We start from the raw sequence: 113,745 nt of genomic DNA, 5'->3' as shown, positions 1-113,745 counted from the left end.
TGTAACGCTTGAAGCGGCGGAAGCTCATGTTCTCGCCGATCTTGCCGATCAGGCCCTTGCGCACTTCTTCCAGGGTGGGGCCGAAGCCGTCTTGGCTGTAGGCCAGGGCGCCCAGGGCTTCGATGGACTCGGGGCTGTTCTTGGCGGCCAGCTCGGCGGCGGCCTTGGCCAGGGCCAGGAAGCTGTCGTTCTTGGTGACGAAGTCGGTTTCGCAGTTGACTTCGATCATGGCACCCGTGGTGCCTTCGATGAAGCTGGCGACCACGCCTTCGGCGGTCACGCGGGAAGCAGCCTTGCCAGCCTTGGTGCCCAGCTTGACACGCAGGATCTCTTCAGCCTTTGCCAGATCGCCATCGGCCTCGGTCAGGGCCTTCTTGCACTCCATCATGGGGGCGTCGGTCTTGGCGCGCAGTTCAGCGACCATGCTTGCGGTGATAGTTGCCATTTTTCTCTCCAGAGACAAGGGTGAACGCACAGGCGTCACCCGATTTGATTGAAAAAAAGGGGCTCAGCGAGCCCCCTTGCATGACGGGAACCGGCCTCAGGCGGCGGATTCTTCGTTGACTTCGACGAACTCGTCGCTGTCACCCGACACGGCCTTGACCACATCGTTCACGGCGTTGGCACGGCCTTCCAGGATGGCGTCGGCGATGCCACGTGCGTACAGTTCCACGGCCTTGGCGGAGTCGTCGTTGCCGGGGATGACGTAGTCGATGCCTTCGGGAGAGTGGTTGGTGTCCACCACGCCCACCAGCGGAATGCCCAGCTTCTTGGCTTCGGCCACGGCGATCTTGTGGAAACCCACGTCGATCACGAAGATGGCGTCAGGCAGAGCGGCCATGTCCTGGATGCCGCCGATGTCTTTTTCCAGCTTTTCCATCTCGCGGCTGAACATGAGCTGTTCTTTCTTGCTCATGCTGTCCAGACCGGCTTCCTGCTGGGCTTGCATGTCCTTCAGGCGCTTGATGGAGGTCTTGACGGTCTTGAAGTTGGTGAGCATGCCGCCCAACCAACGGGTGCTGACGTAAGGCACGCCAGCACGGGTGGCTTCGGCCACCAGGATGTCACGGGATTGACGCTTGGTGCCGACCATCAGGATGGTGCCGCGATTGGCGACCAACTGACGAACGAACTTTTGGGCGTCTTCGAACATCGGCAACGTCTTTTCGAGGTTGACGATGTGAATCTTGTTGCGATGACCGAAGATGTACGGGGCCATCTTGGGGTTCCAGAAGCGGGTTTGGTGACCGAAGTGGACACCGGCTTCCAGCATTTCGCGCATGGAGACTGCCATGATGAGGTCTTTCTGAGGTTGGGTCTGAAGCCAGAACTGACCCGAAGCGCAGAGAATGTGTAAACCCTGCGGTTCAGGCACCTGATGTGTCTGGCCTGCGATTGTTCTGCTCCAAGCACACCATGTGCCAACAGCAAAACCCCACGAGTATACCAAGTCAAACCCATGAGAATCCGGGTCACCGCCTGCACCGAGCCCCTGCCCCTGTTCGACGCCGCTGCCACCCGGCACATGGAACAGCTTGCCACGCAGGGCCTGCCCCCTCACACGCTGATGCAACGTGCAGGCCAATCCGTGGCCGACATGGCGCGGGCCGTGGCCCCGCATGCACGCCACATCTGGATTGCCTGCGGCCCCGGCAACAACGGCGGCGATGGCTTGATGGCCGCTGCGCTGCTGCAGGCGTGGATGCAGGCCAAGGGCGGCCAGCTCACCGTGACCTTGCACGCCCGCCCCGAGCGCTTGCCGCCCGACGCCCGCTGGGCCCTCGACCAGGCCCGAGCGGCCGGCGTCCAACTGTCCGATGCCCCGCCGGAACACTGCGACCTGGTGATTGATGCGCTGCTCGGCCTGTCCAACCAGGCGCGCGCGCCCTCTCCTGCCGACCCGCACGGTTTGACGCAAGCGCTCAGGCGCATTCGCCAGGTCGGTGACACCCTGCTGTGTGTGGACACGCCCAGCGATCTGGATGCCTTTCGTGGTTCAATAACCATAGCTGAAATGCCAATCAATGAAAGCGCCACAAGCATTTTTTGCTTGACATTTTTGACGCTCAAGCCTGGGCTCTTCACGAACCACGGGCAAGATTTGGCGGGCGAGGTTTGGTGGGACGACCTGGGGGTGACACCCTCCAGCGCCTCCGACTCCACAGAGGTCAGGCCATGCGCACGGTGGATGCCCCCAGCAGCAACCCCAACACAGCACCTACCACGTCATGCCTCCCACAAGGGCACGGGCGGTGATGTGTGGGTGCTGGGCGGCCAATGCGAACGCGGGGGCGCCCACATGCTGGGCGCCGCGCTGCTGGCGGCCCGCGCTGCCCTGCAGGGTGGCGCGGGCCGGGTGTATGTGGCCCCGCTGGACCCCGACAACCAGCACACTGTGGACCCCGGCCAGCCCGAGTTGATGTTTCGCCACCTGGACCTGCCCCACGCCACCCGCCACGGCTTGCCTGCGGGCGTGTGGGTGGTGGGGTGCGGCGGGGGCGAGCACATCAAGCCCTGGCTGGCGGTGGCACTGTCCAGCCTCCACCCCTTGGTGCTGGATGCCGACGCCCTCAACCACCTCAGCCAGCAACCTTCACTGCAGACCGCGCTGGTGCAACGCGGCCTTCAAGGGGCGGCGGTCACGGTGATCACCCCACACCCCCTGGAAGCCGCCCGACTGCTGAGCACCACCACAAGCCAAGTGCAAAACCAACGGTTGGAAGCCGCACAAACCCTGGCCGAACGCTGGGGGTGCGTCTGTGTGCTCAAGGGCAGCGGCACCGTGGTGGCCGCCCCTGGGCAAATGCCCTGCATCAATGGCACGGGCAACGGCAAGCTGGCCACCGCAGGCACTGGCGATGTTCTTGCAGGCTTGCTGGGGGCCTTGCTTGCGCGCACCTTGCACGGAGCGACCACCCCCGACGCTGCACGGGCCGCAGCGGCACAAGCCGCTGTTCACGCGGTGGCGCTGCACGGCCAAGTGGCCGACGCGTGGCCTTCGACCCAACACCTCACAGCCAGCGCACTGGCGCAAGCCCTCGCCCCGTGAGCCGCAAGGAGCCACCCTGCCCCGCCCGCATGGAAGGCGGGGACGCATCAACCGGCGAGCGCCTCACCCAATCAGCATCAACGCCACCTGAATCAGCACCAGCAGCACCAGCCCCGACAGGTCCACGCCGCCCACGGGCGGAATGATCCGCCGCAGCGGGGCCAACCAGGGCATCAACAGGCGGCTGAGCCACCCCTGCACGGGTGAATACGGCTGAACCCAGGACAACACCGCGTGGGCCAGCACCAGGTACATCAACAACCGCAGGGCCGTCACCAGCAACAGCTTGAACGCCAACCACACCGTGGTGACCCAGACCAGTGACACATCCAGGCCATGGACACCCATCCCCATGCTCAGGATCCACTGCCACAGGATGGCTTGCACCAGAACCAACAGCACCGCCGCCACCATGCTGGCCACGTCCCAGCGCGAGCGTTGCCAAGCGGGAGGCAGCAAACGCCGCAGCGGCATGACCAGCCAACCGCTCACCGCCAGGATGAAAGGCCCGGGTTGCTGCGCCATGCTGATGCGGGCGTGGTTGAGCCACGCACGCAACAAACACGCGCCCACCAGCACCAGAAACACCAGATCCAGCAAAAACATCAACACATTCATGCACCGACTCCACAGGTCATGGCTTCAGCCCTTGCGTTTGCGCGACTTGCCCGATGCCGCCCCACCCGCCCGTGAGGGCGACCGGGAAGACGTTTTCTTGTCTGCCCGTTTCGCCCCATTGCGCGGGGAAAACGGCTCTTCGGGCACCGCCTCACCCCCCTCTGCCGCCACTCGACGCGTGGGCTTGCCGCCCTGCCCTTGCTTGTCACGGCGGGCCGATGCCCAAGCATCGTCTTGCTCGCGAACCAACCGGAAGTCGATCCGCCGCCCATCCAGGTCCACCCGGCTCACCTGCACCTGCACGCGGCTGCCCAACTGGTAGCGAATGCCCGTGCGCTCACCCCGCAGCTCCTGGCGGGCCTCCTCGTAGCGGAAGTACTCGCCACCCAGTTCGGTGATGTGGACCAGACCTTCGACGTACATGGCATCCAGCGTGACAAACACACCAAAACTGGTCACCGCCGACACCACACCACTGAACTCCTCACCCAGGTGCTCACGCATGTAGCGGCACTTCAGCCACGCCTCGACATCGCGGCTGGCCTCGTCGGCCCGACGCTCGTTGGCACTGCAATGCAAGCCCGCAGCCTCCCACCCCAGCACCTCCCCCGACACACGCTGGGTGGACTTGTGCGTTGCGTCTGCCGACTTGGAAGCAACCTTGCGGCTCAACTTCTGGTGATGCTCCCCCGGCACCGGCAAGACCGGCAACCGATAGGTCGAACTCGCCAGAATGGCCTTGATCACCCGATGGACCAACAAATCCGGGTAACGCCGGATGGGGCTGGTGAAGTGCGTGTACGCCTCAAAGGCCAAGCCGAAGTGTCCACTGTTGTGGGGGCTGTAGATGGCCTGCTGCATGGAGCGCAACAGCATGGTGTGGATCTGTGGTGCATCAGGCCGATCCCGGGTGCTGAGGGCAATGTGCTGAAACTCACCCGGCTTGGGTTGATCGCTCAGGGACGCCTGCACACCCACCGATTTGAGGAAGGCGCGCAGGGTTTCCAGTTTTTCGGGGGTGGGGCCTTCGTGCACCCGGAACAAGCCCTGGTGTTTGGACTGCGCAATGAACTCGGCCGAGCACACGTTGGCCGCCAGCATGGCTTCTTCGATCAGCCGGTGCGCCTCGTTGCGCACCCGGGCCACGATGCGCTCGATGCGCCCGGACTCGTCGCAGACGATTTGCGTCTCGGTGGTGTCGAAATCCACCGCACCCCGCCGCTGTCGAGCCCCCAAAAGAGCCCGGTACACGTCTTGCAGGTCCAGCAAATGCGGCACCAGCGCCTTGCGCTGCGCCGCCTCCGGCCCCCGCGTGTTGGACAGGATGGCCGCCACCTCGGTGTAGGTGAAACGGGCATGGCTGAACATGACCGCCGGGTAGAACTGGTAGGCATGGACATCGCCTGTCGCGGTGACCAGCATGTCACACACCATGCACAGTCGCTCGACGTCGGGGTTCAGTGAGCACAAGCCGTTGGACAGCTTTTCCGGCAGCATGGGGATGACGCGCCGCGGAAAGTACACGCTGGTGGCACGGTCGTAGGCATCGACGTCGATGGCCGAACCGTTTTGCACATAGTGGCTGACGTCGGCAATGGCCACCAACAGACGCCACCCCTTGCCCCGCCCCACACGGGCAGACTGGGCAAACACGGCATCGTCAAAGTCACGGGCGTCTTCCCCGTCAATGGTCACCAGAGGCACATCGCGCAAATCCACCCGGTTCAGCCGATCTTCGGGTTGCACCGAGTCGGGCAACGCCCGCGCTGCGCCCAAGGTCGATTCGGAGAACACATGCGGCACCCCGTATTTGCGCACCGCAATTTCAATCTCCATGCCCGGGTCATCCACCTCCCCCAGCACCTCGACCACTCGGCCGACGGGCTGGCCATACAGTGCGGGCGGCTCGGTCAGCTCGACCACCACCACCTGCCCCGCCTTGGCCTTGGACAGTGCGCCCTTGGGCACCAGGACATCTTGTCCGTAACGTTTGTCTTCAGGTGCCACCAGCCACGCCCCACCTTCTTGGAGCAGGCGCCCGATGATGGGTTTCTTGGATCGATCCAGGATCTCGGTGACACGCCCTTCAGGGCGGCCACGTCGGTCACTGCGCACGATGCGGGCCTTGACCCGATCCTGATGCAGCACCGCACGCATTTCGTTGGGGGGCAGATAGATGTCCGGCGCACCGTCATCGCGGGTCACAAAACCGTGACCATCTCGGTGACCGAGCACGGTGCCCGTCACTTCATCCAGGTAGTTTTTTTGTTGTGTCATTGTTTCTGATGTTATACTAACGTTTTTCCTGAAATGCCCAGGTGGCGGAATTGGTAGACGCACTAGTTTCAGGTACTAGCGCTGAGAGGCGTGGAGGTTCGAGTCCTCTCCTGGGCACCAAGTTTAAGAGCCTGTCATTGCAAAATGACAGGCTTTTTTCTTCAGAGAATTCAGGCAGCACGATGCAACGATCTTCGCCACCATTTTTGCTGCTATAATTCTCGTATTCCTGAAATGCCCAGGTGGCGGAATTGGTAGACGCACTAGTTTCAGGTACTAGCGCTGAGAGGCGTGGAGGTTCGAGTCCTCTCCTGGGCACCAAATCCGAAAGCCTGCAATCACCCGATTGCAGGCTTTTTTGTTTGCTCAAAGCCCTCAAAGGGCTGCACACCCCTGAAACCCAAGGCGTGTGCAGCAATCTCAAACGGGCAGCCCGATCAGGTCATGCCCATCAACCCCGGTGATGTGGACCGAGGTGAAATCCCCGACCTTGAAGGTTTTGCTGATCTTCTGCGGCGGCAACAGGCGCACAACGCCGTCAATTTCAGGGGCATCAGCATACGTGCGCCCCAGCCCGCCCTTGCGCCCCATCGACTGAGCCGAATCCACCAACACCTTCATGGTGGACCCCACCCGTCGGTGCAAACGCTCCACCGACACCTGCTCCGCAACCGCCATGAAGCGCGCCCGGCGCTCCTCACGCACGTCCTCGGGCAAGGCACCAGACAGCTGATTGGCCATCGCACCTTCCACAGGTGAGTAAGCAAAACAACCCACACGATCCAACCCGGCCTCGCGAACAAAGTCCAACAGGTGGGCAAATTCCTCTTCGGTCTCGCCAGGAAAGCCCGCAATGAAGGTGCTGCGAATCACCAACTCGGGACAGAGCTCACGCCATTTTTGGATGCGCTCCAGGTTCTTTTCGCCACTGGCAGGACGCTTCATGCGCCGCAACACCTCCGGGTGGCTGTGCTGCAACGGCACATCCAGGTAAGGCAGCACCAGCCCTTCAGCCATCAATGGCAGCACCTCATCCACATGAGGATAGGGATAGACGTAATGCAAGCGAACCCAGGCCCCATGCTCACGGGCCAACACACCCAGTTCGCGCACCAAATCCAGCATACGGGTTTTGACGGGACGGCCATTCCAGAACCCGGTGCGGTACTGCACATCCACCCCATAGGCCGAGGTGTCCTGGCTGATGACCAGCAACTCCTTCACACCCGCCTGGAACAGCTTGGCCGCCTCGTTCAGCACGTCACCCACAGGCCGACTCACCAAGCCACCCCGCATGGACGGAATGATGCAGAAGGTGCAGTGGTGATTGCAGCCCTCGCTGATTTTCAAGTACGCGTAATGGCGCGGCGTGAGCTTGATGCCCTGCGCAGGAACCAGATCCACAAACGGATCGTGCGGCTTGGGCAGGTGCTGATGCACCGCCTCCATCACCTCATGCGTGGCGTGTGGCCCCGTGACCGCCAACACCGACGGATGCAACTCCGACACCAGGTTGCCACCCGATTCGGACTGCCGCGCCCCCAGGCAACCGGTCACGATGACCTTGCCATTGGCCGCCAACGCCTCGGAAATGGTGTCCAGGCTCTCCTTGACCGCATCGTCGATGAAGCCACAGGTGTTGACGATGACGATGTCCGCCCCCTCAAAGGTCTTGGACGTTTGATATCCCTCGGCACTGAGTTGGGTGAGGATGAGTTCGGAATCGGTCAGCGCCTTCGGGCATCCGAGGCTGACGAACCCCACCTTGGGCGCAAGCCCTGCGGTTTCGGACATGTGTTTCACCCCGGGCACCTTGCGGCCACCGGGTCTCAATTGGGGCGACGAAAGCCCATGACGTTGAGCATCTGCTCACTGTTGCGTTGCAGCTGTTCCTGCAACTGGTCCATGGCCGCACGGGATTGCTCCATGTAGTTGCCCATCAATGCCTGCATGGCGGGGTTCTGGGCACTGAACAGCTGACCCCAGGCATCCGGGCTGACGACCTTGCCCGGCTGGGCGGCCACTTTTTGCTGCATGTCCATGAACAACTGCATGTTCTTTTCGAGGTGCGCCCCGACAAAGCCCTGCAGCGCATGGCCATAAAAGCGAATGATGTTGGCCAGGATCTGCTCGGAAAACAGGGGAGCACCCGCCGTCTCCTCTTCGAGGATGATTTGCAACAGGATGCTGCGCGTGAGGTCATCCCCCGTCTTGGCATCCAGCACCACGAAGGGCGACATCTTCATGACCAAGTCTTTGACTTCAGCCAGTGTGATGTACGTCGACGTGTCTGTGTCGTACAGACGGCGATTGGGGTATTTTTTGATGACCCGGGTCCCGCTGGGGAGAGGTGCATCAGAGGGTTTGGATTTGTGCACGGCGTTCGACGGATGGCAGCTGCCACGCGACCGGCCTCCACTTCCAGCACTCAAGCCACACCCTGGGTGTGCGCTACCCGTTACTGAGAGGGCGACCAACCAGGAACCGCTTGGCAAAGGAAATGGTAGGCGCGATTGGATTCGAACCAACGACCCCCACCATGTCAAGGTGGTGCTCTAACCAACTGAGCTACGCGCCTACTGCGATTCGAAGCTAGCAGTATACACCGAAATATCGCACTCAGTCACCCGCCGCCGCAAAATCGTGGCCCACGGGCTTCAAACCCATGGCCACATACCGCTTCCAACGCTCCCGGGCTGCGGCACGATCCTCCCCGTCCGTGGACACGATCTCCACCACCCGTACAAACTGGTCGCACCGGTCGGGCACGTCGTTCGTCAAATTGAGCAGCACGTCGCCCTGCGCTGGCCAATGGGCGGTGAGCAGGATGGGAGAGCGTTGCAGCACATGCGGGGGCGACGCGTCGGTGGCATGGGGCAGGAAGGCCAGCGGTGCCAGGGTCCACAAACGCTCGTCCAGCACCCCCACGTCAGCGGGCCTGCTCACGCAGGTGACGCAGTGCCCCTGCCCCACCGCCTTGCGCATGACCCGGCTCGCATGGGTCATGCGGTCGGCCACATTGAAGTGAAAGGTCACCTGCGTCACGCCGTGAAACTCCGCAACGCGTCAGCGGCTGTGCGCTGGAGGGGTGGCGGGTCGTGCCACAGACTGGGTGGAACGCTTGCCCTTGGCGGCGGAAGGCAAACGCTGCGCTTCGTTGAGCACGTGCTGCACCAGCAGCGCCACGGGGCGCCCCGTGCCCCCCTTGGCCGCCCCACTTTTCCAGGCGGTCCCGGCAATGTCCAGATGCGCCCACGTCAGGCCCGGCACAAACTTCTCCAGGAACTTGGCCGCGGACACCGAGCCACCGGGACGCCCAGCCACGTTGGCCATGTCGGCAAAGCTGGACTTGAGCCCTTCGCCGTACTCGTCATCCAAAGGCATGCGCCAGCACGGGTCCTGCGCCTGCTCACCCGCCTTCAACAGGCTGGCCGCCAGTTCATCTTGATTGGCAAACAACCCGGTGCGCACATGGCCCAAGGCAATGACGCAGGCGCCGGTCAGCGTGGCCACATCGATCACCTGCGCGGGCTTGAAACGGGCTGCATAGGTCAGCGCATCACACAGGATGAGCCGCCCTTCGGCGTCGGTGTTGAGGATTTCGATGGTCTGGCCGCTCATGCTGGTGACCACATCGCCCGGCTTGACCGCACGGCCATCGGGCATGTTCTCGCAGGACGGGATGAGCCCCACCACGTTGATGTCGGGCTGGAGCAGGCCAATGGCGTGCAGCGTGCCCAGCACGCTGGCCGCCCCACCCATGTCGAACTTCATCTCGTCCATTTCGGGCGCGGGCTTGATGGAGATGCCGCCCGTGTCAAACGTGATGCCTTTGCCCACCAACACCAGCGGGGCCTGGTCTTTGCTGGCCCCGTTGTAGCGCACCACGATGAAACGCAGCGGCTCCTCGGACCCTTGGGCCACGGCCATGAAGGCCCCCATGCCCAGCTTGGTCACCTCTTTGGGGCCAAGCACCTCCACCTTCATGCGCTTGTGCTGACCCAACTGCTCGGCCGCCTCGGCCAACAGGCGCGGGGTGGCATGGTTGGCGGGCCGGTTGGCCCATTCCTTGGCCAACTCGATACCCTGCACCCAGGCGGCGGCTTCGGACACCCAGGCCGAAGCGCGTGGCAACTGCCCGTGGGCGATGCTCAAGCGCGTCAAATGGCGCCCCTTGGCCGACGGTTTGGTGGCGGTGTATTCGTAGGTGGCCTCGGCCACGGCCACGCACGCAGCGCGGATGCCGGTGGCGGTCACGTCGGCCAGCAACCCCATGTGCAGCAAGGCTTTTTTCACCCCGGCGTTGCGCAGCAGGGCAAACGCGCTCGAACAGGCCTTGCGGATGTCGGTCTCCGAACCGGCCCCAACCCGCACCACCACCACGCGGGGTGCCAAGCACAGCGAAGCCCCCGCATTCAGCAGGGATTTGCCCACCCCGCTCTCCAACAGGCCCTCGGCAGACACCCGCTGCAACCAAGACAGCAGCGGAAATTCAGCCTCAGGGGCAGGCGGCAATGCGGGCGCATCGGGCCACAACACCACCAGTGCATCGGTCTTGGTCTGGGCCGCATCGGCCAGGTTCAGTCGGCGAAATTCAAAGTCCATAATCGCGGTTTCCTCTCTGCACGATGTTATTCCATTCATCCGTTCGAACCGAGTTGGCCCGCAGTTTTGGCGCAACCATGGTGGTGTTGTTCACCATCGTGGTGACAGTCATGCTGATCCGCACGCTCAACCTGGCCACCACGGGCCGCGTCAATCCACAAGAGGTGATGCTGGTGCTGGGCTACACGGTGCTGGGGCGGCTGCACATCATCCTGACCATGGCGCTGTTCATTGCCGTGGTGTCGGTGCTGTCGCGCATGTACCGCGACAGCGAAATGGTCATCTGGATGGGGGCAGGCCGTGGCCTGATGGGTTTGATCCACCCCGTTCTGCGCTTCGCGTGGCCGGTGCTGGCGTCCATGGTGGTGCTGGTGCTGGTGGCCTGGCCTTGGGCCAATCGGCAAGCCTCGGAACTGCGCGAGCGCTTTGCCCAGCGGGGGGACCTGCAACGCGTGCAGCCCGGTCAGTTCCAATCCAGCGCCAAGGGCGACCGGGTGTTTTTCATCGACAAGGACTCCGACGCCAGTTCGGCGGGGCGCAATGTGTTCATTTCCTCCAAGACGCCTCAGGGAGAAACCACCATCACCGCGCAAGCGGCCACGGTGGCGCAGGAAGGCAACCAGCAACTGCTGGTGCTGCGCAACGGCCAGCGGCTGGACGTGACCCTGAACCCCAAAAGCCAGAAGCTGAGCGAGTTCTCCGAATACCAGGTGCTCATGGACAACACCGCCCTGGTGGGCGAAGCCGACGAGGCCATGAAGTCCCGTTCCACGCTGGACCTGTTGCACCAACCCACTCCAGCGTCCCTCGGTGAGCTGACCTGGCGCATCGGCCTGGTGATCAGCGCCTTCAACCTGTTGCTGGTGGGCCTGGCGGTGGCCATGGGCAACCCCCGCGCGGGCCGCAGCACCAACATCGTGTTTGCCTTGTTCGCCTTCATGCTGTATTCCAACCTGCTCAACGTGGGGGCCACCTGGGTCACCCAGGGCAAGGTTTCCGCATGGGGCTGGACGGTGGGGTTGCACGGCATCACCTTTGTGCTGGCCATGGCCTGGATCGTCAAACGCCACCTGGGCATCAGCCTGCGAGCCACCCTGAAACGGCGCCTGCCGGGCGGCACGCTCGCCTCGCCCGCGTGCAAGGGAGCCACGCCGTGAACGTGCTCAAGCGCCTGATTTACAAGGAAGTGTTCCTGGCCGTGGGGCTGGTGCTGCTGGCCTTCCTGAGCCTGTTTTTCTTTTTTGATTTCATCGACGAGCTGGGGGCCATTGGCCACGCCTCCCCAACCCAGCCCGACCTGATTTACCAGGTGCCCCACGCGCTGCTGTTCTGTGCGCTGCTGGTGCCCATGCACCTGTACGAGCTGTTGCCCATTTCGGTGTTGATCGGCTCGGTGCTGGTGTTTGCGCGGTTTGCCCAAAGCTCGGAATTCACCATCCTGCGCACCAGCGGCCTGGACCCCTGGCAGGCCCTGCGCCTGCTGGGTCAGCTGGGTCTGGCGTTTGTGGTGCTGACCTACGTCACCGGCGACCACGTGGCCCCCATGGCGGGCAAGGCGGCCCAGCTGTACAAGGCGCGGTTTGATGGCTTGGCGTCCGCCGGGCCAGTGGGGGCCTGGTTGCGCGAAAAGCGCCCCAGCAGCCAGGTGACGGTGAACGTGCAAGCCATGACGGGCAACGACCAGCTGCAAGGCATCCGCGTGCTGGAATTCGACGCCAACGGCAAACTGCTGCGCCGCATCCAGGCGGCCAGTGGCGAAATCGATGCCCAAGGGGTGTGGCGACTGACCGATGTGGAACAGATGTCGGTGCGCAACGACAGCGTTCAGCCCCCTCAGATGCACACCCAGCACCAGCCCACGCTGGACTGGGACACCACCCTCACCGCCGAAATGGTGTCGGTGGCGCTGCTCAAGCCCGAGCGCATGTCCACCTCCGACCTGTGGAACTACGTGCGCCACCTCGACGCCAACGGCCAAAGCGCCCAACGCTACGAAATTGAGTTCTGGCGCAAGGTGTTCTACCCCCTCAGCTGCGTGGTGATGCTGGTGCTGGCGCTGCCCTTTGCCTACCTGCATTTCCGCTCCGGCTCCATCGCGGGTTATGTGTTCATTGGCGTGATGGTGGGCATCAGCTTCTTTTTGCTCAACGAGGTGTTCGGCTTCCTGGGGCGGCTGCACCAGTGGTGGCCCTGGCTCACGGCGGCGGTGCCATCGTTGCTGTACACGCTGGCCTCGCTCACCGCCTTCGGGTGGCTGGTGCTGCGACGATGAAGGCCGTGGTCCTGTTTGCCCATGGCTCGCGCGACCCGCTGTGGCGCGCGCCCATCGAGGCCGTGGCCCAGGCCGTGCGCCAGCAGTCACCCGACACCGCCGTGGCCTGCGCCTACCTGGAACTGTGCCCGCCCGACCTGCCGCAGGCGTGCCAAGCCCTGATGGACCAAGGCGCCACCACGGTGCGGGTGCTGCCGGTGTTTTTTGGCATGGGCAAACACGCCCGCGAAGACCTGCCCGAACTGATGGCGGCGCTGCGCCAACAACACCCCGGCACCCACTTCGAATTGCTGCCCGCGGCGGGTGAACACCCGGCGCTGACCCAACTGCTGGCCCACATGGCCCTGGGCACCCTGCCCCCGGAGAACCCCGCATGAACCTTCACCAGTTCCGTTTTGTGCAGGAGGCGGTGCGCCGCAACCTCAACCTGACCGAAACCGCCAAGGCCCTGCACACCTCGCAGCCCGGCGTGTCCAAGGCCATCATCGAGCTGGAAGACGAGCTGGGCATCCAGATCTTCAGCCGCCACGGCAAGCGCATCCGCCGCGTGACCGAACCGGGGCAGCAGGTGCTGAAAAGCATTGAAGTCATCCTGCGCGAAGTGAACAACCTGCGCCGCATCGGCGACCAGTTCTCGGCCCAGGACAGCGGCACCCTGTCCATTGCCACCACCCACACCCAGGCCCGCTACGTGCTGCCCGCCCCCGTGGCCAAGCTGCGCCAGGCTTACCCCAAGGTGGGCATCAGCCTGCACCAGGGTTCACCCGACCAAGTGGCCCACATGCTCATGACCGACGTGGCCGACGTGGGCATGGCCACCGAGTCGCTGTCCAACTACGAAGACCTCATCACCCTGCCCTGCTACGAATGGCAGCACGTGCTGGTGCTGCCCGTGGGCCACCCGCTGGCCGACAAGGAACGCATCGGCCTGGACGACCTGGCCGCCCTGCCGCTGGTGACCTACCACCCCTCGTACACCGGGCGCAGCCGCATCGACCACGCCTTTGCCGCGCACGACCGCCAGCCCAACATCGTGCTGGAAGCCATCGACTCGGACGTGATCAAGACCTACGTCAAGCTGGGGCTGGGCGTGGGCATCGTGGCCGAGATGGCGGTGCAAGGCGAAAGCCGCGACCCCGACCTGGTGGCCCGCCCCCTGGCCCACCTGCTGGGCCACAACGTGGCCCGCGTGGCCTTCAAGCGCGGGGCCTACCTGCGCAACTACGTGCTGCGGTTTGCCGAGTTTCTGAGCGACCGCCTGAGCCGCGACCTCATCCTCAAGGCCATGGAAGGGCATGGCGACAGTTATCAACTTTGATAGCACCTTGCGCTTATTTGAAAAGCGCTGGATGCCATTTTGATCACAAATTTTCAGCATGACCACGGCCCCCACCTCTTCCGCCCAGCCCGCCACACCCACCCTGCAAAGCCGCCTGCCCCAGGTGGGCACCACCATCTTCACGGTGATGTCGGCGCTGGCGGCTGAGACCGGGGCGGTCAACCTGGGCCAGGGCTTCCCCGACTTTGACTGCGACCCCACCCTGGTGGACGCCGTGACCCGCGCCATGCAGGCCGGGCACAACCAGTACCCGCCCATGACCGGCGTGCCCGTGCTGCGCCAGGCCGTGGCCGACAAGATCGCCGCACTGCACGGCAAGGTGTACGACGCCAACGCTGAAATCACCATCACCGCCGGGGCCACGCAGGCCATCCTCACGGCCCTGCTGGCCGTGGTGCACCCGGGGGATGAGGTCATCGTGCTCGACCCCTGTTACGACAGCTACGTGCCCAACATCGAGCTGGCCGGCGGTGTGGCGGTGCGCGTGCCGCTCACGCCCGGCAGCTTCCGGCCCGACTTCGACCGGATCGCCGCCGCCATCACGCCGCGCACCCGCGCCTTGTTGCTCAACACCCCACACAACCCCAGCGCCACGGTGTGGAGCCATGCCGACATGCTGCGCCTGCAAGAACTGCTGGCCCCCACGAACGTGCTGCTGATTGCCGACGAGGTGTACGAACACATGGTCTACGCCCCGCTGGAGCACCTGAGCGTGGCCCGCTACCCCGGGCTGGCGGCACGGGCCTTTGTCATCAGCAGCTTTGGCAAGACCTACCACGTCACCGGCTGGAAGGTGGGCACCGTGGCCGCGCCCGCCCCGCTGACGGCTGAGTTTCGCAAGGTGCACCAGTTCAACGTGTTCACCGTGAACACCCCGGTGCAGCACGGGCTGGCCGCCTACATGGCCAACCACGCGCCCTACCGCGACCTGCCCGCCTTCTACGCGGCCAAGCGCGACCTGTTCCGCCAGGGGCTGCAAGGCACGCGTTTTCGGCTGTTGCCCAGCGAGGGCAGCTACTTCCAGTGCGTGAGCATGGCCGACCTGGCCGTGCCCGAGCGCGACCTGCCCGAGGGCGAGTTCTGCCAGTGGCTCACCCGCGAGGTGGGCGTGGCAGCCATCCCGCTGTCGGCGTTTTATGGCGATGGGTTCGACCAGAAGGTGATCCGCTTCTGCTTCGCCAAGAAGGACGACACGCTGCGGGCCGCGCTGGCGCGGCTGGCCCGGTTGTGAGGTGTCAGGCGCCCAAGTCCCGCAACTCCCGCAAATCGCGCACGGCTTGCTGGCCAAACGCGTCCGACCCCATGTGCGCCAGCAGCCGCACCGCCACTTCGGTGGGCGACGCCAGCGCCCCTTGCGCGTGCAAGGCCTGAAACCGCGCCACGTGGGGGAAGCGGTCGGCCCCCGTGCCGCGAATGTGGGCCTGCATGGCCGTGTCCACCACGCCGGGGGCCAGGCTTTCGATGCGCAGGCCCGCCACCCCGTCCAGTTGCGTGGCGCGGGCGTGCATGTCCAGCGCCGCCTTGGTGGCGCCATAAACGCTCCAGCCCGCATACGGGTTGCGGGCTGCGCCGCTGGACACATGGACCACGCGCCGCTCCACCCCTTGCGCGCCCTCAGCCGCCGTACAGGCCGCCGTGGAGGCGATCAAGGCGTCGGCCAGCATCAGCGGGGCGGCCACGTTCAAGGCCACGGCCTGGGCCACCGCCAGCGGGCCTTGCGCCCCGGCTGGCCCCATGGGCTGCACGGTGCCCGCGTTGTTCACCAACCAAACCGTTTCAGCCCCAGCCAGCGCCTGCGCCCACGCCGGGCTGGCCAGCCAGGCGCCCAGGGCGGTGCTGTCGGCCAGGTCCAGCGCCACCTGCGTCAGGCCCGGGTGGGCCGCAGCCTCGGCCTCGGGCCAGCCACTGCGCGACACCCCCAGCACCGCCCAGCCTTGCGCCAGCAGCGCCAACGCCACCGCCCGCCCCAGCCCGTGGCTGTGCCCGGTGACCACGGCCACGCGGGCCGGGTTCTTGTGGGTTGTGTTCATGGTGCGGCATTCCCCCACATCGCCAGCGCCTGCCCCACGGTGTGCGCCCCGGGCGCGGCGTGTTGCAAGCCCCAGCCCACCACCGCCATGGTGGCCACCAGAATCAGCAAGGGCCAGCACGTGTACTGCCAGGCCGATTGAGCCCAATGCTGGCGCTCGGCCTGGTGCAAGCGGTGGTAGAGCGAGCCCACCACCGCGCCGTCCAACGCCACCTCGGCCAACAAGGTGGGGGCCTGCACCACGATGTACGCCCCCGCCGACGCCAGCGCCACCACCGCCACGATGACCAGCACCACCACGGCCAGCTCGTCGGCATCGGCCACGTCGCCCAGGTCCAGACCACCCGAACCGCCCGAGGAGGAGGACGAAGACACAGGCTCCGCCTCGCGCAGGTTCAGCCCCGGGGTGCGTGCCGAGCTGGAGGACGGCATGCTGCTCCCGCCACCGCCCCGCATGCGAAAGCTGGCGAAGGCCATGTCCAACACGTCAGTGCCCACGTCCACGCCGTCGGCCACGTCGCCCCAGTCGTCGGGGCGGGTGCGCATCCACACCCACAACAAGCCCAGAAACGCGCCATAGGCCAGCAGCGTGACAACCGGGTAGCGCCACCCCATGTGGTGCACCCCCAGCCGCAGCAGCACCGCCGACATCAGCAGCCCGGCCAGGCCGGTGAAGGCCACGATCAGCGACATCTGCACCCGCGGCCAGCTTTGCGCCTGCAAACGGTCTTGCATCTGCCGCACCAGCTTGCTGCGGGCGGTGAAACGGCTGGGGCGTGTGGGGGGCATGGGCAGGCTTTCAATTCACAAGCTTTTTTGGCCTCTGGCGCTTTCAATGAAAGCACAAGATGCTCTTAAAAATGAAGCATCTGGGGTGCGGTGGGCACATGGTAGCAAACCGTTGTGTGGGGTGTGGCTGGGCGCGCATGCATCGAACCGATGCAGCGGACTCTCCCCTCTATCATCAACAGACCCATCGCACAAAACCAGACGACTGAACAGGGACCCCGCCAGATGCCAGGAACGCTGACCACTTACAAAGTCTTCATTGCCAGCGCAGGTGGGCTGGACGATTTTCGCTCCGCGTTTCGGGAGATCGTGGAGCACTACAACTCGACCGAGGCTTACCACCGGGGTTACATGTTCATGCCTGTGGGATGGGAAGACACCACCACTGGATTCGGACGCCCGCAAGCCCTCATCAACGAGGACTTGAAGCAATGCGATTTCTCGCTCTTCATGTTCCGCAACCGTTGGGGAACACCTCCTTCCGTGAATGGGCCACATTCATCCGGCACCGAAGAAGAGTGGGAACTGGCCACAGAAATACATCGCCAGGGATCGATGCGAGACATTCAAGGCTGCTTCTTTCCGTTCATACCCTGCAACACGCCCGAAGAAATGGCGCAGCGGACGCGGGTCGAAGCCTTCAAGCAGAAGTTGGAACGCGAAAAGCAGTTCTTTTTCAAGTCGCTTCGCCAGGAAAGTGACTTCCGGGATTGGCTGCGAACCCAGTTGAGCCATTGGCTGCGATTGATTGAGCAAGAAGCCCAGCAACGCGAGGAAGCCAAGCGTCAGTTTCTGACACAAGAAAGGTCTGCCAGCACCTCCAAGCCGAAGTCAGGCGACGGAGTCCATGCCCTGGTCCATCAAGAACTGATGGGCCTGTTGAACACAGACCAATACAGCGCAGCACTGTCCATTGTCAATGTGTTGCTCAAGCTCGCCCAGACCCCAGGTGACACAGCGGAAGCCCTGCTCATCAAAGGCTTCATTCACGGCCAATTGAGCCAACATGCAGATGCATTCTCCACTTACGACGAGCTGCTGCGCCGCGTTGCCGATGCGCCCGAGCCTGCGCTGCGCGAACAGGTGGCCGAAGCCCTCTTCAACAAGGGCGTGGCCCAAGGCAAACTCCAACAGCCCGAAGCCGAAATCGCCACCTACGACGAGCTGCTGCGCCGCTTTGCCGATGCGCCCGAGCCCGCGCTGCGCGAATCGGTGGCCAAAGCCCTCGTCAACAAGGGCGTGACCCAAAGCCAACTCCAACAGCCCGAAGCCGCCATCGCCACCTGCGACGAGCTGCTGCGCCGCTTTGCCGATGCGCCTGAGCCCGCGCTGCGCGAACAGGTGGCCGAAGCCCTCTTCAACAAGGGCGTGGCCCAAGGCAAACTCCAGCAGCCCGAAGCCGCCATCGCCACCTGCGACGAGCTGCTGCGCCGCTTTGCCGATGCACCTGAGCCCGCGCTGCGTGAATCGGTTGCCAAAGCCCTCGTCAACAAGGGCGTGGCCCAAGGCCAACTCCAGCAGCCCGGAGCCGAAATCGCCACCTATGACGAGCTGCTGCGCCGCTTTGCCGACGCGCCTGAGCCCGCGCTAGGTGAACAGGTGGCCAACGCTCTCTTCAACAAGGGCTTTGCCCAGGGCCAACTCAACCAGCCCGAAGCCGTCATCGCCACCTACGACGAACTGCTGCGCCGCTTTGCCGATGCGTCCGAGTACGCGCTACGCGAACTAGTGGCCAAAGCCCTCTTCGGCAAGGGCTTGGCCCAAAGCCAACTCCAGCAGCACGAAGCGGAAATCGCCACCTATGACGACCTGCTGCGCCGCTTTGCCGATGCGCCCGAGCCCGCGCTGCGCGAACTGGTGGCCCACGCCCTCGTCACCAAGGGCGCGGCTCAAGGCCAACTCCAGCAGCACGAAGCGGAAATCGCCACCTATGACGAGCTGCTGCGCCGCTTTGCCGATGCGCCCGAGACCGCGTTGCGCGAACAGGTGGCCAGCGCCCTGAATGGCCGGGGATTCACCCGCCTGATGTTGGCCAAGCGGCAGGGATTGAACAGCCCCACTGCCGGTGAAAACTTGCAGGCAGCATTGGCCGACTTCAGCCAGGCAGCGGAGCGCACGGACCCGCCTTCAGGCATGGTGCTGGGCAATCGTGCTTACGCGCACCAGCTGCTGGGCGACGTCAGGCAAGCCGATCAGGACTTTGCTGCGGCCTTGCATGCCCCCAACTTTGGCGGACAAACCCTGTACGACGCCACGCTCGCTGACTTGGCCATGCACCCCATCCCCGAAGATGCAGCCATGCGGGAGCGGGTGGAGCGCGCCTGGGCCGCTTACCAGCGGGAGCAAGGCACTCAGCCACCCTCTCCGCCAGCCGTGACAGCTGCTGATCTGCCGTGAGGGGTTTGCCTACACCAGGGCCTCCAGCTGAAGATGAATTACCGCGGCTCCCCCGCATGGGACACGCTGCCCTGCTGTGCCGCCAGCGCAAAGTCGCCTTTGGCCTTTGGCTGGCCGTCAAACACCTTCACCACCGCGTCCACACACCGCCTTCTTCTGGTAGTCCTGGTGGGCAAATTGCAGCTTCATCGTCATGTCGGCTCCTTGTTGCCTTTTGCATCAAACTGCAATGGCTTGGTTTCTTTAAGCAGGCGATCAAAATCGCTCTCAAACAAGCGGTCTTGCACAACGCGGTATTTTTCAAATTCAGTTTCCGCATGCAGCTTGGCCTGCTCGTGCGAAATTTTTCCGGGGCCAGTCAAAATTTGATTGCCGTTGAATTCCAGAAAGCCATCCAGCCGTTTGGCCCAATCCGCCATGCTCATGGGGATTTTGCGCACCGCCTGCAACTCGCCAAAGTCCAGATACAGCGAAACGATGCGCTCCAGATAGTCCAGCTCCTCGGTATTGAGGTAGTTCTTGGCGATGGACACATCCGATTTGACGATCTTGCCGCCCGGCGCGCCTTCCCACGAGGTCAGCCCCATGTGCGGCTTGTCTGCATTGGCCCGCGCCACAATCACCTCCGCCGCCGTGTGCCGATGCACTGCCCAGTGCAGCTTGTTTTGCACCAGTGCGAAAAACTCGCGCGTGGTCTGGGCGCTACGGTCGTAGTCGAACGCGGTGGCGTACAAATCCGTCACCTTCTGATAGAACTTGCGCTCAGACAGGCGAATCTCGCGGATCACAGCCTGTTGCCGCTCGAAGTACTCGTCGGTGAACAGATGGCCTTTTTTCAGGCGCTCCACATCCATCGTCCAGCCCTGGATGGTGTAGTCCTTGACGATCTGCCCAGCCCACTTGCGGAACTGCACCGCGCGCGGGTTGTTCACCTTGAAACCCACCGCGATGATGGCTTGCAGGTTGTAGTGCCAGGTATCGCGCGATACCTGTCGCCCGCCTTCATCCTGAACCATCCGGAATTTCCGGATGGTTGGCTCCCCCTCCACCAGCTCGCCATCGGCGAAGATTTTCTTCAGGTGCTCGTTGATGGTGCGCACATCCACGTCATAGAGCGCGGCCATCATCTTCTGCGTCAGCCAGATGTTTTCACCCTCGTAGCGCATTTCCACAGCACTGGAAGAATCACCGCTCGCCGCCACAAAGGTCAGGTATTCCGCCGCCGAAGAGCGGACAGAGGACACCGCTTGCTGCTTTTTGGCCATCAAATACCCCCATTCATCGTGGCGAAGCCGGATGGATCTGCCAATTCGCCACGAGGCTCGTGGCGAATCACGGCTTCGGCCCTCAGCGGTTGACGAGGTCGCCTTGGCTTGCTCGGCGTTGAGTCGTCTTTCTTGGCCATCTCACACCCCTTTCATTCGGTCACCTCACTGATTCAACTGCGCCCAAGCCTTGTCCAGCCGTTTCACGCTCACGGGCTGGGGCGTGCGCAGTTCCTGCGCGAAGAAGCTGATGCGCAGTTCTTCCAGCAGCCAGCGGAATTCGGCCATGCGGTCGTCCACCTGGCCTTTGCGTTCGGCCACCAGGCGCCAGTAGCGCTGGTCTTGTGGCTTGAGTTCGGCCAGCTTGGCGGCGTCGCGGGCAGGGTCGGCGCGCAGTTTGTCCAGGCGCAGTTGCACACCCTTCAGGTAACGCGGCAGGTGCTGCAATTGGGCCCAGGGGGTGTCCAGCAGGAAGCGTTTGGTGACCAGCCGGGCCAGTTGCTGCTGCACGTCGGAGGCCACGTCGGCGGCGGGTTTGCTGTCTTTGAGCTTGCGCTGGGCGGCGGTGTGTTCGGTGAGGATGGTGCCGCACAGGCGGGCCACTTCGTTGGCGATCAGCGTCAGTCGGCCCCGGCCTTCGGCCATGCGGGTGTTGAAGCTGGTGGCGTCGGTGGGCAGCGGGTCTTGCAGGAAGGCGCGGTCCAGCGCCAGGTCCAGCAGCAGGTGCTTGAGGTCGTCTGACGTGCCCAGGCCCATGAAGGCCACGCCCATTTGTTGGAGGCCGGGCAGGTTTTTTTCCAGGTACTTGAGGGCGTCTTTGATGTGCAGCGCAAACAGGCGGCGCAGGCCGGCGCGGTGTTTGGCGGCGGCCAGTTCGGGTTCGTCAAACACCTCGATGCAAACGCCATCGCCCTGGTCTATGAGGGCGGGGAACCCGATGAGCGTCTGCCCGCCTTTTTTGATTTCCATCAGCTCGGGCAGCTCGCCAAAGGCCCAGGTGGTGTGTTTGACCCCAGCCACGCTGGGCGCGGGCGCATTGGACGCGGCTGAACCGGCTGAGGCAGGCGAAGCGCCCGGCGCAGCGTTTGCACCTTTTTTGATAGCTGCTTGCGCTTCATTTAAAAGCGCTGGAGGCACTTTTTTGCCTTCATCCTGCGGGCTGAGCTTGAGCGCGGCCAGCGCCTGGAAGGCCCCGCGGGCCTTGGTGCCCAGTTCGCCCTTGAGCGCGGCGAGGCTGCGGCCTGCGCCCAGTTGGCGGCCATGCTCGTCCACCACGCGGATGTGCATGAGGTGGTGGGGGCTGAGCATGTCGGCCTTGATGTCGGCGCGTTTGATGTCGAGCTGCGTGGCTTCGCGCACCAGTTTCAGCAGCGCGTCCATCAGGTTGCCGTGGCCGAAGGCTTCCGCGCCGGTGAGTGCGTCGGCAAAGCGGGTGGCGGTGTCGGGCAGCGGCACCAGGCGCGACCTGGGGCGCTGGTGCAGGGTTTTGAGCAGGGCCAGCACCTTGTCTTTCAGCATGCCGGGCACCAGCCATTCGGTGCGGTCTTCACTCACCTGGTTCAGCACAAACAGCGGCACGGTGACGCTGAGGCCGTCCTTGGCGTCGCCGGGTTCGTGCAGGTAGCTGGCGGCGCAGTCCACACCGCCCAGCCGGATGACCTTGGGGAAGGCTTGCGTGGTGATGCCTGCGGCCTCGTGCCGCATCAGCTCGTCCTTGGTGAGTTGCAGCAGTTTGGGCGTTTGCTTCACGGCCTGGCCGTACCAGCGCTCGAAGGCCGCGCCGGTGCACACGTCAGCCGGAATGTGCTGGTTGTAGTAGGCGAAGATGAGTTCTTCGTCCACCAGCACGTCTTGGCGGCGGGCCTTGTGTTCCAGCTCCTGCACCTGCCGAATCAGCCTTTGGTTGGCCGACCAGAAGGGCAATTTTTGCGGCCAGTCGTCGGGCACCGCGCCTTCCACCAGCGCGCTGCGGATGAAGATGCGCCGGGCCTCGGCCGGGTCCAGCCGCCCGAAGCTGACGCGCCGCCCTTGGTACACCTGCAGGCCGTACAGCGTGGCCCGCTCATGGGCAATGACCTGGGCGCTGCGTTTGTCCCACTGCGGGTCGGAGGTCTGGCGGTTGAGCAAATGGCCGCCCACCTCCTCCAGCCACTGGGGTTCGATGTTGGCCAGCCCGCGGCCAAACAGGCGGGTGGTTTCCACCAGCTCGGCGGCCACGATCCAGCGGCCCGGCTTCTTGCTGAGGTTGGCCCCGGGGTGGCGGTGGAACTTGATGCCGCGGGCACCGTTGTAGTGGTCCTGGTCGTCGCTTTTGCAGCCCACGTTGCCCAGCAGCCCGGCCAGCATGCTTTTGTGCAGGGCCTCGTACCCGGCGGGCTGGGTGTTGAGGGTCCAGCGGTGCTCGGCCACCACGGTGTGCAGCTGGGTGTGAATGTCGCGCCACTCGCGCACACGGCGCACGTGGATGAAGGCGTCTTTCAGCGCCTGCTCCTGCTGGCGATGGCTGAGTTTGTGGGTGGGCTGGGTGGGGGCATCTTCATCCGGCACTTGGCCGGCCTTGTGGCCGCGCAGGCCCTCCAGCCAGTTCCACAGGCGCAGGGTGCCGCTGAATTCGCTCTTTTCGTCGTCCCACTTGGCGTGGGCCTGCTGGGCGGCGGCCTGGCGGTCGATGGGGCGGTCGCGCACGTCTTGCAGGCTCAGGGCGCTGGCAATCACCAGCACCTCGGCCAGTGCGCCGCGCTCGTGGGCGGCCAGGATCATGCGGCCCACGCGCGGGTCCAGCGGCAGGTGGGCCAGTTGGCGGCCCACGTCGGTGAGTTGCAGGCGCTCGTCCACCCCGCCCAGCTCTTGCAGCAGGGCGTAGCCGTCGGCAAAGGCGCGGCGGCTGGGCGGCTCGATGAAGGGAAAGTCTTCCACCCCGCCGCTGTCGCCATGCAGGTGCAGGGTTTTCATGCGCAGGATCACGCCGGCCAGCGAGCTGCGCAAAATTTCCGGGTCGGTGAACTTGGGGCGGCCATTGAAGTCGGCCTCGTCATACAGGCGGATGCAAATACCATCGGCCACGCGCCCGCAGCGGCCCGAGCGCTGGTTGGCCGCCGCCTGGCTGATGGGCTCCACCAGCAACTGCTCCACCTTCTGGCGCAGGCTGTAGCGTTTGACGCGGGCCGTGCCCACGTCAATCACGTAGCGGATGCCGGGCACGGTCAGCGAGGTTTCGGCCACGTTGGTGGCCAGCACGATGCGGCGCTGGCCCTTGGGGTGGAACACCCGCTCCTGCTCGGCCTGGCTCAGGCGGGCAAACAGCGGCAGCACCTCGGTGTGGCGCAGCACGGGGTGGTGGCTGAGGTGCTTGGTCAGGTGGTCCGCGGCCTCGCGGATTTCGCGCTCGCCGGGCAGGAAGATGAGGATGTCCCCCGCCACCGCCCCGCCGCGCCACAACTCGTCCGCCGCGTCGGCAATGGCGTCATTCAGGTCTTTTCGCTCTCCCCGCTTTTGTTTATTGGGTTCTTTGCCATCGTTTTTATTTGCACCCTCACCATCATCGAAAGGGCGGTAGCGCACCTCCACCGGGAAGGTGCGGCCCGACACCATCAGCACCGGGGCGGGCTGGCCCTTGGCGTCGGCAAAGTAGGTGGCGAAGCGCTCGGCGTCAATGGTGGCCGAGGTGACGATGAGCTTGAGGTCGGGCCGTTTGGGCAGCAGCTGGCGCAGAAAGCCCAGCAGAAAGTCGATGTTGAGGCTGCGCTCGTGCGCCTCGTCGATGATGAGGGTGTCGTAACCGCGCAGCAGCGGGTCGGTCTGGGTTTCGGCCAGCAAGATGCCGTCGGTCATCAGCTTGACGCGGGCCCCGGGCGTGAGGCGGTCGTTGAAGCGCACCTTGTAGCCCACCACCTCGCCCAGCGGGGTGTCCAGCTCGTCGGCAATGCGCTGGGCCACGCTGGTGGCTGCAATGCGCCGGGGCTGGGTGTGGCCAATCACCGGGCCTTGCCAGCGCAGCTTGCCGTCCTTGCCCGGCACCTGCACCCGTTGCGCCCGGCCCAGGGCCAGCGCCATCTTGGGCAGTTGCGTGGTCTTGCCCGAGCCGGTTTCGCCACACACGATGGTGACCTGGTGCGCCGCCAAGGTGGCCATGATCTCGTCGCGCCGGGCGCTGACGGGCAGGTTCTCGGGGAAGGTGATGCGCAAGGCGGGGGGCTGGGGCGGCAAGACGGTCAAAGACATGGGGCGGGATTATCTGGTCCAATCCGGGTCCGAAGCACCTCACACCCATGACCCTGATCGAACTGATTGAATCCGGCGCCCGTCAACTGACCGACGCCGGCGTGGCCTTTGGCCACGGCACCACCAACGCCTTTGACGAAGCCGCCTGGCTCACCCTGTGGAGCCTGGGCCTGCCGCTGGACACCCCGTTGGACGACCCCGCACAGCAGCCAGATTCACAACGTTTTCGGGCTGTGTCGCTTTCAGAGAAAGCGCAAGCAGCTACACTTTTTGAACAGCGCATTGCCACCCGCAAACCCGCCGCCTACCTCACCCACGAGGCCTGGCTGCAAGGCGTGCCGTTCTACGTGGACGAACGCGCCATCGTGCCCCGCAGCCTCATTGCCGAGGTGTTGGCCGAGGGCAGCATCGACCTCTGGCTGAGCGACCAGACCCGCACCGTGCTGGACATGTGCACCGGCAACGGCAGCCTGGCCGTGCTGGCCGCCCTGGCCTGGCCCGACGTGGCCGTGACCGGTGCCGACCTGAGCACCGACGCCCTGGCCGTGGCCCGCATCAACGTGGACAAACACGGGCTGAACGAGCGCATCACCCTGGTGCCGTCTGATGGCTGGGCCGCGTTTGAAGGCGAGGCCAACGCCCCGGCCACCTTCGACCTGGTGCTGTGCAACCCGCCCTACGTCAACGCCGACAGCATGGCCGCCCTGCCCCCCGAGTTCCGCGCCGAGCCCGACATGGCCCTCAGCGGCAACCTGGGCCCCGCCAGCTCGGGCGACGGCATGGACTTCATCCGCCCCTTCATGGCCGGTGCCGCCCGGCACCTGAACCCGCAAGGTGTGCTGGTGCTGGAAATCGGCCACGAACGGGCGTTTTTCGAAGCCGCGTTTCCGCAACTGGCACCCGTGTGGCTGAGCACCAGCGCGGGGGATGACCAGGTGCTGCTGCTGACGCGGGAGATGCTGGGCACGGGCGAACCAGGAGCCCACCCATGATCCAACTCAAAAACGTCACCCTGCGCCGCGGCACCAAGGTGCTGCTGGACGGCGCCAGCGTCACCCTCAACCCAGGCGAAAAAGTCGGCCTGGTGGGCCGCAACGGGGCGGGTAAGTCCACACTGTTTGCGCTGTTCAACGGCAGCCTGCATGAAGACGGCGGCGACTTCTCCATGCCCCCCACCTGGCGCATGGGCCAGGTGGCGCAGAACATGCCCGAAACCGACCAGCCCGCCACCGCCTTTGTGCTGGACGGCGACACCCGGCTGGCCGAGGCCCAGGCTGAATTGGCCCGCGCCGAGGCCAGCCACGATGGCATGGCCATCGCCCACGCCCACGCCCTGCTGCACGACGCCGGTGCCCACGACGCCAAGGCGCGTGCGCAAACGCTGATCCTGGGCCTGGGCTTCAAGCTCAACGAGCTGGACAACCCCGTCAACAGCTTTTCGGGCGGTTGGCGCATGCGCCTGCAACTGGCCCGGGCGCTGATGTGCCCCAGCGACCTGCTGCTGCTGGACGAGCCCACCAACCACTTGGACCTGGACGCGCTGGTGTGGCTGGAAGGCTGGCTCAAGCGCTACGAGGGCACGCTGATCGTCATCAGCCACGACCGCGAGTTTCTGGACGCCATCACCCGCGTGACGCTGCACATCGACAACGCGCAGCTCACCCGCTACGGCGGCAACTACACCGCGTTTGAAGAGCTGCGGGCGCAGCAAATGGTGCTGCAGCAGCAGGCCTACAGCAAGCAACAGGACAAGATTGCCCACCTGCAAAAGTTCATCGACCGCTTCAAGGCCAAAGCCACCAAGGCCAAGCAGGCGCAAAGCCGGGTGAAGGCGCTGGAGCGCATGGAAAAGCTGGCCCCGGTGCTGACCAGTGCCGACTTCCAGTTCGAGTTCCGCGAGCCCCTCAGCCTGCCCAACCCCATGCTGACCCTGCGCGACGCGGCCTTTGGCTACCGCGCCGAACCCGTGCCCGCCCGCCCCATTCCCGTGACCGAGGCCCCGGTGGACGAGCGCGGCTTTGCCAACAGCGCCACCGTGATGGCCGAGCAGCTCGCCCGCGGAGAGTTGCTGCCAGACATTCAACCTGGCGACAAGGTCATTCTGCGTGGTGTCAGCCGCAGCGTGATGGCGGGCCAGCGCATCGGCATTCTGGGGGCCAACGGCCAGGGCAAGTCCACGCTGGTCAAAACCATCGCCCGCGAAATGGCGCCCATGGCCGGGCACATCACCGAGGGCAAGGGCCTCAGCATTGGCTACTTTGCCCAGCAGGAGCTGGACGTGCTGCGCCCCGACGACAACCCGCTCCAGCACATGGTGCGGCTGGCCAAGGAAGTCAGCCCCCAGGCGCGCGAGCAGGAGTTGCGCAACTTCCTGGGCAACTTCCGCTTCATTGGCGACATGGTGGCCCAGCCCGTGGGCACCATGAGCGGCGGCGAAAAAGCCCGGCTGGTGCTGTGCATGCTGGTGTGGCAACGCCCCAACCTGCTGCTGCTGGACGAGCCCACCAACCACCTGGACCTGACCACCCGCGAAGCGCTGGCCATGGCCCTCAACGAGTTCGAGGGCACACTGATGCTGGTCAGCCACGACCGCGCCCTGCTGCGCGCCGTGTGTGACGAGTTCTGGCTGGTGGGCCGCGGCGGCGTGGAGCCGTTTGAGGGCGACCTGGACGACTACCAGCGCTACCTGCTGGACGAGGCCAAGCGCCTGCGCGAACAGCTCAAGGCAGACGCTACCGAAAACGCAGCAAACTCTTCAAATATAAAAAGCGCTACAGGCCAAAAAAGTATTGAATCTTCAGCCCCCTCCACACCGGCAGCCCCGCGCCTGACGCCCGCCGAGCAGCGCAAGGCCGATGCCGAACGCCGCCAGAAGCTGGCCGCCCTCACCCGGCCCTGGCGCAAAGAATTGGAGCAGGCCGACGCCCGCATGCAAGCCATCCACGCCGAGCAGGCCACGCTGGAAGACGCCCTCACCCGCCCCATGCCCCCGGCGGATCTGGCCCAGGCGGGCCGCACGCTCAAGGCTTTGGCCGACGAGCTGGAGACGCTGGAGCTGCGCTGGCTGGAGCTGAGCGAGCAGATCGAACAGGCCGAGGCTGACGCTCAGGCTTGACCCGAGGGCGCGGCGTCCGCGCCAGGTCTTCGGGCGTCCACGGCAAGGCCAGCAATTCCATCAGCTGGGCCAGCCGTTCGGGGCCCAGCACCTGGGCCAGCTGGGCCTCAATGGCCTCCAACTCACTGCGGGCCGCGGCGGCCATGGTCCGCCCCTTGTCGGTGAAGCGCAGCAGCTTCAGCCGGGCATCGGTCTTGCTTTCCACACATTCCACATATCCCAAGGCCTCGGTGTCGGCCGCCAGGCGGTGCACCGCTTGACGCGACACCGCCAGGCGGCGTGCCAGCTCCGACAGGCTCAGGGGGCCATCGGCCAAATGCCCGCACATGCGGGACATGGCCGGGGTCATGTCGCCGTAACCGTGGCGAGCGGCGCCGTCGAACAGACGGCGCTCCATCCAGTCGGAACGCGACAGCAACAGGTGGCGCAGATAGCGCTGGGACATGGGCATCGGAATATTATGAATGAATCGTGAAACACTCATCAAGACCTGAGCTGTCACCTCGCCGACTTTTCGCCGTTTTATAAGGGCAAATCTGTAGCAACATTTTCATGTTCTGCGCCTAACATTGGTGCATTCTTCTATTCATAAAAACTCATTAAGGGAATCCATGTTCAACACCCTACGCGCCCGTTTGATTGCCCTTTGTGTGGCCATCACCACGCTCTCATTGCTGACCCTGGGCATCGGCACCTTTGCCGTGGAACGCGCCAACACCCTGCAAGCCCTGGACAACCGCATGGGCCAGCTGACCCGCATCCACGCGGCCGAGCTGACCCAGTGGGTGAAGGAAAAACAACGCATCACCAGCTCGCTGAAGGTGGCGGTGACCCAGGCCGACGCCATCCCCTTCCTGGATGCATCCAAACAAGCCGGCGCATTTGACGACACCTATTTCGCCTTCACCGACAAGCGCTTCGTCACCTCCCACCCGATGCCCGCCGGTTATGACGGCACCACCCGCCCCTGGTACAAGCAGGCCATGCAAGCAGGTGGGGCGGTGCTGACCCCAGCCTACACAGATGCAAGCACAGGCAAGCTGACCATCACCTTTGCCGAGCCTTTTGGCCCCTCGGGTCAATTCCAGGGGGTCATTGCCACCGACATGCACCTGGACACCGTCACCAAGACCGTGACCGCCATCCGCCCCATGGACAAGAGCTTCGCCTTCCTGCTGGACGGCGAAGGCAAGCTGTTGGCCCATGCCAAGCCCGAGCTGGCACTCAAGCCCGTGTCGGACCTGTCACCCAGCCTCAGCCCGGCCCAAGTCACCCAACTGGCCGACAGCGGCCAACGCGCCGACGTGACCATCGACGGGACCGACCTCATGCTGTACGCCGCCAAGGTGGAAGGCACGCCGTGGACCCTGGCCATTGCCGTGGACCGGGCACAAGCCACCCAGCCGGTGCGTGACATGCTGGTGCTGGCGCTGAGCATCACCATCCTGTGCACGCTGGTGGCTGTGGTGCTGGTCACCCTGGTGGTGCGCCAGCAGCTCCACCGCTTGGACCGGGTGCGCGACGCGCTCAACGACATTGCCTCCGGCAACGGCGACCTGACGCGCCGTCTGTCCACCCAAGGCAATGACGAACTGGCCCACATTGCCACGGCGTTCAACCAGTTCGTGGACAAGATTGCCGCCACCATGGTGCGGGTGCGTGAATCGGCCGAATCGGTGCGCCATGCCTCCAGCGAAATTGCCAGCGGCAACCGCGACCTGTCCAACCGCACCGAGCAACAGGCCAGCTCCCTGGAGGAAACCGCCTCGGCCATGGAGGAGTTGACCGCCACGGTCAAGCTCAACGCCGACAACGCCCGTCAGGCCAACGAGCTGGCCGCCCAAGCGTCCAACGTGGCCACCCACGGCGGTGAAGTGGTGGGCCGGGTGGTGCAGACCATGGGCGGCATCGAAACCTCGGCCCGCAAGATCGTGGACATCATCGGCGTGATCGACGGCATCGCGTTCCAGACCAACATCCTGGCGCTCAACGCAGCCGTTGAAGCAGCCCGGGCCGGTGAACAGGGCCGCGGCTTTGCGGTGGTGGCCAGCGAGGTGCGCAACTTGGCGCAACGCAGCGCCACGGCGGCCAAGGAAATCAAGACGCTGATCGACGACTCCGTGGCACAGGTCACCTCCGGCAGCCGTTTGGTGCAGGACGCGGGCGCCACCATGGAACAGGTGGTGGACAGCGTGCGCCGCGTCACCACCATCGTGGCGGAAATCAGCAACGCCAGCGGTGAACAAAGCACGGGCATCGCCGAGATTGGCAACGCCGTGGCCCACATGGACCAGGCCACCCAGCAAAACGCTGCCCTGGTGGAACAAGCCTCGGCCGCTGCCCAGGCACTGCGGGAGCAGTCCGTTCAACTGGCCGACGTGGTGGCAGGCTTCAAGTTGTGATCACAGCCCGGCGCGCGCCTTTTGCCGCAGCGCCTGGTGCGCGGGCCGGTTCAGGCACCGGTCCAACCAGGTCAGCGTGAGCGGGAAGCCCTCCAGCAGCCCCTTGGCGGGTTTGGCCCAGCCCACCACCGAGGCCACGCACAGGTCGGCCACGGTGAAGCGATCGGCAGCCAAGTGACTTTGCCCCTTGGCCTGCTGAGCCTCCAGGTGCCGCTCCAGCACGGCCAGCGGCACACGCAGGCGCTGCTCGGCGGCATCGGCCAGCTCGGGCTTGCGCTGGTCGGCAGGCATGGCCAAGCGGTGCATCAGCACCGTGAGGGCATCTTTTTCCACCTCGGTCACGGTCCAGAAGCTCCAGCGCAGGGCTTCGGCCTCCTCGGTCGCGTTGGCGGGGCTGATGGACTGGCCATCGGCCCGGCCATGCACACGCGCCAGGTACAGCGCACAGGCCATGCTCTCCCACACCGTCACCCGACCCTCGGGCCGGTCGTCGGTGAGGACCGGGATGTGCCCATTGGGGTTGAGGGCCAGCATCTCGGGGGTGCGGGCACCGCCATTGAGGTAGCTGACCGATTCGTGCCGGTAGCTCAGGCCCAGTTCTTCCGCGGCCCACAGCGGGCGGATGGCACGGGATGCGGCAATGCCGTGGATGGTGATGGCGGGGGTGGTCAAGGGTTGTCTCCAGAGGTCAGCAAATCCTGCAATTCGGCCAGCGTGGCAACTTCTTCGTGGGGCACGTGGTCGGTTTCGGACCAGAGCTGCTCGCTGCGGTTGACCCACACGGTCTGCATGCCCGCGCCCAGGGCTCCCACCACGTCCAGGTGGGCATCGTCCCCCACGTGCAGCAGTTGGTCAGCGCTCAGGCCCACGGCCTGGGCCGCGGCTTCAAAAATGCGCCGGTCTGGCTTGGCCACGCCCAGCCCCACGGCGGTGATGCGGGCCTGGAAAAAATGCGCCAAGCCAATGGATTCCAGGTCGGCATTGCCATTGGTCACCGCCACCAGCGGGTAACGTTGGGCCAGCCAGTGCAGGGTCTCCAGCGCGTCGCTGTACAAGTTCACGCGGTTGCGCTCGGCATAAAACACGTCAAACGCCGGTTGGGCCAGTTCCGGTGTGTCACCCGCCTTCACCAACGCCCGCCGGATGGCCTCCAGGCGGATGGCCCCCAGGTTGTGTGCCAACTCGGGATGGTCGCGCAACACCTGTTGCCGAATGTCGTGCCGGGCGTGCGGGTTGGCAAACAGTGCCGACGTCATGGGCGCGTGCTGGTTCAGCCAGGCCGTCAGCACCCGCTCGGCGGCGTCGATGGCGGGCCAGATGGGCCACAAGGTGTCGTCCAGATCGAGGGAAATGGCGCGGATGCGGGCAACGTCAAGCATGGTGGTCGAGAATACCGCATGCTTTTTTCATCCCCCTTCCAGCCCGAGCCGCCCCACCGCCATGGCCAGCCCCAGCGCACCGCGGTGCTGTACTGCAACCTGGGCACCCCCGACGAGCCCACGGCCCCCGCCCTGCGCCGTTACCTGGCGCAGTTTCTGGGCGACGCGCGGGTGGTGGAAATCCCCAAACCCCTGTGGTGGCTGATCCTGCACGGCATCATCCTGCGCGTGCGGCCCGCCAAGTCGGCGGCCAAATACGCCAGCGTGTGGACACCCGAAGGTTCCCCCCTCAAGGTGTGGACGGCCAAGCAGGCCGCGCTGTTGCAGGGCTTTCTGGGCGAGCGTGGCCACCGCGTGACCGTGCGTTACGCCATGACCTACGGCAACCCCTCGGTGGCCGCAGAGTTGGACAAGCTCAAGGCCGAAGGGCACACCCGCATCCTGCTGCTGCCCGCCTACCCGCAATACAGCGGCACCACCACCGCCCCGCTGTTTGACCAGGTGTATGCCTGGGGCCAGCGCACCCGGCACCTGCCGGAGCTGCGCTTCATCAACCACTTTCACGACCACCCGGCCTACATCCAGGCCCTGGCCCACAGCGTGCGTGCCCACTGGCAACGCGAGAGCACCCAGGGCGGACAGGCCGACAAGCTGGTGATGAGTTTCCACGGCGTGCCCGAACGCACCCTGCACCTGGGCGACCCCTACCACTGCGAATGCCACAAGACCGCCCGGCTGCTGGCGCAGGCGCTGGGCCTGTCGCCCACGCAGTATGTGGTGACCTTCCAGTCGCGCTTTGGCAAGGCCAAATGGCTGGAGCCCTACACCGAACCCACGCTGATCGCCCTGGCCCAGAAAGGTGTGAAGAGCGTGGACGTGATCTGCCCCGGCTTCCCCGCCGACTGCCTGGAGACACTGGAAGAAATCAACCAGGAAGCCCGCGAAGCCTTCCTGCACGCGGGCGGCCAGCGCTTTGGCTACATCCCCTCCCTGAACGACGGCGCCCCCTACATCCGCGCCCTGACCGACCTGGCCGAAGCCCACCTGGGCGGCTGGCCCACCCGCACGGCACCCGATGCTGAGGAACTGGCCGCCTGCCAGGCCCGCGCCATGGGCATGGGGGCCAAGGCCTGAACACCGCCGCTTGACCCTCACCCTGCGTGAGGGTTGACACTGAGTACTCCACAGGCATTGAACGAGGAAGCCACGTGTTGTTGCTCAAAGTTGGCGAGCTGGCCGCCCGCACCGGGCTGACGGTGCGCACGCTGCACCATTACGACACCATCGGGCTGCTCAAGCCCTCTGCTCGGTCGGAGGCCGGTTATCGGCTCTACAACCAGGGCGACGTTGCGCGGCTGCACGCGGTGCAGGCCTTGCGTCACCTGGGGCTTTCACTGGCCGAAGTGGGTGACATGCTGGACCGTGGCGGAGAAGGCTTGGGCGACACCATGGCCCGCCAAGTCCGAGCACTGGACCACGAAATCACCCGCGCCACCGAGCTGCGTGCACGGCTGCAACTGCTGCAAGAGCGCCTGACCACCGGCAGCGAACCCGACATGGCGGACTGGTTGTCCACGCTGTCGCTCATGGCCACTTACGCCAAGTACTTCAGTGCGGCGGAACTCAAACGCATCCTCGACAACCGCAAGGCTCAGGCCGCGATCTGGGAACGCCTGATTGCCGACGTGCGAGTGGCCATGGGCCAGTCGCTCTCCCCCCACAGCCCGCCGGTGCAGTCGTTGGCGCTGCGCTGGATGAACCTCACCCTGGAAATGATGGACGACGACTTCCAGCTGATTGAACGTTGGGGAACCATGTACAACGCCGAGCCCGTGGGACAGTTCAAGAACGGCCCGGGCCCCGAGGTGGTGGGCTTCATCAACGCCGCCATCGGCTTGCGCATGGCCGCCATGCTGCGACACATGACCCTGGCCGAGCTGCACACTCTGCGCACCGTGCCCCAAGCGGCCATCGACCAGCTCAGCCGCGACGCCATCGCACTGCGTGAATCTCACACAGACCTGACCAGTCCCGCCGCACGGGACCTGATCGGCCGCTGGGAGCAGTTGATGCTCGGCGTGTGTGGCGATCAGCCCACGTTGCTGCGAAAGATGCTGGTGGCCTACACCGTCGAACCGCTGCTCAACGGCACCACCGTGTTTGCTCCCGAAGCGCTGAACTGGATCAAGCAGGCCCTGATCGCGCAAGAGCACCCCTTGTTGTCCACCCTGCTGCCCCCTGAAACGTGAAGTGCTTGACCCTGACGTTGCGTCAGGGCCGACCATGGCGATTTCACAGAACTCATCCAAGGAATGAATGATGAAGCCGCCACTGCCCACACCAAACCACCCCCAAAAAATTGACCGTGCCACACTGATGCGCGACCGGAACTTCCGCTGGTTGATGGCGGGCGCCGTCATTTCCTTGCTGGGCGACCAGTTCACCCTGGTGGCGTTGCCTTGGCTGGTGTTGCGCATGACGGGCGACCCATTGGTGCTGGGCACTGTGCTGGGCCTGATGAGCCTGCCCCGCGCCGCCTTCATCCTGATTGGCGGGGCGGTGGTGGACCGCTACTCTCCCAAAAAGGTCCTGATGGCCACCAAACACGTCAACACCCTGCTGCTGGCGGCCCTCGCCGCCCTGGTGCTGTGGGGAGGGCTGACGCTCTGGGGCGTGTACGTCCTGGCGTTTGCAATTGGCCTGTCCACCGCGTTCAGCATCCCGTCGGCCACGTCCATGCTGCCACATGTGATGGAGAGGGCCCATCTGCCTGCGGCCAACGGGGCGATGATGGGGCTGCGCCAGGTGTCCATGTTTCTGGGCCCGCTGTTGGCTGGTCTGCTGATCATGGTGTTTGGCGACGGTCCTGAGGGCACCGCCACAGCAGGAGCGGTGACCGACGCCACGGGCCTGGGCGTGGCCTTTGGGGTGGATGCGTTGTCCTTCCTGCTGTCGGCCTGGACGTTGGCCCATGTGCAGCCTCGCAGACCCGACGAACCTGCCCCCGTGGCCAATGCCACTCCGCCCGCTCACACTGCCATGTGGGCAGCAGTGCTCTCGGGCCTGCGACATCTGTGGAACGACCGCGACATGCGCCTGTGCTTCATGTACTGGGGGGCGGTGGCCGTGCTCATCACGGGGCCGGTGCACATTGCCGTGCCCGTGCTGGCCAGTACGCTGAACCTGGGAGCCGCGGCCTTGGGCATCCTGCTGGGGGCGCATGGAGCCGGAACGCTGCTGGGCATGGCCGTGGCCAGCGCACGGCCCGGCCTGCGCTGGGGAACGCTGGGCAGCACCATGCTGGCGGTGGACGTGGCTGTGGGCCTGTTGTTCATGCCACTGGGCCTCATCCACGCCACCTGGCAAGGGGCGGTGCTGCTGGGCGCCATCGGTGTGCTGGGCGGGTTCATGCAAGTGGCCATCTTCAGTTGGCTGCAACAGCGCACACCGGCACCGTTGATGGGGCGCGTGATGAGCATGTTCATGTTCATCTTCCTGGGTTTGGCCCCCCTGTCGGGGGCCGTCGCAGGCTGGGTGCTGCGCACCATCACCCTGCCCCAGCTGTTCCTGGGCACGGGCGGGCTGCTGACCTGCCTGGCTTTGCTTGCCCTCGTGGCCACCCCGGTGAGGGCGGTGGCCGACACACCGCAGACCGCCCCGCACTGACTCTGTGCGCCTGTGGTCTTCAGGCTGAAACAGCGGCCAACAGGCCCTGTGCCGCCGACTCGGCCTGCACCGCGGCCTGGAATCCCGGCAGGCCCACCTGGTTCAACACCCGTTTGAACTCGCGGGCCACCGCAGGCTGCAAGGCCGCCAAACGGGAGCAGGCCGACCATGAGGCCGTGGCCAGTTCGTCCACCGGCACGGCGGCATGGATCAGGCCCCATTCCACGGCTTGGCGGGCGTTGAACTCGTCGCCCAACAACATGAGGGCCTTGGCCCGGGCCAGCCCGGCCGTGGCGGGCAGGATGGCCGTGAGCCCGCCGGTGACGAACACGCCCAGCGATGCCTCGGGCAGTTTGAAGCGGGTGTTGTCGGCGGCGAACACCAGGTCGGCATTCATCATCCATTCCAGCCCGGCCCCCAGCGTCCAGCCGTGCACGGCGGCCACCACGGGCTGGGGCAGGTTCACCAGGGCTTGGGACACGGCCTGCACCAGCTCCAGGTCACGGTCGGTGGGGGCGGCACTCACGTCGCGCCCGGCGCAGAAGGCCCGCCCCTGCCCTTGCAGGCGGACCACACGCACCTGGGGGTCAAGGGCGGCGGCGTTCAGCGCATCCAGCAAGGCGGCGGCCAGCTCGTTGTCGATGGCGTTGAGTTTGGTGGGTCGGTTCAGCACCAGGGTCAGCACCGCGTCCTGGCGCTCGATGCGCAATGTGGGTTCGGTCATGGCGGGTCAGCGTTCAGACGCCCGCAGAAAGGCGGTGACGGTGTCCAGCTGGTCGGGCACGTTGAGCGCGGGGGCATGGCCGCAGCCCGGCACCTCCACCACCGTGAGCTGCCCACGGGCACCCGGCCCCCGGGTGTGCATCTGCGCCACCGTGTCTTTCAGCACCAAATCGGACTCGGCCCCGCGCAGACACAACACCGGGATGGTGATGGCGTCGTAAGCGTCCCAGATGACGTAGTCGTTGGGGTGGTTCACAAACTGCTGAACCATGGCCGGGTCGTAGTGCGGGGTCACCCGGCCATCGGGCAGGCGGCGGGTGGAGGTTTCGGTCAGCCGCCGCCATTGAAGGTCGCTCAACCAGCCATAGGGTTTGTAGACCTGTCGGAAAAAGGCTTCCAGCTCGGCCACGGTGTCAAAGGCCGGGGGCTGCCCCGCGTAGGCCTTGATGCGCTCGATGGCCGGTTGCGCCAGCTGCGGCGCGTTGTCGTTGAGCACCAGGCTGCGGATGCGGCCCTTCAGGCTGGGCTCGGCCCAGCCTCCGGCACACACCGTGCCAATGGCCCCGCCCATGGAGGTGCCCACCCAGTGCACGCGGTCCAGGCCCAATTGGTCCAGCAGGTCACGTGCCTGGGCCGCGTAATACGACAACTGGTACTGCTGCGCCGGGTCGCTGGCCCACTGGCTCAGGCCCCGGCCCACCGTGTCGGGGCAAATGACGCGGTAACCCGCCACCGCCAGGTGCTGGGCCAGTTCGTCCATGTCGCGCCCGGTGCGGGCCAGGCCATGCCAGGCCACCACCGGTGTGGCCCCGGCACTGCCCCAGTCCATGAAATGAAGCTCTCGCCCGGCGCAGTTGAGGTAGCGGGAGGTGACGGATGCGGCGGCGACGAAATGGTCTTGGCTCACGGCTGGGGGTACTCCATTTGCAAGGCCACAAACGCGGATGTGGCGGGGCCTTGGGTGTCGGCAATGTCCCTCAGCGCGGCGTCCAGGGCGGTGACGGGTGTTGTGTCACCCAGTGGCTTCAGGGTGCGACGGGGTGCCTTGGGGTCCCCCGCCACCCGGTCCGGAACAATCAGCAACCCACCGCGGGTGCGCACCTCGTCCGCGGTGGGCGAGACGGACACCGCCGTGGAGCGGTAGGTGCGCGAGTAGGCGTCCACCGTGAGCGCCAACGCCACGTCGTTCACGCCCGGTGAAATGGGAACGCCAATCTCCTCGTGCGACCAGAACGCCAGCCAGTTGCTCGCGGCGGTGAGCATGTGGCGCGCCCCCAGCTTGAAGTGGTCGCTCTGGTGGGAGGCACTCCAGTCAGGCACGCCCAGGGCGCGTGCGACGGAAACCGCTCGCTCATGCCCGCCCATGGCCTCCACCAGGGCCAGCGACACCGGAATCGACGCGGTCACCCCCGTGGTGGTGACGACCTTGTCTTGTGCCACATAACGCCGATTGCGCACCCACGTGGTGTCGGGGAACTTCGCCTCCAAATCACCGAACGAGTACCAGTGCCCCACGGCCCGACGCCCCTTGAGCAGGCCCGCATGGGCCACCACCCAAACGCCGTCGCACACGCCCACGATGGTGGCGCCTTTGGCCGCCTGGCTCCTGACCCAGCCCAGCAACGCGGCGTCTTCCGTGCGATGCACGGCGGGCACGATGACGTAGTCGGCCCCTTCGGGAAAGCGGGTGTCGAACGCTTGAACGGTGGCATGCGGTCGAATTTTCAGCGCCGGAAACATCTGGATCGGGCCTGCCTGTGTGGCCAGCGCAAACACGTCGGCCACGCCAGATTCACGCAGCACCCCATAGGGAATGACGTAGTCGGTCACCTCGGTGAACGTGTTCTCCCCGACCACCACCACCACGGGCCGTGAGCGGCCCGCTTTGGCAACGTAAGGCGGGATGCCTGCGCCGTTGTCCGAACGGTTCGGCACCGGGCCCTGATCGGGCGTCGATGCAGCAAAACCAACGGTGGCAAGCAGGCTGATGGCCAAAACGGCAACGCGGTGGAAACGGTGGAAACGTTGGAATGGGCGCATGGGAGTCGGTCAACAAGGTCACGGGGCCTTTTGTGCACACACGCACCACCCGGCCAGGCCCCGCATGCCGGTGATGATGCATGAATGGCGCCACTCCATCCGTTGTGTGCCCATTCAGCCTCCATGGAGGTGCCTTTCTGCTCGGCACGGGAAAAATCAAAAACAATAGCAAACACCCCAAATGAAAAAAGCGCCAGAGGCGCCTTTTTCGTTCAATCCAGCAAGCACTCAAGCGGCCATGCCGGGGTTGCCGTCCATGCCCACCAGCTTGGGGGTGTTGATCTTGCGCGGGCTGATGGTCTTGTGGTTCTTGAAGTAGGCCTCCATCACGTCCCAGATGGGGTCACCCTTGGCCCCCTCGGCCACCGGAGCCCAGCCGGCCACCTTGTACTTCTTGTCGGCGTCGATGGGTTTGCCGTTGAGCATCATGTTGTTGATGCGTTTGCCCGCACCGGCCTTGGGGTCGCAGGTGTATTGCAGGCCCCCCACGCGCACCATGTCACCGCCCTGCTGGTAGTAGGGGTCGGGGTTGAAGAGGTTGTCGCACACGTCTTCCATGACCGTCTTGATGGTTTCGCCGGTCATTTCGGTCAGCGTGCTGGCGGGATAGGTGATGGCCACCTGGTCCATCATCAGCTCGCGGGTGATGGCCTGGCCTGGCAGGATGGTGGTGCCCCAGCGGAAGCCGGGGGAGAAGGCCATGTCGGCACCCTTCACCTCCATCAGCGCGTCCACGATGAGCTGGTCCCACGAGCCGTTGAAGTTGCCCCGGCGGTACAGCAGGCCTTCGGAGACGGCCAGCGTTTCGTCCAGCTTGGCCTTGAAGGGCGCACGCACCTTGTCGATGTAGGCCTGCATCTCGGCATCAGCCGGGAGCAGGTTGGCGAACACGGGCAGCAGCTTGTAGCGGAAGTCCTGCACCTTGCCGCCGCGCACGTCGAAGTCGAGCACGCCCAGGAACTTGCTGTTGGAGCCCGCGTTGGTCACCAGCGTCTGGCCCTTGGCGTTTTTCACCACCAGGGGGGCGGGCATGCCGTCGTGGGTGTGGCCGCCCAAAATGGCGTCGATGCCGGTCACGCGCGAGGCCATCTTGAGGTCCACGTCCATGCCGTTGTGGCTGATGACGACCACGGCCTGTGCGCCCTTGGCCCGCACCTCGTCCACCATCTTCTGCATGTTGTCGTCCTGGATGCCGAAGCTCCAGTTGGGCACCATGTAGCTGGGGTTGGCGATGGGGGTGTACGGAAAGGCCTGGCCGATCACGGCCACGGGCACGCCGTTCATTTCCCGGATGACGTAGGGCTTGAACACCGGGTCGCCAAAGTCCTTGGTCTTGACGTTCTGCGCCAGGAAGTTCAGCTTGCCGTCAAAGTCCTTTTCGATGATTTCGGTCACGCGCTGCTCGCCGTAGGTGAACTCCCAGTGCGGGCACATGGCGTCCACGCGCAGCAACTTGCAGGCGTCGACCATGTCTTGCCCGTTGGTCCACAGCGCGGTGGCACTGCCCTGCCAGGTGTCGCCACCGTCGAGCAGCATGGCCTGCGGGCGGCTGGCGCGCAGCATCTTGATGAGCGTGGCCAGGTGGGCAAACCCCCCCACCTTGCCGTAGGTCTTGGCGGCCTTCTCGAAGTTGAGGTAGGTGAAGGCGTGCGCCTCCGCCGTGCCCGGGCGGATGCCAAAGTGCTTGAGCAACCCTTCGCCCACGATGTGCGGCGGGCGGCCCACCGCTTCCGACACACCCAGGTTGACGTTGGGCTCGCGGAAGTGGATGGGCATCAGCTGCGCATGGCAGTCGGTGAAGTGCAGGAAACTGACGTTGCCAAACTTGGGCAGGTCGTACAGCTTGCCCACCGCGCCGGGCTTGGCGGCCAGCACGTCTTGGTGGTCCAGGGCCATGCCGCCCGCGCTGGCCACGGCCAGCACCTGCATGAATTCGCGGCGCGAAAAGCTCATGAAAGGATCCTTGTCACTGGTTGACGGGGGACTTGGGGTCCAGCAGCAAGGCCATGACGTGCTGGATCTGCTGCGGGTTCAGCACACCGTTGTGGCCAGCACGGGGCATGAGGGAACACGCGTTGTACGCATGCGGGTTCCAGATCTTGCCCCAGGTGTACTCCACGATGGCCTTGGCGGCTTCGGCGTTGGGGTCAGTCACGCCACGCAACTTGCCGTAGTTCCAGAGGCTGGGGCCGATGGTGCCGTAGGAGATTTCCTTCTTGTCGATCTGGTGGCAGTTGTAGCAATTGCCCCCGTTGACCACCTTGGCGTCATCGGACCAGGTCATGCCCCGGCCGCTCTGGGCGATTTTTTCGCCCTCTTTCCAGTCGCCCAGGAATTTGCCATCGGCGGGCCATTGGATGGTCTTCATGGCGGCGGCCTCGATGGCCTTGGCGGTTTTTTCGTCCACCGGCTTGCCCGCCACATCGGCGGCACTGCAGGCGGCCATCAGGTCGTCCTGCTTCAAGCGCTCGACCTTGACGCCGTTCTTGTCCTGGAACGACGCCTGGGTGACGGCGGCAGCCAGCTTGTCGTGATCGGCACCACCGCCACGAACGGCGCAGCCCGCGAGGATGGCGGCGGTCAGAGGAACCAGGGTCCACATCATTTTTTTCATGTCAGGGTCTCCTCAACGCTTCAGGGCAGGAACAATGGATTCGGCGCCCTTGGCATTGACGCCCATGTACACGCTCAGGGCGATGGTGGCGTCACTGCCCCACTTCGGCTCCGGGAAACGTTGCTGGCGGTAGCAGTCGTTCAGGCGCTTTTGCATGGGCCACATTTCGGAGTTGGAAATGCGGTAGGCCGGCCATGCCGCGAATCCCACGCCATCGCCTGGGTTCTTGGTCAGGTTGGGCAGGTCCTGCAAGCGAATCCGCTTGTCATCCTGGCCATGGCAGGTGGCGCAGGAGAAATCGTGCGGACCGGCACGGTGGAAAAACAGGCGTTTGCCCACTTCGTACATGTCGGCCATGTGCTTGTTGTCCGCGGTCACCGAGAAGCGCATGCCCTTGGACTCACCACCGATCCAGGTGGCCAGTGCGGTGAGGGTCACCTGTTCACCTTTGCCATAGGGCGTTTTGTAAAGGGTGGCCGCGTCAAAGCCTTGCAGCTTTTCCATGCAGGTGACCAAGCGGGTTTCGAGATCTTGCACCTTGCCGGTGTCGGCAAAGTACTTGGGCAACTGGACAAATGCGCCTTTGACAACACCTGGGCCCAGGCCCAGATCGCACTGTTCCAGCGACACGTTCTTGGGGCCGCGCTTCTGTTTCCAGAGGTCTTCACCCTTCATTTCGAACAGCTCGGCGGGGTTGCCGTCGGCCAGCATTTCACGGAACTTGGCGATGCCAGCGGCTGCGGAATCTTGTGCTTGGGCCGAGGCTGCCGCCAACCCCAACAGGGCACCCATCGCCAGAATGCGTCTTTTCATTGTGTTGTCTCCGGGCAAGGAAATACAAAAAACCAGCCCTCCCCCGGGAAGGGCCTGGGAAGCGCGTCATCGCCCATCAGGCGATGGCGGCCTCGTCGGTGCGGCTGTCGCCCTTGCTGTCCACCCACTTGACCGACACCTTGTCGCCCTTGTTGCCGCCCTTGAACTTGAACGACAGGAAGGGGTTTTGCGACACGGCGCCGCTGAACTGGGCCTTGAGCACGGTCTTGCCGTTGCAGGTGGCTTCCAGGTCCTTGATGTAGTGGGCGGGCACCACGGCGCCGGAAGCGTCCTTGCGGAGACCCGACTCCATGGGGTGGGACATGAGGACACGGACTTCGACCACGCCGTCCTTGTTGGCGGCACGGATGCGCATTGGATCTGCCATGACTGGACTCCTGACTTGAATGAATGGGGTGTTGATGCGACCTGAAGGTCAGAGACGGTGACGGCAGCGGATCAGCCGCCGCAACCGCCCAGGGTGACCTTGGTTTCCTTGGTGGCAGAGAACCACTTGCCATCGGCCTTGACCACGGCCAGCACGTTGGTGGACTGGCCCATCTTCAGGCGGGTCTGCACGGAAGCCTCGGTCCCGGCGGGAATCTCGAACCCGGCGGCCAGCGGCGTGGGGTTTTTTTCGACGATCAGGTAGATGTCGGTGGTGTTGGGGATGTTGCTGGTGGCGCCCACGGGCACCACAGCACCGTTTTCGGCGATGTCGGGGGCAATCACAGTGACCTGGTCGCTGGTGGCGGGCGTGCCCCCCAGGGCCTTGAGGGCGTCGGCCAGGGTTTTGACGTCAAAGGCGGCGCGGTCCACGGCGGCCTGCGCCTGGCTCTGGGTCACCAGACCCAAGGCAATCAGGGTGCCGAATGCGCTGGTCGTCTTGATGACGGAGCGGCGGGTGCTGTTCATGTTGAACTCCTTGTTGAAATTGAAACGACAGATGACGGTCATTGGCCCGCAGGCTTGGTGGTGTCCACGCCCCGCACCGGTCCCACCAGGCGGTTTTGCTCCACCAGGTTGCCCTGGGCGCTCTTGGCGTAGTCGGGCAGCACGGAGGTGATCTTCACGTCGGTCGGGCAGTTGTTCATGCAGGCCACGTTTTTCACATCCCCCTTGCCGTTGGCTTTCCACATGTCCTTGTAGAACACCATGCCGTTGCGGTTGGGCATGCGGGCCTGAACGTCGGCCATGTTCTTGTCAGACAGCGTGTAGTCCTGCGGCACCACCTCGGCCAGGCTCAGCAGGTAGGCCAGCACGCTGTACACCTCGTCGGTGGACAGGGACTTGGGGGCCGTCCAGGGCATGGCACGGTTGATGTAGTCGAACAGGGTGGACACCGTGGCCACCTTCATGAGGGTGGTTTTTTGCGGTGCGGTGCTCTTTTGCCCTTCCACCAGGCCTTTGACCCGACCGGTCTTGATGTCATCCGCCGTGGTGCCACCAATGATGGGGGTGAACACCTCGTTGGACTCGCCAAACTGGCCGTGGCAAACCGCGCACTTGTCTTCCCAGATGGCTTCGCCCTGCGCCACGCTGCCGGAGCCCTTGGGCAGGCCCTTGAAGTCGGGGCGCACGTCGATGTCCCAGGCCTTGACCTCGGCGGGCGTGGCGTCACGCCCAACGGCCATGAGGGCGGTTTTGGAGTCGGCCAGCGCGGAGCCCGCGCACAGTGCGCCCAGCACCACGGCCACCGCAGAAAGTTGGAAGGGGTTTTTCATCAGAACACCTGCACGTTGGAGACTTCGCCGTTTTCAGCCACTTTCCAGGACTGGATGGCGTTTTGGTGGTAGACCGAACGGGTGCCGCGCACGGCCCGCAGCTGGTTCATCTTGGGCTGCACATAACCGGTGCTGTCGATGGCACGGCTTTGCAGGATGGCGGGCTTGCCGTCCCACACCCAGTCGATGTTGAAACGCGTCAGTGCCTTGGGCAGGATGGGCCCTTCCAGCCGTGCGGTGCGCCAGTTTCGGCCACCGTCCACGCTCACGTCCACACGCTTGATGCTGCCGCGGCCCGACCAGGCCAGGCCGGTCACGTTGTAAAAGCCCTTGTCCAGCAGCAACTGGCCAGCCGACGGGGTGGTGATCACGCTCTTGCACTCCTGCACGCCGCTGTACTGGCGGTGGGTGCCGTCGGGCATGTGGTCGATGTAGTGCACCGCCTCGTCCTTGGATGCATAACGCTCGTCGCCCACCTCGATGCGGCGCAGGTATTTCACCCAGCTCACGCCCTGCACACCCGGCACCACCAGGCGCAGCGGGTAGCCGTTTTCGGGGCGCAGCATTTCGCCGTTCATGGCCCAGGCGACGATCACGTCGTCCATGGCGCGCTCGATGTCGATGGTGCGGGTCATGGAAGAGCCGTCGGCCCCCTCGGCCAGCACCACCTTGGCGTTCTTCTTGTCGTAGCCGCACATGTCCAGCAGCGTGGACAGCAGCACCCCGGTGAATTCCGAGCAGCTCAGCATGCCGTGCGAGTACTGCACCGACGACACCGCCACGTTGCCCCATTCGGTGGCGGAGTTGGCACCACACTCGATGAAGTGGATGCGCGAGACGCTGGGCAGGCGCATCAGGTCGTCCATGGTGAACACGCGCTGGCGCTTGACCATGCCGTTGATCATCAGGCGGTGTTTGGAGGGGTCAATGTCCCACCAGCCCTGGTGGTGACGCTCAAAGTGCAAACCGCTGGGCGTGATGATGCCGAACAGGCCCTGCAGCGGCGTGAAGCTCACCGAGGCTTGGGGCACACGGGTCAGGCCGGGGCTTTCGCGGCGCACCAGGTTCTTTTCCCACTGGCTGGGCACGCCATAGGGGTTGGTGGCCACGGGCATGCCCAGGCCCTTGGTGTGCTCGGGCAGGGTCAGGATGGCGTCTTCCCCCTCCGCCGCCGTGACGGCACCCGCCTTGGCCGCTGCGGCCACCCCCGCCCCCATGGCCAGGGCCTTGCCCATGAAGCTGCGCCGTGCCTTGCGTGCCTTGTCGAGCATGTCTGGGCTCAGGTGGTTCTCGGGCGCAGGCACAACCCGCCCGATGACTTCTCTCAAGTCTGTAGACACTTGTTTTTTCCTTCTGGTTGGAGGGGGAACGAGGACGACGAAGGGCACTGCGTGCGGTCGCACCCGATCTGGGCGGACACCGTCCGGCACAGGTCCGGAAACAGGTTTTCAGTGACCCGATAAAACACCTGCGTGCCTTCCCGGCGACGCGACAGCACACCCGCCTGGTACATCAGCCCCAGGTGGCGCGAGGCATTGGCCTGCGCCATGCCGGTGGCGGCGATGATGGCGTTGACACTTTTTTCTTCGCAGCACAGCGCATGGATGATCTTGAGCCGCGCAGGCTCTGCCAACACCCCGAAGTAGCGTGCGGCAGATTCAAAAACCTCTTGCGGGGCAGCCAAGTCCATGTCTCCGTTTGTTTGCTCGAATGGAAATATATGCGCAGTTGCTAATATATGGATTAGTGTAAACCCGCAAACCCAACACACACTGACAAGGCACGCCCTGATAACCCCGCGGGGTATGTCAGGGTACGCCAAAACAAGGCAGGCATCATTCAGGGTTTCCACGATCACGCGGAAGCGAACGCAGCCGCTAGCATGAATCGCAATATCGGCAACCACTGATATACAAGTGACTTCGCCTCACCCCACATGGAGCACACACACCACATGAACACCACGTCACGAATCCTGCTGGGCACGGCCCTGGCGCTGGGCGCGGCCCTGGCGCAGGCCCAGGTGGCCCAAGTCAAGGTGTGGGCAGCGGCCTGCGCCAACTGCCACGGCACCAACGGTCAGGCGCAGCCGGGCATTGAGCCTCTGGCGGGCAAAGACAAAGCTGAGATGCTGCAAAAGCTGCTGGATTTCAAAGCCGGGCGCAAGCCCGCAACCCTCATGCACCAGCTCTCCAAGGGCTACACCGACGAGCAACTGGCCGACATTGCCGGCTACTTCGCCGCTCAGCCCAAAAAAGCCCCCTGAACCCGGACCGGAGAGAACCTCATGCAACGTCGTCAATTTGTTCAAACCCTGGGTGCCGGGTCTGCGCTGGGCACGGTGGGCCTGATGTCAGGCTGCGCCACCACCGGCAGTGGCCCCAGCATCGGCAGGGTCGTGGTCATTGGCGGGGGCTACGGCGGTGCCACCGCCGCCAAGTACCTGCGCCTGTTCTCCGAGGGTTCGGTGGACGTGACCCTGGTCGAGCCCAACGAAGCCTTTGTGTCCTGCCCCATGTCCAACCTGGTGCTGGGTGGCTACAAGACCATGGCCGACATCACCACGCCCTATGACAACCTGCAAAGGCGCCATGGCGTCAAGCGGGTCAAGGACAGGGTCAGTGCCATCGACGCCGAGAAAAAGGTGGTCAAGCTGGCTGGCGGCGGCGAGTTGCCGTTTGACCGCGTGATCGTCTCACCCGGCATCGACTTCATGTACGAAAACCTGCCCGGCATGGCCTCTGCCGACGCCCAGGCCAAGGTGCTGCACTCGTGGAAAGCCGGCCCGCAGACCGTGGCCCTGCGCAAGCAGCTCGAAGCCATGCCCGATGGGGGCACCTATGTGCTGTCCATTCCGCTCGCCCCGTACCGCTGCCCACCCGGCCCTTATGAGCGCGCCTGCTTGGTGGCCAGCTATTTCAAGAAGGCCAAGCCCAAGAGCAAGGTCGTCATCCTCGACGCCAACGACGACGTGATTTCCAAAGCCGCGTTGTTCAAGAAGGCCTGGAGTGAGCATTACAAGGGCATCATCGACTACCGCAACAAGAGCAAGGTGGTGGACGTGGATGCCGCCACCCTCACCGCCAAGCTGGAGTTTGGGGACGACGTCAAGGCCTCGGTGTTGAACGTGCTGCCCGACATGCGGGCGGGCGACATCGCCGTCAATTCCGGCCTGGCCACGGCCAACAAGCGTTGGTGCGAGGTGGACTTCCTCACCTTCGAATCCAAAGCCTCCAAGAACGTGCATGTGCTGGGCGACGCCATCCAGATCGCTCCGGCCATGCCCAAATCGGGCCACATGGCCAACCAGCACGCCAAAACCTGTGCCGCCGCCGTGGTGTCGTTGCTGCAAGGCAAGGAACCCCCTGCCCTTCCCATCTACGCCAACACCTGCTACAGCTTCGTGACCGACGAAGACGTGGTGCACGTCTCCAGCGTGCACCGCTACGACGCCGAGAAAAAGACCATGATGCCCGTGGCCGGTGCCGGTGGTGTGTCGGTGGCCGCCAGCGAGCTGGAAGGCCGTTACGCCCACGCCTGGGCGCGCAACATCTGGGCCGACACCCTGGCCTGAAACCCCGACATGCAAAGGACCGACGTGAGCCTGTTCTCCTCCCGCCACGCCCTCCCCGCGCTGGCCGCCCTGGTGGCGGTCGGCAGCCTGCTCTCGGGCCCCTCCGCCTGGGCACAGGCCGACGAAGCCCGTGCCAAGAAGATTGCGGGAGGTTCATGCTTCCTGTGCCATGGGGCGCATGGTGAGTCCACCAGCGAGATTTTTCCCCGCCTGGCCGGGCAGAACGCCGAGTACATCGCCAAGCAGCTCAACGCCTTCAAGTCGGGGGCGCGCAAAAGCACGGCCATGGTGGAAATGGTGGCCAAGCTGACGCCCGATGAGATGGTGGCCCTGGGCCAGTACTACCAAAAGATGGAGCTGCCCCGCGAAGAACCCAAGGAACCCCAGCTGGCCGCCATGGGGCAGTACATCTTCCACAACGGCAACAAGTTCAGCGGCGTGCCGGCCTGCGTGGGCTGCCATGGCACCAACGCGGAAGGGGCGGCCCACCTGCCCCGCCTGGGGCGGCAGATCGCCGCTTATGTCGAGACGCAGCTCAAGCTGTTCAACAAGCGGGAGCGCACCAACGACAACGCCGTCATGCACACCGTGGTCGAAAAAATGACCGCGCTGGAAATGCATGCGGTGGCTGAGTACCTGAGCGGAAAGTGAGCCCTCGCGCCCCACAACCGATTTGATGTGCGAAAGCGCCCAGGGCCTCACGCCCCGGGTGTTTGGAGCTTGGAGCCATGCCACGGACCCCGTGGCATGGCTTTTTTTCTTGTGACGCTGCTGTGACGCGCTGACCCTAGCATGCGCCGCGCAGGCCCATTGGCCTGTCCGGCACACAGGGTGTGACCGGGAAATCACACGCTCCAAGCACAGCAATCACATGAAGAAAAACCTGGCCTTTTCGTTGGGCTGCATCACGCTGATGACACTCGGCATGGCAGCACCGGCTTCGTCGCAAGTCATCATCAACTTCACCAGCACCGCACCCGCCACCAGCGCGGTCCCCCTGTCACCCTGGCTGAGTGCCGCGCTGGCCGTGAGCCTGGCGGTGCTCGGGTTGGCGCTGATCCGGCGTCAGGCCGGGCGCGGGGTGTTTGTGCTCTTGCTGTCCGCACTGGTGGGCAGCAGCGCGCTGATGCAGGTTTCTGACGGGTACGCCTATGGCACGCCCACGCTGCAAACATTGACCACCAGCGGCACCGAGCTGACAGGCACCGACGTGGGCTGGATGACGGGCCCCGTGGTGTGTGGCCCCATTGGCTACGCCTGGGTGAAAAGTGGGCCTGGCACGGCAACCATTGACACCATCAACTTCCGGGCGGGCTACGAAGCACTGAACCCCAGCAGCCCGCCAGGCACTCCCGATGTCACGTTGCCAACGCCCAGCGCCCCCGTGTGCACGGTGGGCACCGTGCTCTCGGGGAGTGCATCTTGTGTGGTCTGGTACGACCGGCGAAACCCTTGCTGATCAGGCGATGCGCGGGGCCAGCTCGCCCTTGTCGTAACGTTTCTGCATCTCTTCCAGGCTGAAGACCTTGCCGATCTTGCTGGCCTGACCGGCGGCGCCAAAGGCTTCGTAGCGCTGCATGCAGATGCCCGACATGGCCTTGGTGGCTTCCTTCAGGAACTTGCGGGGGTCGAAGTTCTTGCGGTCTTCGGCCATGTGGCGGCGGATGGAGCCGGTGCTGGCCATGCGCAGGTCGGTGTCGATGTTGATCTTGCGCACGCCGTTCTTGATGCCTTCGACGATTTCCTCGACCGGCACGCCGTAGGTCTGGCCCATGTCACCACCGTACTGGTTGATGATGGCCAGCCAGTCTTCCGGCACCGACGACGAACCGTGCATGACCAAGTGCACGTTGGGAATGCGGGCATGGATTTCCTTCACGCGGTCGATGCGCAGCACCTTGCCGGTGGGCTTTTGCGTGAACTTGTAGGCCCCGTGGCTGGTCCCGATGGCGATGGCCAGCGCATCCACCTGGGTCTTGGCCACGAAGTCGGCGGCCTCGTTGGGGTCGGTCAGCAGCGCGGAATGGTCCAGCGTGCCTTCGGCACCGTGGCCGTCTTCTTCACCGGCCTTGCCGGTTTCCAGGCTGCCCAGGCAACCCAGCTCACCTTCCACCGACACGCCACAGGCGTGGGCCAACTGGGCCACGCGGGCGGTCACTTCCACGTTGTACTCGTAGCTGGCGGGGGTTTTGCCGTCTTCGCGCAGGCTGCCGTCCATCATCACCGAGCTGAAGCCCGACTGGATGGAGCGAAAGCACACGCCGGGCGACGCGCCATGGTCCTGGTGCATGCACACGGGAATGTGGGGGTAGGCTTCCAGCGCGGCCAGGATGAGGTGACGCAGGAAGGGCTCACCCGCGTACGAACGGGCCCCGGCCGAACCTTGCAGGATGACCGGGCTGTTGGTGGCATCGGCCGCCATCATGATGGCCTGGACCTGCTCCATGTTGTTGACGTTGAACGCGGGCAGACCGTAGCCGTTCTCGGCGGCATGGTCCAGCAGCTGGCGCAGGGAAATGAGTGCCATGGTGGGCTCCTAAGTTGTGTAAAAAAATAGCCTCCACCGCTTTCTCTGTATGCAGTGGAAGCTATTGTTCAAATAGCAAGCAGAAAACGCTCAGGTGGCGCGGCGGGCCAGCACCTCGAAGGCCGGCAGGGTTTTGCCTTCCAGCACCTCCAGAAAGGCACCGCCGCCGGTGGAGATGTAGCCCACCTGCTTCTCGATGCCGTACTTGGCAATGGCGGCCAGGGTGTCGCCCCCGCCGGCAATGCTGAACGCCGGGCTTTCGGCGATGGCGGCGGCAATGGTCTTGGTGCCGTTTTCGAAGGCGGCAAACTCGAACACACCCACCGGACCGTTCCAGACGATGGTGCCCGCGGACTTGAGCTGCGCGGCCAAGGCCGCGGCGGTCTCGGGGCCGATGTCCAGAATCAGGTCGTCGTCGGCCACCTCGGTGGCCTTCTTCACCGTGGCCGGTGCATCGGCGGCAAAGGCCTTGGCCACCACCACGTCGGTGGGGATGGGCACGTTGGCCCCGCGGGCGGCCATGGCGTCGATGACGGCCTTGGCTTCGCCCACCAGATCGGCCTCGGCCAGGCTCTTGCCGATCTTCAGGCCCGCAGCCAGCATGAAGGTGTTGGCAATGCCGCCACCCACAATGAGCTGGTCCACGTTCTTGGCCAGGCTTTGCAGGATGGTCAGCTTGGTGCTGACCTTGCTGCCCGCCACGATCGCAGCCAGGGGTCGCTTGGGGTTGGCCAGGGCCTTGCCAATGGCGTCCATCTCGGCGGCCAGCAGCGGGCCGGCGCAGGCGATGGGGGCCGTTTCGGCAATGCCGTAGGTGGTGCCTTCGGCGCGGTGGGCGGTGCCAAAGGCGTCGTGCACGAACACGTCGCACAGCTTGCCCAGCTTGGCGGCCAGTTCGGGGCTGTTCTTCTTTTCGCCCTTGTTGAGGCGGCAGTTTTCCAGCATGACCACTTCGCCGGGTGCGCAGACAAAACCGCCATCCACCCAGTTGGACACCAGGCGCACGGGCACGCCCAGCAGCTCGCTCAGGCGCGTGGCCACGGGGGCCAGGCTGTCCTCGGGCTTGAACTCGCCCTCGGTGGGGCGGCCCAGGTGGCTGGTGACCATGACGGCGGCCCCGGCGTCCAAGGCCATCTTCACCGCGGGCACGCTGGCACGGATGCGGGTGTCCTCGGTGATGTGGCCGTTGTCATCCTGGGGCACGTTCAGGTCGGCGCGGATGAACACGCGCTTGCCGCGGGCAAAGCCGCTGGCAATGACGTCGGAGAAACGCAGGAACTTCATGCCGCGCTCCGATCAGCGGGAGACCACGCGTGCCATTTCCAGGCACTTGTTGGAATAGCCCCACTCGTTGTCGTACCAGGACACGACCTTGATGAAGGTCTTGTCCAGGGCAATGCCGGCCTCGGCGTCGAACACGCTGGTGCAGGGCTCGCCGCGGAAGTCGGTGGCCACCACCTTGTCTTCGGTGTAACCCAGCACGCCCTTCAGGGCGCCTTGGCTCTGGGCCTTCATTTCGGCGCAGATGTCCTTGTAGTCGGCTTCGCTGTTCAGCTCGACGGTCAGGTCCACCACCGACACGTCGGAGGTGGGCACGCGGAAGGACATGCCGGTGAGCTTCTTGTTCAGCTCAGGAATCACCACGCCCACGGCCTTGGCGGCACCGGTGGAGCTGGGGATGATGTTTTCCAGGATGCCGCGGCCACCGCGCCAGTCTTTGTTGGAAGGGCCGTCCACGGTCTTTTGCGTGGCGGTGGCGGCGTGCACGGTGGTCATCAGGCCGCGCTTGATGCCCCACTTGTCATTCAACACCTTGGCCACTGGCGCCAGACAGTTGGTGGTGCACGACGCATTGGAGATGATGGTCTGACCGACGTAGGTGGCGTCGTTCACGCCGAAGACGAACATGGGGGTGTCGTCCTTGCTGGGGGCGGACATGATGACCTTCTTGGCCCCGGCGTCGATGTGCTTCTGTGCGCCTTCCTTGGTCAGGAAGATGCCGGTGGACTCGATCACCACGTCGGCACCGACTTCGCCCCACTTCAGTTCGGACGGGTCCTTGACGGCGGTCAGGCGGATCTTCTTGCCGTTGACGATCAGGTTGCTGCCGTCCACGCTGACTTCGCCCTTGAAGCGGCCATGCACGCTGTCGTACTTGAGCATGTAGGCCAGGTAGTCGGGTTCCAGCAGGTCGTTGATGGCCACCACCTCAATGTCGGAAAAGTTCTGGACCGCAGCCCGGAACACCATGCGACCGATGCGACCGAAACCGTTGATGCCTACTTTGATGGTCATGTTTGCTCCTCAAGACAAGAATGAAAAAACAAGAATGAAAAACGAAACCCGAAATCTGGCGTTACACCGAGGTTACCAGTACAAACCCGCACATCGCTGACGGGCCAGACGCACCGAGCAACCCCGAAACCCGCTGAGTCACACCGCCTCAGCCTTGAAAAAAAACCGAAAAATCATCCACCACCCGATCAGGCTGGCTGGCCTCGATTGGCTGACCGAGGTTGTAACCGTATGGTAACGCCCACACCGCCACCCCCGCGTTGCGGGCGGTGGCCACGTCCACCGACGAATCGCCCACAAACAGCGCCTGCTCGCGGCTGACGCCAAACCCCTCCAGGCAAGACAGCACCCCGGCGGGGTCGGGCTTGCGGATGGGAAAGGTGTCCCCACACACCACCCGGTCCAGCAAGGGCGTGAGGCCGTGGGCGTCCAGAATCACCTGGGTGTAGGCCGACTCCTTGTTGGTCACCACCGCCAACCGCGTGCCCGCCGTGCGCAGTTGGGCCAAGGCCTCGCGCACATGGGGGTACAGGCGGCTGCGGCTGCCGCAACGTGCCAGGTAGCGACGGCCAAACACCGCCATCACCCGCGGCACTTGGCCGGACTGGTGCACGGCCTCTTCCGTGAGGCCCTGCACCTCGGCACAGGCGCGCACCATCAGCGATTGCGTGCCGTGGCCCACCCAGCTGCGCACCTGCTGCTCGGTCACCGACGGCAAGCCCAGCTCGGCCAGGGTGTCGTTGACGCCATCGGCAATCTCGGCGGCGGTGTCGATGAGCGTGCCGTCCAGGTCGAACAGCACAGCGCTGAACTGGCCCCCCACGCTCCCGCAGGTCGCTGCCCTCCCAAGGGGGGTTGCCCCGCCTTGGGACGGCCCGGCGGCGGTGCGCTGGTGCGTCACTTGCCCACCAGTTCGCGCACGGCGGCCACCACCGCGTCGGTGGTGATGCCGAAGTGCTTGTACAGGTCCTTGGCGGGGGCGGATTCACCGAAGGTGGGCATGCCAATGACCTTGCCGCTGCGGCCCACGTATTTGCGCCAGAAGTCGGGGTGAGCCGCTTCGATGGCCACCGCGGGCAGGTTCAGCGGCAGCACCGCGTCCTGGTAGGCCTGGGGCTGGCGGTCGAACACGTTGGTGCTGGGCATGGACACCACGCGGGTGCTGATGCCTTGTGCGGCCAGCGCGGCATGCGCTTCCATGGCCAGCGAGGTTTCCGAGCCGGTGGCCAGGATCACGGCCACGGGGTTGACCCCCTCGGCCAGCACGTAGCCACCCTTGCGGATGCTGTCGGCTTGGGCGGCTTCGGTCAGGCGGGGCAGGTTCTGGCGGCTCAGGCACAGGGCGCTGGGGCCGTCCTTGCGCTCGATGGACGCAGCCCAGGCCACCGCGGTTTCCAGCCCGTCGGCGGGACGCCACACGTCCACACCGGGGATGATGCGCAGCGAGGGCACATGCTCGATGCTCTGGTGCGTGGGGCCGTCTTCGCCCAGGCCGATGGAGTCGTGGGTGAAGACGTGGATCACGCGCTGCTTCATCAGCGCGGCCATGCGGATGGCGTTGCGGCTGTAGTCGCTGAAGGTCAGGAAGGTGCCACCGTAGGGGATGAAGCCGCCGTGCAGTGCCAGGCCGTTCATGATGCCGGCCATGCCGAACTCACGCACGCCGTAGCTCAGGTGGTTGCCCCAGGTGTCCACACCGGCCTTGACGCAGCCCTTGAAGTTGGTGAGGTTGGAGCCGGTCAGGTCGGCGCTGCCGCCGAAGAACTCGGGCACCAGCGGGGCCAGGGCGTCCAGCGCGTTCTGGCTGCTCTTGCGGGTGGCAAAGGCGTCGGGCTTGGCGGCGATGGCGGCCAGCACCTCGGGCAGCTTGTCGGCAAACGCGGGCAGCAGTTCACCCTTCATGCGGCGCTCGAACTCGGCGGCTTCGGCGGGGAAGGCGGCGCGGTAGTCGGCGAAGGACTTGTTCCAGGCGGCTTCGGAGGCCTGGCCGCGGGCCTTGGCGTCCCAGGCGGCGGCGATGTCGGCGGGAATCTCGAACGGGGCGGCCGTCCAGCCCAGGGCTTCGCGGGTGGCCTGGATTTCGGCGGCCCCCAGTGCGGCACCGTGCACGTCGTGCGTGCCGGCCTTGTTGGGCGAACCCTTGCCGATGACGGTCTTGCAGCAGATCAGGGTGGGCTTGCCGTTGGCGTTTTCGGCCTGGGCGCGTGCGGCACAGATGGCGGCGTCGATGGCGGCGGCGTCATGGCCGTCCACCGCCGGGATCACGTTCCAGCCGTAGGCTTCGAAGCGCTTGGGCGTGTCGTCGGTGAACCAGCCTTCCACATGGCCGTCGATGGAAATGCCGTTGTCGTCGTAGAAGGCAATCAGCTTGGACAGGCGCAACGTGCCCGCCAGGGCGCAGGCCTCGTGGCTGATGCCTTCCATCATGCAGCCGTCACCCAGGAAGGCGTAGGTGTAGTGGTCCACGATGCCGTGGCCGGGCTTGTTGAACTGCGCAGCCAGCAGCTTTTCGGCCAGGGCAAAGCCCACGGCGTTGGAAATGCCCTGCCCCAGCGGGCCGGTGGTGGTTTCCACTCCGGGGGTGATGCCCACTTCGGGGTGGCCCGCGGTCTTGCTGTGCAGCTGGCGGAAGTTTTTGATTTCTTCCATCGGCAGGTCGTAGCCGGTGAGGTGCAGCAGCGCATAGATCAGCATGGAGCCGTGGCCGTTGGACAGCACAAAACGGTCGCGGTCGGCCCAATGCGGGTTGGTGGGGTTGTGGCGCAGGTGGCGGTTCCACAGCACCTCGGCGATGTCGGCCATGCCCATGGGGGCTCCGGGGTGGCCGGATTTGGCTTTCTCGATGGCGTCGACAGACAGGATGCGGATGGCGTTGGCCATCTGGCGGGCCATTTCAGGGGTGGGGGCGGTCATGGGACGGAGGGCCTTTCGGGGGATGGGTATTCGGCGTGGGCGCTGGGGCTGCGAAATCACAGGCCCAGGGCGCGTTTGCGACGCTCCATCATTCGCCAGATGAACGGGGTGAAGATGAGCTGCATGGCCAGCTCCATTTTGCCGCCTGGCACCACGATGGTGTTGGCGCGGCTCATGTAGCTGTTGTCGATCATGTTCAGCAGGTAGGGAAAGTCGATGCCTTTGGGCTTGGCAAAACGGATGACCACCATGCTCTCGTCCGCACTGGGAATGTCGCGTGAAATGAAGGGATTGGAAGTGTCCACCATGGGCACCCGCTGGAAATTGACGTGCGTGTGCTCAAACTGCGGAACGATGTAGTTTACGTAGTCCGGCATGCGACGCAGGATGGTGTCGGTCACCGCCTCGGTGCTGTAGCCGCGTTGGGTCTTGTCGCGGATGAGTTTCTGTATCCATTCCAGATTGATCACGGGCACCACGCCAATCAACAAATCGGGGTAGCGGGCAATGTCGTGCTCCGCGGTTTTGACGGCGCCGTGCAGGCCTTCGTAGAACAGGATGTCGGTGTCCGGCGGCAAGACCTCCCAGGGGGTGAAGGTGCCCGGCTCCTGCTGGTAGGGCGCGGCCTCCTCGGCGTTGTGCAGGTACTTGCGGCTGCGGCCCGTGCCCGATTCGGCGTAGCTCTTGAACAGGCCCTCCAGCTCGCCAAACAGGTTGTTGTCCGCCCCGAAGTGGCTGAAGTGCTTGTTGCCCTCGGCCTCGGCCTGGGCGGCGCGACGCTTCATTTCCTGGCGGTCGTGGCGGTGAAAACTGTCGCCTTCGATGATGGCGGACTTCAAACCCTCCCGGCGGAAGATGTTCTGGAAGGTCTTGGTGACGGTGGACGTCCCCGCGCCCGACGAGCCGGTGATGGCGATGATGGGGTGGCGTTCAGACATGGCGGTCTCCTGGCAGTTTTACAAACTTTTTTGGCACCTAGCGCTTTATTTGAAAGCGCAGGAAGCTATTCAATCAATAGCATCCACAAGCCTCAATCGCGGAACAGGCTGCGCTCGTTGAACAGCGGGCTGGCCGCTTCGGCGCAGGGCTGGGGCTCGGCGTGGTAACGCTCGATGCGCTCCACCTCGTGTTTGCTGCCAAACACCAGGCCAATGCGCTGGTGCAACGACGTGGGCTGCACACTCAGCATGGGCTCGCGCCCGGTGCTGGCGCGGCCCCCGGCCTGCTCCATCACCATGGCGATGGGGTTGGCCTCGTACAGCAGGCGCAGGCGGCCGGGCTTGCTGGGGTCCTTGGTGTCGCGGGGGTACAAAAACACGCCGCCGCGCATCAGGATGCGGTGGGCCTCGGCCACCATGCTGGCAATCCAGCGCATGTTGAAGTCCTTGCCGCGGGGGCCGGGTTTGCCGACCAGGCATTCGTCCACATACCGCTTGACCGGCGCCTCCCAGAAGCGGCTGTTGGAGGCGTTGATGGCAAATTCGTGCGTGTCAACCGGCACCTGGATGTGGGGGTGCGTCAGCTTGAACTCGCCCAGGCTGGGGTCCAGCGTGAAGCCGTTGACGCCATTGCCCACCGTCAGCACCAGCATGGTGGTGGGGCCGTAGATGGCATAGCCCGCAGCCACCTGCCGGGTGCCGGGTTGCAGAAAGTCGTCCACCGTCACGTCGCGGCCACTGTCCACCACCGCCTGCGGCGCCCGCAGGATGGAGAAAATGCTGCCCACCGACACGTTCACGTCGATGTTGCTGGAGCCGTCCAGCGGGTCGAACACCAGCAGGTACTTGCCGCGAGGGTACTGGGCGGGGATCTGGTGGGGCTGCTCCATTTCCTCCGACGCCAGCCCGGCCAGCGTGCCGCCCCATTCGTTGGTGCGGATGAACATGTCGTTGCTGATCACGTCCAGCTTCTTTTGCACCTCGCCCTGCACGTTGGTGCTGACGGCCTCGGCCTCTCCGGTGTGGTTGCCCAGCATGCCGCCCAGCTCGCCAAAGGCCACTGCCCGGGCAATGGCCTTGCAGGCCAGGGCCACGTCCAGCAGCAAGGCGTTGAAGTCGCCACTGGCTTGCGGGTAACGGCGACGCTCCTCGATGAGGAACTGCGTCAATGTGGAGCGTTGAGACAAGGGCATGATCACCTCGGGCAAGAACAAAAAGACAACACCGTCCCCTGCCCCGCCGCAGCGGGGCATGAAAGTCGAAAACCAGTGAGTGGTGCGAAGCCGGTGGTCCGGCTCAGGCCGTCAGACCGTCAGGCGGTGGCCGCCGCGGCGCGCAGGGCCTGCATCACGCCACGGTAGCCGCCATCGGCATCGGGTGAACCGAACACGGCGCTGCCGGCCACGCAGGTGTCGGCCCCGGCGCGGACGATCTCGGCAATGTTGTCCACCTTGACGCCACCGTCCACCTCCAACCAGATGGGCTGGCCGCCTTCGGCTTGGTGGGCGGTGATGCGCTGGCGCACGGTGCGCAGCTTGTCCAGCGTGCTGGGGATGAACTTCTGCCCGCCAAACCCGGGGTTGACGCTCATCAACAGCACCATGTCCAGCTTGTCCATCACGTGGTCCAGCACATGGACCGAGGTGGCGGGGTTGAGCACCAACCCGGCCTTGCACCCGTGGTCGCGAATCAGTTGCAGCGTGCGGTCCACGTGGCGGCTGGCCTCGGGGTGGAAGGTGATGATGTTGGCCCCGGCCTTGGCAAACAGCGGAATGAGCGCATCGACCGGCTCCACCATCAGGTGCACGTCAATCCCGATCTTCACGTGCGGGCGGATGGCCTCACACACCAGCGGGCCGATGGTGAGGTTGGGCACGTAGTGGTTGTCCATCACGTCAAAGTGCACCAGGTCGGCCCCGGCGGCTTCAATGGCGCGCACTTCCTCGCCCAGGCGGGCAAAGTCGGCGGACAGGATGGAGGGGGCGATGCGAACGTTGGAGCTCATGGAAAAACCTGCAATGAATGCGTGAACAACAGAGGGTGGAGGGGCTGAATTGTCACTGAACGCCCGCCCCCACCGCCTCGGCGTGCCAGCTGCGCACATGGGCCAGCCCCACCTGGTTCAGGTCGGGCACCACCCGCAAGGCTTGGCCAAAGTCGTGGTGCCGCGTGAACGACGTGGGCGTGATGACCGTGGCCAACCCCGCCGCCGTGGCCGCCTGCAGGCCATTGGCCGAATCCTCAAACGCCACGCAGGCCGAAGCGGGCAGCGCCAGGGCCGACAGCATGTGCCGGTACACCTGCGGGTGTGGTTTCTTGAGGGGCGCGGTGGAGGCGTCGCCAATGGCCACAAAGTGGCTGCGCCAGTCCACGCCAATGGCACGGCGCAGCAGGGCCGCGATGTTGACGGGCGAGGTGGTGGTGGCAATGGCCAAGCGGATGTTGGCGCGCAAGGCTTCGTCCATCAGCCGCAACACGCCGGGGCGCAGGGCCACCGCCCCATCGTTCACGGCCTGTTCGTAGGCTGCGGTCTTGACCTGGTGCAGGCGGTCGAGGGTGTCGCGCACCCCCGCGCCGCCAATGTCCTTCAGGTGGGGGTTGACGCTGCGCCAGTGGTGCAGCATGCGCTCCTTGCCCCCGGAAATGTCCAGCAACCGGGTGTACAGCGCCTCGTCCCAGTGCCAGTCCAGCCCCTCTTCGGCAAAGGCGTGGTTGAACGCCGCCAGGTGGGCCCGCTCGGTGTCGGCCAGGGTGCCGTCCACGTCAAAAATCAAGGCTTGCAGCAGGGTCATGGCCACGTCCTGTGAAGGGGTTGAAGGTCGTTGAAGCCAACTGTAAGCACAGGCGAAAGTAAGGTAAATTCACATTTACTTTATGCTCGATTCAGGTATTGCTGAATGAAAAACGCCACCTTTCGCCAACTGCGTGTGTTCAGCGAGGTGGCGCGCCACCTCAGCTTTGCCCGCGCCGCCGAGGCCCTGCACCTCACGCCGCCCGCGGTGACCATGCAGGTCAAGGAGCTGGAAGGCCATGTGGGCCTGCCCCTGTTCGAGCGCAGCGGGCGCCAGGTGGCCCTGACCACCGCGGGCGAGTACATGCTGGTCTACGCCCGCAAGATGCTGGCCACGCTGAAAGACGCCGAGGACATGGCCGCCCGCCTGCAACAGGTGGAGGCAGGCACGCTCACCATCGGCATGGTCAGCACCGCCAAATACTTCTTGCCGCGCCTGCTGGGCGAATTCCAGCGGGAGCACCCGGGCGTGGAAATCCGCCTGGCCACCGGCAACCGGGAACAACTGGTCAAGCTGCTGCAAGGCAACGAGGTGGACATTGCCGTCATGGGCCGCCCGCCGCGCGAGCTGGCCACGCGTGCCGAGCCCTTTGCCGCACACCCCCATGTGTTCGTGGCCCCCACCGACCACCCGCTGCTGAAGTTCGGCCACCCCACGGTGGAAAGCCTGCGCCCCCATGGTTTCATCGTGCGCGAACGGGGTTCCGGCACCCGCGCCGCCATGGAAGCCTTTTTGGACAAGCACCGGCTGGAGCCCCGGGTGGTGATGGAAATGTCCAGCAACGAAACCATCAAACAGGCCGTGATGGCGGGCATGGGGCTGAGCTTTCTGTCCCTCCACACCATCGGGCTGGAGCTGGAGCACAAGCTCATGGCCAAACTGGACGTGGAAGGCACCCCCATCGTGCGGGCCTGGAACGTGGTGCACATGCTGTCCAAAATGCTGTCGCCTGCCGCGGAAGCCTTCCGCTACTTCATGCTGGAGCGAGCCGAAGGCCACCTGGCCCGCATTTACGGCCCGCTGGTGTCGCTGCCCGGCGATGCACCAAGCACACACACACCCTGAGCCTCAAGCGCCCACCCACGGTGCCGAACGCACCACACAAACGCAAATCCTTGCCACAAATCGCCCCAAAATCAGCCGCAAACACCAAATTGGCGCGTTAATTGCTTTTCTTTGGTGCACGCACTTCGTCATCCGTTCATGGCGGTGGAGTGCACTGTTTTGAACCACAACTCACCAATTCAAGGCATTGATGGATATGGATGCACTAAAACAAGGCACAGACGCACTGTTCATTCTGTTGGGAGGCATCATGGTGCTGGCCATGCACGCCGGGTTTGCGTTCCTGGAGCTGGGCACCGTGCGCAAAAAGAACCAGGTGAACGCCCTGGTCAAGATCCTGGTGGACTTTTCGGTCTCCACCATCGCCTACTTTGTGGTGGGTTATGCGGTGGCTTACGGCACCCACTTCTTTGTGGGGGCTGAGCAGCTGGCCCAGAAAAACGGCTACGAGCTGGTGAAGTTCTTCTTCCTGCTCACCTTTGCCGCCGCCATCCCCGCCATCATTTCCGGTGGCATTGCCGAACGGGCGCGCTTTTGGCCCCAACTGATGGCCACTGCGGTCATCGTGGGTGTGGTGTACCCATTCTTCGAGGGCATTGCCTGGAACCAGCACTTTGGCGTGCAGGCGTGGATCAAGGACCTCACCGGGGCGGAGTTTCATGACTTTGCGGGTTCTGTGGTGGTGCATGCGGTGGGCGGCTGGATCGCCCTGCCCGCAGTGCTGCTGCTGGGCGCACGGTCCAACCGCTACCGCAAGGACGGCGCCATGTCGGCCCACCCGCCGTCCAACATCCCCTTCCTGGCCTTGGGAGCCTGGATCTTGTGCGTGGGCTGGTTTGGCTTCAACGTGATGAGCGCCCAGACCGTGGACAAAATGTCCGGCCTGGTGGCCGTCAACTCACTCATGGCCATGGTGGGCGGCACGCTCACCGCCCTGGTGGCGGGCAAGAACGACCCCGGCTTTGTGCACAACGGCCCGCTGGCCGGCCTGGTGGCCGTGTGCGCCGGCTCCGACCTGATGCATCCGCTGGGTGCCCTGGTGGTGGGTGCAGTGGCTGGTGTGCTGTTTGTGGTGATGTTCACCTGGACGCAAAACCGTTGGAAGGTGGACGATGTGTTGGGCGTCTGGCCCTTGCACGGCCTGTGTGGCACCTGGGGCGGACTGGCCGCGGGCATTTTCGGCAGCACGGGCTTTGGCGGCCTGGGTGGGGTGAACCTCATCGCCCAGGCCATCGGCACCGCATTGGGCGTCACCTGGGCGCTGCTGGGCGGCGCGGTGGTGTATGGCACGCTGAAAGCCACCGTGGGGCTGCGACTCGATCAGGAGGCCGAATTCGACGGTGCCGACCTGAGCATTCACCGCATCAGCGCCACACCCGACCGCGAAGCCAGTTGGTGAACCCTGTTGCATGATGGCGGGCATGAGCACTCAAACCGTGGACGACCGCCTGACCGCGCTGGAAATCAAAGCCAGTTATGCCGATGACCTGCTGGACACCTTGAACACCCTGGTGGCCCGCCAGCAAGACCAGATCGACCGGCTGACCCATGAAGTGACGCAGCTGCGCCAGCAACTGGCGCGGCAGGCGTCACCCGGCGAATTTCGCAGCCTGCGCGACGAGTTGCCGCCGCATTACTGAATGGGTCACATGCCCAGCGAACGCAGCAGTTCGTCGGTGTCGGATGCGTCCGCGGGCGGGGGCACGGGCGCGCCACCTCCGGCGGGCGAGGCGGCCACTTCGGCCATGACCTGGTCGGGCTCGGGTTCGGCCTGGGGCTCAAAGTCGTAGAGCTTGATGAACTCGGTGTGGTCCATCGCCAGCTCCAGGTAAAAAATGTGGTTCTTGCCGGTGTAGAACGTCACGCGCCGGGCCTCGGGCTTGTCGAGGTTGGCGTCCACACTGAGCTGCACCTGCTTGTTCAACACCAGCATCTTGGGTTGGTTTTGCGTGATGTGGGTCTGCAGCTCGCGCCGCACCTTGCTGGTGAAATCGCCCAGCACCTGGTTCATCAGCTCGCCCATGACGTTGCTGACCTCGTCCGAGGTGTAGGAGCTGGCCAGTTCGTCACGCGGCATGCCCATGCTGACCATGTAGTTCTGGTACATCTCCATGGCGGCGGCACCGGAGAAGTTCAGGATCACCAAGCCGGAAAACCCGCCGTCGAACAACACAAAACAGCCAATGTCGGGCTTGAGGCAGGTTTTGGAGATGCGCTGCACCATGCCGGAGTACTGGATTTGCGTGTGTGTCGCCACGGTCAGCACCTTGGTGACCGAGTTGCACAGGCTCATCAGCACATGCTCGGTGCCATGGGTGGTGGACGGATCTTCGTGAAGAAGGGGAGACATTGCGGTGAACTCAGGTGGAGGGAACAGAAGGGCTTAATGTAGCCCTTTGCCACCCCGTCCCCCACCCTTCGTGACCCCTGCGCAACAGCCAGGCTCAGGCCACGCCCAACTTTTGCCGCCAGCCCGGGTACAGGCGGTCGGCATCACCCGGGAACGATTCGAACGCCCGCGCAAATTCGCGGTGTTCCTGGGCCCACTCCACAGGGTCGGCCCCGGCCTTCCAGCACTCGTACGACTGGCGCAGGGAGATCGCCCCGGCGGCCGGGCTGTCGATGTGCCCGTAGGCCCCGCCACCCGCGGTGTTGATGACGTTGCCATGCCCCAGGTTTTCGAAAAAACCGGGCAGGCGCAAGGCGTTCATGCCCCCCGAAACGATGGGGGCCGTGGCCTTGACCCCATCCCACCTCTGGAAGTAGACCGGCCCCTGGCATTCGTCGCGCTCGATCATGTAGGCAATGACCTTGTCGTCGCCCTCACCTTCCATCTTGCCGTAACCCATGGTGCCCACATGGATGCCCGAGGCCCCTTGCAACCGACTCATCTTGGCCAGCACAAACGCGGTGTAGCCCCGCTTGGAGCTGGGCGAGGTGACCGCCCCATGACCCGCCCGGTGGTAGTGCAGAAACTGATTGGGGTACTGCCGCCGCACCGTGGTGACCATGCCCGGACCGCCCACGTAGCCATCCACCAGGAAGGCCAGCTTGTTGGCATCGGGGCCGAACACTTCCAAGGCAAAGTCGGCCCGCGCCAGCATTTCGTGGTGGTCGTCGGCGGTGATGTTCATCGAAAACAGCTTGGCCTGCCCGGTCTCGTCCATGGCACGCTTCATGGCGTCGTACACCAGGGGGATGGTCTTTTTCAGCGGTGCAAACACCTGGTTGCCCTGGGGTTCGTCGTTCTTGATGAAGTCGCCGCCCAGCCAGAATTCATACGCCGCCTGGGCAAAGGGCTCGGGACGCAGACCCAACTTGGGCTTGATGATGGTGCCCGAGATGTAGCCCCCGTCTTGCACCGGACGCCCCAGGATGCGCCACAGGTCCTGGAGGTTGGTGGCCGGGCAGTCGAACTGGCGGATCACCTCGGGCGGCACCCAGAAGTCGATCATCTTGGCGTGTTCGATGTCCCCCATGCCCTGGTTGTTGCCAATGGTCAGCGTGAGGAAGGACACCAGCATCATGCGCCCGTCGATCACGTTGCGATCAAAGAGGGCCAGCGGATAGGCAATGCGCATGTCCTCGGTGGCTTCGTCGATGTGGTAGACCAGCGCATCCACCCCTTTGGTGAAGTCGTCGGTGGTGCACACCGCCACGTTGGTGCCCGTGGACGACTCGGCAGCGAAGTGGGCCGCGGCTTCCAGGTAGCCATGCCCGGCCTGGGGCTTCATCTTGTAGGCCACCAGGATGTGCTGTCCCGCCTGCATCAGGTCTTGCTCGTTCAGGCTCAGGTTGGCGTAGCGGCTGCTTTGGTCCATGCGGGTCTCCATCAGAAGGTGTGGTCGATGGCTGCGATTGTTGGCCCGTCAACAAATAAGCAAAAGTAAAATGTTTTGATCGTTATGTTTTACCTTTGTAAACCATTTTGAACCTCCGTCACGTCACCCTGCACCAGTTGCGCATCTTCCTGGCGGTGGCGCGCCAGGGCAGTTTTGCCCGCGCCGCGGAGGCCTTGCACCTGACACCCCCCACCCTGTCGCTGCAGGTCAAGCAGCTGGCAGACACGGTGGGGCAGCCGTTGTTCGAGCAATTGGGCAAAAAAATCTACCTCACCGCTGCCGGTCGCACCCTGGCCGACGCCTGTGCCGACCTGGAGCGGCGCATGGACCAACTGTCGGACGACCTCGCCGCTTTGCAGGGGGTGGAAAAAGGCAGCCTGAAGCTGGCCATTCTCACCACGGTCAAGTACACCGTGCCCAAGCTGCTGGGGGGGTTCTGCGCGGCCCATCCGGGCATCGAGGTGGCCATGGTGGTCGGCAACCGGGAGAACCTGCTGCAACGGCTGGCCCAGAACCAGGACGACCTGTACATCATGGGGCAACCGCCCGAGCAGATGGACGTGCTCAGCGAAGCCTTCGGGCAAAACCCATTGGTGCTGGTGGCCCCGCCGCAGCACCCCCTGGTGGGGCAGGCCGCCATCGCCCCCACTCGGCTGGCGAACGAGCCGTTCATCCTGCGCGAACCCGGCTCAGGCACGCGCCTGACAGCCGAGCGCTTTTTTGCCACCCACGGCGTCACCCTGAAGAACCGGCTGGAGGTGGGGAGCAACGAAGCCATCAAACAGACCGTGGCCGGGGGCTTGGGCCTGGCGGTGCTGTCGGCCCACACCGTGGGGCCCGAGCTGGCACTGGGTGAACTGGCCCGGCTGGATGTGCAGGGTTTCCCGCTGGTGAGGCACTGGCATGTGGTGTACCCCCGCGGCAAGCGCCTGTCCGCCGCGGCCCTGGCCTTCAAGGATTGGTTGTTCGCTCACCGTCCGGGTGAGCCCCCTGCTCACGGCGGATGAGCACGCGGTCGATGCGGCGGCCATCCATGGCCTCCACCTCGAAACGCCAGCCGCCCCAGTCCACCGTGTCGCCGCAGGCCAGCAGGTCACCGGCCACCGTCTGCATGAGCCCGGCCACGGTGTTGTAGCGGCCCTTGTCCTCGTCGGGCAGGTCCACCAGGTCCAGGCGAGCCTTCAACTCCTGAGCAGGCATGGCCCCATCCACGCGCCAAGAGCCATCGGCTTGTGGGGTGGCCCAGGCGTCCACCGCGGTTTCGGGTTGCAGTTCGCCGGTGATGGCCTCCAGCAGGTCCAACGGCGTGAGCAAACCCTGAACCACGCCGTACTCATCCACCACGAACACCATGCGCATGGCCTGCACACGGAATTGCTCCAGCAGCTCCATGCCGGACAGGGTTTCGGGCACAAACACCGCCGTTTGCACATGGGCACCCAGTGGGGTGGGCTCATCGCCCGAAGCCAAGCCCTGCCGGGCATGCACCTGCATCAGCTGGGCCACATGGATGACCCCGACCACATCGTCCAGCCCCCCACGGCAAACCGGGTACCACGAATGCCCCCACTGCCAGGCGCATCGCAGGGCATCGGCCACGCTGTCCGCGGCCTCCAGCCACTTCACGTCGGCCCGAGGCACCATGATGGACCCAAGCTGTCGGGCATCCAGCAAAAACACGTTGCGCACCATCTGGTGCTCGTGGGCCTCGATGATGCCGGCGTCCACCCCTTGCTCCAGGCTGGCGGCAATCTCTTCTTCGGTGACGTGCTGCACCGCATTGGTGTCGATGCGCAGCAGGCGCAACACCCCCGACGTGGTGACCGACAGCAGCGCCACAAAAGGCCTTGCGCCGCGGGCCACCCAGTTCATGGGCCGCGCCATGTGCCGCGCCACCGACTCGGGGTACAGCTGCCCGATGCGCTTGGGCACCAACTCGCCAAACACGATGGTGACAAAGGTGATGATGACCACCACCACCGCGGTGGCCGACACCTCGGCGGAACGGCCCGACCATCCCCACACCTCGAACACGGCCGCCAACGAGTCGCTGAACGCGGCCTCGCCCACGATGCCGTTGAGCATGCCGATGGACGTGATGCCCACCTGCACCGACGACAGGAACTGGGTGGGCCGGTCCATCAGGTCCAGCGCCGCGCGGGCGCCTTTGTCCCCCGCTTCGGCCAGGGCCTGCAAACGGGCCTTCTTGCTGGCCGCCAACGCCATTTCGGACATGGCAAATGCCCCGTTGAGCAGGGTGAGAAAGACGATGAGAAGGGTATCCATAATCAGGGCATGGCACTTTACATGATGGGCGACATCCAGGGCTGCCGCCCCGCCCTGGACCGGTTGTTGGACACCGTGGGCTTTTCCCCCAGCCGCGACACGCTGTACCTGCTGGGCGACCTGGTGAACCGGGGTCCCGATTCGTTGGGCGTGCTGCGCTGGGCCAGCACCCAAGGCGACGCCGTGCGTTGCGTGCTGGGCAACCACGACCTGCACCTGCTGGCAGTGGCGGCCGGTGCGCGGCGCCTCAGCAAAAAAGACACCCTGGCCGACATCCTGGAAGCCCCCGACCGAGACGCCTTGCTGCACTGGCTGCGGCAACAGCCGTTGGCCCGGCTGGCCCACGGCTGGCTGATGGTGCACGCTGGGGTTCTGCCGCAGTGGACCACGTCAGAAACAGTAGCACTGTCACAAGAAGCAGAAAGCGCAAGCAACCATTTTGACACTGAATTTTTGAGCCACATGTACGGCGACGAGCCCCCGCAATGGCACCCCCAACTCACGGGGCAAGACCGACTGCGGGTGATCGTCAACGCCTTCACCCGGCTGCGGTTTTGTGATGCGCAGGGGCGCATGGAGTTCGACACCAAGGAGTCGGCCGACCAAGCGCCCGCGGGGTACATGCCCTGGTTTGACGTGCCCCAGCGCCAGACCGCCGGGCAACCCATGGCGTTTGGCCACTGGTCCACGTTGGGCGAAACGCATCGCGCCGACGTGCTGCCGCTGGACAGCGGCTGTGTCTGGGGAGGCTGCCTCACCGCGGCACGCCTGGGTCCGGGGGAGGCGGGGGTGGGCAACGTCGAGCGCATCAGCGTGCGCTGCAAACAGGCCCAAAAACCGGGCAAAGAAAACAAAACACCCAAGTCGTGACCATGGACGGCTGCAGGGCCTGACGGGCTCGGCCCTCAGGCCCCGTGGCCTCGCAGAGCCCCTCTCACCTGCCCGAGCACGTTGCCACGGTCAAACCGGAGCATCACGCATCGACCATCGGTTGCTGCTCAGGTTGCGGCTGTGCCAGCGAAGGCTCGGGCGACGCAGGTGCGGCCACCACCGGTTGCGAAAACAGCGCGGCCACCCGTTTCTTGGGCTTGATGTTGGCCGAAAAGGCACTGCGCCCCGTGGTGGCCTTGGGTGCGGCCTCCCAGCTGGGCTGGGCGTCAGCCGCCACGGTGGGCTCGTAGGGCTTGTCAAAGAACGGGTCGTGGGACACCCGCGGGGCCACCGACCGTGGCGGGCGGCTGGAGCGAGAGGCCCGCTCATCGTCCTCATCCCGCCCACGGCTGCGGCGGGCAGGGGCATCGTCGTCGGAACGGCCCCAATGGCGCTGGCCATCGTTGTACCGACCGGCAGACGGCCGCACATCGGCGCTGGCCAGCTGGAGCGGCTCCACCTCGGCCTTTTGTTTGATGAGCTTTTCGATGTCGGCCAGCAAGCGGGCATCGGACGGCGTCACCAGGGACACGGCCACGCCCGAAGCACCCGCCCGACCCGTGCGGCCGATGCGGTGCACGTAGTCTTCGGCGTTGAAGGGCAGGTCGAAGTTGAACACCGCCGGCACGTCCTTGATGTCCAGACCGCGGGCGGCCACGTCGGTGCAGACCAGCAGGTCCACCGCACCGGACTTGAAGGCTTCCAACGCCTTCAGGCGCTCGTCCTGCGATTTGTCACCGTGCAGTGCCGCGGTGCGCAAACCCTCACGCTCCAGAGAGCGGGCCAGGCGTGCACACCCCAGCTTGCTGTTGACGAAGATGAAGGCCTGCTTCAGGCCGCGCTCCTGCAACACATGGTGCACGGCACGGCGCTTGTCTTCGTCGGACACGCCAATGAAGCGCTGCTCCACCGTGGAGGCGGTGGTGTTGGCCCGCGCCACCTCGATGGTGACCGGGTCTTGCAGGTAGCTGTTGGCCAGCCGCTTGATTTCGGGCGAGAACGTGGCCGAGAACAGCAGCGTGGTGCGCTGCTTGGGCAGGTAGCTGAGGATGCGTTGCAGGTCGGGCAGGAAACCGATGTCCAACATGCGGTCCGCCTCGTCCAGCACCACGTACTCCACCTGATTGAGCACGCAGTTCTTGGCCTCGATGTGGTCCAGCAGACGGCCCGGCGTGGCCACCAGCACTTCGACACCGGCCTTGAGTTCCAGCGTCTGGGGTTTCATGTCCATGCCACCAAACACCACGGCGCTGCGCAGGTGGGTGTACTTGGCGTACAGCTTGACCTGCTGGGCCACCTGATCGGCCAGCTCACGGGTGGGCAGCAGCACCAGAGCCCGCACCGGGTGCCGCGCGGGCGAGGTGGAGGCGTTTTCGTGCTTCATCATCCGCTGCAACAACGGCAGCGAAAAGGCCGCGGTTTTGCCGGTGCCGGTCTGGGCGGCGCCCATGACGTCGCGGCCCTGCAGCACCACGGGAATGGCCTGGGCCTGGATGGGGGTCATGGACTCGTAGCCCATTTCGGCCACGGCCCGCGACAGTGCGGGCGCCAGAGAAAGTTGGGAAAAAGATTCGCTCATGTACCGCGTATTGTCTCACCCCGCTGCACCAGGGCCTCAAATTCCTCTGCGGGCACGGGACGACCAAAGAAATAACCCTGACCATAGTCGCACCCCAACACCTGCAAGGCACGGCGGTTGACCTGGGTTTCCACCCCCTCACCCAGGGTGCGCAGCCCCAGGGAACGGGCCATCTGGATGACGGCCCGCACGATGGCCGCGCCGTCGGGGTCCACGGTGAGGTCTCGCACAAACGACTGGTCGATCTTGATCTTGTCCACGGCCAACCGCCGCAAGTAGGCCAGGCTGGAGTAGCCGGTGCCAAAGTCGTCGATGGCCAGTTGCACGCCCTTTTGCTTCAGGCGCTGGATGACAGCCATCACCTCCTCCGGCTGGACCATCAGCGTGGATTCGGTCAGTTCCAGTTCCAGCCGCTTGGGGTCGCACCCCGACAGCTTGAGCGCGTCCGCCACCTGCTGCTCCAGCAAGCCCTGGCGAAACTGCATGGCCGACACGTTGACCGCCACGCGGATGCGGCTCAGTGGCGGGGAGGACCAGCGGGCCATCTGCTGACAGGCCTCGCGCAGCACCCATTCGCCAATTTCGGCGATCAGACCCGTGCTTTCAGCCTCGGGGATGAAGCTGCCCGGGGGCACCAAGCCCACCCCCGGCCGCTCCCAGCGCACCAGGGCCTCGGCCCCGATGATTTCGCTGGTGCTGAGGTTGACCAGCGGTTGGTAGTGCAGGCGCAACTCGCCCCGCTTGGCGGCTCGGGACAAATCGCCCACCAGGGCCATGCGATCACGCCCGCCCTGGTTCATGTGTTCGGTGAAAAACCGCACGCAGCGCCGCCCGGCTTCCTTGGCCTGGTACATGGCCGACTCGGCGTTGTTCAGCAGGGTGTCGAAATCGCGCCCATCCGAGGGGAACACGGCCACGCCCAACGAGGCCGACACCACCACTTCACGCTGGTCCACCACAAACGGATCGGCCAGCGCCACGAGCACGCGCTGGGCCATGAGCCGCAGGGAATGGGCATCCGCCTTGGGGAACAAGAACACAAACTCGTCGCCGCCCCGCCGACTCACGGTTTCGGTGGCCGCCGTGACCGACACCAGGGCACGGCTGATCTGGCGCAGCAGCTCGTCGCCGCCCACATGCCCAAGGGAATCGTTGACCAGCTTGAAATGGTCCAGGTCCAGCACCAGCAAGGCCATCTGATGCCCGCCCACCTGGGCTTGCGCAATGGCCTGACCGGCACGGTCCCGCAGCAGCACCTGGTTGGGCAGGCCGGTGAGCTGGTCGAAACTGGCCAAGCGCATGGCCCGCCGCTGGGCCGCCTTCTGCATGGACAGGTCGGCAAACGTGGCCACGTAAAACAGCAGCTCGCCCGACACCACGTCGCGCAAGGCCTGGATGCGCAAACGCTCGGGGTAAATGGCGCCATCCTTGCGGCGGTTGAGCACCTCGCCTTCCCACTTGCCGGTGCGCTCCAGCGTGGCCCACATGTCGGCGTAGAACGCTGGCGAGTGTTTGCCTGAGGTCAACAGGCTGGGCGACTGGCCGATCACCTCCCGTTCCAGGTAACCCGTGACACCCTCGAACGCCGGGTTGGCCGCCACGATGCGGTTGGTGGCGTCGGTGACAAACACCGCGTCGTGCGTGACATCCCACACCGTGGACAACACCAGCAGCTGCTGGCGCAGCAACTGGGCCGTGGCGTCGTCGATGACAGGTTCGTCCGACTGGACACGGAACTGCTCCATCAGCCCCATGGACTCGGTGCGGTCTGACGACTCCGACGCCATCTCTCAGGCCTTGGGCAAGGTCACACCCACCTGCCCCTGGTACTTGCCGCCGCGGTCCTTGTACGACACGTCGCACACCTCATCGCTCTCGAAAAACAGCACCTGTGCGCAGCCTTCGCCCGCGTAGATGCGTGCGGGCAAGGGTGTGGTGTTGGAAAACTCCAGCGTCACATACCCCTCCCACTCGGGCTCGAACGGGGTGACGTTGACGATGATGCCGCAGCGGGCATAGGTGCTCTTGCCCAGGCAGATGGTCAGCACGTTGCGGGGGATGCGGAAGTACTCCACCGTGCGCGCCAAGGCAAAACTGTTGGGGGGGATGATGCAGCTGTCGCCCTGGAAATCGACAAAACTCTTTTCGTCGAAGTTCTTGGGGTCCACCACTGTGCTGTGGATGTTGGTGAACACCTTGAACTCGGGGGCGCAGCGTATGTCGTAGCCATAGCTGCTGGTGCCGTAACTGATGATGCGCTGGCCATCGGCCTCTCGCACCTGTCCCGGCTCGAACGGCTCGATCATGCCGTGTTGTTCGGCCATGCGGCGTATCCACTTGTCACTCTTGATGCTCATCCGGGGCTCCTCTGGCGTGCATTGTAGGCACGGCTCATCCGTCAATCGGTCTCGGCCAGGTGAACCCGCGCCACCGCACGGTCATCGCCCAGGATGATGAAGGCAAACAGCCATTCGTCCAGGCTCTGCGCTGCCGCCGTGCGCCGGGCCAACAGAGGGGTGGCCTTGGGGTTGAGCAGCACAAAGTCGGCCTCGCAGCCGGGCTGCAGGTTGCCGCACTGCCCGCCCAGGCCCAGGCCCCGGGCCGCGCCGTCGGTGTGCAGCCACCACAGGTGCGAAGGGGCCAGGCTCAGCCCCGTTTTCAGGACCCCGCCCTGCTCCAGCGCCATGCGCCCCACAAAGTAGGCGGCCTTCATGGTCTCGAACGGGCTGAACGAGGTGCCACCGCCCACATCGCTGGCCAGGCCATGCAGGTGCTGCGTGCGTTCGGCGGCGGCAAAGTCAAAAAAGCCACTGCCCAAAAACAGGTTGCTGGTGGGGCTGACGGCGGCGGCGGTGCCGGTGTCGCGCATCAGCGCCCGATCGGTGTCATTCAGGTAGATGCAGTGTGCGTACACCGCACGCTCGCGCAGCAGCCCGAAGCGGTGGTACACGTCCAGGTAGCTGCGGGCCTGGGGGTAAAGCGATTGCACCCAGGCGATTTCGTCTCGGTTTTCCGCCACATGCGACTGGATCCACACCCCGGGGTGCGCCGCGGCCAACTCCCCCGCGCCGTGCATCTGGGCGTCGCTGCAAGTGGGTGCAAAACGGGGGGTGATGGCGTAACCCAGCCGCCCTTGGCCGTGCCAACGCTGCAACAGCGCCTCGCTGTCGAGCAAGCTTTGCTCGGCCACGCTGCGCCCCGAGCCTGCGGGCACCGGGTTCAACAGCGCGTCGGGCGCGTGGCGGTCCATCAGGCACAGGCCGGTGATGAGGCGCCCTCCCCGCGCCTGGGCGCGGCCAAACAGCGCTTCCACCGAATTGGGGTGTGAAGTGGCGAACGCCAACGCGGTGGTGACCCCATGGCGCTGCAACTCGTCCATGAAGGCATCGGCCACCCCTTGCGCATGCGCCGGGTCGGCAAACCGGGTTTCCTGCGGAAAGGTGTAGTGCTCCAGCCAGGGCAGCAAGCCGTCGGCGGGGGACCCGATCACGTCCAGCTGGGGGTAATGAACGTGCAGGTCCACAAAGCCGGGGGCCAGCAGGTGGTCGGGCCAGTGCTCGACGGGAACGCCGGGATGCTGGGGCAGCAGCGTGCGGGCGTCGCCCGCGGCCTTCACCCGCCACAGGTGGTTGCTGTCGCGGGCCAGCACCAGCAAGCCGTCGGGGTCGTGGACGGCCTGCCCGTCGTCGTCAAACCGCAACAAAGGGGCACGAAACGCCTTGAGAGGCATGGAAGCATTGAATTCGGTCATGGCGACAGTGAAGCACGCAAACCCTGTGCCCGCGTGGGTTGGGGGTGAATAGGCCGCATACGCGCCGCCATATCCCCAGGCCCCACGCACAGGGGTTTTTTGATAAGTTTGATAACACCTCACCCAAAAACCGGGCGAGAAATGGGCAAAATAGCCATTATTTGCTGCATTTGCGACTGAATGAACCGCCCCACACCGCCGGACACCCCCACCGACACGCTGACCACCCGCGAGGTGGCCCTCCAACTGGGGCTGGCTGTGCGCTCGGTTCAACTGATGGTGGACCGGGGCGAGTTGCAAGCCTGGAAGACATCCGGCGGACACCGCCGCATCCTGGCCCAATCGGTGAAGGACTGGCTGGCCCGCCAACCAGGTTCCCTGCCCACAGGCCCCGCCGCCCGGCGGCGCGCCGACGACGCGACCGGCCCCACCGTGCTGTTGATCGAGGATTCCTCGCACTTCCAGCGGGTGCTGCGCCTCATCATCGAAAAAACCCACCCCGACGTGTTGCTGCACCTGGCCAGCGATGCCGTGGTGGGGATGGCCATGTGTGGGGCGCTGAGGCCCGACGTCATCATCGTGGACCTGCTGTTGCCGGGCGTGGACGGTGCGGCCCTCATTGCCAGCCTGCGCTCGCAGCCCCATTTCGAAGGCATGCAGGTGCTGGTGGTCACCGGGCTGGACGCCACCGACCGTGCGCCGTACGAATACGCGCTGACCGGCATCACCGTCATCGAAAAAACCGAGGTGACCCAGCGCCTGCCCTCGGCCCTGGGGGCCTTGCTTCAGCGCTGAACGCCGCGGCCACCTCAAGGGCTGAGGTGGCCCAGCACGCCTTCCACCAGCCAGTTCATGGCCAGGATCTGCTCGTCCGACAGGGTCTGCCCCCGCTCGATCACCACCTTGCCCTGGTTGTCACGCACCGGGGCCGCAAGGGCGTGGAACGGGTGCAGACGCCCCGAGGCAATGTCCCGCTGGCGGGCCAGCACCTCACCTTGCACCATGCGCGGCACCTTGGGACCGAAGGCGTCCACGCGGACCATGCCCTCCTTCACCCCGCCCCACAGCCGGGTGCTGGCCCAGCTGCCGTCACGCACCGCCTGCACACGGCGGGTGTAGTAGTCGCCCCACTGGTGGGTCACGGCCAGCACCTGGGCGTCGGGGGCGGTCTTGCGCATGTCGGAGTGGTAGGCCACGGCCAACTTGCCGCGCTCCTGGGCCGCAGCCATCACGGCGGTGGAGCCGGTGTGGAACACCAACACCTCGGCCCCCTGGTTCATGAGGGACATGGCCGCATCCCGCTCACGGGGCGGGTTGAACCACTCTCCCAGCCACACCACACGCACCTGCGCCGCCGGGTTGACCGACCGCATGCCCAGCGTGAAGGCGTTGATGCCCTGGATCACCTCGGGAATGGGAAACCCGGCCACATACCCCGCCTGCGTGGCCATGCGCCCTGCCGCCACGCCGGCCAGGTAGCGCCCCTCGTAATACCGGGCGTTGGCCACGGCCACGTTGGGCGCGGTCTTGTAGCCGGTGATGGACTCGAACTTCACCTTCGGGAACTCGGCCGCCACCTTCAGCGTGGGCTCCATGTAGCCAAAGCTGGGGGTGAAGATGATGTCGGCCCCGCCGCGGGCCAAATCGCGGATGACACGCTCGGCATCCGGCCCCTCGGCCACGTTCTCCACAAAACGGGTGACCACCTGCGGGGCCTGACCGGGCTTGTTGAGCGCAGCCTCCACCGCCTTGCGGGCGTCGTCGTGCTGGCGCGTCCAACCGGCGTCGGTGATGGGTGAAACGTACACAAACGCCGCCTGCACCGGGGCCTTGGACGGCGCAGCCGTGCCCTGGGCCAGGGCGGAAGGGACAAGGGAAATGGAAAAACTGGCGGCCACGACCGTGGCTGCGAGGTTTTTGTACATGGTGTTCCTCTACATGGCTTGCAGACAAAGAAATCCCGCCAGGCAAGCTCCGGCGGGTGGGGCATTTTAAGGGGATGGCCATGGCGGGCTTACAGTGGCCCCAACATGCGCACGCCGCTCGCAACGGATCCAGCCGGGTGACCCGTCATTTGCCTGCCCCTGAAAATAAACAAACAAAATGGCACATAGCGCTTTCACATAAAGCGCAAGCAGCTATCATTTTTGAACAATCATGGCTGAAGCCCTCATAGCCCAATACGGCCCGGACGTGCCCCGCGCCATTGCCCACATGGTGGCGGCGGTTCACCCGCGCTTCTGTGTGGACGCCTTCTTGGCCGATGTGCTGGCGGGCTACGACGCCCTGGCCCTGATGCCGCGCGGGCGGCACATGGCGCGGGTCTTGCAACGGCACCTGCCGACCGACTATCCCGAGGCCCTGGCCATCCTGCTCGCATCGGCCAGCCAGCCCCACGGGCGGGACCCCAACCTGTCGCTGGGCTCGTTCCTGTACCTGCCGCACACGCTGTTTGTGGCCGAGTTTGGCCTGGGGCATTTCGAGGCGTCCATGCAGGCCCAGCACGCGCTCACGCAGCGCTTCTCGGCGGAGTTCAGCATCCGCCCCTTTTTGCAGCACCACACCCAGGCCACGCTGGAGCGCTTGGCCCACTGGACCCAAGACCCCAGCGAACACGTGCGCCGCCTGGTGTCCGAAGGCACGCGCCCCCGCCTGCCCTGGGCCCCGCGCCTGCCCGCCTTCCAGCGCGACCCCACACCCGTGCTGGCCCTGCTGGAGCGCTTGAAGGACGACCCCGCACTGTACGTGCGCCGCTCGGTGGCCAACAACCTCAACGACATTGGCAAAGACCACCCCGAGCTGCTGGCCCAGACCGCTCACACCTGGCTGCACCAGGCCCCGCCCGAACGGCGGTGGGTGGTGCAGCATGCCTTGCGCACAGCCCTCAAGCGCGGCGAGGCAGGAGCCCTGAACGCCCTGGGTTTTGGCGGCCCCGCCCAGGTGCAGGTGCACACCGCCACGGTGACCCCGGCAGTGGCCGCCATCGGTGGCACGGTGACCGTGGCCCTGGCGGTGGCCAACCCCACACCCCACCCCCAGCAGGTGCTGGTGGACTTTGCCGTGCACTACGTCAAGGCCAACGGCCAGACCCGGCCCAAGGTGTTCAAGCTCAAGGCGCTGACGCTGGCCACCCATGAAACGCAGCACCTCAGCAAGCGGCTGTCGCTGGCCGAAATGACCACCCGCAAACACCACCCCGGCCTGCACCGGGTGGAGGTGCTGCTGAACGGGCGTGCCCAGCCGCTGGGGGAGTTTGATCTGGTGGCCTCTGCCGATGGATGACCCCTCAGAGCACGCCCTTCTGCCATCATTCTCAGATTCAAAAAAGACCAAACCCCAGGGATGCCTCCATGTTTTTTGTCACCGTTCGCGCCCGCGCCTTGCTGCTGTTGATGAGCCTTGTGCTGGGTCTGACAGGCCCCACACACGCAGGGACACGCGCCGAAAACACCGAAGCCACCGATGCGGCATTTGCCGCCCTCCTGTCCATGCCGAACGGCAGTCCACGGCCCGGCGGCTGGTTGATCCCAGAAGACGCTGATCCGCCCCCCAAGAATGAAGCCGAGCTGATCGAGCGGCTGCGCCAACTCCAAAAGGACGGGGCCAACTTCAACGCCATGCGCCACCAAGGCACGCTGCTGGCCCATGCCCTGCGGGCGGGCATGGAGCGAACGGCCCTTTGGCTGCTGCGCAACGGGGCGGACCCGCTGAAAGTGTTGGCCCATCGCGAAACTGAAACCGCCCACAGCTTGGCCCGGCAATTCAAACGCACCGAAGTCGTTCAGGTGCTGGAAACACGCCATGGCTTCCAACCCCCGAAGCCCGCCCTCAAGCCACCGGCCCTCACCAAAGCCGCAGATCGACCCTCGGCGTTGCCGCCAGCCCCCTCCGCCGCGCCATCTCCGCCCCAACAAGCCCAGAGACTCTTTGACCAAGCCTTGGAGCCTTGGCTCTCGCCCAACGCCAAGCTGGTTCAAGACTGGCTGGCCCTGGCGGCCAGCCTCAGCCCGCAAGAGTTTGTGGCCGTGTTTGCCGATGGCAAACGCCTGCGGCAACTCCCCTACCTGTTGAAAGACGTGGACGGCGGGCTGGAAAACGCGCTGGCCCGCCTGCCACTGGCCTTGGTGCGCCAGCATGCACAAGCCTTGGCAAACACCTTGGACGAGGCATCCAAGGCCCAACTGGATCGCAACGACAAGCCTCGCTACAACGCTGCGGCGCAGAGCTGGCCCGCGCTGTGGCAGCGGGTGAACCAACCCCTGCGCTACGAATTGGGAACGCCGCCCCGAAAGGCCTTGGCCAGCCGCATCCCGCCCCAGCTGTGGCCCGGCTTGTTTGCCAGTGGCTACAACGACCACGATGCCGACGCCACCGACTGCCTGCTGAGCGCCGTGGACGCGGCTGAGTTCCAAGCACTGTGGCCCGATTTTCAGCGCCACTTCACCAACGCCCGCGAACGTGCCCCCACACTGGTGCTGCAGGCCTACCGCCTAGACGACAACTGGAATGCTTGCCGTTCTTCAGACCGAAACGCCACGGAAACGGCGGCCAAACTGGCGTTTTTGCGCCAACAGGGCGTCCTCAGTCCGGTGGCCGGTTTGCCCCCTTCAGACATTGAAGCCGTGAACCATTGGCCCAAGCCCCCACAAACGCCGCCCCGCTTGGTCCGCGTGCCCTTGAGCTGCCGCCTGGAATTCAATGACTTGTGGCTGAATGCCCTGCTTGAGGCCAGTGAACGGAATCAACCCATGGAAACCGTGCAAGCCGTGGATGTCCCTGGGCAACGCCACTGTGGGTTGGTGGTCAGTGGTGTAGCCATCGGCACGTATTACCCAACGGTCAGCGACGACTTTTTCTCGGGTCCAACCCGAGACGGCTCACTGAACTGCGCAGCCGTTGACCCTCGCGAAGACAGTGAACTGTGGCAGGAAGACCAAGGGCGGATCTTGCATGGCGGCATTGCAGCCAACAGCAGTGAACACCCGTTGACCGCCGTGTTGGACACTCAAACCCAACAGCGCTACCTGCTGACTGCGGGGCGCACAGGCTCCCCCTGCTCAACCTACGCCGTGCTGCCCAAAGCCTTGACATGGGATGCCAACCAGCGGGGCTTGCACCGCGTGGAAGGCCCCGAAGCCCGGTTGCTGAAGGACGTGTTGCTGCACCAGTGTGAAGAACGGCCTGCTGACAGAGAAGCATGGTGCGACGGCATCACCGACCTGCCCTCCGCAGAAGATGGCGAGCAAGCACAAGCAACCCCAAGCCAACTGGCCTCTCTGCTGGCCAGCCTGCGCCAAGGGGATAAGGTGTACATAGAGTCACTGGTGGAAACCTTGGGCACCGCCCGCCGTCAGGCCTACCAAACGGCGGTGGCCGCGCTGGACCATGCCGAGGTGCGCCGCCTGCTGGCCGCGGGCATTGCCCCCCGGTGGACCGCTACCGAAATTGAAAAGCTGGCCCAGGCGGACCTGCCATTGGCCGACAAACGCCGCCGCATTGCCGTGCTGTTTGCCAACGCCAACCAACTGGACAGAGTGGTGCACAGAGACCAGCACGGGGTGGTCACGTCTCTGATGAAGTGGTTGCCAGATCCCGACTGGGGCCCCGTATTGCGGGCGATGGAGCGTGACGCAGTCTTCTTTTGGCACGAGGGTGCGGCCACATACCTGCGTGGCGAGGCCGAGACCGCAAACCGCCCCCAATTGGCCTGCCGCATTGACCATGCCATGGGCTATTTGTGCGGCGGGGGCATCAAGTGGACTGACTATTGAAGGATTTTTACCCTCTAGCGCTTAATCCACCTGCAAAGCCTGCTCCAGTTTTTGCATCATGGCCTGCCGGTGTTCATCGCACACAAAACTGGCCTCGAAGCTGTTGCGGGCCAGTTGAGCCACGTCGGCTTCCGACAGGTTCAGGGCCTGGACCGTCTGGGCAAAGTTCTCGTTCAGGTAGCCGCCGAAGTAGGCCGGGTCGTCCGAGTTGACGGTGGCGCACAGCCCGGCGTCCAGCAGGCGCTTCATGGGGTGGTCTGCCAAGTCCTTCACCACACACAGCTTGAGGTTGGACAGCGGGCACACCGTCAGCGGCACGCGCTGGGCGGCCAGCCGGGCCACCAGGGCCGGGTCTTCCAGGCTGCGCACGCCGTGGTCGATGCGTTCGGCCTGCAGCACGTCCAGCGCCTGCCAGATGTAGTCGGGCGGGCCCTCTTCCCCCGCGTGGGCCACGATGCGCAGCCCCAGCTCGCGGCAGCGGGCGAACACGCGGGCAAATTTCTCGGGTGGGTGGCCCACCTCGCTGCTGTCCAGGCCCACGCCGATGAAGTGCTCGCGGAAGGGCAGTGCCGCGTCCAGCGTGGCCTGGGCGTCGGCCTCGCTGAGGTGGCGCAGGAAGCACAGAATCAAATGGCTGGTGAGGCCCCAGCGGGCGCGGGCCTCGTCGCAGGCGCGCTTCAGCCCGCCGATGACGGCGGCCATGGGCACGCCGCGGGCGGTGTGGGTCTGGGGATCAAAAAACAGCTCGGCGTGGATGACGTGGTCGGCATGTGCCCGCTCGAAGTAGGCCATGGCCATGTCGAAAAAGTCTGCCTCGTGCAGCAGCACGCTGGCCCCGGCGTAGTAGATGTCCAGAAAGCTTTGCAGGTCGGTGAAGGCGTAGGCCGCCCGCAGCGCTTCCACGCTGGGGTAGGCCAGCGCCACGCCGTTGCGCTGGGCCAGCGCAAAAATCAGCTCGGGCTCCAACGAACCTTCGATGTGGATGTGCAGCTCGGCCTTGGGGATGCGGCGGGCCAGGGCCACCGCCGCATGGGGGGTTGAGGAGGTCACGGCCAATCTTTCAGGGGAAAAAACAGAAGAAAACGCGCTCAGCAAATGCCGGTGCTCACGTCCAGGCGGGTGAGGAAGCGCCGGTACGCCGACGACACCCGGTCCGCCGGGCCATGCACCTCGCGCCATGCGCCCAGCCCGGTGATGGGCAGGCGACGCGGGGTTTGCGATTCCACGATGGGTTTGTCCTGCAAGAACACGGTGTCCTGGAAGGCGCGCAGTTCAGCGTCGGTGCTGGGGTCGCCCCGGGTGGACATCAAGAACCAGGCGCGGCAGCTTTCGTGCGCCTCGGGTTGGATGAACAGCCCGATGGCGTTGGACGGCCCGCCCTCGGTGTCCGCCTCCTTGCACAGGGTGGCGGCATAGGGTGCGGGCACGCTGTAGCGGTAGCGCACGGGGCAGCCTTCGGCGGCGTCGGCATAGCCGTGGGGTTGCCAGGCCAGGGCCTCGTGCACCAACACGCCGCTGGCCAGTTGGTTCTCGTCCTTCAGCTCCTGCACCTGACCGGAATCCACCTTCGCATGCTCTGCGTCGCCCAGGTAGCCGCGGTGCACAAAACCGAAGTGGCTCATGTCCAAAAAGTTCTCGACCAGTCGGGGGGCACTGGTGGCCACCGTGTACGGGCCGCACCACACGTTGCGCCAACCGGGCTGGTCGGCCTCGGGCAGGCGATGGGGTTCGCGCAGGGTGTCGGGCACGGTGTCGTCGGGGGCTTTCAAGCGCACCCACACCAGGCCCTGCTGCTGGGTCACCTCGCACACGGTGGTGGCGTGGGTGGCGGGGGGCTGCCAGTCGGGCTGAGCCGGCACGTGTTCACAACGCCCGGTGGAACCGAACGCCCAGCCGTGGTAGGGGCAGGCCAGCCGGAAGCGCCCGTCCGGCCCCTTGACCACCTCGCCCATGGACAGCTTGGCCCCGCGGTGCGGGCAGTGGTCGTGCCAGACGTGGATAGAGCCCTCCCCGTCAGGATGGCCCTCGCCACCGCCCTCGCGCCACACCACCAGGGGCTGGTTGAGCAAGGTCACGGCCTGGGGTTGGTGGCTCACGTCGGCAGCCAACGCCACCGGGTGCCACAGCATGTGTTCCATGGTGGAGCTCCTCTTGTCTTCTCGGGGCAGGCAGCATATCGCCGATGCCAAACAAACAGGCCGCCCGTTCGCACAACGAACGGGCGGCCTGATCCAGATCAAGCCCCACAGGGGAGCTTGTGCAGCCTCAGCCAGGCATCAGCCGCCGGGCACCTTGCCTTCCACGCCCTTGACGTAGAACTTGATGCCGCCCAGGAAGGCGTCGTCAGCCACTTCGTCTTTCTTCAGCACTTCCTTGCCGTCCTGGCCCTTGATGGGGCCCTTCCAGATGGCAAAGCTGCCGTCCTTCAGACCGGCCTTGATGGTGTCGATCTTGGCCTTGGTCTCGGCGGGCACGTCTTCGGCGATGGAGACGAGGTCGATCGCACCTTCCTTCACACCCCACCACACGCTGCCGGTGGACCAGGTGCCGTTGAGGGCGTCACCCACGGCCTTCACGTAGTACGGGCCCCAGTTGATGACGGACGAGGCCAGGTGGGCCTTGGGGTCGTAGGCGGACATGTCGCTGTCCCAGCCGAAGGCGCGCTTGCCCAGCTTGCCAGCGGTTTGCAGCACAGCGGACGAGTCGGTGTTCTGGAACAGGATGTCGGCCCCGCCGTTGATCAGCGAGGTGGCGGCCTCGGTTTCCTTGGGCGGGTTGAACCACTCGCCCACCCACACCACCTTGGTCTTGACCTTGGGGTTGACCGACTGCGCACCCAGCGTGAAGCTGTTGATGTTGCGGATCACCTCGGGGATGGCGATGGAGCCCACCACGCCCAGGGTGTTGCTCTTGGTCATGGAACCGGCGATCACGCCCGCCATGTACGCGCCTTCGTAGGTGCGGCTGTCGTAGGTGCGCATGTTGGGCGCAGTCTTGTAGCCAGTGGCGTGCTCGAACTTGACCTCGGCGTTGTCGGCCGCGACCTTGAGCATGGGCTCCATGTAACCAAAGGTGGTGCCGAAGACGACCTTGTTGCCCTGGGCGGCCATGTCACGCAACACGCGCTCGGCATCGGCGCTCTCGGGCACGCTTTCGACGAAGCTGGTTTTCACCTTGTCGCCGAACTCCTTCTCGACGGCCTTGCGTCCGTTGTCATGGGCAAAGGTCCAGCCGCCGTCGCCCACGGGGCCCACGTAGGCAAACGCCACCTTCAGAGGCTCGGGTGCGGGGGCCGGAGCGGGGGCCGCCGCAGCAGGTGCTGGCGCCGGAGCCGGTGCGGGCTCTTCCTTCTTGCCGCAGCCGATCAGGGCGGCAGAGGCCAGCGCGGACAGCGCGGCAACCTTCAACAACGAACGCTTCTGGACATCGGTCATGGAAAAAACTCCTCTAACGAACCACACAAAAAGAGAACGATCGGACGATTATGAACCCGGGTAAAACGGCTTGCCGATGCTGCTGGGCATGTTCACCCGAATCCAGGTGGGATTGCGGGAAATCAACGCCAGCACCACCACCGTGGCCAGGTAGGGCATCATGGTCAGGACTTGGCTGGGCACGTTGACGCCCGCGCCTTGCAGGTGAAACTGCAGCATGGTCACCCCGCCGAACAGGTAGGCACCCAGCAAGACCCGTGCCGGGCGCCAGGTGGCAAAGGTGGTGAGGGCCAGCGCAATCCAGCCCTTGCCCGCCACCATGCCCTCCACCCACAGCGGGGTGTACACGGTGGAGATGTAGGCCCCGGCCAGCCCGCACAACGCCCCCCCAGCCACCACGGCGGCCAGGCGGATTCGGCGCACCGGGTAGCCCAGGGCATGGGCCGACTCGGGGCTTTCGCCCACGCTGCGCAGCACCAGCCCCGTGCGGGTGCGGTACAGAAACCAGATGAGCCAGGCCGTGAACAACATGGTCAGGTACACCATGGGGTGGTGGCGGAACAGCGCAGGCCCCACCAGCGGAATGTCGCCCAGCACCGGGATGGCCCAGCTGCCCCCGGCCTGCTCGGGCAGGCGGGCCTGCACATAGCTGGTGCCGGCAAAGGCCGAAAAGCCCCCGCCAAACAGCGACAGCGCCAGCCCGGTGGCGTATTGGTTGGTGTTGAGCCAGATGACCAGCCCGCCGAAGATGGCCGCCAGAACAGCCCCCGCGGCCATGCCCGCGGCAAACCCGGCCAGCGTGCTGCCGGTGTGCACCACCGCAGCAAAACCCGCCAGGGCGGCGCAGAGCATCATGCCCTCGGCCCCCAGGTTGACGATGCCCACCTTCTCGTTGATGAGCAGGCCCAGCGAGGCCATGGCCAGCACGGTCCCGGCGTTGAGGGTGGAAGCGATCAGCAGTGCGTAAGCGTCCATGGGTGGGTCTCCGAGGTCATTTCACCCATTTCAGGCGGTAGGCAATCAGCGTGTCGCAGGCCAGCAGCGAAAACAGCAGCAGGCCCTGGAACACGCCGGTGATGGATTTGGGCAGGCCCAGGCGCGACTGCGCCAGCTCACCGCCGATGTAGAACATGCTCATCAGGATGGCCGAAAACACCATGCCCACCGGGTGCAGCCGCCCCACAAACGCCACGATGATGGCCGCAAACCCGTAGCCCGCAGGCACATAGGGCGTGAGCTGCCCGATGGGCCCCGCCACCTCCAGCGCACCGGCCAGCCCGGCTGCGCCACCGCTGGTGAGCAGCGCAATCCACAGCGCCTTGCGCGACGAGAAGCCCGCGTACAGCGCCGCCGCCGGGGCCAGGCCACCCACCTGCTGGGCAAACCCGGCATAGGTGCGGAACAGGAACACCCACAACGCCGCCACCCCGGCCAACGCCAGCAGCAGGCCGATGGACACCCGCGAGCCCGGGATGAGCCGCGGAATCTGGGTGATGGCGTCAAAGGTCTTGGTCTGCGGGAAGTTGAACCCCATGGGGTCTTTCCACGGGCCGTAGACCATGTAGTTGAGCAGCTGGATGGCCACGTACACCAGCATCAGGCTGACCAAAATTTCGTTGGCGTGGAAACGGTCACGCAGCCAGGCGGTGATGGCCGCCCAGGCCATGCCCCCCAGGATGCCCGCCAGCACAATGGCCACCACGATCCAGCGGCTGCCCCCTGGCTCGGCCAGCAGGGCCACGCCCCCGGCGGCCATGGCCCCCACCACAAACTGCCCCTCGGCCCCGATGTTCCACACGTTGGAGCGGAAACACACCGCCAGCCCCAGCGCAATGACCAGCAACGGCGTGGCCTTGACAGTCAGCTCGGCCAGCGCGTAGCCGCTTTTGATGGGCTCCCAGAAAAACACCTGCAGGCCCCGCACCGGGTCCTTGCCCAGCGCCACGAACAGCGCCACACCAATCAGCACCGTGATGGCCAGCGCCAGAACGGGCGACGAATAACTCCAGGCCTTGGACGGCTGAGGCCGGGCTTCAAGCTTGAGCATGGGCCACCTCCTTCACGTTGGTGGCGGCATCCCCGTCCCACAGGCCGGACATCCACTCGCCAATGCGTTCCACCGTGGCCTCGGCGCGGCTGAGGCTGGGCGACAGCCGGCCCTTGGCCATGACGTGCAAGCGATCGGAGATTTCGAACAGCTCGTCCAGCTCTTCGCTGACCACCAGCACCGCGCAACCGGCGTCGCGCAGCGCCAGGATTTCGCCGCGGATCTGCGCCGCCGCGCCCACGTCCACCCCCCAGGTGGGTTGGCTGACGATGAGCAGCGCGGGTTTGGCCTCGATCTCTCGGCCCACGATGAACTTCTGCAAATTGCCCCCCGACAACGACTTGGCGGCCGCATCCGGCCCCGCCGTCTTGACCTTGTAACGCTGGATGATGTCCTCGGCCTGCGCCCGCAGGGTCTTGAGGTGGAGCCAACCCGTGGCGGGCGACACCGCCTCGCGCCGCGTCAGCAGCAGGTTGTGCGCCAGGCCCAGCAAGGGCACGGCACCGCGGCCCAGCCGTTCTTCGGGCACAAAGTGCAGCCCCAGCTTGCGCCGGTGGGCCGGGCTCATGCCGCTGATGTCGTGCGCCTTGCCGCGCACGTTGGATGGCACCCAGGCCGGGGCATTCATGCCCACGTGCAGGGTGATGGTGTCGGAGGGGGCCCGCGGGTCTTCACCCGACAGCGCCCGCAGCAGCTCGCCCTGGCCGTTGCCGGACACCCCGGCCACGCCCACCACCTCGCCCGCCTTCACGTCAAAGCCGATGGCGTCCAGGTCGGTGCCGAACGGGTCGGACCGCTTCAAGCTGAGGCGCTGCACCTTCAGCACCACCTCGCCCGGGGCTTGCTCGCGCAGTGTGAGCGCCGGGGGCTCGGCCCCGATCATCAAACGGCTGAGCGAGGCGTTGCTTTCTTCCTGCGGGTTGCACACGCCAGTGACCTGACCGCCACGCAGCACCGTGCAGGCGGTGCACAGCTCGCGGATTTCGTGCAGCTTGTGGCTGATGTAGAGGATGCTGCAGCCTTCCGACGCCAGCTTTTTCAGCACCACAAACAGCTTTTCCACGGCCTGCGGCGTCAGCACCGAGGTGGGTTCGTCCAGGATCAGCAGTTGCGGGTGCGTCAGCAGCGCCCGGATGATTTCCACCCGCTGCATCTCGCCCACGCTCAGGGTGTGCACCGGGCGCTCGGGGTCGATGTCCAGGCCGTAGGCGGTGGCGGTCTCGCGGATCTGGCGCGTCACCTCGGCCAGCGGCAGGCTCTTGGACAGGCCCAACCACACGTTTTCGGCCACGGTGAGCACCTCGAACAGGCTGAAGTGCTGGAACACCATGCTGATGCCCAGCGCCCGCGCCTCCTGCGGGTTGCGGATGTGCACGGGCTGGCCGTTGAACAGCACCTCGCCCTCGTCGGGCTTGACCGAGCCGTAGATGATTTTCATCAGCGTGGACTTGCCCGCACCGTTTTCGCCCAGCACCGCATGCACCTCGCCCGGCTGCACCGTCAGCGACACGTTGCTGTTGGCCACCACGCCGGGGTAGCGCTTGGTGATGCCGCGCAAGGCCAGGCGCGGCGGGGGCGTCAACGCGGCGGCCTGCGGGGCCGATGGCGTGGGGGGTGGATGGTCAGGCTGCATTGCTTCTTTTTGGATTGAAAAGTGGCTCTACCGCTTTTTGGTCTTGCACATCAAGCTATCAAAATGAATGTATCACGGTGTTTTGCGCAAGGCCGCAGCCACCGACTTGATCTGCTCCCGCAACCACCGCCCTGCACTGGACTGGTGCGTTCTGGGGTGCCACAGCTGGTAGTACATCATGCGGGGAAAGGCCACGGGCGGCTCGACGATGGCCACCGGCAGCTCGGACACAAAACGCTCGCAATACTGCCGTCCGGTGGTCAGCACCAACAGGCTAGCAGCGACCATGCCAGGAATCAGGCCGAAGTGAGCGCAGCGCGTGCTGATGCGCCGCGCCAGCCCCTGCTCGGCCAGGTGGTCGTCGATCACGCCGCGAGCGCCGGGGTGGGTGGGCATGGGGGCCACGTGCTCGGCGTCCAGCCAGTCTTGCACGCTGGCCCAGCCGCGGCGCGCCGCCGGGTGGTGCTGGCCGATGAGGCACACCACCTCGTCGCCAAACAGCCGCCCCAGGTGCAAATCCTGCGGGGGCTTGGGCCAGTTGCCCACCACCACATCCACCTCGCCCTGGGCCAGTTGGTGCCGGTAGTCGGCCTTGCCGCTGAGGGAGTGGATTTCAATGGGGCACAGCGGTGCCAGCTGCTTGACCCGCGCCACCAGCTGCGGCAGGAACAGCGGGTCCAGGTAGTCGCTGGCGGCGATGGAAAAGGTGTGCTCCGAGGTGGCGGGGTCAAACCCGCGGGCGTCGGAAAACAGCGTCTCGGCACTGCGCAGGATGTGCGCTGCGGGCTCCAGCATGCGCAAGCCCGCCTCGGTGGGCACCATCAGGCTGCCCGAACGCACCAGCAACGGGTCGCCCGACAGCTCGCGCAGCCGCTTCAATGCGCTGCTGACCGCCGGCTGGTACATGCCCAGGCGGACGGCGGCACGGGACACACTGCGTTCAGACAGCACGGTATGCAACACCTTGATGAGATGGAGGTCGATCTTGTCGAAAAGCGGCTGCGGTTTCATACCCATGGAACCATGCGGTCAATATGACAAGCAGTATGCCCCGTGCATGGCAATTGCTTACCCTGATGAACATGGACGCCCCCGACCGCACCCCCGCCCCCGCTGCCCCGCCCCCGCTGACCCTGCTGCGCCGCGGCCAGCCGGTGACCCTGCACGCCGTGCCGCCCCACCGCACCCTGCTGCAGGTGCTGCGCGAAGACCTGCACCTGAGCGGCACCAAGGAGGGCTGCCGCTCGGGCGACTGCGGGGCCTGCACCGTGGTGCTGGAAGAACCCGACGGCCAGGGCGGCACCCGCACCCGGGCGGTGAACAGCTGCATCCACCTCGCCCACGCGGCCCAGGGCCGCACCGTGTGGACGGTGGAAGACCTGGCCACCCCCCACGGCCACCTGCACCCCGTGCAGCAGGCCCTGGTGGACAGCCACGCCAGCCAGTGCGGCTTTTGCACCCCCGGCTTTGCCATGAGCCTGTACGCCCTGTACCGCCAGCGCACCGACGCCGCCCTGGCCAGCGGCCAGCCGCCACAACCCATCACCCGCGACGACGCGCTGCACGCCCTCTCGGGCAACCTGTGCCGCTGCACGGGCTACCGACCCATCCTGGACGCGGCCCAGGCCATGCTGAACCTGCCACTATCAAAACATGAGCTGCCTTCGCTTTCAGAAAAAGCGCCAGAGCCTGTTTTTTCTTGCAACCCTGCGGATGCCTGCTACCACGCCCCCACCACCCTCAGCGCCCTGCTGCAGGCCCGAGCCACCCACCCCCAAGCCCAGCTGGTGGCCGGGTGCACCGACGTGGGCCTGTGGGTCACCAAAGGCTTCCAGACCCCCAGCCGCGTGCTGGACCTGACCCGCGTGGCCGAGCTGGGCACCGTCACCGAACACGCCGGGCAGCTGGTGATTGGCGCGGCGGTGCGCCTGACCGATGCGTTCGACGCCCTGGTGGCCCGCTGGCCCGCGCTGGCGGGCTGGGCCGCGCGGTTTGCCGGCATGCCCGTGCGCAACGCGGGCACGCTGGGCGGCAACGTGGCCAACGGCTCGCCCATTGGCGACAGCATGCCCGTGCTGCTGGCCCTGGGCGCCCGCGTGCGGCTGGCGCACTGGAACGACGGCATCCACACCCGCGAACTGCCGCTGGAGCAGCTCTACACCGGCTACCGCCAGAACGTGATGACCCCCACCGAGGTGCTGACCCACATCGTGCTGCCCCTGCCCAGTGTCACCAGCCTGCCCAGCGTCGTCCCCAGCTTGCCCGCGGTGCAACCCAGCCAGGCCCCGGCCCACACCCCCACCAGCGGGCAGTGGCTGCGGGCCTACAAGGTCAGCAAACGGTATGAGGACGACATTTCCGCCGTCTGCCTGGGGCTCCACCTCAGCCTTCACCAAGGCATGGTGCAGGCCGCCCGCATCGGTGTGGGCGGCGTGGCCGCCACCCCGGTGCGCGCCGTGAAGACCGAGGCCGCGCTGACCGGCCAAGCCTGGACCGCCGACACCGCCGCCCGTGCGGGCGAGGTGCTGGCCGCCGAGTTCAACCCCATCAGCGACATGCGCGCCAGCGCCCACTACCGCCGCGAGGTGCTGGCCGGGCTGCTGCAACGCGCCTGGGCCGAAAGCCAATCCACCGCGCCCCTCAACCTGGAGCACACCGACCTGGCGGCCCTCACCGCGCTCACCCCCCTGCCCACCCCGGGAGCCGCCGCATGAACGCCGCCCACACCGTGAACCCCACCGCTCCGCACACCGCCGTGGGCCGCAGCCACCCGCATGAAAGCGCGGTGGCCCAGGTCTGCGGCCAGGCCCGCTACATCGACGACCTGCCCGAGCTGCAAGGTACGCTGCACGCCGCCCCCGTGCTCTCGCCCGTGGCCCATGGCCGCCTGAACGGGCTGGACACCCGTGCCGCGCTGGCGCTGCCCGGCGTGGTGGCCGTGGTCACCGCGGAGCACATCCCCGGCGACCCCATCCTGGCCGCCTTTGCCCACGACGAGCCCGTGCTGGCCCGCGACACCGTGCAGCACGTGGGCCAGGTCATGGCGCTGGTGGTGGCCACCACCGTGGACACCGCCCGCCGCGCCGCCCGGCTGGTGCAGGCCGACATCACCCCCCTGCCCGCCGTGCTGCACGCCCGCGAGGCCCACGCGCAAGCCCAGTACGTGCTGCCCACGGTGCACGTGGCCCGGGGCGATGCCCACGCCGCCCTGGCCCGTGCGCCCCACACCCTCAGCGGCCAGTTCGAGGTGGGCGGGCAGGAGCACTTCTACCTGGAAGGGCAGATTGCCTACGCCATCCCGCAGGAGCAGCGCCAGTGGCTGGTGCACAGCAGCACCCAGCACCCCGGCGAGGTGCAGCATTGGGTGGCCCACGCGCTGGGGCTGGACCTGCACGGCGTGCGCGTGGAAACCCGCCGCCTGGGCGGGGGGTTTGGCGGCAAGGAAACCCAGAGCGGCCACCTGGCCGTGTGGGCCGCACTGGCCGCCCACCACACCGGCCACCCGGTGAAGATGCGGCTGGACCGGGACGACGACTTCCTCATCACCGGCAAGCGCCACCCCTTCAGCATCGACTACACCGTGGGTTTTGACGACCAGGGCCGCCTGTGCGGGCTGAAGGTGGTGCAGTACGCACACTGCGGCTTTTCAGCCGACCTGTCCGGCCCCGTGGCCGACCGGGCCGTGTTCCACACCGACAACGCCTACTTCCTGGCCGATGTGGACATCACCAGCCACCGCTGCAAAACCCACACCCAAAGCCACACCGCCTACCGCGGGTTTGGTGGGCCGCAGGGCGTGATTGCCATCGAAACCATCCTGGGCGACATCGCCCGCCACCTGGGCCTGGATGCGCTGGCCGTGCGGCAGGCCAACTTCTACGGCGAATCGCCCGCCCCGGGCGAAGCGGCCAGCGTGGCCGGGCGCAACATCACCCACTACCAGATGGCGGTGGAAGACAACATCATTTCGCCCCTTGTCGCTTCACTGGAAAGCACAAGCTGCTATCAAAAACGCAGAAAAGACATTGCAGACTGGAACGCGCAAAGCCCGGTCATCCAGCGCGGCTTGGCCCTCACACCGGTGAAGTTCGGCATCAGCTTCACCGCCACCCTGTTCAACCAGGCCGGGGCCTTGGTGCATGTGTACACCGACGGCAGCGTGCGCATCAACCACGGTGGCACCGAAATGGGCCAGGGCCTGCACACCAAGGTGGCGCAGGTGGTGGCCGACGAACTGGGCCTGCCCCTGCACCGGGTGCAGGTGAGCGCCAGCGACACCGCCCTGGTGCCCAACGCCAGCGCCACCGCCGCCAGCAGCGGCACGGACCTGAATGGCCGCGCCGCCCAGTACGCCGCCCGCAACGTGCGCACCGACCTGGCCGCCTTTGTGGCCGGGCTGGACGGCTGCGGCGCAGGCGAGGTGCGTTTTGCCTGCGAGCCCTTTGCCCCGGGCGAAACACCGCAGGGTGTGGTCACCAGCCCCAAGCGCCGCCACCGCTTCAACGACGTGGTGCAGGCGGCCTACGCCAACCGCATCCAGCTGTGGAGCGACGGCTTCTACCGCACGCCCAAGATCCACTACGACAAGACCACCCTCAGCGGCCGCCCGTTTTATTACTTTGCCTATGGCGCGGCCTGCACCGAGGTGGCCATCGACACCCTCACCGGCGAGAGCCGGGTGCTGGCCGTGGACATCCTGCACGACGTGGGCCACAGCATCAACCCGGCGCTGGACATCGGGCAGATCGAAGGCGGCTTTGTGCAGGGCATGGGCTGGCTCACCACCGAGGAACTGGTGTGGGAGCGCCCTGACGCCGCCCGCAACCCCGGTGCGCTGCTGACCCGCGCCCCCAGCACCTACAAAATTCCGGCGGCGGGCGACGTGCCCGCGCACTTCCATGTGGCGCTGTGGCCCGAGGCCAACCGCGAAGACAACGTGGCTGGCAGCAAGGCCGTGGGCGAGCCGCCCTTCATGCTGGGCATCAGCGTGTGGGAGGCGCTGCGCGACGCCGTGGCCCAGGCCCGGGTGAAGGCCGGGCGCAGCCCGGTGCTCACGCTGGACGCCCCGGCCACGCCCGAGCGGGTGCTGCGGGCGCTGCGGGCCTGAACACCGCCGGGGGTCACGCCATCAACAACGCCACCATCTGCCCCGAATACCGCCTGAGGGCTTCGCTCTCATCGTGGGAGTGGCAGGACTCGGCCCAGAGGCGGCGCATGGTCTGGTGGTCTTGTTCGGCCTGGGCCATGTCGCAGACCCAGACCAGGTGGGCCTGGTCGGCGGGCCAGGGATTGTGCTGCTGCGCAAGCGCCAGCAGTTCATCCAGCCAGTTGCGGGCACTCATCCACTGTGCCTTGCAAGGGTTGAAGAGGTGGGCCGCCAAACCGTCCCGACACGCCAGGAAGCGGCTCACCCGCTGGTCGGTGGCGCTGGCCGCGGAATCTGCTCCCAGCGTCAACTCCCCCTTCAGGGCCAATGCCGCCACGGCACGGGTGAAGGTGGCCAACGCCACGGCTTTGTGGACCGACAACGGCGTGTCAAACACCCGCACTTCCACGGTGCCGAACTCGGGCTTGGGGCGCACGTCCCAATAGATGTCTTTCAGGCTGTGGGCAATGCCCGTGTTGAAGAACTCGCCCACCACCATTTCCAGGTGAGCCCAATCGTTCAAGCGCGGCATGGGTCCCCCGTGGGGATAGACCAGCGGTTCCAGCGGGCGGGCGGCGGCAAAACCGGTGTCGCTCAACTGCAGGAATGGCGAGGCCGCCGACAGCGCAATGAACAATGGCACCACGCCCTGCAACACATTGGCCACACGGATGGCCGACGCCGCATCGGGCATGCCCACGTGCACATGCATGCCGTAGGTGGAAAAACGTTTGGGCAGAAACCCGAATCGCTGCGCCAGCTCTGCGGCCCGGGCGGAAGGGGCTGTGACCCGCTCGTTCCAGAACTGGGAGATTTGCGATCCGCCGCCCCGAATCTGTCTGGACAGTTGGGCCGCCGCCGTCTGGGTTTTTGACACGAGTTGTGAAAGCTCCTCGGCCATGCGGTCTGCCCCGTGGTGGATGGACGAGTTGATCTCGATGGTGGCCAGCGTGGCCTCCATGGCGTAGTGCCCCTGGCCACCGCCCTCCGTGAGGGCCTGCCAGAGCGAATGGGCAGAAGGAGACAGACGCCCCGTGTCCGGGTCCACGATCTGAAGTTCCAGTTCCACCCCGAAGGTCAAGGGTTCGGACGGTTTGAAATGCATGGTCAGGCGTCCTTTGTTGAAGGGGGGCTGGGCACCCGCTGAACCTGCAATTCGGCCAGGCTGGTGTACAGGGGGCGACTCACCATGCGTGAAATGCCGCTGGCCACCAGCGCACAACTCATCAGGCTCAGCACCAGCCCGTAACCGTCCACCATTTCCATGACGATGATGAACGCGGTCATCGGTGCCTGGGTTACCGCAGCAAGAAAACCCGCCATGCCCAAGGCGATCAAGGTGGTCATGTGGGCCTGGCCGCCGGTCCAGTCGGCCACATTGCCCCCCAACCCGGCCCCAATGGCCAGCGAAGGCGCAAAGATGCCGCCGGGCACCCCAGACCACGACGTGATCCAGGTGGCCATGAACTTCAGCGGGGTGTAGAGCGGCGACACGTCGGGACTGCCGTCCAGCAAGGCCTTGGTGTGGGCGTACCCGCTGCCGAACGTGGCCCCGTTCGTCACCACCCCCAGCACGGCCACGGCCAAACCACAGCCCGCGGCAAAGTGCACCGGGTGGCCGCGCCGCCAGCGTGCAAACCGGTCCGGGCTTTGTCCCGCCAGCGACACCCGCATCAGCCGCGCAAACAGGCCGCCCGCCAAACCACTCAACAAGGCCACCAACAGCGCGGGGAACAACAGGCTCCAAGACAGCGGCACCACGCGGATCACGCCGAAGTAGGTGGCGTTGCCAAAGGCCGAAATGCCCATCAAGCCCGCCAACACAATGGCGGCCATCAGCAAACCACTGTTGCGCTGCTCCGGACGGCGGGACAACTCCTCAATGGCGAACATGATGCCGCCCAAGGGCGTGTTGAAGGCCGCGGCAATGCCTGCCGCACCACCGGCCACCAGCAGGCCATGGTCAGACACTTCACGGCGGGCGGGCAGCCAACGCCGGGCGGCGTGCATCACCCCCGACCCGATTTGCACCGACGGGCCCTCACGCCCCAGCGACAAGCCACCGGCCAGCCCCAGCGCGGTCAGCCCCATTTTGGCCAGCGTCAGGCGAATGGACACGAACAGCGACCGCTGGCCCGGCTCCACCCGGCTGTCCAGCGCCGCCATCACCTGGGGAATGCCCGACCCAGCGGCCCCGGCAAACCAGCGGCGGGTGATCCACACCACCAAGGCGCAAATGGCCGGACACCAAACCAGGGTCAGCCACAACGACCAGCCCGCCAACTGCTGAAAACCGCTCAAGGCGTGCTCGGTCAGCCAGGTGAACGTGACCACCGTCAGGCCCGACAGGGCGCCAAATGCCAACACCACCGCCCGCGTTTGCCACAGGTCCAGGTTGCTGAGTTCTTCCCGAATCCGGGTGGGCACGTGGGGATCAAGGTGCATGGTGTGAAACCGTGATGACGCTGTGAGACGATGAAGCCGTTGACCCGATAATACATTTGCACAAATATTTAAACCAACATGCTCGCCCATCCCCCCACGCCATCCGCCACCGAAGTCCCCGACCAGACGGAAGCCGCCACCCTGGTATTGCGCCAGTTCCGGGTGGTGTTTTCAGCGGTGCGTCGGCATTTCCACCAAATGGAAAGACAAACCGGCGTGGGCGGAGCGCAGATCTGGGCCTTGAGCGAAATCCGTCGCCAGCCGGGCATCAGCGTGGGTACGTTGGCCCAGCGCATGGACGTTCACCAGTCCACGGCCAGCAACCTGGTTCGGCAATTGACCCGGCAGGGCTTGATCCAGGGCGAAAAACAAGCGCATGACCGACGCACGGTGGCGCTGTTCCCCACGCCAGCGGCAGACACCCTGCTTGCGCAGACCGAGGGCCCACCAGAAGGCGTCCTGCCCCATGCGTTGCGACAGCTTCCCACCGAAACGCTGGCTTCCATGAACAAGGACCTGGCGGCCTTGATCCAGGTGCTCCAAGCCGATCCCACCCACGAGCAAACACCGTTGGCCGACCTGTGATAAACCACCCCTTGGCACCTCAACCCTCATTTGTCACGGGTTGGCGAAGGTGCATGTTTGCAGCAGCCATGGGGCTGAGCGGGCTGCCTGCCACGGTGCAAGCAGCGTCGTGGGTGGCCCTGGACTGCGTGGGGCTGTCAGACACCGTGGTGCACTACCGTTACGCCAAGGCGTTGGAACAGGTCACCGTGGATGGACTCCCGGCAGAAGATGTCACCTACCTGGCGGGCACCTTCACCTTCGTCACCCAAGCAGGCGGCACCCGACTTGTGCATCAGCTCAACATGTCCAAGGCCCTGCTGCGCGTTGAAAACCCCGGGACCAACGAGCGCTCGGAGCTGCGGCGCTGTTCGCGCGTTGACGACGGGTCTCAACCCGACCCTCAACCCCAATAGAGTGCCGCCGGGTTGTCGGTCAACACCTGCTCGGCCACCTCCGGCCCCAGCCAGTCGGTCAGGCTGCGCAGCAACTGGGCGTAGTCCGCCATGGCCTCGTGGTTGGTGCAGGGCCAATCGCTGCCCCACAGCAAGCGGTCGGGGCCCAGAACGCTCAACCACAGGCGGGCAAGGTCGGCGGGGTTGAGCCCCCCCAACCGGTAGGCCCCGCTGAGCTTGATGTGCACGGGTGAGCGCCCTGCCCGCACCGCCAATGCGGACACGGTGGGGTCGGTCGCGTCCACCGCGTTGGGCTTGGCCATGTGATCCACCACCAGCGGCAGGTCTGGCGGCAACCGGGCCAGCACCCGTGGCAACGCACCCGCGTCGGTGTGCAGTTCCAGGTGCCAGCCGTGGGCCGTCATCCAAGCCCACAGGCCATCGGCCTGGGTCCAGGCGCTCACGTCGTGGTCCACCCCGGACAGGTTGATGCGGATGCCCCTCACGCCAGTGCGGTGCAGGGCCAGCAGCTCGTCGGCAGCCGCATCCGGTGCCACCACCGCCACCCCCCGCAGCAACAGGGGGTGGGTGCTCAGCGTCGCGGCCAGCAGGCTGTTGTCGGTGCCCAAAAAGCTGGGTTGCACCACCACGCCACGGTGCACACCCTTGGCCCGGGCCACGGACTGCCATTGGCTCAACAGAGCGCTGTATTGGGGCACGTAGCGCGAGCCAACCTGTCCCACCCCGGCACGAAACACATGAAAGTGGCTGTCTACCTTGGGTTTTGACACATGAAGTTTCATGGGTTAAATTCTAGTCATCTAGAGGACTAAATCAATGGACATTTCTCGCGCAGCGTCCAGCACCCTGTCAGACGCCGAAGGCCCCGGCCCTGGCTGGAGCCGCTACGGTTGGCTGGCCGCCACCTTGCGTGCACGCATCCAGCAGGGTGAATGGGTGCCGGGCGACGCCCTGCCCCCTGAGGCCGCACTGGCCCGCACCCACGGCGTGGCCCTGGGCACCATGCGTCAGGCACTGGCGCTGCTGGTGGCCGACGGGCTGCTGGAGCGCCGCCACGGCAAGGGCACTTTTGTGAAAGCCGGGCTGGGTGGTGCGTCCATGACGCGGTTCTTCCGCTTCCGCCAGGGCGATGGCCCCGCAGCCACACCCCAATCCACCATCCTGCAGCGCAGCGTTCGGCTGGCCGAAGCGGCTGAGTCGGAAGCCTTCGGCCTGCCCGCCGGGGCCAGCGTGTTGTGCCTGGAGCGCTTGCGCAGCATCGAAGGCCGCCCGTGCCTGCTGGAAAGCCTGGTGCTGCCCCTGCCAGCGTTCGAGGCCCTGGTGTCGTCCGACACCCACACCTGGGACGACCTGCTCTACCCCATGTACCAGCGGGTGTGCGGCGTGACCATCCACCAGGCCCAAGACCAACTCAGTTTCGACCTGCTCACGCCCGAGCAGGCCCAGCTGCTGGCGCTGGCACCGCGCCACCCGTGTGTGCGGGTGCAGCGCAGGGCGTTTGACCTCTCGGGGCGGTGCGTCGAACTGCGCACCACCCGGGGCGACGCCTTCGCGTTCGAATACACCGCACAGGTCCGCTGACCCCCATTCAACCAGGAGACACCCATGCGCCCTCAGCCGCCATCCAACACCGCCAACCAACCCCGCCGCCGCACGCTGCTCGGCCTTTCCAGTGCACTGCTGCTGGGTTGGGGGGCCGCCAGCCCGCACGCCATGGCCCAAGCCCCGGCCTGGCCCAGCAAACCCATCACGCTGGTGGTCACCTACCCGCCAGGGGGTGGGGCCGACACCATGGCGCGGCTGATCGCACCCAAGCTGTCTGAAGCGCTGGGGCAAAACGTGATCGTGGACAACAAGCCGGGGGCCAGCGGGCAGATCGGCGCGGGTGCCGTGGCCAAAGCCGCCCCGGATGGCCACACGCTGATGCTGGATGCCTCGTCCTTTGCGGTCAACCCGTCGCTGTTCCCCAAGCTGCCCTACGACAGCAGCAAGGCGTTTCAACCCATTGGGGTGCTGGCGCTGTTTCCCAATGTGGTGCTGGTCAACGCCCAGTTTCCGGCGCGCAACATCGCCGAGCTGATCGCCCAGGCCAAGGCCAAGAAGGGTGCGGTGGCGTTTGCGTCGTCGGGCAACGGATCGGCCCAGCACCTGGCCGGTGCATTGTTTGAATCTGCCGCCCAGGTGGACATGGTGCATGTGCCCTACAAAGGCGGCGGCCCGGCCCTCAACGACGTGATCGGCGGCCAGGTGCCGCTGTTCTTTGGCAACCTGGCGTCCACACTGCAACATGTGCAATCGGGCAAGCTGCGGGCCCTGGCCGTGACCTCCCCCAAACGGACGGCCATGCTGCCCGATGTGCCCACCTTGGCCGAAGCCGGTGTGCAAGGCGCCGACATCCACGAGTGGAACGCCTTGTTCGCCCCCGCTGGCACGCCTGAACCCATCATCGAAAAACTCTCCCAAGCCCTGAACAAGGCGCTGGATGCCCCGGAGGTCAAGTCCCGCATCACCCAATTGGGCGGGGAGATTCACAAGGGTTCACCCAAAGCCGCACAGGAGTTCATTCAGGGTCAAATGGCCCTGTGGGCCCGTGTCATCAAGGCCCGAGGCATCACCACCGAATGACCCAACCGCCACAGGAGACACCCACCATGACCCACCATTTTTTCAATCGCCGCCAGTGGCTGACCCGTTCCGCGGCGCTGACCGGGGCCACCGCGTTCCCGGGCCTGTCGGCCTTGGCCGCCGACTGGCCCAGCAAACCCATCCGACTGGTGGTGCCCTTCGCCCCCGGCGGCAGCTCCGAAATCGTGGCCCGCGCCGTGGCGGGCGAAATGGCCAAGACCATCGGCCAGAACATCTTTGTGGAGAACAAGCCCGGGGCCGCCGGCAACATCGCCATGATGGAAGTGGCCCGCGCCACCGACGAGCACACCCTCATCCTGGGCCACATCGGCACCTTGGCGGTCAATCCCTTCATCTTCCCCAACCTGCCCTACGACCCCATCAAGGACTTCACACCCATTTCCCTCACGTCCAAGGTGCCCAGCCTGTACGTGGTGCACCCCGACCTGCCGGTGAAGAACCTCAAGGAGTTTGTGGCCTACGCCAAGGCCCGGCCGGGGCAGCTCAACTACGGTTCGGCGGGCAACGGCAGTGCCGGGCACCTGGCGTTCGAGTACCTGAAGATGGTCACCGAAACCTTCATGGTGCACGTGCCCTACCGCGGCACCGGCCCCATGCTGACCGACCTGCTGTCGGGCCGTCTCCAGGCCGCATCGGTGGGGGCACCGGCGCTGTTGCAGTTCATCAAGGCCGGCAAGCTGCGTTGCATTGCCACCGGCACCACCGCCCGCCTGCCCCAACTGCCCGACGTGCCCACCGTGGCGGAACAAGGCTACAAGGGTTTTGAAATGACCCAGTGGTACGGCCTGATGGCCCCCAGCAAACTGGCCAAGGCCCATGTGGACAAGCTGGAGCAGGAAGCCATCAAGGCCACCCGCGGCAAGGCCGTGGGCGACCGCCTGGGCCAGGACACGGCCTTGGCCGTGGGCAACACCAGCGCCGAGTTCGCGGCCTTCATCCAGGCGGAACAGAACCGCTGGAAGCCCGTGATCGCCCGCGCCCAGATCCGCCCTGAAGGGGTTTGACCGCCCCTCCCCGGCAATCCTGCGGCCCGCCCCTCAAAATGGCGGGCCGTTTTGCTTTGTGAGCCCGCCCATGACCACGCCCATCCACATCGATTTCGTGTCCGACGTTTCCTGCCCTTGGTGTGCCATCGGGCTGTGGTCGCTGGAAACCGCCTTGGCACGCCTGGGCGACGAGGTGGCGGTGAGCCTCACGTTTCAGCCGTTCGAACTCAACCCGCACATGGAGCCGGGCGGGCAGGACATCACCGAGCACCTCGCGCAGAAATACGGCAGCTCGCCCGAGCAGCAGGCGCAAATCCGCGCCACCCTCCGCGAACGGGGGGCCGCCGTGGGCTTTGCCTTCCACCCCGACGGGCGAGGCCGCATCTACAACACCTTCAACGCCCACCGGCTGCTGCACTGGGCCGCCACCGTCGACCAAGCCCAGGGCAGCCACCACCAGCAGGCCCTGAAAAAGGCCTTGATGACCGCCTGCCACACCCACCAGCAGGCCATGGACCAGGACGAGGTGCTGCTGCAAGCCGCCGTGCAAGTCGGCTTGCCCGCCGATGCCGCCCGCGAGGTGCTGGGCAGCGATGCCCACGCCAGCGGTGTGCGCCATGCCCAGATGATTTATCAGAACGCCGGCATCCAGGCCGTGCCCGCGGTGGTGCTGGACCGCCAGTACCTGATTTCAGGCGGTCAGCCCGCCGAGGTGTACGAGCAGGCCATTCGCCGCCTGGCACAGGAAAAATCCGGGGCCACTGCCCCGCAGCCACAGCAGGGCGAATGATGGGGGCAACCGAAACGCCGCTGCCTCCGCTGACCGACACGCCCAAGGGCTTGTACCGGCACTACAAGGGGGGCTGGTACGCGGTGGTGGGCGACGCCCGGTGCAGCGAAACCCTGCAAGGCATGACGCTGTACCTCGACCTGGGCGGCGCCGACCCTGGTCGCTGCTGGGTGCGCCCCAGCGCCATGTTTGTGGAACAGGTGAGCGTGGACGGCCTGGTGCAGCCCCGCTTCACCCCGGTGGACGAGCCCACCCTGGCCGTGACCGACGTGGTGGCCGCACGCGCCGTGGTGGCCTGGCTGCAATGGCAACTGCGCGAAGCCCGGCAGACCCACCGCCCACCGCCCCCCGAGCCCACCACCTGCTGTGGCCGCGGCTGCAATGGCTGCGTGTGGGAGGGCTACCACCAGGCCCTGCACCACTGGCGGGCCGACGCCCGCGCCCTGCTGGCCGGGGGTTGAGCCCCCAGCCAGGCCTCGTCAAACCCCGTCAGGCCCAGTCAGCGAAACAACGGCAACGTGCCCGCCGCAAAGTTGCGCACATGGGGAAACACGGTGGGCAAATCGCTGTCGGCCACACCGAACCACGTGGCCAGCGCGGCCCCCAGTTGATCGACGCTGGTGGTGGGCAGCAAGCGGCCCTGCCCCACGTCGTCCGGCCCGTTGACGGCAGTGACCGGCAGTTTGCCGAAAAAGCGCTTGCCCGCCACGCCCCCGCCCATCACAAAGTGGTGGCTGCCCCAGCCGTGGTCCGACCCATCGCCGTTGCTGGTGAGCGTGCGCCCGAAATCCGACGCGGTGAACGTGGTCACCTGGTTGGCCACCCCCAGTTCCACCGTGGCGGCGTGGAACGACGACAGCGCCTCGGAAATGCGGGTCAGCAACCCCGGGTGCTGGGCCACCAGGTTGTCGTGCAGGTCAAAGCCGCCCAGGGACACAAAAAACACCTGCCGCTTGGTGCCCATGGCCCCGCGGGCGGCAATGGTGCGGGCCACCATCTGCAACTGCATGGCCAGGGGGTTGCTGCTGTTGAATGGCGTGCTCAAGGTGGGCACCCCCGCCAGTCCGCTGGACAACTGCGCCTCGGCCTGAATGGCCCGGCTCATGATGCGGGCGTGTTCGTTCTCCATCCACCGCGTGCTGCTGCCCTGCGACAAGGCCAGCATGGCCTTGGACACCGCCGATGACCCAAACGCATTGGACGCCGTGGCATTGAGCTTGACCGCACCGCTGCTGCTCACCTGGTACTGCACCGCCTGCTGCCCCGACACAAACACGGCATTGCCCGACACGTTCATGCAGGTGAAGGTGCTGGTGCTGTTCTGGCTGAGGAACAGGTCACCCAGCCGCCCACCCCAGCCCGATGTGGCCCCCTCGGCCAGGCTGGACTGCCAGACCGACTGCTGGTCGTTGTGCGAGAACAGCTTGGGCGGCAGGGGCACGCTTTGCGCCTTGTACTGCGCCAAGGTGGTGGGCACCACCAGCGTGCCCACGTTGAGCACCACGCCCAGGGCTCCGGCATCGAACAGGCTTTTCAGCCCCGTGAGCTGCGGCGCCAGCGCCATTTGCGCACCCGAGGGCAAGGCCACATCGGGCGTGAGCGGCAGCAGCTGGTTGAAGGGCGTGGCCAGCGCCGCGCGAATGTTGGCGTAGCTGGCGTAGTTGGTGCTGTCGTAGGGAACCACGGTGTTGGCGTGGTCGTTGGCCCCATACAGGAACACACACACCAGCGCCTTGTAGTCGTTGACCGGGGCGGTGGCCGCCGCGGCATCGCCCATGGCGGCCAGCGACAAGGCCCAGGGCGCGGCGGCCCCGGCAGCGGACAGCACAGCCCCCCGGCGCAGGAACTCGCGCCGCTGCAAGTTGGCCACCCCTTGGGGCACCCGAACGATGCGACCGGGGCGTTGGGACGAAGAAGTCATGGTCTGGGGTCTCCGGTCACTTCAGGGCGATGTACTCAGGGGCACACAACACCAGCCACACGGCAGCCCGCACCCGGTTGAGCTTGTTGGCGTCGGTGGTCACGGCCATGGACGTGATGGCCGCCACCACCGTGGCCCGGGTGGCGGCACTCAGCTGCCCGGCAGCCAGCAGCAGGTTGAGCAGGTCGAACAGAGCCCCCGGGTCGGAGGCCAGCGGCAGCCAGGCGGTGTAGTCGGGCTTGACCTCGCCCACGCCGTTGGCCACCACCGACTGCATCCAGTTGGCGTAGCCCACCACGGTGGACTCGTTGGTGATCTGGAACTCCGGCGCGGTGTAACCCGCCGTGCCCAGGGCCGTGCCCGGTGGCACGTAACCCGGGCGGAAGTAGTTGAACACCGTGGGCGAACGCAACGGGCTTTGGCCCAGCCGCGTGGAGGCGCTGGAGGTGTTGCCCACGTTCCACAGCCCGGTGGGCGAGCTGACATTGAAGGTGCGCGCCCACTGGATGAACCTCACCATGGGCTCACGCAGCTTGCCCCAGCCGGGGTCGGTGCCCATGGCACGGGCCTCGGGGTCGAGCAGCACGGCCCGAATGACCGCCGTCAGGTCGCCACGCACCCCTTGCCCGTTGTTGGCAAACGCGGCGGCCACGCGCCCCACGTAAGCGGGCGACGGGTTGCTGGTCACCAGCCGCTGGATCAGTTGCCGCCCGATGAATGGCCCCACGTTGGGGTGGTTGAACAGCGTGTCCAGCGCCGCCTTCAGCTCGGCCACGCCATTGGTGCCCGTGCCCAGCGTCACGCCCAGGAACTTCTTTTCCTCGGGCGAGTGGCGGCTGGCCGTGAACGCCATGGGCCGCCCGGTGTGGTCGGGCACGTCCTTGCTGTAGCGGTCGTAGTCCCAACCGGTGAACACGCGGGCCAGGCCGCGGATGTCGTCGGCGGTGTAGGTTTCCAGCGCCACGCCGTTTTGGGTGATGGGGGTGCCGTCGGGGTTGAGTTGCAGCAGCCCGATGGTGAACAGCTGCATGATCTCGCGGGCGTAGTTCTCGTCGGGCTCGCGACCCTTGCCGTCGGCCTTCTGGTTGCCGCGCATGTTGAGGTAGGCCCCCATGGCCACCGACAGGGTAACGGCCTCCAGCAGCTGGCGGAAGTTGCCAAACGCATGGGTTTCCAGAATGTCCACGTAGTGGGCCACCGCCATGCCCGGCCAGGGAATGGGCAAGCCCTCCATGGACACCACCAGCACCTCGGACAACGCCAGCGTGATGCGCTGGCGCAGCACATCGGGGCTGGACAGCAGCTTGCGCCACAGGGTGTTCTCCACCCCGTTGAAGCTGTTGACGTAGCTGGGGTCGCCAAAGCCGTTGGCCAGCATCCAGTCCCAATGGGTCTGGGTGCGCGGCGCGGCAAACTGGGCGTTCAACCAGCCGTCGTAGCCCAGCGACTGCAAGGTGGCCACATCGGCACTGGTGCCACCAAACGCCGCTTGCGACAGGAAACGCGAGGCTTCCACGGCATTGGCGGGCCCGCTGATGGGTGTGGGGCCTGTGGATGGCGGGGGGGTGACGGCATCGGTCCCACCACCCCCACAGGCCGTCAGAACCGTTGAAGCAAGGGCAGCGGCGCCAAGCGCCGAGATGGGCTTTTCACAAGTGTCCGTGGACATGGGCACCTCCTGGCGCGATTACAACAAAGCACCCGCCCCTTCCATCGGGAGGCCACCGCCGCACGTCGCCCGGTGCGCCAATGGTTCACATCACCAGCAGAGCCCGAAAGTCGTTGACGTTGGTGTGTGTGGGCCCGGTCATGACCAAGTCGCCCAGCGGCTTGAAAAAGCCATGCGCATCGTTGCGGTCCATGTGGTCACTCAGGCACAGGCCCTGGGCCTGGGCGCGTGCCAGGGTGTCGGGGCCCACGCAGGCGCCGGCGTTGTCTTCCACCCCATCAATGCCGTCGGTGTCGGCTGCCAGTGCCCACACCCGCTCGGCCCCTTGCAGGCCTTGCGCCACCCCCATGCAGAACTCGCCCGCACGGCCACCCCGCCCGCGCACCACGCCCGGTGCCCGGGCGCGCACGGTGACGGTGGTTTCGCCCCCGCTGAGGATCACGCACGGCGGCCTGAACATGTTGCGCCCTTGCACCGCACTGAGTGCCAAGGCGGCATGCACCTTGCCCACCTCGCGGGACTCACCCTCGATCCGGTCGCTCAGGATGTAAGGCATGACCCCGGCGGCCTGCGCCGCATCGGCGGCCGCCCTGAGGCTTTGCTGCGGCGTGGCCACCAGGTGCACCGGGTGGGGTTCGTGCCCGTGGCGCAGGCGAACATCACCACACTTGGGGGTTTCCAGTTCAGCGTCTTGAAGCTTTTGGGCCACCACCGCTGGTATTTCAACGTCATAGCGCTTCAAAATTTGAAGCGCCTGCTGGCAGGTGCTGGGGTCGGACACCGTGGGGCCACTGGCAATCACGCTCACGTCGTCGCCAGGCACGTCGCTGATGACCAGCGTCACCACCCGCGCCGGAAAACACGCCACGCCCAAACGCCCGCCCTTGATGGCCGACAGGTGCTTGCGCACCGTGTTCATCTCGGCAATGCTGGCCCCGCTGTCCAGCAGCTGGCGGTTGATGCGCTGCTTGTCGGCCAGGGTCAGCCCCTCGCACGGCAGGGTGAGCAGGGCCGACCCTCCGCCCGACACCAGGCACAACACCAGGTCATGCTCGGTCAGGCCTTCGGTCAGGGTCAGCATGCGGCGGGCGGCCTCCACCCCCGCGGCGTCGGGCACCGGGTGGGCGGCTTCCAGAACCTCGATGCGCTGGGGCACGCCCCGGGGCCGGGGCGGGGTGTGGCCATACCGCGTGACCACCAGCCCGCTGAGGGGGGCATCCGGCCCGGCGTGCGACGGCCACAGGCTTTCCACCGCCTGGGCCATGGCCCCCGCGGCCTTGCCCGCCCCCAGCACCAGCGTGCGCCCGCGCGACGGGTGCGGTGGCGAGGGCAACCAGTCGGCCATGTTGTGCATGGGCAGTGCGCGGCGCACCGCCACGTCGAACAGGTATCGCAGAAAGGCCTGGGGCTGGTGGCTGGGGTCCGGCGGCAACAAAGCGGCAAGTGACTGCATCATGGCAAAACTGCACCCCCGGCGTGGCGGTGCCAAAAAGATTCGAATTCGGCCACTGGCAGCGGACGTGCCAGCCAGTAGCCCTGCGCAAAATCGCACCCGGCCTGCTTCAGCAGGGTGCACTGTTCCTCGGTTTCCACCCCTTCGGCCACCACGCGGATGCCCAGCTCGTGCGCCATGACGATCATGGCCTTGCACAAGGCCAGTTCGGTGGCACCAGGCCGCAGGTTGCAGACAAACGACCTGTCGATTTTGATGTAGTCGATGTCCAGCTTCTGCAAATAGGTGAGGGACGAGTATCCGGTACCGAAATCGTCCAACGACACCGCCATGCCCTGCGCCCGCATGCGGCTGAGGATGTCGGTGACCGCCGCGCTGGTGTCCAGCAACAGCCCTTCGGTGATTTCCACCGCCAGGCTGCTGCCGTCCAACCCCAACTGCTCCACCAGGGCCGCCCAGTCGCCCTGCCCCGTGGCCAGGTGCCGGTGAAACTGCACGGGTGACTTGTTCACACCCACCTGAAACTGCGGGTGCAGCGTGCGCCGCCACCGGGCCACCTGCTGCGCCACCTGCCGAAACACCCAGTCGCCAATGGGCACGATCTGCCCGTTGGACTCGGCAATGGGAATGAACTGCGCCGGGCTGACGTCACCCCGCGTGGGGTGGTGCCAGCGCAACAGGGCCTCGGCCTTGTGCACCCGGCCTGTGGCCAGTTCCACGATGGGCTGGAACACCACCTCCAGCTGCCCCTCGGCCAACGCGTTGCGCAGGTCCAGGTCCAGCCGGGCCCGGGTCTGCGCCGCCTCCTGCAGCACGGGTGTGAAAAACCGGTAGCGGTTGCGCCCCGCCGTCTTGGCGGCGTACAGCGCCTGGTCGGCGTGTTTGAGCAGGTCATCGGCCTGCTCACCGTCGGTGGGGTACAGCGCCACCCCCACGCTGGCCGACACAAACACCTGGTCAGGCCCCAGGTCGAACACCTGGGCCAAGTCGTCCAGCAGGCTTTGCAGGCGCTGGTGCAACAGGGTGGAAGGCGGCAGGCCCGGGGCCAGGTCGGTCACCAGCACGGTGAACTCATCGCCCCCCATGCGGGCCACGGTGTTGGCGGGTCCCATGCAGCGGGCAATGCGCTGGGCCGCCTGCACCAGCAACTGGTCACCCCGGTCGTGGCCCAGCGTGTCGTTGACTTCCTTGAAATGGTCCAGGTCAATGAACATGATGGCCAGCGGCTGCCCCAGCCGGGTGCAGCGCTGCAAATGCTCGTCCAGCCGGTCGCGCAGCATGCGGCGGTTGGGCAGGCCCGTGAGGGTGTCGAAATGCGCCTGCTGCCAGATGAGCGCTTCGGCCTGCTTGCGGGCCGAAATGTCGGTGTGCGTGCCCACCATGCGCAAAGGCTTTCCCTGCGCGTCGCGCTCCACCACCATGCCGCGGGTCAGCACCCATTTCCAGCGGCCGTCCTTGCACTGCACGCGGTGCTCGTTGATGTAGCTGGGAGCCCACCCGCTGAAATGCGCCTCGCGGTCGGCGGCCATCTGCGCCAGGTCGTCGGGGTGGGTGCGGCTGTCCAGCTCAGCCGCCGCATTGGCCAGCTCGCCCGGCAGGTAGCCGAACATGTGCAGCAGGCGGTCGGAGCAGTACTCCACCCCCGTCGGAATGTGCCAGTCCCACACCCCGTCACCCGCGGCCTCCAGGGCCATGCGCCAGCGGGCCTCGCTTTCGGCCAGCAACTGCTGGGCACGCACGCTGTCGGAAATGTCCTCCAGCGTGCCCTCGTAGTACAGCACCTGCCCGTGTTCGTCATACACGGCATAGGCTGCCTCGCGCACCCACAGCCGTTCGGTGGAGCCTTGGCGGTGCATCTCGGACACAAAGTCCACCACCTGCCCATGCTCGGCGATCAGGCGCTTGAACTCGGCCCGCCGCCCCGGGCTCACGTACCAGCCCACGCTGAGGTCGGTCACCACGGCCAGCAGTTCGGCCTCAGTAGCGCACCCCGCCAGGCGCACCATGGCCGCGTTGGCGCGCAGCAGCTGCCCCTCGGGCGTGGAACGGTACGCACCGATGGGCAGGTTCTCAAACAGCAGTGACGGCGCGAGACCAGACAGTGGCGGTGGCATGGAAGCGGGCATGGTAGGCACAGGCGCGGGCTTTGCGAATGGACGCAAACCCTGTGCCGCACAATGGCCGTCGTCCTTGCAATCCCTTGTTTGCCATGCATTCCCTGCTGATTGAACACGCCCGCTGTGTGGCCACCCTGGACCACCCCATCCCCACCCAGTGCCGCGAGCTGCACGACGCCAGCGTGCTGGTGCAAGGCCACCGCATCACCTGGGTGGGCCCCGCGGCCGAGCTGCCCCCTGCCCTGCTGCAGGCCCACCAGGCCGCGGGCGGCGAAACCATCGACGCCCGCGGCCACCTCGTCACCCCCGGGCTGGTCAACACCCACCACCACATGTACCAAAGCCTGACCCGCGCCATTCCTGCGGTGCAGGACGCCGAACTGTTCGGCTGGCTGCGCGGGCTGTACCCCATTTGGGGCGGCCTCACCCCCGACATGGTGCACGTCAGCACCCAAGTGGCCATGGCCGAGCTGCTGCTGAGCGGCTGCACCACCAGCAGCGACCACCTCTACATCTACCCCAACGGCGTGCGGCTGGACGACAGCATCCACGCCGCGCAGCACATCGGCATGCGCTTTGTGGCCACCCGCGGCAGCATGAGCGTGGGCCAGAGCCAAGGCGGCCTGCCGCCCGACCGGGTGGTGGAGCGCGAAGACACCATCCTGAAAGACACCCAGCGCCTCATCGAGCAACACCACCGCACCGAGCACGGCAGCATGGTCAACGTGGCCGTGGCCCCGTGCAGCCCCTTCAGCGTCAGCCGCGACCTCATGCGGCTGAGCGCCGAACTGGCCCGCGCACACGGCACCCGCCTGCACACCCACCTGGCCGAAAACGACCACGACCTGGCCTACAGCCGCGAAAAGTTCAACTGCACCCCCACCCAGTACGCACAAGACCTGGGCTGGCTGGGCCCCGACGTGTGGCATGCCCACTGCGTGAAGCTGGACGACGAAGGCATCAGCCTGTTTGCCGCCACCCGCACGGGCGTGGCCCACTGCCCGTGCAGCAACATGCGCCTGGCCAGCGGCATTGCCCCGGTGCGCAAGATGCTCAACGCCGGGGTGCCCGTGGGCCTGGGCGTGGACGGCAGTGCCAGCAACGACGCGGCCCACATGGTCAACGAAGCCCGCCAGGCCCTGCTGCTGGCCCGCGTGGGCCGCGCCCTGCAGCCGCCCGAAACCCGCACCAACCCGGCCACCGGCCAACGCCAAACCTTCTTCGGCTGCGACTTAGGGCCAGCCGAAATGACCGCCCGCGACGTGCTGCACCTGGCCACCCGCGGCGGCGCCCAGGTGCTGGGCCGAGCCCACGACGTGGGCCACATCGCCCCCGGCATGTGCGCCGACTTGGTGCTGTGGAAGCTGGACACCCTGGGCTTTGCCGGTGGCGCGGTGCACGACCCCGTGGCCAGCCTGCTGCTGTGCGCCAGCCCGCAAGCCGACTACACCGTGGTCAACGGGCGAGTGGTGGTGCGGGAGGGACAGCTGACGACTGTGGACCTGGGGCCGCTGGTGGAGCGGCACAACCGGATGGCGGTGGCGCTGGTGGAGGCGGCTGGGTGATATGGAATTGATAGCTGCTTGTGCTTATTAAAAAAGCGCTAGAGGCATATTTTCTTGATAAATTTAAGCCGAGACGGAGGCGCTTGCTGCAGCGGACGGCAATAGTAGCTGGTTGAGGTGTCGGGCTGTAGCTCGTGAGGTCGGTTTGCAGCGATTGCTGGCGATCGGTCACGGCGGCTCGCCGAGCTCACGTTCTCGACAGCATCATGTCCATTGGGCAACCGCGACTGAAGCTGCGGGAATGAGTGGCGTGTAAGCTACTACCAACATTGCCACTGCTGTCGACCAGCCCACTCCCCTTCGGCCAATCCAGAGGCGATTCCCCGAGATTCCGGAGTCACGTCAACCCACCCTGGCACTTGCGTTGCGCACGCCATTCGTTGGCAAAGAGCTTGACCCCTGGGTCACCCTTTTCCTGGAGACGGTCACCGCATTTCCTTTTTGCAGTTTCGTCCCACATGCAGGGTCGGTCATGGATACCGGGCTTGATGCCCCTCTCCTGAAAGAAATCCAGCATGCCCTCCACAAACCGATCTGGGCAATAGAAGGTACGGCCGATTGACAATTCTTGCCCCATCAACACCTTCCAGCCGCCCGGCGGAACCAAGCAGTTCCGACCTAAGTACCAAAAACGTGTGGAGACCAGCGCGTTCTCGCCGCTGGTGTCGTGAATCATCGCGTCCTGCTCATGCGAGTTGTTTGGCAGCTGTTGGTACGGCCCATCCGCATCACGCCAATAGATGTTGTCCCCGGATCGAATTTCAGGGTCGGTCGCGTCCAGAATCGGCCGCTTTTTGAGAAAGCGTGGATCGTTGAAATACGCTGACAACTTCAGCGGTTCCTCCGTGACTTGCATCAGGTACACGAGTCCGCCATAGGGGATGGACACGCCGTACTCACGGGCGTTCTGAACCAGCGCCTTAGAGGCGAATCCTGCCACCCAATCGCCCTTGCCGCGTGTGCGACGCACGGTTGGCTTGCAAGTGGCCAACGTGAGGGCACCGTGGAAGGGATTGGGGGCAAATCCGGTGTCGTGGGTCATCTTGTATCCCACTGCCTTGTTCATCTTTCAAATCCTCTCTGTCGGGTTGCTATCTCATCAACGACATCAGCCAGTCTTGCGCGACCGAACTTGCGCCGGTATCCATGACGAATTCTTGTCCCTTCCCGACAGTCTGTAGGTGCAAGTTGCCTTCTTGTCGAGACCAGCGACTTGGATCGGTGTGGTATGAGAGCTTCAACCCGGAGGTAGAAGGGTCCATCCAGTCAGGCACACACCACACGGAGCGCGAATAGCCCGGCGCGGTCAACTGCAGGCGGTCAGTCCAGCGGGCAAACACGCCGGCGCCTGGAAACTTTCCGCCAAACAGGGACTTCGCCCCAATGTAGATGGTGTTGCTCTTGCCGATGGTATCGGCGAACGCGACGTGCGGATGGTCCCCCAACCAGGGGTTGCGTTGCGCGCAGTCAGGTGCGCCAGGGTCCATCACCGCACCGATTTGCAACCACCCGAAGAGGCTGTGGATATCGGGCGCTCCCGGCACATACCGCCACCGCCCGTCGATGACCTCGGCCTGGCGGAACCAGCCGAAGAAAAGAAACAGATCCCCCTTGCCCACGCCTTGTTTGGCCAGATGACCCTGCGCAGCCGCCACCTGCCCCAGGGATGGCTGCCAACCAGCCAGCCTCGGAACCGAGAGGCGCTGAAGATCAGGATCGAGATGGACCAGGGTGTCCGGCCCGATCTTGCCGTCCGTGAGATCCGACACTAGCGCATGCAGCGGACCGGCTGAACTCTGAATGTCACGAAGCGATCGACCTTGTCTTGAAGGAATTGGCAACGGCAGCAATGTGCCGTCCGACAGGATGGGGCTGGGCACACCCCCATATTGAGAGTCAAAGCCCTTACGGCTGAAGACGAGTTTCATAAGCTGTGGTGTCAGTCGGCCGTTTGCACGTGGGACGTTTGCCGTTCATGCTGCCGCTCTTTGAGGGGTGGGCTTGCGCCACCAAAGCTGCGACCAAGTCTGCCTGGATCGCCTGTCTGGCGCTCAGCCGCTAGCTCCGGTCGGAAACACGGATGCCCGGTTTCCATAGTACAGCGGTCCCACGAGCTGCTGCTTATAGGAATGGTCGGCATAGCCACTCCGACTGCAGCCCTGGTATGACGCCTTTCAGCCGTCAGCAGCCACCCGCCGCCACATCAAAGAACCCATAGGCGACCAGATTGAGTCTTTACCACTCAGAAATCACAACACCGCATCCAACCCCTTGCGCTCCGGCAGGTTCAACAATTTCAGCGACGGACCGCTGGGGTGCTTCTCCCCGATTTCCCACTTGCGCACCCTAGACGCGCTGGTGTTCAACACCGACGCCAGCACCGTCTGGCTGAGTTTCAAATGCTCGCACAAGGCCCGGATGCGCTCGCTGTCGTAGGAGGCGCGTCTGCTGTTTGCGCTTGTCAATGAAGCTGAGGCGTTGAAGGTCGTCAGCGGCAGCGCACCAATACAAAATTGATAGCCAACTTCGCTTACAAATAAAGCGCCAGTCAGCAATTTAATTCACAAATTCAGCACATCACAGGGCTGCCTGCCCCGCAGTGGCAAGCGCCCCAGCCTCCTTGCCCTGGTGTTCAACCAGCGCTTGGGCCACCGCTTTGGCGCGGCGTGACCGGGCCATGTGGAACACCCACATTTCGTACAGCGGCAGCGTTTCGCGCAGGTGCAGCGGCACCAGGGGCTGATGCAGCGCCCCCGTCAGCAGTGCCGGGTGCGGCACCACCGCCAGCAGGTCGGTGCAGGCCACCAGGTTGAGCATGCTGGCGTAGTCGGGGCAGCTCACGGCCACCCGAGGGCGTGGCATGCGGCGGACCGAAAACGCTTCCGTCAGCACGTCCACCGGGCCGCTGACGCTGGGCTGCACCACGGCCCAGTGGGCCTCTTGCAAGGCTGACAGGGTCGGGGCGGACACCAGCGGATGGTCTTTGCGACCGTAGATCAGCGGGTGCAGCTGGTACAGCGCTTGCCCCACCAGTCCCTTGGCGGCTTGTCCACGCGGTCGAGGCGAGATGACCAGGTCGTGCACCCCGCCCTTCAGGTCGGCCAGCAAACGGCCCTCGTCGGCGCTCGCCAGGGCCAAGGTGCGCCGCGGATTGGCCTCGCACCACACCGCATGCAGCACGGGCCCGCAGACCACCGCGGCAGAAGGCGTGAGCCCCACCCGAAGCGCCTTGGCATCTGGCCGGGCAGGCGCCCCCACGGCCAGCTGGTCGACCCGCTGGGCCATGGCGGTGTATTCCGCCACCAGCTGCAAAGCGCCGTCGGTGGGAAGGCTCCTGCGGCCCTCCCGCTGAAACAGCGGCGTGTTGAAGTGCGCCTGGAGCTTGCGCACCCCATGGCTGATGGCGGGCTGAGACACCCCGGCAACCTGAGCCGCAGCGTCAAACGAGCCGTGTTCCACAACCAGTTTCAGGTACTGCAGGTAGCGCAAATTCATAAGCAGATTTTATGGAATTGGTCCTGCCGTGCATTGCCACCGTGGCCGCCATCCAGGAAGCTCACGGCTTCCCTCATCACTTCAGGAGCAAACCCATGACTCAACAAGCCCTTCAGACGGTCCGAACCTACCTGCAACGCCTGCATGCCAGCGACACCGCGGGCCTGATTGCCACCTTTGAGGACGACGGCGTGGTCCATTCCCCCTTTCTGGGCAGCATGAAGGCGTCGGACTTTTTCCAAAAGCTTGCCCAGGCGTCCAGCAAGAGCGTCATCACGCTCATCGACCTGTTTGCATCGGTGCAAGCGGCTGACCAGCGGGTGCGGGTGGCGGCCTACTTCCGCTACGACTGGACCTTGAACGACGGGCGGGAGGTGGATTTCACCTGCGTCGATGTGTTCACCTTCCGGGCGGGAAGCTCGCGCATTCAAGACATGCAGATCGTTTACGACACCCATCCGTTGCGCGAACAGGTGGGCGACAAGTACGCGCCGGACCGCTGACACGCGGGCATTCCAAACGCCCGCTTGAGTTTCCATGATGGTCGTCATATGATGGCCATCATGTCCACCGCACCCACCCGAAAAGAACTGAGCCACGACCGCATCCTGGATGTCGCATCTCGGGCCATTCGGCGCACGGGCTACCGTGGCGTGGGTGTCGCCGACATCATGAAAGAGGCGGGGCTGACACACGGCGGCTTTTATGCGCACTTTGCCTCTCGCGACGCCCTGTTGGTGGAGGCCATGCAACGCGCCAGCCACGAGAACCGGGCGGCGCTGGCCGAGGCCACGGCACACCAGATGGCCAAGGGCAGCTCCCGTTTCGCCGCGCTCATCTGGGCGTACCTCCACGACACCAACCTGGACCGCACGGACCAAGGTTGCGTGGTGGCCGCATTGGCTTCTGAAATGACCCGGCAAGACGACGCCATTCGGCAAGAGGCGCGGCAACGGGTTTCAGACCTGATTGACCTGGTGCAAGCGGCGTTGCCGACGGGCACCGAAGCGGGCCAAGCGGCCGTGGTCACCGCCACCATGGTCGGGGCGCTGCAACTGGCGCGCACCCTCGGCGGACCGCAGGGGCTGGCCTTGCTGGCGCACACCCGCGACACGCTGATCCAGCGCTACGACACCCCCTCCTGAGCCTGTGCCCCACGGAACGACCACCCATGCGTCGATTTGCTCACAAATATGACAAGCATCATAAATAACACCACACTGCTGTGCGTGCCGGTCAACAAACGGCCACGCTGATCAGCGTTTGGCCACAGTCATTTCAACTCACCCAAAAAGGAAGACGCCATGAACGACAACGACGTGATCGCGCAATGGAAACAAGAGGAGGAGGCGGTTCGCGTCCGCCTGCGACCGACCAACGCGCCTGCCCCCACCCTTCAACCGTTCGCGCTGTCGGGCTTGGACACCCTCAATGCCATCTTCTCCGGGGAGCTGCCACCCCCGCCCATTGGCGAAACGCTGGACTTTGTGCCCATTCGCATGGCACACGGACAAGCGGTGTTCCAGGGGCGCCCCCTGCAACGCCACTACAACCCCTTGGGCACCGTGCACGGTGGCTGGTTTGCAACGCTGCTGGACTCTGCGGTGGGCTGCGCGATTCACACGACGCTGGCGGCGGGGCGGGGGTACACCACGCTGGAACTCAAGGTGAACCTGGTGCGTGCGCTGACCGACGCGGTGCCCTTGGTCCGAGCCGAAGGCCAAGTGATCCATGTGGGGCGTCAGACCGGCACGGCCGAAGGCCGCATCGTCGGGCCGGACGGCAAGCTTTACGCGCATGCCACCACGACCTGTTTGATTTTTGACCTTCCCTCTTGAATCGGAGCGGCCATGTCCCAACCCAAAGTGGTGTTTGTCACCGGCATCTCGTCCGGCATTGGCCGTGCCACCGCCGAGCGTTTTGCTCAGCGTGGTTGCAAGGTGTTCGGGTCTGTGCGAAACGTGAGCAAGGCGGAGGCCATCCCCGGCGTCGAATTCGTCGAAATGGACGTGCGCGATGCCATTTCGGTTCAGCAGGCCATTGACACCCTCATCGCCAAGGCCGGGCGCATCGACGTGCTGGTCAACAACGCTGGCGGTACCTTGCTGGGCGCGGTGGAGGAAACGTCGGTGGCGGAAGCGCAGTCGCTGTTCGACACCAATGTGTTTGGCATCCTGCGCACCACACAGGCAGTGCTGCCACACATGCGCCAGCAGCGGTTCGGCCGAATCATCAACGTGAGTTCGGTGCTGGGCTTTCTGCCGGCCCCTTACATGGGTTTGTATGCCGCGTCCAAGCACGCGGTCGAGGGTCTGTCGGAAACGCTGGACCACGAGGTACGCAACTTCGGCATCCGCGTGGTGCTGATTGAGCCGTCGTACACCAAGACCCATCTCGACCTCAACGCACCCGAGGCGGCCCAACGGATCGCCGCCTACGACACCGACCGGAACCGCGCGTCACAAGCCATTGTGAAAAGCGTCCAACAGGCCCCAGGGCCGGACAGCGTGGCGGCCACCATTGTGGACGCCGCGTTCAGCGCATGGGCCATGCGACGCACGCCCAAGGGCGAGGCGTCGCTGTTGCGCACATTGCGCCGGTTCATGCCAGCGGGCCCTGTCGATGCCAGTCTGCGAAAGACGTTTGGCCTGGGCTGATGGACGGCAGGCACGGCGGACAGCCCTGCCCGTCAACTCACCTCCTTGCGGCACAGGCCGTAAATGAACTGCTGCACGGTGCCACACGTCGTGGGCATGTCGGGGCAGTTCCACCTGGGTGATGTCTCCGGTCAGCCAGCCCACACCTTGCGCCTTGGCCCCCAAGCGCGTGCGCGATGCGGCCAAGGCGGCCTCGGACAAAGTTTGGGCACGCCCGTTTGCGCCACCAGTTGCTCCGATTGGTGTCCATGCGGCTGGAACCAGCTCACGCTGTGTTCGGGCTTGGTGGTGTACACCCGCTCCCAGTGGTGTTTGGTCTGCATCGGTTCTCCTGGTGGTGGGCTGTGCGGCCCTGAGCGGGATGCAAATGCCGTGCCCCCAGGCGGGGCGGTGCGCTCGCCGCGGGGCATCGGCCTGCATAGAGTTGTCAATAAAAACAGACTCTGCCGCTTTTAATGACTGAACAGTTTGCTACTGTTTTGATATTCACCAGCCTTCAGCCGGTTGGCCACACTCACCACCGCCTGCACCGAGGCGGTGACGATGTTGGCGCTTTGCCCCACGCCAAAGGTGGAGCCGGGCACGCCGTCCAGCGCGGCTTCCACCACGGCCAGGGCCTGGGCGTCGGCCCCGTGGCCAGTGGCGCGTTCTTCGTGGCTGTCGATGCGCAGGGGCAAGCCCAGGGCGTCCACGGTGGCGGCAATGGGGCCGTTGCCGTGGCCGTGCAGGCGTTGGGCTTGGCCGTTGATGCTCACGTCCAGGTCAATGCGCTGACCGTCTTCCCCCAGCGTGTGGCCCAGGTAGCGGATGGGGCCGGGCGCTTGCAGGTAGGTGGACTGGAACAGCTGCCACAGGTCGTCGCCCGAGGCTTCGGCTTCGCTGGCGTCGGTCAGCCGTTGCACCAGGGCGCTGAACTCCACCTGCATGCGCCGGGGCATCACCACGCCGTGCTCGCGCTCCAGCAGGAAGGCAATGCCACCCTTGCCCGACTGGCTGTTGACGCGAATCACGCTGTCGTAGGTGCGGCCCAGGTCGGCGGGGTCGATGGGCAGGTAGGGCACGTCCCACACGCCCTGGGGGTCTTGGGCGGCAAGGCCTTTTTTGATGGCGTCCTGGTGCGATCCCGAGAACGCGGTGAACACCAAGTCGCCCGCGTAGGGG

Annotated in this window: 101 protein-coding genes, 3 tRNA genes and 2 pseudogenes (2 of these 106 only partly in view); 42 read left to right on the top strand and 64 right to left on the bottom strand. The window is 65.4% G+C overall.

Annotated features, from left to right (window positions below; genetic code table 11):
* A protein-coding gene (gene tsf / locus ACYVB7_RS12660; protein WP_460508147.1) for a translation elongation factor Ts crosses the window boundary here: on the bottom strand, window positions 1–445 show its start. 452 nt of this gene lie to the left of the window's left edge; 445 of the gene's 897 nt are visible here — the first part of the coding sequence; its start codon is at window positions 443–445; the stop codon falls past the left edge of the window.
* A 96-nt stretch (window positions 446–541) separates the two neighbouring features.
* Complete coding sequence (gene rpsB, locus ACYVB7_RS12655; protein WP_460508146.1) at window positions 542–1,294, bottom strand: small ribosomal subunit protein uS2; 753 nt, start codon at window positions 1,292–1,294, stop codon at window positions 542–544.
* Between the two features lie 165 nt (window positions 1,295–1,459).
* On the opposite strand from rpsB, the gene ACYVB7_RS12650 reads away from it, so the two are divergent.
* Window positions 1,460–3,049 (top strand): carbohydrate kinase family protein, encoded by a 1,590-nt coding sequence (locus ACYVB7_RS12650; RefSeq protein WP_460508144.1) that lies wholly within the window; start codon window positions 1,460–1,462, stop codon window positions 3,047–3,049.
* 63 nt (window positions 3,050–3,112) lie between these two features.
* Here the strand turns inward: ACYVB7_RS12650 and ACYVB7_RS12645 are convergent, their stop codons facing one another.
* Together ACYVB7_RS12645 and rnr are read right to left on the bottom strand one after the other, a co-directional pair.
* Window positions 3,113–3,667, bottom strand: a complete 555-nt coding sequence (locus ACYVB7_RS12645) for a YggT family protein (protein ID WP_460508142.1) — start codon at window positions 3,665–3,667, stop codon at window positions 3,113–3,115.
* 24 nt (window positions 3,668–3,691) lie between these two features.
* Complete coding sequence (rnr, locus tag ACYVB7_RS12640; protein ID WP_460508140.1) at window positions 3,692–5,944, bottom strand: ribonuclease R family protein; 2,253 nt, start codon at window positions 5,942–5,944, stop codon at window positions 3,692–3,694.
* A gap of 35 nt (window positions 5,945–5,979) precedes the next feature.
* On the opposite strand from rnr, the gene ACYVB7_RS12635 reads away from it, so the two are divergent.
* Together ACYVB7_RS12635 and ACYVB7_RS12630 are read left to right on the top strand one after the other, a co-directional pair.
* Window positions 5,980–6,064: transfer RNA gene (locus ACYVB7_RS12635), tRNA-Leu, on the top strand.
* 116 nt (window positions 6,065–6,180) lie between these two features.
* Window positions 6,181–6,265, top strand: a tRNA-Leu gene (locus ACYVB7_RS12630).
* A 99-nt stretch (window positions 6,266–6,364) separates the two neighbouring features.
* On the opposite strand, the gene rimO is transcribed toward ACYVB7_RS12630, so the two are convergent.
* The 5 genes from rimO to ACYVB7_RS12605 form a co-directional block, all read right to left on the bottom strand.
* Entirely contained in the window at window positions 6,365–7,738 is a 1,374-nt protein-coding gene (gene rimO, locus ACYVB7_RS12625; RefSeq protein WP_460508138.1) for a ribosomal protein S12 methylthiotransferase, read from the bottom strand.
* A 35-nt stretch (window positions 7,739–7,773) separates the two neighbouring features.
* Window positions 7,774–8,322, bottom strand: coding sequence for a polyhydroxyalkanoate synthesis repressor PhaR (gene phaR, locus ACYVB7_RS12620; RefSeq protein ID WP_460508136.1), 549 nt, complete (start codon window positions 8,320–8,322; stop codon window positions 7,774–7,776).
* Between the two features lie 123 nt (window positions 8,323–8,445).
* Window positions 8,446–8,522, bottom strand: a tRNA-Val gene (locus ACYVB7_RS12615).
* Between the two features lie 41 nt (window positions 8,523–8,563).
* Complete coding sequence (locus tag ACYVB7_RS12610) at window positions 8,564–8,989, bottom strand: DNA polymerase III subunit chi (RefSeq protein ID WP_460508134.1); 426 nt, start codon at window positions 8,987–8,989, stop codon at window positions 8,564–8,566.
* Between the two features lie 21 nt (window positions 8,990–9,010).
* Entirely contained in the window at window positions 9,011–10,549 is a 1,539-nt protein-coding gene (locus tag ACYVB7_RS12605) for a leucyl aminopeptidase family protein (protein ID WP_460508129.1), read from the bottom strand.
* A 23-nt stretch (window positions 10,550–10,572) separates the two neighbouring features.
* Between ACYVB7_RS12605 and lptF the strand changes: the two genes are divergently transcribed.
* The 5 genes from lptF to ACYVB7_RS12580 are packed head-to-tail and all read left to right on the top strand — an operon-like array spanning window position 10,573 to window position 15,391.
* Complete coding sequence (gene lptF, locus ACYVB7_RS12600) at window positions 10,573–11,706, top strand: LPS export ABC transporter permease LptF (protein ID WP_460508127.1); 1,134 nt, start codon at window positions 10,573–10,575, stop codon at window positions 11,704–11,706.
* Window positions 11,703–12,821, top strand: a complete 1,119-nt coding sequence (gene lptG / locus ACYVB7_RS12595; protein WP_460508125.1) for an LPS export ABC transporter permease LptG — start codon at window positions 11,703–11,705, stop codon at window positions 12,819–12,821. Before lptF ends, lptG begins: the two co-directional genes overlap by 4 nt.
* Entirely contained in the window at window positions 12,818–13,198 is a 381-nt protein-coding gene (locus ACYVB7_RS12590; protein WP_460508122.1) for a sirohydrochlorin chelatase, read from the top strand. Before lptG ends, ACYVB7_RS12590 begins: the two co-directional genes overlap by 4 nt.
* Window positions 13,195–14,139, top strand: a complete 945-nt coding sequence (locus ACYVB7_RS12585) for a CysB family HTH-type transcriptional regulator (protein WP_460508120.1) — start codon at window positions 13,195–13,197, stop codon at window positions 14,137–14,139. Before ACYVB7_RS12590 ends, ACYVB7_RS12585 begins: the two co-directional genes overlap by 4 nt.
* A 58-nt stretch (window positions 14,140–14,197) precedes the next feature.
* Entirely contained in the window at window positions 14,198–15,391 is a 1,194-nt protein-coding gene (locus tag ACYVB7_RS12580) for a pyridoxal phosphate-dependent aminotransferase (RefSeq protein ID WP_460508117.1), read from the top strand.
* 4 nt (window positions 15,392–15,395) lie between these two features.
* Here the strand turns inward: ACYVB7_RS12580 and ACYVB7_RS12575 are convergent, their stop codons facing one another.
* A complete protein-coding gene (locus tag ACYVB7_RS12575; protein ID WP_460508114.1) occupies window positions 15,396–16,190 on the bottom strand; it encodes a Rossmann-fold NAD(P)-binding domain-containing protein in 795 nt (264 codons plus the stop codon).
* Window positions 16,187–16,978, bottom strand: coding sequence for a hypothetical protein (locus ACYVB7_RS12570; RefSeq protein WP_460508112.1), 792 nt, complete (start codon window positions 16,976–16,978; stop codon window positions 16,187–16,189). Before ACYVB7_RS12570 ends, ACYVB7_RS12575 begins: the two co-directional genes overlap by 4 nt.
* A 150-nt stretch (window positions 16,979–17,128) precedes the next feature.
* On the opposite strand from ACYVB7_RS12570, the pseudogene ACYVB7_RS12565 reads away from it, so the two are divergent.
* A pseudogene (locus tag ACYVB7_RS12565) lies at window positions 17,129–17,449 on the top strand (hypothetical protein); the annotation flags it as partial.
* A 27-nt stretch (window positions 17,450–17,476) separates the two neighbouring features.
* On the opposite strand, the gene ACYVB7_RS12560 reads toward ACYVB7_RS12565, so the two are convergent.
* Entirely contained in the window at window positions 17,477–17,779 is a 303-nt protein-coding gene (locus ACYVB7_RS12560) for a hypothetical protein (RefSeq protein WP_460508370.1), read from the bottom strand.
* Between the two features lie 78 nt (window positions 17,780–17,857).
* On the opposite strand from ACYVB7_RS12560, the gene ACYVB7_RS12555 reads away from it, so the two are divergent.
* On the top strand, window positions 17,858–19,375 hold the full coding sequence (locus ACYVB7_RS12555) for a tetratricopeptide repeat protein (protein ID WP_460508352.1): 1,518 nt from the start codon (window positions 17,858–17,860) through the stop codon (window positions 19,373–19,375).
* A 191-nt stretch (window positions 19,376–19,566) separates the two neighbouring features.
* Here the strand turns inward: ACYVB7_RS12555 and ACYVB7_RS12550 are convergent, their stop codons facing one another.
* Both ACYVB7_RS12550 and hrpA read right to left on the bottom strand, forming a co-directional pair.
* Window positions 19,567–20,640 (bottom strand): virulence RhuM family protein, encoded by a 1,074-nt coding sequence (locus ACYVB7_RS12550; protein ID WP_460508110.1) that lies wholly within the window; start codon window positions 20,638–20,640, stop codon window positions 19,567–19,569.
* Between the two features lie 165 nt (window positions 20,641–20,805).
* A complete protein-coding gene (gene hrpA / locus ACYVB7_RS12545) occupies window positions 20,806–24,861 on the bottom strand; it encodes an ATP-dependent RNA helicase HrpA family protein (protein WP_460508108.1) in 4,056 nt (1,351 codons plus the stop codon).
* Window positions 24,862–24,908: 47 nt separating this feature from the next.
* Between hrpA and prmB the strand changes: the two genes are divergently transcribed.
* Complete coding sequence (gene prmB, locus ACYVB7_RS12540) at window positions 24,909–25,853, top strand: 50S ribosomal protein L3 N(5)-glutamine methyltransferase (RefSeq protein ID WP_460508105.1); 945 nt, start codon at window positions 24,909–24,911, stop codon at window positions 25,851–25,853.
* A complete protein-coding gene (locus ACYVB7_RS12535) occupies window positions 25,850–27,976 on the top strand; it encodes an ABC-F family ATP-binding cassette domain-containing protein (protein WP_460508102.1) in 2,127 nt (708 codons plus the stop codon). Before prmB ends, ACYVB7_RS12535 begins: the two co-directional genes overlap by 4 nt.
* Here the strand turns inward: ACYVB7_RS12535 and ACYVB7_RS12530 are convergent.
* Entirely contained in the window at window positions 27,882–28,421 is a 540-nt protein-coding gene (locus ACYVB7_RS12530) for a MarR family winged helix-turn-helix transcriptional regulator (protein WP_460508100.1), read from the bottom strand. The two genes, ACYVB7_RS12535 and ACYVB7_RS12530, sit on opposite strands and share 95 nt — an antisense overlap.
* Before the next feature lie 166 nt (window positions 28,422–28,587).
* Here ACYVB7_RS12530 and ACYVB7_RS12525 point away from each other — a divergent pair, with 166 nt between their 5' ends.
* A complete protein-coding gene (locus ACYVB7_RS12525) occupies window positions 28,588–30,378 on the top strand; it encodes a methyl-accepting chemotaxis protein (protein WP_460508098.1) in 1,791 nt (596 codons plus the stop codon).
* Here the strand turns inward: ACYVB7_RS12525 and ACYVB7_RS12520 are convergent, their stop codons facing one another.
* Together ACYVB7_RS12520 and ACYVB7_RS12515 are read right to left on the bottom strand one after the other, a co-directional pair.
* A complete protein-coding gene (locus ACYVB7_RS12520; RefSeq protein WP_460508095.1) occupies window positions 30,379–31,050 on the bottom strand; it encodes a glutathione S-transferase family protein in 672 nt (223 codons plus the stop codon). It lies immediately after the preceding gene.
* Window positions 31,047–31,757 (bottom strand): HAD family hydrolase, encoded by a 711-nt coding sequence (locus ACYVB7_RS12515; protein WP_460508092.1) that lies wholly within the window; start codon window positions 31,755–31,757, stop codon window positions 31,047–31,049. The genes ACYVB7_RS12520 and ACYVB7_RS12515 overlap by 4 nt, the downstream gene beginning before the upstream one ends.
* Before the next feature lie 18 nt (window positions 31,758–31,775).
* On the opposite strand from ACYVB7_RS12515, the gene hemH reads away from it, so the two are divergent.
* The 3 genes from hemH (at window position 31,776) to ACYVB7_RS12500 (ending at window position 35,423) form a co-directional block, all read left to right on the top strand.
* Window positions 31,776–32,891 (top strand): ferrochelatase, encoded by a 1,116-nt coding sequence (hemH, locus tag ACYVB7_RS12510; protein ID WP_460508090.1) that lies wholly within the window; start codon window positions 31,776–31,778, stop codon window positions 32,889–32,891.
* A 77-nt stretch (window positions 32,892–32,968) separates the two neighbouring features.
* A complete protein-coding gene (locus ACYVB7_RS12505; RefSeq protein ID WP_460508088.1) occupies window positions 32,969–34,006 on the top strand; it encodes a MerR family transcriptional regulator in 1,038 nt (345 codons plus the stop codon).
* A 127-nt stretch (window positions 34,007–34,133) separates the two neighbouring features.
* A complete protein-coding gene (locus tag ACYVB7_RS12500) occupies window positions 34,134–35,423 on the top strand; it encodes an MFS transporter (protein WP_460508086.1) in 1,290 nt (429 codons plus the stop codon).
* Between the two features lie 19 nt (window positions 35,424–35,442).
* Here the strand turns inward: ACYVB7_RS12500 and ACYVB7_RS12495 are convergent, their stop codons facing one another.
* The 11 genes and pseudogenes from ACYVB7_RS12495 to ACYVB7_RS12445 form a co-directional block, all read right to left on the bottom strand.
* On the bottom strand, window positions 35,443–36,147 hold the full coding sequence (locus ACYVB7_RS12495) for an enoyl-CoA hydratase/isomerase family protein (protein ID WP_460508084.1): 705 nt from the start codon (window positions 36,145–36,147) through the stop codon (window positions 35,443–35,445).
* A 6-nt stretch (window positions 36,148–36,153) separates the two neighbouring features.
* Window positions 36,154–36,975: an alpha/beta fold hydrolase gene (locus tag ACYVB7_RS12490; RefSeq protein WP_460508350.1), complete on the bottom strand. Its 822-nt coding sequence runs from the start codon at window positions 36,973–36,975 to the stop codon at window positions 36,154–36,156.
* A gap of 74 nt (window positions 36,976–37,049) precedes the next feature.
* Window positions 37,050–38,081, bottom strand: a complete 1,032-nt coding sequence (locus ACYVB7_RS12485) for a helix-turn-helix domain-containing protein (RefSeq protein ID WP_460508082.1) — start codon at window positions 38,079–38,081, stop codon at window positions 37,050–37,052.
* Window positions 38,082–38,414: 333 nt separating this feature from the next.
* Complete coding sequence (gene soxB, locus ACYVB7_RS12480; RefSeq protein ID WP_460508080.1) at window positions 38,415–40,139, bottom strand: thiosulfohydrolase SoxB; 1,725 nt, start codon at window positions 40,137–40,139, stop codon at window positions 38,415–38,417.
* Window positions 40,140–40,152: 13 nt separating this feature from the next.
* On the bottom strand, window positions 40,153–40,800 hold the full coding sequence (gene soxX, locus ACYVB7_RS12475) for a sulfur oxidation c-type cytochrome SoxX (protein ID WP_460508078.1): 648 nt from the start codon (window positions 40,798–40,800) through the stop codon (window positions 40,153–40,155).
* A 12-nt stretch (window positions 40,801–40,812) separates the two neighbouring features.
* Window positions 40,813–41,613, bottom strand: a complete 801-nt coding sequence (soxA, locus tag ACYVB7_RS12470; RefSeq protein ID WP_460508076.1) for a sulfur oxidation c-type cytochrome SoxA — start codon at window positions 41,611–41,613, stop codon at window positions 40,813–40,815.
* A gap of 76 nt (window positions 41,614–41,689) precedes the next feature.
* Window positions 41,690–42,001, bottom strand: coding sequence for a thiosulfate oxidation carrier complex protein SoxZ (soxZ, locus tag ACYVB7_RS12465; RefSeq protein WP_460508074.1), 312 nt, complete (start codon window positions 41,999–42,001; stop codon window positions 41,690–41,692).
* Window positions 42,002–42,072: 71 nt separating this feature from the next.
* Complete coding sequence (soxY, locus tag ACYVB7_RS12460) at window positions 42,073–42,528, bottom strand: thiosulfate oxidation carrier protein SoxY (RefSeq protein WP_460508072.1); 456 nt, start codon at window positions 42,526–42,528, stop codon at window positions 42,073–42,075.
* 50 nt (window positions 42,529–42,578) lie between these two features.
* Window positions 42,579–43,337: pseudogene (locus tag ACYVB7_RS12455) on the bottom strand (c-type cytochrome); the annotation flags it as partial.
* Window positions 43,337–44,608 carry a sulfite dehydrogenase gene (gene soxC / locus ACYVB7_RS12450; protein WP_460508070.1) on the bottom strand — a complete coding sequence of 424 codons (1,272 nt, stop codon included), beginning with the start codon at window positions 44,606–44,608 and terminating at the stop codon, window positions 43,337–43,339. The pseudogene ACYVB7_RS12455 and the gene soxC, both read right to left, overlap by 1 nt.
* A 53-nt stretch (window positions 44,609–44,661) precedes the next feature.
* Window positions 44,662–45,027: an ArsR/SmtB family transcription factor gene (locus ACYVB7_RS12445; RefSeq protein ID WP_460508068.1), complete on the bottom strand. Its 366-nt coding sequence runs from the start codon at window positions 45,025–45,027 to the stop codon at window positions 44,662–44,664.
* A 264-nt stretch (window positions 45,028–45,291) separates the two neighbouring features.
* Between ACYVB7_RS12445 and ACYVB7_RS12440 the strand changes: the two genes are divergently transcribed.
* The 4 genes from ACYVB7_RS12440 (at window position 45,292) to ACYVB7_RS12425 (ending at window position 48,370) form a co-directional block, all read left to right on the top strand.
* Window positions 45,292–45,603 (top strand): c-type cytochrome, encoded by a 312-nt coding sequence (locus ACYVB7_RS12440; RefSeq protein WP_460508066.1) that lies wholly within the window; start codon window positions 45,292–45,294, stop codon window positions 45,601–45,603.
* A gap of 21 nt (window positions 45,604–45,624) precedes the next feature.
* Entirely contained in the window at window positions 45,625–46,911 is a 1,287-nt protein-coding gene (locus ACYVB7_RS12435) for an FCSD flavin-binding domain-containing protein (RefSeq protein ID WP_460508064.1), read from the top strand.
* Window positions 46,912–46,920: 9 nt separating this feature from the next.
* Window positions 46,921–47,562: a c-type cytochrome gene (locus ACYVB7_RS12430; protein ID WP_460508061.1), complete on the top strand. Its 642-nt coding sequence runs from the start codon at window positions 46,921–46,923 to the stop codon at window positions 47,560–47,562.
* Window positions 47,563–47,782: 220 nt separating this feature from the next.
* Window positions 47,783–48,370 carry a hypothetical protein gene (locus ACYVB7_RS12425; protein WP_460508059.1) on the top strand — a complete coding sequence of 196 codons (588 nt, stop codon included), beginning with the start codon at window positions 47,783–47,785 and terminating at the stop codon, window positions 48,368–48,370.
* On the opposite strand, the gene fba is transcribed toward ACYVB7_RS12425, so the two are convergent.
* The 9 genes from fba to ACYVB7_RS12380 form a co-directional block, all read right to left on the bottom strand.
* Window positions 48,371–49,438: a class II fructose-bisphosphate aldolase gene (fba, locus tag ACYVB7_RS12420; RefSeq protein WP_460508057.1), complete on the bottom strand. Its 1,068-nt coding sequence runs from the start codon at window positions 49,436–49,438 to the stop codon at window positions 48,371–48,373.
* 90 nt (window positions 49,439–49,528) lie between these two features.
* Window positions 49,529–50,722, bottom strand: a complete 1,194-nt coding sequence (locus ACYVB7_RS12415) for a phosphoglycerate kinase (RefSeq protein ID WP_460508055.1) — start codon at window positions 50,720–50,722, stop codon at window positions 49,529–49,531.
* Between the two features lie 12 nt (window positions 50,723–50,734).
* Window positions 50,735–51,733: a type I glyceraldehyde-3-phosphate dehydrogenase gene (gap, locus tag ACYVB7_RS12410; protein WP_460508053.1), complete on the bottom strand. Its 999-nt coding sequence runs from the start codon at window positions 51,731–51,733 to the stop codon at window positions 50,735–50,737.
* Between the two features lie 148 nt (window positions 51,734–51,881).
* Window positions 51,882–52,535: an HAD family hydrolase gene (gene gph / locus ACYVB7_RS12405; RefSeq protein WP_460508050.1), complete on the bottom strand. Its 654-nt coding sequence runs from the start codon at window positions 52,533–52,535 to the stop codon at window positions 51,882–51,884.
* Window positions 52,536–52,630: 95 nt separating this feature from the next.
* Window positions 52,631–54,646: a transketolase family protein gene (gene tkt, locus ACYVB7_RS12400; RefSeq protein ID WP_460508048.1), complete on the bottom strand. Its 2,016-nt coding sequence runs from the start codon at window positions 54,644–54,646 to the stop codon at window positions 52,631–52,633.
* Window positions 54,647–54,702: 56 nt separating this feature from the next.
* Window positions 54,703–55,584 (bottom strand): phosphoribulokinase, encoded by an 882-nt coding sequence (locus tag ACYVB7_RS12395; protein ID WP_460508046.1) that lies wholly within the window; start codon window positions 55,582–55,584, stop codon window positions 54,703–54,705.
* A gap of 92 nt (window positions 55,585–55,676) precedes the next feature.
* Window positions 55,677–56,777, bottom strand: coding sequence for a class 1 fructose-bisphosphatase (locus ACYVB7_RS12390; RefSeq protein ID WP_460508044.1), 1,101 nt, complete (start codon window positions 56,775–56,777; stop codon window positions 55,677–55,679).
* A gap of 119 nt (window positions 56,778–56,896) precedes the next feature.
* Complete coding sequence (gene rpe, locus ACYVB7_RS12385; RefSeq protein WP_460508041.1) at window positions 56,897–57,589, bottom strand: ribulose-phosphate 3-epimerase; 693 nt, start codon at window positions 57,587–57,589, stop codon at window positions 56,897–56,899.
* Window positions 57,590–57,641: 52 nt separating this feature from the next.
* Window positions 57,642–58,376, bottom strand: a complete 735-nt coding sequence (locus ACYVB7_RS12380) for an HAD family hydrolase (protein WP_460508039.1) — start codon at window positions 58,374–58,376, stop codon at window positions 57,642–57,644.
* A gap of 105 nt (window positions 58,377–58,481) precedes the next feature.
* Here ACYVB7_RS12380 and ACYVB7_RS12375 point away from each other — a divergent pair, with 105 nt between their 5' ends.
* The 3 genes from ACYVB7_RS12375 (at window position 58,482) to ACYVB7_RS12365 (ending at window position 61,081) form a co-directional block, all read left to right on the top strand.
* Entirely contained in the window at window positions 58,482–59,441 is a 960-nt protein-coding gene (locus ACYVB7_RS12375; RefSeq protein ID WP_460508037.1) for a LysR family transcriptional regulator, read from the top strand.
* A 196-nt stretch (window positions 59,442–59,637) separates the two neighbouring features.
* Window positions 59,638–60,840, top strand: coding sequence for an ammonium transporter (locus ACYVB7_RS12370; protein ID WP_460508035.1), 1,203 nt, complete (start codon window positions 59,638–59,640; stop codon window positions 60,838–60,840).
* A 22-nt stretch (window positions 60,841–60,862) separates the two neighbouring features.
* Entirely contained in the window at window positions 60,863–61,081 is a 219-nt protein-coding gene (locus ACYVB7_RS12365) for a SlyX family protein (protein WP_460508032.1), read from the top strand.
* Between the two features lie 5 nt (window positions 61,082–61,086).
* On the opposite strand, the gene ACYVB7_RS12360 is transcribed toward ACYVB7_RS12365, so the two are convergent.
* Together ACYVB7_RS12360 and ACYVB7_RS12355 are read right to left on the bottom strand one after the other, a co-directional pair.
* Window positions 61,087–61,791 carry a DUF3334 family protein gene (locus ACYVB7_RS12360; RefSeq protein ID WP_460508030.1) on the bottom strand — a complete coding sequence of 235 codons (705 nt, stop codon included), beginning with the start codon at window positions 61,789–61,791 and terminating at the stop codon, window positions 61,087–61,089.
* Between the two features lie 94 nt (window positions 61,792–61,885).
* Entirely contained in the window at window positions 61,886–63,262 is a 1,377-nt protein-coding gene (locus ACYVB7_RS12355; RefSeq protein WP_460508028.1) for a ribulose-bisphosphate carboxylase, read from the bottom strand.
* A 107-nt stretch (window positions 63,263–63,369) separates the two neighbouring features.
* Here ACYVB7_RS12355 and ACYVB7_RS12350 point away from each other — a divergent pair, with 107 nt between their 5' ends.
* On the top strand, window positions 63,370–64,290 hold the full coding sequence (locus ACYVB7_RS12350; RefSeq protein ID WP_460508026.1) for a LysR family transcriptional regulator: 921 nt from the start codon (window positions 63,370–63,372) through the stop codon (window positions 64,288–64,290).
* Here the strand turns inward: ACYVB7_RS12350 and ACYVB7_RS12345 are convergent.
* The gene (locus ACYVB7_RS12345) at window positions 64,235–65,569 is read right to left on the bottom strand and encodes a hemolysin family protein (RefSeq protein ID WP_460508024.1); all 1,335 of its coding nucleotides are present in this window, start codon (window positions 65,567–65,569) and stop codon (window positions 64,235–64,237) included. The two genes, ACYVB7_RS12350 and ACYVB7_RS12345, sit on opposite strands and share 56 nt — an antisense overlap.
* Before the next feature lie 9 nt (window positions 65,570–65,578).
* Between ACYVB7_RS12345 and ACYVB7_RS12340 the strand changes: the two genes are divergently transcribed.
* Entirely contained in the window at window positions 65,579–66,439 is an 861-nt protein-coding gene (locus ACYVB7_RS12340) for a diadenosine tetraphosphatase (protein WP_460508022.1), read from the top strand.
* A 103-nt stretch (window positions 66,440–66,542) separates the two neighbouring features.
* Here the strand turns inward: ACYVB7_RS12340 and ACYVB7_RS12335 are convergent, their stop codons facing one another.
* The 4 genes from ACYVB7_RS12335 to guaD are packed head-to-tail and all read right to left on the bottom strand — an operon-like array spanning window position 66,543 to window position 71,829.
* Complete coding sequence (locus tag ACYVB7_RS12335; RefSeq protein ID WP_460508020.1) at window positions 66,543–68,078, bottom strand: DEAD/DEAH box helicase; 1,536 nt, start codon at window positions 68,076–68,078, stop codon at window positions 66,543–66,545.
* Entirely contained in the window at window positions 68,075–69,865 is a 1,791-nt protein-coding gene (locus tag ACYVB7_RS12330) for a putative bifunctional diguanylate cyclase/phosphodiesterase (protein ID WP_460508018.1), read from the bottom strand. The genes ACYVB7_RS12335 and ACYVB7_RS12330 overlap by 4 nt, the downstream gene beginning before the upstream one ends.
* 3 nt (window positions 69,866–69,868) lie before the next feature.
* On the bottom strand, window positions 69,869–70,435 hold the full coding sequence (gene dcd / locus ACYVB7_RS12325) for a dCTP deaminase (RefSeq protein WP_460508016.1): 567 nt from the start codon (window positions 70,433–70,435) through the stop codon (window positions 69,869–69,871).
* Window positions 70,436–70,476: 41 nt separating this feature from the next.
* Complete coding sequence (gene guaD, locus ACYVB7_RS12320) at window positions 70,477–71,829, bottom strand: guanine deaminase (protein WP_460508014.1); 1,353 nt, start codon at window positions 71,827–71,829, stop codon at window positions 70,477–70,479.
* 180 nt (window positions 71,830–72,009) lie between these two features.
* Here guaD and ACYVB7_RS12315 point away from each other — a divergent pair, with 180 nt between their 5' ends.
* Window positions 72,010–72,624, top strand: a complete 615-nt coding sequence (locus ACYVB7_RS12315) for a response regulator (RefSeq protein ID WP_460508012.1) — start codon at window positions 72,010–72,012, stop codon at window positions 72,622–72,624.
* Window positions 72,625–72,638: 14 nt separating this feature from the next.
* Here the strand turns inward: ACYVB7_RS12315 and ACYVB7_RS12310 are convergent, their stop codons facing one another.
* Window positions 72,639–73,754, bottom strand: a complete 1,116-nt coding sequence (locus ACYVB7_RS12310) for a BMP family ABC transporter substrate-binding protein (RefSeq protein ID WP_460508010.1) — start codon at window positions 73,752–73,754, stop codon at window positions 72,639–72,641.
* A 232-nt stretch (window positions 73,755–73,986) separates the two neighbouring features.
* Between ACYVB7_RS12310 and ACYVB7_RS12305 the strand changes: the two genes are divergently transcribed.
* On the top strand, window positions 73,987–75,111 hold the full coding sequence (locus tag ACYVB7_RS12305) for a DNA alkylation repair protein (RefSeq protein WP_460508008.1): 1,125 nt from the start codon (window positions 73,987–73,989) through the stop codon (window positions 75,109–75,111).
* Between the two features lie 68 nt (window positions 75,112–75,179).
* The gene (locus ACYVB7_RS12300; RefSeq protein WP_460508005.1) at window positions 75,180–77,600 is read left to right on the top strand and encodes a hypothetical protein; all 2,421 of its coding nucleotides are present in this window, start codon (window positions 75,180–75,182) and stop codon (window positions 77,598–77,600) included.
* Window positions 77,601–77,621: 21 nt separating this feature from the next.
* Here the strand turns inward: ACYVB7_RS12300 and ACYVB7_RS12295 are convergent, their stop codons facing one another.
* From ACYVB7_RS12295 to ACYVB7_RS12265, 7 genes are all read right to left on the bottom strand, one after another.
* Window positions 77,622–78,650 carry an adenosine deaminase family protein gene (locus tag ACYVB7_RS12295; protein ID WP_460508002.1) on the bottom strand — a complete coding sequence of 343 codons (1,029 nt, stop codon included), beginning with the start codon at window positions 78,648–78,650 and terminating at the stop codon, window positions 77,622–77,624.
* A 38-nt stretch (window positions 78,651–78,688) separates the two neighbouring features.
* Window positions 78,689–79,738, bottom strand: coding sequence for a Rieske 2Fe-2S domain-containing protein (locus ACYVB7_RS12290; RefSeq protein ID WP_460508000.1), 1,050 nt, complete (start codon window positions 79,736–79,738; stop codon window positions 78,689–78,691).
* A 138-nt stretch (window positions 79,739–79,876) separates the two neighbouring features.
* Window positions 79,877–81,034 carry a BMP family ABC transporter substrate-binding protein gene (locus ACYVB7_RS12285; RefSeq protein WP_460507997.1) on the bottom strand — a complete coding sequence of 386 codons (1,158 nt, stop codon included), beginning with the start codon at window positions 81,032–81,034 and terminating at the stop codon, window positions 79,877–79,879.
* Between the two features lie 48 nt (window positions 81,035–81,082).
* Window positions 81,083–82,009: an ABC transporter permease gene (locus tag ACYVB7_RS12280; RefSeq protein ID WP_460507994.1), complete on the bottom strand. Its 927-nt coding sequence runs from the start codon at window positions 82,007–82,009 to the stop codon at window positions 81,083–81,085.
* 16 nt (window positions 82,010–82,025) lie between these two features.
* Window positions 82,026–83,081 (bottom strand): ABC transporter permease, encoded by a 1,056-nt coding sequence (locus tag ACYVB7_RS12275; protein WP_460507992.1) that lies wholly within the window; start codon window positions 83,079–83,081, stop codon window positions 82,026–82,028.
* A complete protein-coding gene (locus tag ACYVB7_RS12270; protein WP_460507989.1) occupies window positions 83,068–84,714 on the bottom strand; it encodes an ABC transporter ATP-binding protein in 1,647 nt (548 codons plus the stop codon). The genes ACYVB7_RS12275 and ACYVB7_RS12270 overlap by 14 nt, the downstream gene beginning before the upstream one ends.
* A 72-nt stretch (window positions 84,715–84,786) precedes the next feature.
* Window positions 84,787–85,725, bottom strand: a complete 939-nt coding sequence (locus ACYVB7_RS12265; RefSeq protein WP_460508348.1) for a LysR family transcriptional regulator — start codon at window positions 85,723–85,725, stop codon at window positions 84,787–84,789.
* A gap of 71 nt (window positions 85,726–85,796) precedes the next feature.
* On the opposite strand from ACYVB7_RS12265, the gene ACYVB7_RS12260 reads away from it, so the two are divergent.
* Together ACYVB7_RS12260 and xdhB are read left to right on the top strand one after the other, a co-directional pair.
* Window positions 85,797–87,428, top strand: a complete 1,632-nt coding sequence (locus ACYVB7_RS12260; protein WP_460507986.1) for a xanthine dehydrogenase small subunit — start codon at window positions 85,797–85,799, stop codon at window positions 87,426–87,428.
* Complete coding sequence (xdhB, locus tag ACYVB7_RS12255) at window positions 87,425–89,821, top strand: xanthine dehydrogenase molybdopterin binding subunit (RefSeq protein ID WP_460507984.1); 2,397 nt, start codon at window positions 87,425–87,427, stop codon at window positions 89,819–89,821. Before ACYVB7_RS12260 ends, xdhB begins: the two co-directional genes overlap by 4 nt.
* A 13-nt stretch (window positions 89,822–89,834) precedes the next feature.
* On the opposite strand, the gene ACYVB7_RS12250 is transcribed toward xdhB, so the two are convergent.
* Window positions 89,835–90,965: a glutamate--cysteine ligase family protein gene (locus tag ACYVB7_RS12250; RefSeq protein ID WP_460507982.1), complete on the bottom strand. Its 1,131-nt coding sequence runs from the start codon at window positions 90,963–90,965 to the stop codon at window positions 89,835–89,837.
* Window positions 90,966–90,967: 2 nt separating this feature from the next.
* Window positions 90,968–92,305, bottom strand: coding sequence for a chloride channel protein (locus tag ACYVB7_RS12245; RefSeq protein ID WP_460507980.1), 1,338 nt, complete (start codon window positions 92,303–92,305; stop codon window positions 90,968–90,970).
* A 78-nt stretch (window positions 92,306–92,383) separates the two neighbouring features.
* On the opposite strand from ACYVB7_RS12245, the gene ACYVB7_RS12240 reads away from it, so the two are divergent.
* Together ACYVB7_RS12240 and ACYVB7_RS12235 are read left to right on the top strand one after the other, a co-directional pair.
* Window positions 92,384–92,890: a MarR family winged helix-turn-helix transcriptional regulator gene (locus ACYVB7_RS12240; protein ID WP_460507978.1), complete on the top strand. Its 507-nt coding sequence runs from the start codon at window positions 92,384–92,386 to the stop codon at window positions 92,888–92,890.
* 53 nt (window positions 92,891–92,943) lie between these two features.
* A complete protein-coding gene (locus ACYVB7_RS12235) occupies window positions 92,944–93,285 on the top strand; it encodes a hypothetical protein (protein WP_460507975.1) in 342 nt (113 codons plus the stop codon).
* Here ACYVB7_RS12235 and ACYVB7_RS12230 read toward each other — a convergent pair.
* Complete coding sequence (locus ACYVB7_RS12230) at window positions 93,273–94,067, bottom strand: amidohydrolase family protein (protein ID WP_460507973.1); 795 nt, start codon at window positions 94,065–94,067, stop codon at window positions 93,273–93,275. The genes ACYVB7_RS12235 and ACYVB7_RS12230 overlap by 13 nt on opposite strands.
* A 34-nt stretch (window positions 94,068–94,101) precedes the next feature.
* Between ACYVB7_RS12230 and ACYVB7_RS12225 the strand changes: the two genes are divergently transcribed.
* The 5 genes from ACYVB7_RS12225 to ACYVB7_RS12205 all read left to right on the top strand — a co-directional run bounded on the left by ACYVB7_RS12225 (window position 94,102) and on the right by ACYVB7_RS12205 (window position 98,168).
* Entirely contained in the window at window positions 94,102–94,866 is a 765-nt protein-coding gene (locus ACYVB7_RS12225; protein WP_460507970.1) for a GntR family transcriptional regulator, read from the top strand.
* A 24-nt stretch (window positions 94,867–94,890) separates the two neighbouring features.
* Window positions 94,891–95,910 carry a tripartite tricarboxylate transporter substrate binding protein gene (locus ACYVB7_RS12220; protein ID WP_460507968.1) on the top strand — a complete coding sequence of 340 codons (1,020 nt, stop codon included), beginning with the start codon at window positions 94,891–94,893 and terminating at the stop codon, window positions 95,908–95,910.
* 26 nt (window positions 95,911–95,936) lie between these two features.
* Window positions 95,937–96,935 (top strand): Bug family tripartite tricarboxylate transporter substrate binding protein, encoded by a 999-nt coding sequence (locus tag ACYVB7_RS12215; RefSeq protein ID WP_460507966.1) that lies wholly within the window; start codon window positions 95,937–95,939, stop codon window positions 96,933–96,935.
* A gap of 70 nt (window positions 96,936–97,005) precedes the next feature.
* Entirely contained in the window at window positions 97,006–97,707 is a 702-nt protein-coding gene (locus tag ACYVB7_RS12210; RefSeq protein ID WP_460507964.1) for a DsbA family oxidoreductase, read from the top strand.
* The gene (locus tag ACYVB7_RS12205; RefSeq protein ID WP_460507962.1) at window positions 97,704–98,168 is read left to right on the top strand and encodes a DUF1653 domain-containing protein; all 465 of its coding nucleotides are present in this window, start codon (window positions 97,704–97,706) and stop codon (window positions 98,166–98,168) included. Before ACYVB7_RS12210 ends, ACYVB7_RS12205 begins: the two co-directional genes overlap by 4 nt.
* A 38-nt stretch (window positions 98,169–98,206) precedes the next feature.
* Here ACYVB7_RS12205 and ACYVB7_RS12200 read toward each other — a convergent pair whose 3' ends face one another.
* The 4 genes from ACYVB7_RS12200 to ACYVB7_RS12185 all read right to left on the bottom strand — a co-directional run bounded on the left by ACYVB7_RS12200 (window position 98,207) and on the right by ACYVB7_RS12185 (window position 104,876).
* Window positions 98,207–99,628 carry a DUF1501 domain-containing protein gene (locus tag ACYVB7_RS12200; RefSeq protein ID WP_460507960.1) on the bottom strand — a complete coding sequence of 474 codons (1,422 nt, stop codon included), beginning with the start codon at window positions 99,626–99,628 and terminating at the stop codon, window positions 98,207–98,209.
* Between the two features lie 16 nt (window positions 99,629–99,644).
* On the bottom strand, window positions 99,645–101,297 hold the full coding sequence (locus tag ACYVB7_RS12195) for a DUF1800 domain-containing protein (protein WP_460507958.1): 1,653 nt from the start codon (window positions 101,295–101,297) through the stop codon (window positions 99,645–99,647).
* A gap of 85 nt (window positions 101,298–101,382) precedes the next feature.
* The gene (locus ACYVB7_RS12190) at window positions 101,383–102,753 is read right to left on the bottom strand and encodes a glycerate kinase type-2 family protein (protein ID WP_460507956.1); all 1,371 of its coding nucleotides are present in this window, start codon (window positions 102,751–102,753) and stop codon (window positions 101,383–101,385) included.
* Window positions 102,750–104,876, bottom strand: coding sequence for a putative bifunctional diguanylate cyclase/phosphodiesterase (locus ACYVB7_RS12185; protein WP_460507954.1), 2,127 nt, complete (start codon window positions 104,874–104,876; stop codon window positions 102,750–102,752). Before ACYVB7_RS12185 ends, ACYVB7_RS12190 begins: the two co-directional genes overlap by 4 nt.
* A gap of 83 nt (window positions 104,877–104,959) precedes the next feature.
* Here ACYVB7_RS12185 and ACYVB7_RS12180 point away from each other — a divergent pair, with 83 nt between their 5' ends.
* A complete protein-coding gene (locus ACYVB7_RS12180) occupies window positions 104,960–106,432 on the top strand; it encodes an 8-oxoguanine deaminase (protein ID WP_460507952.1) in 1,473 nt (490 codons plus the stop codon).
* A 337-nt stretch (window positions 106,433–106,769) separates the two neighbouring features.
* Here the strand turns inward: ACYVB7_RS12180 and ACYVB7_RS12175 are convergent, their stop codons facing one another.
* From ACYVB7_RS12175 to ACYVB7_RS12160, 4 genes are all read right to left on the bottom strand, one after another.
* The gene (locus ACYVB7_RS12175; protein WP_460507950.1) at window positions 106,770–107,498 is read right to left on the bottom strand and encodes an Nmad2 family putative nucleotide modification protein; all 729 of its coding nucleotides are present in this window, start codon (window positions 107,496–107,498) and stop codon (window positions 106,770–106,772) included.
* Between the two features lie 25 nt (window positions 107,499–107,523).
* The gene (locus ACYVB7_RS12170; RefSeq protein WP_460507948.1) at window positions 107,524–108,360 is read right to left on the bottom strand and encodes an Nmad3 family putative nucleotide modification protein; all 837 of its coding nucleotides are present in this window, start codon (window positions 108,358–108,360) and stop codon (window positions 107,524–107,526) included.
* Window positions 108,361–108,681: 321 nt separating this feature from the next.
* On the bottom strand, window positions 108,682–108,987 hold the full coding sequence (locus tag ACYVB7_RS12165) for a helix-turn-helix domain-containing protein (protein WP_460507946.1): 306 nt from the start codon (window positions 108,985–108,987) through the stop codon (window positions 108,682–108,684).
* Window positions 108,988–109,009: 22 nt separating this feature from the next.
* Window positions 109,010–109,927, bottom strand: a complete 918-nt coding sequence (locus ACYVB7_RS12160; protein WP_460507944.1) for a LysR family transcriptional regulator — start codon at window positions 109,925–109,927, stop codon at window positions 109,010–109,012.
* Between the two features lie 95 nt (window positions 109,928–110,022).
* On the opposite strand from ACYVB7_RS12160, the gene ACYVB7_RS12155 reads away from it, so the two are divergent.
* The 4 genes from ACYVB7_RS12155 (at window position 110,023) to ACYVB7_RS12140 (ending at window position 112,584) form a co-directional block, all read left to right on the top strand.
* Window positions 110,023–110,430, top strand: coding sequence for a nuclear transport factor 2 family protein (locus tag ACYVB7_RS12155; RefSeq protein ID WP_460507942.1), 408 nt, complete (start codon window positions 110,023–110,025; stop codon window positions 110,428–110,430).
* A 60-nt stretch (window positions 110,431–110,490) separates the two neighbouring features.
* A complete protein-coding gene (locus ACYVB7_RS12150; protein WP_460507940.1) occupies window positions 110,491–111,072 on the top strand; it encodes a TetR/AcrR family transcriptional regulator in 582 nt (193 codons plus the stop codon).
* Between the two features lie 159 nt (window positions 111,073–111,231).
* Window positions 111,232–111,765, top strand: a complete 534-nt coding sequence (locus ACYVB7_RS12145; RefSeq protein ID WP_460507938.1) for a PaaI family thioesterase — start codon at window positions 111,232–111,234, stop codon at window positions 111,763–111,765.
* Between the two features lie 12 nt (window positions 111,766–111,777).
* Window positions 111,778–112,584: an oxidoreductase gene (locus ACYVB7_RS12140; protein WP_460507937.1), complete on the top strand. Its 807-nt coding sequence runs from the start codon at window positions 111,778–111,780 to the stop codon at window positions 112,582–112,584.
* Window positions 112,585–113,036: 452 nt separating this feature from the next.
* Here the strand turns inward: ACYVB7_RS12140 and leuA are convergent, their stop codons facing one another.
* Window positions 113,037–113,745, bottom strand: partial view of a 2-isopropylmalate synthase gene (gene leuA / locus ACYVB7_RS12135; protein ID WP_460507935.1) — the final stretch only. It continues 977 nt past the right edge of the window; only the last 709 of its 1,686 coding nucleotides appear in the window; its start codon lies beyond the right edge, outside the window; the stop codon is at window positions 113,037–113,039.

The sequence above is a fragment of the Hydrogenophaga soli genome, assembly GCF_054777695.1.
This window is presented reverse-complemented; position numbering and strand designations above follow the sequence as displayed.

Coding starts and splice junctions, on each gene's coding strand:
- rnr (WP_460508140.1), bottom strand. CDS start 5,944: ATGACACAACAAAAAAACTACCTGGATGAAGTGACGGGCACCGTGCTC.
- ACYVB7_RS12195 (WP_460507958.1), bottom strand. CDS start 101,297: ATGTCCACGGACACTTGTGAAAAGCCCATCTCGGCGCTTGGCGCCGCT.
- ACYVB7_RS12145 (WP_460507938.1), top strand. CDS start 111,232: ATGAACGACAACGACGTGATCGCGCAATGGAAACAAGAGGAGGAGGCG.
- ACYVB7_RS12580 (WP_460508117.1), top strand. CDS start 14,198: ATGACCACGGCCCCCACCTCTTCCGCCCAGCCCGCCACACCCACCCTG.
- ACYVB7_RS12270 (WP_460507989.1), bottom strand. CDS start 84,714: ATGCAGCCTGACCATCCACCCCCCACGCCATCGGCCCCGCAGGCCGCC.
- ACYVB7_RS12500 (WP_460508086.1), top strand. CDS start 34,134: ATGCGCGACCGGAACTTCCGCTGGTTGATGGCGGGCGCCGTCATTTCC.
- ACYVB7_RS12225 (WP_460507970.1), top strand. CDS start 94,102: ATGGACATTTCTCGCGCAGCGTCCAGCACCCTGTCAGACGCCGAAGGC.
- ACYVB7_RS12425 (WP_460508059.1), top strand. CDS start 47,783: ATGAAGAAAAACCTGGCCTTTTCGTTGGGCTGCATCACGCTGATGACA.
- fba (WP_460508057.1), bottom strand. CDS start 49,438: ATGGCACTCATTTCCCTGCGCCAGCTGCTGGACCATGCCGCCGAGAAC.
- rimO (WP_460508138.1), bottom strand. CDS start 7,738: ATGTCCGAAACCGCAGGGCTTGCGCCCAAGGTGGGGTTCGTCAGCCTC.
- ACYVB7_RS12260 (WP_460507986.1), top strand. CDS start 85,797: ATGGACGCCCCCGACCGCACCCCCGCCCCCGCTGCCCCGCCCCCGCTG.
- ACYVB7_RS12535 (WP_460508102.1), top strand. CDS start 25,850: ATGATCCAACTCAAAAACGTCACCCTGCGCCGCGGCACCAAGGTGCTG.
- prmB (WP_460508105.1), top strand. CDS start 24,909: ATGACCCTGATCGAACTGATTGAATCCGGCGCCCGTCAACTGACCGAC.
- ACYVB7_RS12355 (WP_460508028.1), bottom strand. CDS start 63,262: ATGGACCAAAGCAGCCGCTACGCCAACCTGAGCCTGAACGAGCAAGAC.
- ACYVB7_RS12170 (WP_460507948.1), bottom strand. CDS start 108,360: ATGAAACTCGTCTTCAGCCGTAAGGGCTTTGACTCTCAATATGGGGGT.
- ACYVB7_RS12200 (WP_460507960.1), bottom strand. CDS start 99,628: ATGACTTCTTCGTCCCAACGCCCCGGTCGCATCGTTCGGGTGCCCCAA.
- soxB (WP_460508080.1), bottom strand. CDS start 40,139: ATGAGCTTTTCGCGCCGCGAATTCATGCAGGTGCTGGCCGTGGCCAGC.
- ACYVB7_RS12575 (WP_460508114.1), bottom strand. CDS start 16,190: ATGAACACAACCCACAAGAACCCGGCCCGCGTGGCCGTGGTCACCGGG.
- ACYVB7_RS12590 (WP_460508122.1), top strand. CDS start 12,818: ATGAAGGCCGTGGTCCTGTTTGCCCATGGCTCGCGCGACCCGCTGTGG.
- ACYVB7_RS12150 (WP_460507940.1), top strand. CDS start 110,491: ATGTCCACCGCACCCACCCGAAAAGAACTGAGCCACGACCGCATCCTG.
- ACYVB7_RS12180 (WP_460507952.1), top strand. CDS start 104,960: ATGCATTCCCTGCTGATTGAACACGCCCGCTGTGTGGCCACCCTGGAC.
- ACYVB7_RS12300 (WP_460508005.1), top strand. CDS start 75,180: ATGTTTTTTGTCACCGTTCGCGCCCGCGCCTTGCTGCTGTTGATGAGC.
- ACYVB7_RS12235 (WP_460507975.1), top strand. CDS start 92,944: ATGTTTGCAGCAGCCATGGGGCTGAGCGGGCTGCCTGCCACGGTGCAA.
- dcd (WP_460508016.1), bottom strand. CDS start 70,435: ATGAGCATCAAGAGTGACAAGTGGATACGCCGCATGGCCGAACAACAC.
- ACYVB7_RS12570 (WP_460508112.1), bottom strand. CDS start 16,978: ATGCCCCCCACACGCCCCAGCCGTTTCACCGCCCGCAGCAAGCTGGTG.
- ACYVB7_RS12650 (WP_460508144.1), top strand. CDS start 1,460: ATGAGAATCCGGGTCACCGCCTGCACCGAGCCCCTGCCCCTGTTCGAC.
- ACYVB7_RS12645 (WP_460508142.1), bottom strand. CDS start 3,667: ATGAATGTGTTGATGTTTTTGCTGGATCTGGTGTTTCTGGTGCTGGTG.
- ACYVB7_RS12585 (WP_460508120.1), top strand. CDS start 13,195: ATGAACCTTCACCAGTTCCGTTTTGTGCAGGAGGCGGTGCGCCGCAAC.
- ACYVB7_RS12495 (WP_460508084.1), bottom strand. CDS start 36,147: ATGACCGAACCCACATTGCGCATCGAGCGCCAGGACGCGGTGCTGACC.
- hemH (WP_460508090.1), top strand. CDS start 31,776: ATGCTTTTTTCATCCCCCTTCCAGCCCGAGCCGCCCCACCGCCATGGC.
- hrpA (WP_460508108.1), bottom strand. CDS start 24,861: ATGTCTTTGACCGTCTTGCCGCCCCAGCCCCCCGCCTTGCGCATCACC.
- ACYVB7_RS12310 (WP_460508010.1), bottom strand. CDS start 73,754: ATGTACAAAAACCTCGCAGCCACGGTCGTGGCCGCCAGTTTTTCCATT.
- ACYVB7_RS12390 (WP_460508044.1), bottom strand. CDS start 56,777: ATGCCCTTGTCTCAACGCTCCACATTGACGCAGTTCCTCATCGAGGAG.
- soxA (WP_460508076.1), bottom strand. CDS start 41,613: ATGAAAAGACGCATTCTGGCGATGGGTGCCCTGTTGGGGTTGGCGGCA.
- ACYVB7_RS12335 (WP_460508020.1), bottom strand. CDS start 68,078: ATGAGCGAATCTTTTTCCCAACTTTCTCTGGCGCCCGCACTGTCGCGG.
- ACYVB7_RS12315 (WP_460508012.1), top strand. CDS start 72,010: ATGAACCGCCCCACACCGCCGGACACCCCCACCGACACGCTGACCACC.
- ACYVB7_RS12605 (WP_460508129.1), bottom strand. CDS start 10,549: ATGGACTTTGAATTTCGCCGACTGAACCTGGCCGATGCGGCCCAGACC.
- ACYVB7_RS12245 (WP_460507980.1), bottom strand. CDS start 92,305: ATGCACCTTGATCCCCACGTGCCCACCCGGATTCGGGAAGAACTCAGC.
- ACYVB7_RS12240 (WP_460507978.1), top strand. CDS start 92,384: ATGCTCGCCCATCCCCCCACGCCATCCGCCACCGAAGTCCCCGACCAG.
- soxX (WP_460508078.1), bottom strand. CDS start 40,800: ATGAAAAAAATGATGTGGACCCTGGTTCCTCTGACCGCCGCCATCCTC.
- ACYVB7_RS12370 (WP_460508035.1), top strand. CDS start 59,638: ATGGATGCACTAAAACAAGGCACAGACGCACTGTTCATTCTGTTGGGA.
- tkt (WP_460508048.1), bottom strand. CDS start 54,646: ATGACCGCCCCCACCCCTGAAATGGCCCGCCAGATGGCCAACGCCATC.
- ACYVB7_RS12305 (WP_460508008.1), top strand. CDS start 73,987: ATGGCTGAAGCCCTCATAGCCCAATACGGCCCGGACGTGCCCCGCGCC.
- soxC (WP_460508070.1), bottom strand. CDS start 44,608: ATGCTCGACAAGGCACGCAAGGCACGGCGCAGCTTCATGGGCAAGGCC.
- ACYVB7_RS12380 (WP_460508039.1), bottom strand. CDS start 58,376: ATGACCCTGCTGCAAGCCTTGATTTTTGACGTGGACGGCACCCTGGCC.
- ACYVB7_RS12265 (WP_460508348.1), bottom strand. CDS start 85,725: ATGAAACCGCAGCCGCTTTTCGACAAGATCGACCTCCATCTCATCAAG.
- soxY (WP_460508072.1), bottom strand. CDS start 42,528: ATGAACAGCACCCGCCGCTCCGTCATCAAGACGACCAGCGCATTCGGC.
- ACYVB7_RS12175 (WP_460507950.1), bottom strand. CDS start 107,498: ATGAACAAGGCAGTGGGATACAAGATGACCCACGACACCGGATTTGCC.
- ACYVB7_RS12490 (WP_460508350.1), bottom strand. CDS start 36,975: ATGGACTGGGGCAGTGCCGGGGCCACACCGGTGGTGGCCTGGCATGGC.
- ACYVB7_RS12160 (WP_460507944.1), bottom strand. CDS start 109,927: ATGAATTTGCGCTACCTGCAGTACCTGAAACTGGTTGTGGAACACGGC.
- ACYVB7_RS12345 (WP_460508024.1), bottom strand. CDS start 65,569: ATGGATACCCTTCTCATCGTCTTTCTCACCCTGCTCAACGGGGCATTT.
- ACYVB7_RS12155 (WP_460507942.1), top strand. CDS start 110,023: ATGACTCAACAAGCCCTTCAGACGGTCCGAACCTACCTGCAACGCCTG.
- soxZ (WP_460508074.1), bottom strand. CDS start 42,001: ATGGCAGATCCAATGCGCATCCGTGCCGCCAACAAGGACGGCGTGGTC.
- ACYVB7_RS12280 (WP_460507994.1), bottom strand. CDS start 82,009: ATGGACGCTTACGCACTGCTGATCGCTTCCACCCTCAACGCCGGGACC.
- ACYVB7_RS12375 (WP_460508037.1), top strand. CDS start 58,482: ATGAAAAACGCCACCTTTCGCCAACTGCGTGTGTTCAGCGAGGTGGCG.
- ACYVB7_RS12330 (WP_460508018.1), bottom strand. CDS start 69,865: ATGGCGTCGGAGTCGTCAGACCGCACCGAGTCCATGGGGCTGATGGAG.
- gap (WP_460508053.1), bottom strand. CDS start 51,733: ATGACCATCAAAGTAGGCATCAACGGTTTCGGTCGCATCGGTCGCATG.
- ACYVB7_RS12340 (WP_460508022.1), top strand. CDS start 65,579: ATGGCACTTTACATGATGGGCGACATCCAGGGCTGCCGCCCCGCCCTG.
- ACYVB7_RS12290 (WP_460508000.1), bottom strand. CDS start 79,738: ATGGAACACATGCTGTGGCACCCGGTGGCGTTGGCTGCCGACGTGAGC.
- lptF (WP_460508127.1), top strand. CDS start 10,573: ATGTTATTCCATTCATCCGTTCGAACCGAGTTGGCCCGCAGTTTTGGC.
- rpsB (WP_460508146.1), bottom strand. CDS start 1,294: ATGGCAGTCTCCATGCGCGAAATGCTGGAAGCCGGTGTCCACTTCGGT.
- ACYVB7_RS12550 (WP_460508110.1), bottom strand. CDS start 20,640: ATGGCCAAAAAGCAGCAAGCGGTGTCCTCTGTCCGCTCTTCGGCGGCG.
- ACYVB7_RS12525 (WP_460508098.1), top strand. CDS start 28,588: ATGTTCAACACCCTACGCGCCCGTTTGATTGCCCTTTGTGTGGCCATC.
- ACYVB7_RS12220 (WP_460507968.1), top strand. CDS start 94,891: ATGCGCCCTCAGCCGCCATCCAACACCGCCAACCAACCCCGCCGCCGC.
- ACYVB7_RS12230 (WP_460507973.1), bottom strand. CDS start 94,067: ATGAAACTTCATGTGTCAAAACCCAAGGTAGACAGCCACTTTCATGTG.
- ACYVB7_RS12530 (WP_460508100.1), bottom strand. CDS start 28,421: ATGTCCCAGCGCTATCTGCGCCACCTGTTGCTGTCGCGTTCCGACTGG.
- ACYVB7_RS12190 (WP_460507956.1), bottom strand. CDS start 102,753: ATGATGCAGTCACTTGCCGCTTTGTTGCCGCCGGACCCCAGCCACCAG.
- ACYVB7_RS12360 (WP_460508030.1), bottom strand. CDS start 61,791: ATGTCTCCCCTTCTTCACGAAGATCCGTCCACCACCCATGGCACCGAG.
- guaD (WP_460508014.1), bottom strand. CDS start 71,829: ATGACCGAATTCAATGCTTCCATGCCTCTCAAGGCGTTTCGTGCCCCT.
- xdhB (WP_460507984.1), top strand. CDS start 87,425: ATGAACGCCGCCCACACCGTGAACCCCACCGCTCCGCACACCGCCGTG.
- ACYVB7_RS12515 (WP_460508092.1), bottom strand. CDS start 31,757: ATGCTTGACGTTGCCCGCATCCGCGCCATTTCCCTCGATCTGGACGAC.
- ACYVB7_RS12285 (WP_460507997.1), bottom strand. CDS start 81,034: ATGACCGATGTCCAGAAGCGTTCGTTGTTGAAGGTTGCCGCGCTGTCC.
- ACYVB7_RS12140 (WP_460507937.1), top strand. CDS start 111,778: ATGTCCCAACCCAAAGTGGTGTTTGTCACCGGCATCTCGTCCGGCATT.
- ACYVB7_RS12435 (WP_460508064.1), top strand. CDS start 45,625: ATGCAACGTCGTCAATTTGTTCAAACCCTGGGTGCCGGGTCTGCGCTG.
- rpe (WP_460508041.1), bottom strand. CDS start 57,589: ATGAGCTCCAACGTTCGCATCGCCCCCTCCATCCTGTCCGCCGACTTT.
- ACYVB7_RS12275 (WP_460507992.1), bottom strand. CDS start 83,081: ATGCTCAAGCTTGAAGCCCGGCCTCAGCCGTCCAAGGCCTGGAGTTAT.
- ACYVB7_RS12365 (WP_460508032.1), top strand. CDS start 60,863: ATGAGCACTCAAACCGTGGACGACCGCCTGACCGCGCTGGAAATCAAA.
- ACYVB7_RS12250 (WP_460507982.1), bottom strand. CDS start 90,965: ATGCATTTCAAACCGTCCGAACCCTTGACCTTCGGGGTGGAACTGGAA.
- ACYVB7_RS12205 (WP_460507962.1), top strand. CDS start 97,704: ATGATGGGGGCAACCGAAACGCCGCTGCCTCCGCTGACCGACACGCCC.
- ACYVB7_RS12415 (WP_460508055.1), bottom strand. CDS start 50,722: ATGAAGTTCCTGCGTTTCTCCGACGTCATTGCCAGCGGCTTTGCCCGC.
- ACYVB7_RS12430 (WP_460508061.1), top strand. CDS start 46,921: ATGCAAAGGACCGACGTGAGCCTGTTCTCCTCCCGCCACGCCCTCCCC.
- ACYVB7_RS12215 (WP_460507966.1), top strand. CDS start 95,937: ATGACCCACCATTTTTTCAATCGCCGCCAGTGGCTGACCCGTTCCGCG.
- ACYVB7_RS12440 (WP_460508066.1), top strand. CDS start 45,292: ATGAACACCACGTCACGAATCCTGCTGGGCACGGCCCTGGCGCTGGGC.
- ACYVB7_RS12185 (WP_460507954.1), bottom strand. CDS start 104,876: ATGCCCGCTTCCATGCCACCGCCACTGTCTGGTCTCGCGCCGTCACTG.
- ACYVB7_RS12395 (WP_460508046.1), bottom strand. CDS start 55,584: ATGTCTGAACGCCACCCCATCATCGCCATCACCGGCTCGTCGGGCGCG.
- ACYVB7_RS12445 (WP_460508068.1), bottom strand. CDS start 45,027: ATGGACTTGGCTGCCCCGCAAGAGGTTTTTGAATCTGCCGCACGCTAC.
- ACYVB7_RS12210 (WP_460507964.1), top strand. CDS start 97,006: ATGACCACGCCCATCCACATCGATTTCGTGTCCGACGTTTCCTGCCCT.